The organism is Flavobacterium sp. 11 (assembly GCF_002754315.1).
GTDB lineage: Bacteria > Bacteroidota > Bacteroidia > Flavobacteriales > Flavobacteriaceae > Flavobacterium > Flavobacterium algoritolerans.
This window is the reverse complement of record NZ_PEFE01000001.1, coordinates 2825901-2941243: the sequence shown is the minus strand read 5'-3', so window position 1 is coordinate 2941243 and position 115343 is coordinate 2825901. Positions and strand designations below refer to the sequence as shown.

Annotated in this window: 109 protein-coding genes and 1 riboswitch (1 of these 110 only partly in view); of the genes, 47 read left to right on the top strand and 62 right to left on the bottom strand. The window is 33.6% G+C overall.

The genetic code is table 11. From position 1 onward, the window contains the following. Positions 1–357 precede the first annotated feature (357 nt). The 8 genes from acs (at position 358) to CLV00_RS12795 (ending at position 7844) form a co-directional block, all read left to right on the top strand. Positions 358–2265: an acetate--CoA ligase gene (gene acs / locus CLV00_RS12830; RefSeq protein ID WP_099716340.1), complete on the top strand. Its 1908-nt coding sequence runs from the start codon at positions 358–360 to the stop codon at positions 2263–2265. 146 nt (positions 2266–2411) lie between these two features. After that, entirely contained in the window at positions 2412–3542 is a 1131-nt protein-coding gene (locus CLV00_RS12825; RefSeq protein WP_099715556.1) for an NAD(P)/FAD-dependent oxidoreductase, read from the top strand. After that, positions 3543–4256: a methyltransferase domain-containing protein gene (locus tag CLV00_RS12820; protein WP_099715555.1), complete on the top strand. Its 714-nt coding sequence runs from the start codon at positions 3543–3545 to the stop codon at positions 4254–4256. Beyond that, positions 4253–5305: a type III polyketide synthase gene (locus tag CLV00_RS12815; RefSeq protein ID WP_099715554.1), complete on the top strand. Its 1053-nt coding sequence runs from the start codon at positions 4253–4255 to the stop codon at positions 5303–5305. The genes CLV00_RS12820 and CLV00_RS12815 overlap by 4 nt, the downstream gene beginning before the upstream one ends. 2 nt (positions 5306–5307) lie before the next feature. Continuing rightward, positions 5308–5742 (top strand): 3-hydroxyacyl-ACP dehydratase FabZ family protein, encoded by a 435-nt coding sequence (locus CLV00_RS12810; RefSeq protein WP_099715553.1) that lies wholly within the window; start codon positions 5308–5310, stop codon positions 5740–5742. After that, positions 5743–7014 (top strand): beta-ketoacyl synthase, encoded by a 1272-nt coding sequence (locus CLV00_RS12805; RefSeq protein ID WP_099715552.1) that lies wholly within the window; start codon positions 5743–5745, stop codon positions 7012–7014. A 53-nt stretch (positions 7015–7067) separates the two neighbouring features. After that, positions 7068–7325 carry an acyl carrier protein gene (locus CLV00_RS12800; RefSeq protein WP_099715551.1) on the top strand — a complete coding sequence of 86 codons (258 nt, stop codon included), beginning with the start codon at positions 7068–7070 and terminating at the stop codon, positions 7323–7325. A gap of 27 nt (positions 7326–7352) precedes the next feature. Beyond that, positions 7353–7844 carry a 4'-phosphopantetheinyl transferase superfamily protein gene (locus CLV00_RS12795; RefSeq protein WP_099715550.1) on the top strand — a complete coding sequence of 164 codons (492 nt, stop codon included), beginning with the start codon at positions 7353–7355 and terminating at the stop codon, positions 7842–7844. 8 nt (positions 7845–7852) lie between these two features. On the opposite strand, the gene CLV00_RS12790 is transcribed toward CLV00_RS12795, so the two are convergent. Then, complete coding sequence (locus tag CLV00_RS12790; RefSeq protein WP_099715549.1) at positions 7853–8449, bottom strand: PolC-type DNA polymerase III; 597 nt, start codon at positions 8447–8449, stop codon at positions 7853–7855. A 2-nt stretch (positions 8450–8451) separates the two neighbouring features. Next, on the bottom strand, positions 8452–10368 hold the full coding sequence (locus CLV00_RS12785) for a DUF294 nucleotidyltransferase-like domain-containing protein (RefSeq protein WP_099715548.1): 1917 nt from the start codon (positions 10366–10368) through the stop codon (positions 8452–8454). Between the two features lie 185 nt (positions 10369–10553). On the opposite strand from CLV00_RS12785, the gene CLV00_RS12780 reads away from it, so the two are divergent. Then, positions 10554–11060: a DUF2911 domain-containing protein gene (locus CLV00_RS12780; protein ID WP_099715547.1), complete on the top strand. Its 507-nt coding sequence runs from the start codon at positions 10554–10556 to the stop codon at positions 11058–11060. Positions 11061–11329: 269 nt separating this feature from the next. On the opposite strand, the gene fucP is transcribed toward CLV00_RS12780, so the two are convergent. The 4 genes from fucP to CLV00_RS12760 are packed head-to-tail and all read right to left on the bottom strand — an operon-like array spanning position 11330 to position 15963. Then, the gene (gene fucP / locus CLV00_RS12775; protein ID WP_099715546.1) at positions 11330–12685 is read right to left on the bottom strand and encodes an L-fucose:H+ symporter permease; all 1356 of its coding nucleotides are present in this window, start codon (positions 12683–12685) and stop codon (positions 11330–11332) included. A gap of 20 nt (positions 12686–12705) precedes the next feature. Then, positions 12706–13644 carry a carbohydrate kinase gene (locus CLV00_RS12770; RefSeq protein ID WP_099716339.1) on the bottom strand — a complete coding sequence of 313 codons (939 nt, stop codon included), beginning with the start codon at positions 13642–13644 and terminating at the stop codon, positions 12706–12708. A 52-nt stretch (positions 13645–13696) separates the two neighbouring features. Next, on the bottom strand, positions 13697–14551 hold the full coding sequence (locus CLV00_RS12765; protein ID WP_099715545.1) for a sugar phosphate isomerase/epimerase: 855 nt from the start codon (positions 14549–14551) through the stop codon (positions 13697–13699). A 29-nt stretch (positions 14552–14580) separates the two neighbouring features. Continuing rightward, positions 14581–15963 carry a carbohydrate porin gene (locus tag CLV00_RS12760; RefSeq protein WP_099716338.1) on the bottom strand — a complete coding sequence of 461 codons (1383 nt, stop codon included), beginning with the start codon at positions 15961–15963 and terminating at the stop codon, positions 14581–14583. A 469-nt stretch (positions 15964–16432) separates the two neighbouring features. Here CLV00_RS12760 and CLV00_RS12755 point away from each other — a divergent pair, with 469 nt between their 5' ends. Further along, positions 16433–17170 (top strand): NUDIX domain-containing protein, encoded by a 738-nt coding sequence (locus CLV00_RS12755; RefSeq protein ID WP_099715544.1) that lies wholly within the window; start codon positions 16433–16435, stop codon positions 17168–17170. A 43-nt stretch (positions 17171–17213) separates the two neighbouring features. On the opposite strand, the gene CLV00_RS12750 is transcribed toward CLV00_RS12755, so the two are convergent. Beyond that, on the bottom strand, positions 17214–17633 hold the full coding sequence (locus CLV00_RS12750) for an Lrp/AsnC family transcriptional regulator (RefSeq protein ID WP_099715543.1): 420 nt from the start codon (positions 17631–17633) through the stop codon (positions 17214–17216). A 106-nt stretch (positions 17634–17739) separates the two neighbouring features. On the opposite strand from CLV00_RS12750, the gene CLV00_RS12745 reads away from it, so the two are divergent. Then, on the top strand, positions 17740–18459 hold the full coding sequence (locus tag CLV00_RS12745) for a sulfite exporter TauE/SafE family protein (RefSeq protein ID WP_099715542.1): 720 nt from the start codon (positions 17740–17742) through the stop codon (positions 18457–18459). Positions 18460–18580: 121 nt separating this feature from the next. Then, positions 18581–19810 carry a multidrug effflux MFS transporter gene (locus CLV00_RS12740; protein WP_099716337.1) on the top strand — a complete coding sequence of 410 codons (1230 nt, stop codon included), beginning with the start codon at positions 18581–18583 and terminating at the stop codon, positions 19808–19810. Positions 19811–19823: 13 nt separating this feature from the next. Here CLV00_RS12740 and CLV00_RS12735 read toward each other — a convergent pair whose 3' ends face one another. The 4 genes from CLV00_RS12735 to CLV00_RS12720 form a co-directional block, all read right to left on the bottom strand. Continuing rightward, positions 19824–21104 carry an NAD(P)/FAD-dependent oxidoreductase gene (locus CLV00_RS12735; protein ID WP_099715541.1) on the bottom strand — a complete coding sequence of 427 codons (1281 nt, stop codon included), beginning with the start codon at positions 21102–21104 and terminating at the stop codon, positions 19824–19826. Positions 21105–21200: 96 nt separating this feature from the next. Continuing rightward, complete coding sequence (locus CLV00_RS12730; RefSeq protein ID WP_099715540.1) at positions 21201–22538, bottom strand: DEAD/DEAH box helicase; 1338 nt, start codon at positions 22536–22538, stop codon at positions 21201–21203. 150 nt (positions 22539–22688) lie between these two features. After that, positions 22689–24233: a DEAD/DEAH box helicase gene (locus CLV00_RS12725; protein ID WP_099715539.1), complete on the bottom strand. Its 1545-nt coding sequence runs from the start codon at positions 24231–24233 to the stop codon at positions 22689–22691. Positions 24234–24339: 106 nt separating this feature from the next. Then, on the bottom strand, positions 24340–24867 hold the full coding sequence (locus CLV00_RS12720) for a DUF6155 family protein (RefSeq protein WP_099715538.1): 528 nt from the start codon (positions 24865–24867) through the stop codon (positions 24340–24342). Positions 24868–24969: 102 nt separating this feature from the next. On the opposite strand from CLV00_RS12720, the gene CLV00_RS12715 reads away from it, so the two are divergent. The 3 genes from CLV00_RS12715 to CLV00_RS12705 are packed head-to-tail and all read left to right on the top strand — an operon-like array spanning position 24970 to position 26916. Next, positions 24970–25248 (top strand): DUF3817 domain-containing protein, encoded by a 279-nt coding sequence (locus CLV00_RS12715; RefSeq protein ID WP_099715537.1) that lies wholly within the window; start codon positions 24970–24972, stop codon positions 25246–25248. Then, complete coding sequence (locus CLV00_RS12710; protein WP_099715536.1) at positions 25241–26497, top strand: mechanosensitive ion channel family protein; 1257 nt, start codon at positions 25241–25243, stop codon at positions 26495–26497. The genes CLV00_RS12715 and CLV00_RS12710 overlap by 8 nt, the downstream gene beginning before the upstream one ends. A 26-nt stretch (positions 26498–26523) precedes the next feature. After that, complete coding sequence (locus CLV00_RS12705; protein WP_099715535.1) at positions 26524–26916, top strand: ACT domain-containing protein; 393 nt, start codon at positions 26524–26526, stop codon at positions 26914–26916. 21 nt (positions 26917–26937) lie between these two features. Here the strand turns inward: CLV00_RS12705 and CLV00_RS12700 are convergent, their stop codons facing one another. Continuing rightward, the gene (locus tag CLV00_RS12700; protein ID WP_099715534.1) at positions 26938–27321 is read right to left on the bottom strand and encodes an acyl-CoA thioesterase; all 384 of its coding nucleotides are present in this window, start codon (positions 27319–27321) and stop codon (positions 26938–26940) included. Positions 27322–27389: 68 nt separating this feature from the next. Here CLV00_RS12700 and CLV00_RS12695 point away from each other — a divergent pair, with 68 nt between their 5' ends. The 16 genes from CLV00_RS12695 (at position 27390) to CLV00_RS12620 (ending at position 43916) form a co-directional block, all read left to right on the top strand. Further along, positions 27390–27791 carry a glyoxalase gene (locus CLV00_RS12695; protein ID WP_099715533.1) on the top strand — a complete coding sequence of 134 codons (402 nt, stop codon included), beginning with the start codon at positions 27390–27392 and terminating at the stop codon, positions 27789–27791. A gap of 211 nt (positions 27792–28002) precedes the next feature. Then, entirely contained in the window at positions 28003–28716 is a 714-nt protein-coding gene (locus tag CLV00_RS12690) for an esterase family protein (RefSeq protein ID WP_099715532.1), read from the top strand. A gap of 18 nt (positions 28717–28734) precedes the next feature. After that, positions 28735–29682, top strand: coding sequence for a RimK family alpha-L-glutamate ligase (locus CLV00_RS12685; protein ID WP_099715531.1), 948 nt, complete (start codon positions 28735–28737; stop codon positions 29680–29682). 150 nt (positions 29683–29832) lie between these two features. Beyond that, on the top strand, positions 29833–30939 hold the full coding sequence (locus tag CLV00_RS12680; RefSeq protein ID WP_099715530.1) for a carboxylate-amine ligase: 1107 nt from the start codon (positions 29833–29835) through the stop codon (positions 30937–30939). A 40-nt stretch (positions 30940–30979) separates the two neighbouring features. Further along, on the top strand, positions 30980–31810 hold the full coding sequence (locus tag CLV00_RS12675) for a type 1 glutamine amidotransferase (protein ID WP_099715529.1): 831 nt from the start codon (positions 30980–30982) through the stop codon (positions 31808–31810). A gap of 15 nt (positions 31811–31825) precedes the next feature. Continuing rightward, positions 31826–33016 carry a hypothetical protein gene (locus CLV00_RS12670; protein ID WP_099715528.1) on the top strand — a complete coding sequence of 397 codons (1191 nt, stop codon included), beginning with the start codon at positions 31826–31828 and terminating at the stop codon, positions 33014–33016. A 479-nt stretch (positions 33017–33495) separates the two neighbouring features. Next, positions 33496–34059, top strand: coding sequence for a gluconate 2-dehydrogenase subunit 3 family protein (locus tag CLV00_RS12665; RefSeq protein WP_099715527.1), 564 nt, complete (start codon positions 33496–33498; stop codon positions 34057–34059). 54 nt (positions 34060–34113) lie between these two features. Beyond that, positions 34114–35817, top strand: a complete 1704-nt coding sequence (locus CLV00_RS12660; RefSeq protein ID WP_099715526.1) for a GMC oxidoreductase — start codon at positions 34114–34116, stop codon at positions 35815–35817. Between the two features lie 10 nt (positions 35818–35827). Further along, positions 35828–36991, top strand: coding sequence for a Gfo/Idh/MocA family protein (locus CLV00_RS12655; RefSeq protein WP_233206903.1), 1164 nt, complete (start codon positions 35828–35830; stop codon positions 36989–36991). 39 nt (positions 36992–37030) lie between these two features. Next, complete coding sequence (locus CLV00_RS12650) at positions 37031–38083, top strand: sugar phosphate isomerase/epimerase (RefSeq protein WP_099715524.1); 1053 nt, start codon at positions 37031–37033, stop codon at positions 38081–38083. A 13-nt stretch (positions 38084–38096) separates the two neighbouring features. Continuing rightward, the gene (locus CLV00_RS12645) at positions 38097–38477 is read left to right on the top strand and encodes a c-type cytochrome (RefSeq protein WP_233206902.1); all 381 of its coding nucleotides are present in this window, start codon (positions 38097–38099) and stop codon (positions 38475–38477) included. 104 nt (positions 38478–38581) lie between these two features. Beyond that, complete coding sequence (locus CLV00_RS12640; protein WP_099715523.1) at positions 38582–40039, top strand: Gfo/Idh/MocA family protein; 1458 nt, start codon at positions 38582–38584, stop codon at positions 40037–40039. 32 nt (positions 40040–40071) lie between these two features. Continuing rightward, positions 40072–40809, top strand: coding sequence for a DUF1080 domain-containing protein (locus CLV00_RS12635; RefSeq protein WP_099715522.1), 738 nt, complete (start codon positions 40072–40074; stop codon positions 40807–40809). 69 nt (positions 40810–40878) lie between these two features. Next, positions 40879–42117: a nucleoside permease gene (locus tag CLV00_RS12630; protein ID WP_099715521.1), complete on the top strand. Its 1239-nt coding sequence runs from the start codon at positions 40879–40881 to the stop codon at positions 42115–42117. A 10-nt stretch (positions 42118–42127) separates the two neighbouring features. Continuing rightward, complete coding sequence (locus CLV00_RS12625; RefSeq protein WP_099715520.1) at positions 42128–43021, top strand: hydroxypyruvate isomerase family protein; 894 nt, start codon at positions 42128–42130, stop codon at positions 43019–43021. Positions 43022–43040: 19 nt separating this feature from the next. Next, complete coding sequence (locus tag CLV00_RS12620; RefSeq protein ID WP_099715519.1) at positions 43041–43916, top strand: sugar phosphate isomerase/epimerase; 876 nt, start codon at positions 43041–43043, stop codon at positions 43914–43916. Between the two features lie 56 nt (positions 43917–43972). Here CLV00_RS12620 and CLV00_RS12615 read toward each other — a convergent pair whose 3' ends face one another. Then, positions 43973–44968 carry a phytanoyl-CoA dioxygenase family protein gene (locus CLV00_RS12615; protein WP_099715518.1) on the bottom strand — a complete coding sequence of 332 codons (996 nt, stop codon included), beginning with the start codon at positions 44966–44968 and terminating at the stop codon, positions 43973–43975. A 155-nt stretch (positions 44969–45123) separates the two neighbouring features. On the opposite strand from CLV00_RS12615, the gene CLV00_RS12610 reads away from it, so the two are divergent. Next, a complete protein-coding gene (locus CLV00_RS12610) occupies positions 45124–45960 on the top strand; it encodes an AraC family transcriptional regulator (RefSeq protein WP_099715517.1) in 837 nt (278 codons plus the stop codon). Positions 45961–46003: 43 nt separating this feature from the next. On the opposite strand, the gene CLV00_RS12605 is transcribed toward CLV00_RS12610, so the two are convergent. From CLV00_RS12605 to CLV00_RS12490, 24 genes are all read right to left on the bottom strand, one after another. Further along, complete coding sequence (locus CLV00_RS12605) at positions 46004–47659, bottom strand: M1 family metallopeptidase (protein WP_099715516.1); 1656 nt, start codon at positions 47657–47659, stop codon at positions 46004–46006. 60 nt (positions 47660–47719) lie between these two features. Next, entirely contained in the window at positions 47720–48766 is a 1047-nt protein-coding gene (locus tag CLV00_RS12600; protein WP_099715515.1) for an alkaline phosphatase D family protein, read from the bottom strand. Positions 48767–48914: 148 nt separating this feature from the next. Next, positions 48915–50129, bottom strand: a complete 1215-nt coding sequence (locus tag CLV00_RS12595; protein ID WP_099715514.1) for an acetyl-CoA carboxylase biotin carboxylase subunit family protein — start codon at positions 50127–50129, stop codon at positions 48915–48917. Positions 50130–50132: 3 nt separating this feature from the next. After that, positions 50133–51566: a M17 family metallopeptidase gene (locus CLV00_RS12590; protein ID WP_099715513.1), complete on the bottom strand. Its 1434-nt coding sequence runs from the start codon at positions 51564–51566 to the stop codon at positions 50133–50135. A 52-nt stretch (positions 51567–51618) separates the two neighbouring features. Continuing rightward, a complete protein-coding gene (locus CLV00_RS12585; protein ID WP_369800942.1) occupies positions 51619–52764 on the bottom strand; it encodes an alpha/beta hydrolase in 1146 nt (381 codons plus the stop codon). Positions 52765–52886: 122 nt separating this feature from the next. After that, a complete protein-coding gene (hisIE, locus tag CLV00_RS12580; RefSeq protein WP_099715512.1) occupies positions 52887–53486 on the bottom strand; it encodes a bifunctional phosphoribosyl-AMP cyclohydrolase/phosphoribosyl-ATP diphosphatase HisIE in 600 nt (199 codons plus the stop codon). A 99-nt stretch (positions 53487–53585) separates the two neighbouring features. After that, positions 53586–54341, bottom strand: a complete 756-nt coding sequence (gene hisF / locus CLV00_RS12575) for an imidazole glycerol phosphate synthase subunit HisF (protein WP_099715511.1) — start codon at positions 54339–54341, stop codon at positions 53586–53588. Further along, positions 54335–55063, bottom strand: coding sequence for a 1-(5-phosphoribosyl)-5-[(5-phosphoribosylamino)methylideneamino]imidazole-4-carboxamide isomerase (gene hisA, locus CLV00_RS12570; RefSeq protein WP_099715510.1), 729 nt, complete (start codon positions 55061–55063; stop codon positions 54335–54337). The genes hisF and hisA overlap by 7 nt, the downstream gene beginning before the upstream one ends. A gap of 105 nt (positions 55064–55168) precedes the next feature. Continuing rightward, positions 55169–55750, bottom strand: a complete 582-nt coding sequence (gene hisH / locus CLV00_RS12565; protein WP_099715509.1) for an imidazole glycerol phosphate synthase subunit HisH — start codon at positions 55748–55750, stop codon at positions 55169–55171. 77 nt (positions 55751–55827) lie between these two features. After that, positions 55828–56964, bottom strand: coding sequence for a bifunctional histidinol-phosphatase/imidazoleglycerol-phosphate dehydratase HisB (gene hisB, locus CLV00_RS12560; protein WP_099715508.1), 1137 nt, complete (start codon positions 56962–56964; stop codon positions 55828–55830). A 24-nt stretch (positions 56965–56988) separates the two neighbouring features. Beyond that, entirely contained in the window at positions 56989–58038 is a 1050-nt protein-coding gene (hisC, locus tag CLV00_RS12555; protein WP_099715507.1) for a histidinol-phosphate transaminase, read from the bottom strand. Beyond that, positions 58028–59320, bottom strand: coding sequence for a histidinol dehydrogenase (gene hisD, locus CLV00_RS12550; RefSeq protein ID WP_099715506.1), 1293 nt, complete (start codon positions 59318–59320; stop codon positions 58028–58030). Before hisD ends, hisC begins: the two co-directional genes overlap by 11 nt. A 79-nt stretch (positions 59321–59399) precedes the next feature. Beyond that, positions 59400–60257, bottom strand: coding sequence for an ATP phosphoribosyltransferase (hisG, locus tag CLV00_RS12545; RefSeq protein ID WP_099715505.1), 858 nt, complete (start codon positions 60255–60257; stop codon positions 59400–59402). Between the two features lie 280 nt (positions 60258–60537). Next, positions 60538–61050, bottom strand: coding sequence for a hypothetical protein (locus CLV00_RS12540; RefSeq protein WP_099715504.1), 513 nt, complete (start codon positions 61048–61050; stop codon positions 60538–60540). Positions 61051–61092: 42 nt separating this feature from the next. Beyond that, the gene (locus tag CLV00_RS12535; RefSeq protein ID WP_099716334.1) at positions 61093–62211 is read right to left on the bottom strand and encodes a VIT1/CCC1 transporter family protein; all 1119 of its coding nucleotides are present in this window, start codon (positions 62209–62211) and stop codon (positions 61093–61095) included. Positions 62212–62227: 16 nt separating this feature from the next. Next, positions 62228–63343, bottom strand: a complete 1116-nt coding sequence (locus tag CLV00_RS12530) for an efflux RND transporter periplasmic adaptor subunit (protein ID WP_099715503.1) — start codon at positions 63341–63343, stop codon at positions 62228–62230. A 10-nt stretch (positions 63344–63353) separates the two neighbouring features. Then, a complete protein-coding gene (locus CLV00_RS12525; protein WP_099715502.1) occupies positions 63354–67688 on the bottom strand; it encodes a CusA/CzcA family heavy metal efflux RND transporter in 4335 nt (1444 codons plus the stop codon). 59 nt (positions 67689–67747) lie between these two features. Continuing rightward, positions 67748–69142, bottom strand: a complete 1395-nt coding sequence (locus CLV00_RS12520) for a HAMP domain-containing sensor histidine kinase (protein ID WP_099715501.1) — start codon at positions 69140–69142, stop codon at positions 67748–67750. Between the two features lie 6 nt (positions 69143–69148). Continuing rightward, a complete protein-coding gene (locus tag CLV00_RS12515; RefSeq protein WP_099715500.1) occupies positions 69149–69811 on the bottom strand; it encodes a response regulator transcription factor in 663 nt (220 codons plus the stop codon). A gap of 20 nt (positions 69812–69831) precedes the next feature. Continuing rightward, complete coding sequence (locus tag CLV00_RS12510; RefSeq protein ID WP_099715499.1) at positions 69832–71253, bottom strand: DUF3570 domain-containing protein; 1422 nt, start codon at positions 71251–71253, stop codon at positions 69832–69834. Between the two features lie 44 nt (positions 71254–71297). Further along, positions 71298–71510 carry a DUF4266 domain-containing protein gene (locus tag CLV00_RS12505; protein WP_099715498.1) on the bottom strand — a complete coding sequence of 71 codons (213 nt, stop codon included), beginning with the start codon at positions 71508–71510 and terminating at the stop codon, positions 71298–71300. A 15-nt stretch (positions 71511–71525) separates the two neighbouring features. Then, positions 71526–72509: an FAD:protein FMN transferase gene (locus CLV00_RS12500; RefSeq protein ID WP_369800967.1), complete on the bottom strand. Its 984-nt coding sequence runs from the start codon at positions 72507–72509 to the stop codon at positions 71526–71528. Further along, positions 72509–72943, bottom strand: coding sequence for a thioredoxin family protein (locus CLV00_RS12495; RefSeq protein ID WP_099715496.1), 435 nt, complete (start codon positions 72941–72943; stop codon positions 72509–72511). The genes CLV00_RS12500 and CLV00_RS12495 overlap by 1 nt, the downstream gene beginning before the upstream one ends. A gap of 129 nt (positions 72944–73072) precedes the next feature. After that, on the bottom strand, positions 73073–73516 hold the full coding sequence (locus CLV00_RS12490) for a ubiquinol-cytochrome c reductase iron-sulfur subunit (RefSeq protein ID WP_099715495.1): 444 nt from the start codon (positions 73514–73516) through the stop codon (positions 73073–73075). Between the two features lie 247 nt (positions 73517–73763). Between CLV00_RS12490 and CLV00_RS12485 the strand changes: the two genes are divergently transcribed. Beyond that, a complete protein-coding gene (locus CLV00_RS12485; RefSeq protein ID WP_099715494.1) occupies positions 73764–75860 on the top strand; it encodes an LTA synthase family protein in 2097 nt (698 codons plus the stop codon). Between the two features lie 57 nt (positions 75861–75917). Here CLV00_RS12485 and CLV00_RS12480 read toward each other — a convergent pair whose 3' ends face one another. The 16 genes from CLV00_RS12480 to CLV00_RS12405 form a co-directional block, all read right to left on the bottom strand. Further along, positions 75918–76916 carry a zinc dependent phospholipase C family protein gene (locus CLV00_RS12480; protein ID WP_099715493.1) on the bottom strand — a complete coding sequence of 333 codons (999 nt, stop codon included), beginning with the start codon at positions 76914–76916 and terminating at the stop codon, positions 75918–75920. A gap of 234 nt (positions 76917–77150) precedes the next feature. Further along, a complete protein-coding gene (locus CLV00_RS12475) occupies positions 77151–78128 on the bottom strand; it encodes a YeiH family protein (protein ID WP_099715492.1) in 978 nt (325 codons plus the stop codon). 75 nt (positions 78129–78203) lie between these two features. Continuing rightward, a complete protein-coding gene (locus CLV00_RS12470; RefSeq protein WP_099715491.1) occupies positions 78204–79100 on the bottom strand; it encodes a LysR family transcriptional regulator in 897 nt (298 codons plus the stop codon). Positions 79101–79114: 14 nt separating this feature from the next. Continuing rightward, positions 79115–81142, bottom strand: a complete 2028-nt coding sequence (locus tag CLV00_RS12465) for a hypothetical protein (protein WP_099715490.1) — start codon at positions 81140–81142, stop codon at positions 79115–79117. A gap of 82 nt (positions 81143–81224) precedes the next feature. After that, entirely contained in the window at positions 81225–81971 is a 747-nt protein-coding gene (gene fabG / locus CLV00_RS12460) for a 3-oxoacyl-[acyl-carrier-protein] reductase (protein ID WP_099715489.1), read from the bottom strand. Between the two features lie 183 nt (positions 81972–82154). After that, positions 82155–83477, bottom strand: coding sequence for a Na+/H+ antiporter NhaC family protein (locus CLV00_RS12455; protein WP_099715488.1), 1323 nt, complete (start codon positions 83475–83477; stop codon positions 82155–82157). 54 nt (positions 83478–83531) lie between these two features. Further along, positions 83532–83628, bottom strand: a riboswitch (SAM-I-IV-variant riboswitch). Positions 83629–83754: 126 nt separating this feature from the next. After that, complete coding sequence (locus CLV00_RS12450) at positions 83755–84177, bottom strand: hypothetical protein (protein ID WP_099715487.1); 423 nt, start codon at positions 84175–84177, stop codon at positions 83755–83757. A 215-nt stretch (positions 84178–84392) separates the two neighbouring features. Then, entirely contained in the window at positions 84393–85265 is an 873-nt protein-coding gene (sucD, locus tag CLV00_RS12445) for a succinate--CoA ligase subunit alpha (protein WP_035672307.1), read from the bottom strand. Between the two features lie 94 nt (positions 85266–85359). Continuing rightward, complete coding sequence (locus CLV00_RS12440) at positions 85360–85722, bottom strand: hypothetical protein (protein WP_099715486.1); 363 nt, start codon at positions 85720–85722, stop codon at positions 85360–85362. Position 85723: 1 nt separating this feature from the next. Next, positions 85724–86653, bottom strand: a complete 930-nt coding sequence (locus tag CLV00_RS12435) for a UDP-3-O-(3-hydroxymyristoyl)glucosamine N-acyltransferase (protein ID WP_099715485.1) — start codon at positions 86651–86653, stop codon at positions 85724–85726. 69 nt (positions 86654–86722) lie between these two features. Beyond that, positions 86723–87289, bottom strand: a complete 567-nt coding sequence (gene efp / locus CLV00_RS12430; protein ID WP_099715484.1) for an elongation factor P — start codon at positions 87287–87289, stop codon at positions 86723–86725. Between the two features lie 55 nt (positions 87290–87344). Further along, the gene (gene lpxA, locus CLV00_RS12425) at positions 87345–88130 is read right to left on the bottom strand and encodes an acyl-ACP--UDP-N-acetylglucosamine O-acyltransferase (RefSeq protein WP_099715483.1); all 786 of its coding nucleotides are present in this window, start codon (positions 88128–88130) and stop codon (positions 87345–87347) included. A gap of 70 nt (positions 88131–88200) precedes the next feature. Next, positions 88201–89589: a bifunctional UDP-3-O-[3-hydroxymyristoyl] N-acetylglucosamine deacetylase/3-hydroxyacyl-ACP dehydratase gene (locus CLV00_RS12420; protein WP_099716333.1), complete on the bottom strand. Its 1389-nt coding sequence runs from the start codon at positions 89587–89589 to the stop codon at positions 88201–88203. Beyond that, on the bottom strand, positions 89582–90625 hold the full coding sequence (lpxD, locus tag CLV00_RS12415; protein ID WP_099715482.1) for a UDP-3-O-(3-hydroxymyristoyl)glucosamine N-acyltransferase: 1044 nt from the start codon (positions 90623–90625) through the stop codon (positions 89582–89584). The genes CLV00_RS12420 and lpxD overlap by 8 nt, the downstream gene beginning before the upstream one ends. A 40-nt stretch (positions 90626–90665) precedes the next feature. Continuing rightward, positions 90666–91895 carry an HD domain-containing protein gene (locus tag CLV00_RS12410; RefSeq protein WP_099716332.1) on the bottom strand — a complete coding sequence of 410 codons (1230 nt, stop codon included), beginning with the start codon at positions 91893–91895 and terminating at the stop codon, positions 90666–90668. Positions 91896–92018: 123 nt separating this feature from the next. After that, a complete protein-coding gene (locus CLV00_RS12405; RefSeq protein WP_099715481.1) occupies positions 92019–92813 on the bottom strand; it encodes a DUF1080 domain-containing protein in 795 nt (264 codons plus the stop codon). Between the two features lie 242 nt (positions 92814–93055). Here CLV00_RS12405 and CLV00_RS12400 point away from each other — a divergent pair, with 242 nt between their 5' ends. Genes CLV00_RS12400 through CLV00_RS12385 form a run of 4 tightly spaced genes read left to right on the top strand, consistent with a single transcriptional unit; the run spans position 93056 to position 99280 of the window. Then, the gene (locus CLV00_RS12400) at positions 93056–93544 is read left to right on the top strand and encodes a GbsR/MarR family transcriptional regulator (RefSeq protein WP_099715480.1); all 489 of its coding nucleotides are present in this window, start codon (positions 93056–93058) and stop codon (positions 93542–93544) included. A gap of 35 nt (positions 93545–93579) precedes the next feature. Next, positions 93580–94686, top strand: coding sequence for an efflux RND transporter periplasmic adaptor subunit (locus CLV00_RS12395; protein WP_099715479.1), 1107 nt, complete (start codon positions 93580–93582; stop codon positions 94684–94686). A 33-nt stretch (positions 94687–94719) separates the two neighbouring features. Beyond that, positions 94720–97890, top strand: coding sequence for an efflux RND transporter permease subunit (locus tag CLV00_RS12390; protein ID WP_099715478.1), 3171 nt, complete (start codon positions 94720–94722; stop codon positions 97888–97890). Then, the gene (locus CLV00_RS12385) at positions 97880–99280 is read left to right on the top strand and encodes an efflux transporter outer membrane subunit (RefSeq protein ID WP_099716331.1); all 1401 of its coding nucleotides are present in this window, start codon (positions 97880–97882) and stop codon (positions 99278–99280) included. The genes CLV00_RS12390 and CLV00_RS12385 overlap by 11 nt, the downstream gene beginning before the upstream one ends. Positions 99281–99396: 116 nt before the next feature. Here the strand turns inward: CLV00_RS12385 and CLV00_RS12380 are convergent, their stop codons facing one another. From CLV00_RS12380 to CLV00_RS12365, 4 genes are all read right to left on the bottom strand, one after another. Next, on the bottom strand, positions 99397–99876 hold the full coding sequence (locus CLV00_RS12380) for a GyrI-like domain-containing protein (RefSeq protein ID WP_099715477.1): 480 nt from the start codon (positions 99874–99876) through the stop codon (positions 99397–99399). A 33-nt stretch (positions 99877–99909) separates the two neighbouring features. After that, the gene (locus tag CLV00_RS12375; protein WP_099715476.1) at positions 99910–100449 is read right to left on the bottom strand and encodes a GNAT family N-acetyltransferase; all 540 of its coding nucleotides are present in this window, start codon (positions 100447–100449) and stop codon (positions 99910–99912) included. A gap of 91 nt (positions 100450–100540) precedes the next feature. Further along, positions 100541–101623, bottom strand: coding sequence for an acyltransferase (locus tag CLV00_RS12370; RefSeq protein ID WP_099715475.1), 1083 nt, complete (start codon positions 101621–101623; stop codon positions 100541–100543). 178 nt (positions 101624–101801) lie between these two features. Next, positions 101802–102203 carry a hypothetical protein gene (locus tag CLV00_RS12365; protein WP_143394896.1) on the bottom strand — a complete coding sequence of 134 codons (402 nt, stop codon included), beginning with the start codon at positions 102201–102203 and terminating at the stop codon, positions 101802–101804. A 335-nt stretch (positions 102204–102538) separates the two neighbouring features. Between CLV00_RS12365 and CLV00_RS12360 the strand changes: the two genes are divergently transcribed. After that, a complete protein-coding gene (locus CLV00_RS12360; protein ID WP_099714043.1) occupies positions 102539–103540 on the top strand; it encodes a transposase in 1002 nt (333 codons plus the stop codon). 137 nt (positions 103541–103677) lie between these two features. Here the strand turns inward: CLV00_RS12360 and CLV00_RS12355 are convergent, their stop codons facing one another. Beyond that, the gene (locus tag CLV00_RS12355) at positions 103678–103893 is read right to left on the bottom strand and encodes a hypothetical protein (protein ID WP_143394895.1); all 216 of its coding nucleotides are present in this window, start codon (positions 103891–103893) and stop codon (positions 103678–103680) included. 464 nt (positions 103894–104357) lie between these two features. On the opposite strand from CLV00_RS12355, the gene CLV00_RS12350 reads away from it, so the two are divergent. From CLV00_RS12350 to CLV00_RS12330, 5 genes are all read left to right on the top strand, one after another. Continuing rightward, positions 104358–105911 carry a response regulator gene (locus tag CLV00_RS12350; RefSeq protein WP_099715472.1) on the top strand — a complete coding sequence of 518 codons (1554 nt, stop codon included), beginning with the start codon at positions 104358–104360 and terminating at the stop codon, positions 105909–105911. Positions 105912–105982: 71 nt separating this feature from the next. Next, positions 105983–106390: a tRNA (adenosine(37)-N6)-threonylcarbamoyltransferase complex ATPase subunit type 1 TsaE gene (gene tsaE / locus CLV00_RS12345; RefSeq protein WP_099715471.1), complete on the top strand. Its 408-nt coding sequence runs from the start codon at positions 105983–105985 to the stop codon at positions 106388–106390. Positions 106391–106399: 9 nt separating this feature from the next. After that, entirely contained in the window at positions 106400–106873 is a 474-nt protein-coding gene (locus CLV00_RS12340) for a GNAT family N-acetyltransferase (protein WP_099715470.1), read from the top strand. Positions 106874–106967: 94 nt separating this feature from the next. After that, positions 106968–108167 carry an alanine dehydrogenase gene (locus CLV00_RS12335; protein WP_199074797.1) on the top strand — a complete coding sequence of 400 codons (1200 nt, stop codon included), beginning with the start codon at positions 106968–106970 and terminating at the stop codon, positions 108165–108167. A 36-nt stretch (positions 108168–108203) separates the two neighbouring features. After that, positions 108204–108578, top strand: a complete 375-nt coding sequence (locus CLV00_RS12330) for a DUF4258 domain-containing protein (protein ID WP_099715469.1) — start codon at positions 108204–108206, stop codon at positions 108576–108578. Positions 108579–108719: 141 nt separating this feature from the next. On the opposite strand, the gene ung is transcribed toward CLV00_RS12330, so the two are convergent. Further along, positions 108720–109391, bottom strand: coding sequence for a uracil-DNA glycosylase (gene ung, locus CLV00_RS12325; RefSeq protein ID WP_099715468.1), 672 nt, complete (start codon positions 109389–109391; stop codon positions 108720–108722). A 113-nt stretch (positions 109392–109504) separates the two neighbouring features. On the opposite strand from ung, the gene CLV00_RS12320 reads away from it, so the two are divergent. The 4 genes from CLV00_RS12320 to CLV00_RS16645 all read left to right on the top strand — a co-directional run bounded on the left by CLV00_RS12320 (position 109505) and on the right by CLV00_RS16645 (position 112826). Beyond that, positions 109505–111670, top strand: a complete 2166-nt coding sequence (locus CLV00_RS12320; RefSeq protein WP_099715467.1) for a DNA mismatch repair protein MutS — start codon at positions 109505–109507, stop codon at positions 111668–111670. Positions 111671–111776: 106 nt separating this feature from the next. Further along, positions 111777–112082, top strand: coding sequence for a GIY-YIG nuclease family protein (locus CLV00_RS12315; RefSeq protein ID WP_099715466.1), 306 nt, complete (start codon positions 111777–111779; stop codon positions 112080–112082). 119 nt (positions 112083–112201) lie between these two features. Next, the gene (locus tag CLV00_RS12310; protein ID WP_099715465.1) at positions 112202–112618 is read left to right on the top strand and encodes a thiol-disulfide oxidoreductase DCC family protein; all 417 of its coding nucleotides are present in this window, start codon (positions 112202–112204) and stop codon (positions 112616–112618) included. A 76-nt stretch (positions 112619–112694) separates the two neighbouring features. Continuing rightward, positions 112695–112826, top strand: a complete 132-nt coding sequence (locus CLV00_RS16645; protein ID WP_255409051.1) for a hypothetical protein — start codon at positions 112695–112697, stop codon at positions 112824–112826. A 60-nt stretch (positions 112827–112886) separates the two neighbouring features. Here the strand turns inward: CLV00_RS16645 and ettA are convergent, their stop codons facing one another. From ettA to holA, 3 genes are all read right to left on the bottom strand, one after another. After that, positions 112887–114581, bottom strand: a complete 1695-nt coding sequence (gene ettA, locus CLV00_RS12305; protein ID WP_099715464.1) for an energy-dependent translational throttle protein EttA — start codon at positions 114579–114581, stop codon at positions 112887–112889. A 78-nt stretch (positions 114582–114659) separates the two neighbouring features. Continuing rightward, positions 114660–114842 carry a CAL67264 family membrane protein gene (locus CLV00_RS12300; RefSeq protein ID WP_091169561.1) on the bottom strand — a complete coding sequence of 61 codons (183 nt, stop codon included), beginning with the start codon at positions 114840–114842 and terminating at the stop codon, positions 114660–114662. 76 nt (positions 114843–114918) lie between these two features. Further along, a protein-coding gene (holA, locus tag CLV00_RS12295) for a DNA polymerase III subunit delta (RefSeq protein ID WP_099715463.1) crosses the window boundary here: on the bottom strand, positions 114919–115343 show its 3' end. 580 nt of this gene lie beyond the right edge of the window; 425 of the gene's 1005 nt are visible here — the last part of the coding sequence; its start codon lies beyond the right edge, outside the window; the stop codon is at positions 114919–114921.

Sequence of the window (115343 nt, the reverse complement as noted above, 5' to 3'; positions counted from 1 at the left end):
AAGATTGGGAAGTAGTAGAAATATCCATGTTTATTTTCTAAATAAAACATGCTAAAAGATTAGTAGTAGAATTCCTTGATTGGAACGAAATAGTTTTGGTTGATTATTGTTCAAAAAATCATCGTTTATAGTACTAAAATAATTGTTGTTAAATTTTGTTGATACAGGAGGTGAGGTAGATTTAAATCTATCTCGCCTTTTTGTGTTTTACTTATTTTGCCAAAAACAGTAAAAATTAAACAAATTAGTATTAAAAGTGCTTTTTTATTTGAGAATCTATTTTTTTTAGCAAGTATTTATGATTTAAATAATTTTAAGAATAGCGAGAGATTTAATACTTTTATAAAAAATTATAACATGAGCTACTACAAAATTGAAAATTTAGAACAATATTTTAAACATTACAATAAATCAGTTCGTGAACCTAGAAAATTTTGGGGTAAAATAGCAGAAGAAAATTTCACTTGGTACCAACAATGGGATAAAGTTGTCGAATTTAATATGGCTGATGCCGATATCAAATGGTTTACCGAGGCAAAAGTAAATATTGTAAAAAATTGCATTGACAGGCATCTTGCCAAAAGAGGAGAAAAAACAGCAATTATTTTTGAACCAAATGATCCAACAGAAGCTGCACTACATATTACTTATAATGAATTGCACCAACGTGTTTGCAAAATGGCAAACGTATTGCGTGAACAAGGCATAAAAAAAGGAGATAGAGTTTGTATTTATTTACCAATGATTCCTGAATTAGCGGTTTCAGTATTAGCTTGTGCCAGAATTGGAGCGATACATTCGGTTATTTTTGCCGGATTTTCGTCTACAGCTGTAGCCACACGTATCAACGACAGTGAATGTAAAATGGTTATCACCTCAGATGGTGGTTTCCGCGGTAACAAAACCATTGATTTAAAAGAAATCGTTGATGAAGCATTAGAAAAATGTACTTCTGTAGAAAAAGTTTTAGTAGCCAAAAGAATTCATACCGATATTAATATGAAAGAAGGTCGTGACCAATGGTTGCAACCCCTTTTAGATCAAGCATCAGATAACAATGTTGCCGAAATTATGGATGCCGAAGATCCATTGTTTATACTGTACACTTCTGGTTCAACCGGTAAACCAAAAGGAATGGTGCACACTACCGCAGGGTATATGGTGTACACCGCTTATACTTTTAAGAATGTTTTCAATTATGAAGAAAACGATGTTTTTTGGTGTACTGCCGATATTGGTTGGATTACCGGACATTCCTACATTCTTTATGGTCCATTATTAAATGGAGCAACAACAGTAATTTTTGAAGGAGTTCCTTCGTATCCTGACTTTAGCCGTTTTTGGGAAGTAATCGAAAAGCACAAAGTGACACAGTTTTATACTGCACCAACTGCTATTCGTGCTTTGGCAAAAGAAAATATAGAATTTGTACAAAAATATCCATTGAAGTCACTTAAAGTAATCGGATCTGTTGGTGAACCAATAAATGAAGAAGCTTGGCACTGGTACAACGACCACGTTGGTGATAAAAGATGTCCTGTAGTAGATACATGGTGGCAAACAGAAACAGGAGGAATTATGATTTCACCTTTGGCATTTGTCACTCCAACAAAACCTACGTATGCAACTTTACCATTACCGGGAGTTCAACCGGTATTAATGGATGAAAAACGCAATGAAATAGAAGGAAATCAAGTAGTTGGTAGTTTATGTATTAAGTTTCCATGGCCAGGAATTGCCAGAACTATTTGGGGCGATCACCAACGTTATAAAGACACTTATTTTTCTGCTTTTCCTGGTAAATATTTCACTGGTGACGGTGCTTTGCGTGATGAAGTAGGATATTATAGAATTACCGGTCGTGTAGATGATGTGGTAATTGTTTCAGGTCATAATCTTGGAACAGCACCAATAGAAGATGCTATCAATGAGCATCCAGCGGTAGCAGAATCAGCAATTGTAGGTTTCCCGCATGACATAAAAGGTAATGCTTTATATGGTTTTGTTATCCTTAAAGAAACTGGAGAAACAAGAAACAAAGCAAATCTGGCTAATGAAATTAATCAACACATATCAGATCATATTGGACCAATTGCTAAATTAGATAAAATTCAGTTTGTTTCTGGTTTACCAAAAACCCGCTCTGGAAAAATTATGCGAAGAATCCTTAGAAAGATTGCCGAAGGAGATTATTCTAACTTTGGAGATATAACAACTCTTTTAAATCCTGAGATTGTAGAGGAGATAAAAGAAGGAAAATTATAAATTAATTAAAAGCCGTTTGAATAAAACGGCTTTTTTTTTGAACAGAAAATATATAATTATCGCTTATTTCATATCGAATAATTATGTAAGTTTTATATGAAATAATATAGTTGCTTTCTAAAACAAATCCATAAATTTACTTCTATATGAAAAATAAAGAAGTTTTAATTATTGGAGGTGGTTTAGCAGGATTGACTGCGGCGATTCATTTGTCCAAAATTGGACTTCAGGTTACTGTAATTGAAAAAAATGAATTCCCAAAACACAAGGTTTGTGGCGAATATATATCTAACGAGGTCTTACCTTATCTCAATTGGTTGAATTTAAACATAGCCAATTTAAATCCAACAAATATCACACAACTTGAATTTTCAACAGCAAGCGGAAAAACCATTAAAAGTGTTCTGCCTCTTGGCGGTTTCGGAATTAGTCGTTTTGCTTTAGATGAATATTTATATAAAAAAGCACTTGAAAACGGATGTAAAATTCTTCAAGACAATGTAGAAAATATACAATTTGAAGACAATCAATTTATAGTTACGACTGCTAAAAAAACTATTTTAAAATCGGAAATAGTTATTGGTGCATTTGGAAAACGTTCTAACATTGACCAAAAATTAAATAGAGATTTTATTCAAAAAAAATCATATTGGCTAGCTGTTAAGGCTCATTATTCGGGAGATTTTCCAAATAATAGCGTTGGTCTTCATAATTTCAAAGGAGGATATTGTGGTGTTTCTAAAGTTGAAAAGGATATAATTAATATCTGTTATTTGGCAGATTACGAGACGTTTAAGCGGTTTAAAAATATAGAGGAATATCAAAAAAGTGTGGTTTCAGAAAATCCACATTTGAAAGTAATTTTCGAAAAAAGTAAATTGCTTTTTGAAAAACCTTTAACCATAAGTCAAATATCTTTTGATAAAAAACAAGCTGTTGAAAATCATATTCTAATGATTGGCGATACCGCAGGACTCATTCATCCATTGTGTGGAAACGGTATGGCTATGGCTATTCATAGTGCCAAAATTGTTTCAGAATTAGTGGGGAAATATTATAACAACGAAATTAAATCCAGAAATGAACTTGAGGAAAAATACATTCAGGAGTGGAATTTTAATTTCAAGAAAAGACTTAAAATTGGTCGGTTGTTATCGAATCTTTTGCAAAAGCAAAAACTTTCAGCAGTATTGATGCGTATATTAATTATATTTCCATTTTTATTATCAAAAATTATAAAGCATACACACGGAACCCCAATAACTCTAAATTCATAAATGTTTCTAAATACCAAATTCAGAACCGATACGCTTGAAACGATGGATGATTTTGCCATGGAAGGAGAAATCTTGCGTGATGCATTGGATAAAATAGCTAAAATCAATCAGCTTTTAGGAGGGAACCAGCTAACTTTACAAGGCGTTCAGGATTTGACAAGTAGTATTTCAAAATCAAATGAAATTGTAATTGTAGATGTAGGTTGCGGAAACGGTGATATGTTGCGGACTTTAGCTGATTTTGGATTGAAAAATAAGCTGAAATTCCAGTTAATAGGCATCGATGCCAATAGTTTTACAATTAGTCATGCACAACAATTATCTCAAAACTATCCTAATATTGGCTATCGTTGTGAGGATATATTTGAGACATCATTTAAGGAATTAAAATATGATATTGTACTGTGTACTTTGACATTACATCATTTCAAAGACAAAGAAATTGTTGATTTATTAAACGTATTTTATGCGAATTCAACTATTGGAATTGTTATTAATGATTTACAGCGAAGCGCAATTGCCTATCGATTATTTCAAGCATTGTGTTTTGTGTTTCGATTGAATGAGATGTCTCGTGAGGACGGATTAACTTCAATTTTAAGAGGTTTTAAAAAAGAAGAGCTGATTCATTTTTCTAAAAAATTAAGTTTTAAGAACTATAAAATTCATTGGAAATGGGCTTTTCGATACCAATGGATAATTTCTAAAATATGAGTGTAAAAATCAAAACCGTAACAAAACAGTTACCAAAATATTCCAGAACAACTGAAGAAATCATTCCTTTTTTGGATGCTTGGCTCGTTGGTCAAGACGAACGCTTCATTAGAAAAGTAAAGAAAATTTTTGAAGGAGCTGCGGTTGATAAACGCTATTCCATCATGGATCCGATTGAAGTATTTACAAAAACTTCATTTGAAGAAAGAAACGATATTTATGTGCGTGAAGTGATTGATTTAGGGGAAAAAGTTTTAGAAAAAGCCTTGAAAAAAGCGAACTGGAACCCTGAAGATTTAGATTATATTATTACGGTAAGTTGTACTGGAATCATGATTCCGTCACTAGATGCGTATTTGATTAATACATTAAAATTACGTCAGGATATTGTTCGACTTCCAGTTACCGAAATGGGTTGTGCAGCAGGAATTTCAGGAATTATTTATGCTAAAAATTTCTTGCAGGCAAATCCCGGAAAACGGGCTGCCGTAATTGCTGTTGAAAGTCCAACGGCCACATTTCAATTAGATGATTTTTCGATGGCGAATATAGTAAGTGCTGCAATTTTTGGAGATGGAGCAGCTTGCGTTTTACTTTCTTCACATGAAGACGATGAAGGTCCAGAAATTTTAGCGGAGCAGATGTATCATTTCTATGATAATATTCACATGATGGGTTTTAAACTCACCAATTCTGGATTGCAAATGGTTCTGGACATTGAAGTTCCGGAAACGATTGCTTCTCATTTTCCGGATATTATTCATCCGTTTTTAGAAAAAAACAATCTTAAAATGGAAGATATTAATCATTTAATTTTTCATCCTGGAGGAAAGAAAATTATTCAAACTGTTGAGGGTTTATTTTCTGATTTGGGTAAAAATATTGATGATACTAAAGAAGTTTTGCGTTTGTATGGAAATATGTCAAGCGCAACGGTTTTATATGTTTTGGAAAGAATCATGGACAATCAGCCTAAAAAAGGAGAAAAAGGATTGATGTTGAGTTTTGGTCCGGGTTTTTCAGCGCAAAGAGTTTTGCTAAAGTTTTAACAATGGAGAGTCAAAAGATCATATCAAAATTACCGTATTCTAAGCCGTTTTTATTTGTGGACGAAATAGTCCAAATCAATGAAAATGGGGTGGAAGGAACCTATACTTTTGATGAAAACCTTGACTTTTATAAAGGACATTTTAAAGATAATCCAATAACACCAGGAGTGATTTTGACGGAAGTTATGGCCCAAATTGGATTGGTTTGTTTAGGAATTTTTTTATTAGATTATTCATTTAATAGAACTACTTCAATCGCCTTAACATCAAATGAAATAGAATTTTTAAAACCTGTTTTTCCTAAAGAAAAAGTGACTGTTATTTCAGAAAAAGTATACTTTAGATTTGGGAAATTGAAATGTAAGGTAAAAATGAAAAATGAAAAAGGAGAAGAGGTTTGTACAGGAATAATTGCAGGAATGGTAATTTCTAAATAAATGGATAAACGTGTTGTAATTACTGGTCTTGGTGTTGTTGCTCCAAATGGAGTAGGACTTGATGCGTTTACACATGCCATCAAAAACGGAATTTCGGGAATCAAGCACGACGCTGAGTTGGAACGATTGCAGTTTTCTTGTCAAATAGCTGGAAAACCGGAAGTTTCTACTGAACTGGCATTGCAATATTTCTCTGAATTAGAGTTAAGAAACTTCAATTCTACTGGGATTTTATATGGCGTAATTGCTGGAATTGATGCATGGAAAGATGCTGGTTTATCGTTGGAAATAAATGAAGAACCAGATTGGGACAGCGGAACTATTTTTGGTACCGGAACTTCTGGAATTGATAAATTTCGCGAAAGTATTTATAAAATAGATGATTTTCAAACGAGAAGATTAGGCAGCACCGCCGTGGCTCAAACTATGAATAGTGGTGTCAGCGCTTATTTGGGAGGGAAATTAGGATTAGGAAATCAAGTCTCCACTAATTCTTCTGCTTGTACGACTGGAACCGAAAGTATTTTGATGGGTTATGAAAGGATAAAATCAGGACAGGCAAAACGCATTTTGGCAGGAAGCACAAGCGATTCGGGACCTTATATATGGGGTGGCTTTGATGCTATGAAAGTTTGTACTTTTAAGCATAATGAAAATCCAGAGCAAGGCTCAAGGCCAATCTCTGCAAGTGCTTCGGGATTTGTTCCCGGAAGTGGAGCAGGAGCTTTGGTTTTGGAAGATTTAGAAAGTGCAATTGAACGAGGAGCTACAATTTATGCCGAAATTTTGGGTGGGAATATAAATTCCGGTGGTCAACGCGGACTGGGAACCATGACAGCTCCAAATCCTATTGCCGTACAGAAATGCATCCAGAATGCTATTGTTAATTCTGGAATTTCTGCTGATGAAATTGATTCGATTAATGGACATTTGACCGCCACATCGAAAGACAGTCTGGAAATTAAGAATTGGAGTGAAGCATTGGGAAGAAAAGGAAAAGAATTTCCATATATAAATTCTTTGAAATCAATGGTAGGTCATTGTTTATCGGCTGCGGGAAGTATTGAAAGTGTGGCTTCTATACTGCAATTGCATTACGGATTTGTTTTTCCGAATATCAATTGTGACGATTTGCATCCTGAAATTACAGCAATAATTGATGAATCCAGAATCCCAAGACAATTAATCGAAAAGGAATTAAATATAATTGCAAAGGCCAGTTTTGGTTTTGGAGATGTGAATGGATGCGTAATTTTTAAGAAATACATTTAGTCACATGATGTCAGGTAATTTTGAATTCAATGCATTAAAAAAAAGCAAAAAATATGAATAAAGAACAAACAATAGAAGAATTAAAAAATATAGTAAAGCCGTATATTCAAAATCAAGAAGCATTTGATTTGCTTACGGAAGATACTGACTTTATCAATGACTTGAAAATCAATTCTGCTAATTTAGTAGATGTTATTTTAGATATTGAGGAGAAATATAACATTGTAATTGATAATGAAGCTATGGAGCGCATGGTGAACGTAAAGTCAGCATTGGAAATTATTGAAACTAAATTATCAGAGAAAAATTAGTGAATCAGCTGTAAAAAAGTCTGTAAAATGATTGGAAACGATATAGTAGATTTGGCTTTAGCCAGAAAAGAAAGCGATTGGAAACGAAATCGGTTTTTGGACAAAATCTTTACTGCAAAAGAACAATTACTCATTGTTGATAGCCAAAATCCTGAAATAATGGTTTGGAATTTATGGTCCCGAAAGGAAGCTGCTTACAAAATCTACAATCGAGAAACTGGAATTAGAGGATATTTTCCTTTGCAACTGGAATGTAGTTATGAAAATGAAATTTCGGGTTCAGTTTCAATAAAAGGGAAAACCTATTTTACTAAAACGATAATTTCTAAGGAATTCGTACATACGATTGCCGTAGTGAAAAAAGATAATTTTGATACCGTCAAAAAATTAAATTCAAACGACACCATCATAAAATCGAATGGAATTCCTTTTATAATTGATGAGCATACTAAATTGATTAAGCCAGTATCCATAAGTCATCACGGTCGATTTTGGGAAGGAATTACTCTGATTGATTAGAATAAATATTATTTTATTCCCAGCCTTGATTTTAATTTTAAGAATAATAACGCCGTTTTATACGCATCTTCCGCAGATGAATTTCGATCACTTTTAGGAATATTATATACCGCGCAAAGTTCATCAAGAGAAAATTGTTTATCATTGATATCATGCAGTTTTCTATGCATAATATCAACATCTAAAGCTTCGTTTTTCAATCTCCCACAGTCAAGTCGTTCTAATGCAGCATTGATCATTTCTACATCAAAATCAATGTGATGACCCACTAAAACAGCATTCCCGATAAACTCTATAAATAATTTTATGGCTTCGGCTTCGCCAAGTTTTTTCATTTTGCTTTCCACCAAAAATTCGTTTGAAAGACCGTTATCATGAAGAAACTTGTATTGTAGCAACACAGCCTCGAAACTATCCCCGATAACTATACTATTATCGATTACAGAAAAAGAACCAATAGATAAAATAACATCTTTAACAGGATTCAAGCCCGAAGTTTCTGTTGACAAAACAACAAATCGGCTTGATTTCTTATCAAATTTAGAAAGATAGGTTTTCCAAAATTCTGGATATTCTTTATTAATACTTTTTAACCAGTCTAACATAATTATGAAAATTGAGTAAGTTGAAATTTATTTTTTATTAATTCTTCCAATTCTCTCATAGGAGCCAAAGCATTCTTTAATTTTTCCTTATCAATTTTTGATAATTCATTCAAATTTATAAATTGACCTGAATTATCATTTTTTAAGCCTTCTAAGGTTCTGAATTTTGATAAAATCAAAAAGGCTTCAGCACAATTAAGATAAATTTCAGCATGTTTAGGATCTGCAATTGCTAACTGCTTGAATCGCTGAAAGGTGTTGTTGATTCCTCGAATATCAAAATTTAAGGTAAACAAACGAGCACCATCAATCAATGGCATCAAAGCACGTGTTTTTATATCAAATTTATCTTTGTTTGGACCTTCTTCTTCCACAATGAAATTTTTGAAAAAAGTCAGTGGTGAATTTTTTCTCAAAGCATCGTTTCCTAAGAAATCAAAGAACAAAGTGTTGTTTTTTGCATTTTTAAAAACTACATTTCCAATGGCATCTTCGATTCTTTGTTCTCCAAAAGTGATTTCGTAATCAAAGAAAATACTGCTTAAATCATTGCTATTTTCACCTGGAGTATTCATCCAGCTGTCGTATTGTTTTGTCCAGTCAGTCAATGATTTACACCAAAGCATATTGCTTCCCATATGCCCGTTTGGACATAATTCATAACCAATTTTTTCGAGCGTGGCAGTTGTTCGTTTTCCAAGTTTAAGAAAATAATCTTTTACCTCACGATATTTATCAGCCGAAACGTCTTCGAATATTAAAATACTATCTTGATCGGTTAATAATAGCTGTTCTTTTCTTCCTTGACTTCCAATACTTAGCCAGGCAAAACGGGCAGGAGGTGAGCCTAAATCTAAAATGGATAACTCTACAGAACGTTTAATTATTGCTAAATTAATTTCGCTGGCAATATTAAAAACGTGAGAAAGCGGTATGTTTTTAGAAATAGATGTTTGAATCAAATCTGTTAAACGTTCTCGAATTTGTTTTAATTCTTTAGGATTTTGGGAACGCTTAATTTCTTTAATTAAAACACCTGGATTATTTGCTTGCGCAACTATCAAATCATGTTCAGAAATGACTCCTTTTACATCAGATTTATCAGTTCCGTCGTATGTTACACATAAATGGGTCACATTATGTTTCAACATAAGCAGTTGAGCTTCGGCCAAGGAAACATTTTCTACAACAGTAATAACGGGAGATGACATTATTTTATCTATTGAAGCGGTTACAGGAAATCGACCGGTTGCAATTTTGGAACGCATATCACTGTCAGTCACTATTCCTATTGGAAAATTATTGTCACAAACGATAACATTGTTTTTTAATGTTTCAGTCATTAACTGAGCAACTTCTTGCGCAATTGCAGTAATAGTTGTTTTTAATGGTGAAATAGTATAGGATAATGATTGAAAATATTGCATTTCCGACTGCTGGTCAGAATAGAAAACATTGTCAGAGATAAGTTTACCTCTTAAATTTTCTTTGTCATTTGGATTTCGCGTATTTGTTGCAAAACTCTCCAGCAAAAAGTTTAAAACTTCTGAATTATTTACCACAAAAGGACGAAAAGTAGCGATTGGTATAGCATAAACAATACTTTCTTCTCTAGCTTTGGCCGTCATCATGTAATTATTCTTGGCAAAAAAGGGACGTAAACCAAAAATATCACCTTCATGACACTTATTTAATAAAGTTTCTTCAGAATCTGAAATCACAGATAAATTGATAGTACCTGACGCAACAACATAAAAACTGTCATGCAAAACATCATTAATTTGGAATAATGTTTTATGTTTTTCCAAATTTACAACGCGAATACTTGTAGCTATTTCGGATAACTCCTCAAATGTCAAATGATTAAATGGTGGATATTCCTTTAAAAAATCGGCAATGTGCTCAGCAATTGTATTCATAAGTTGGTCAAATAAATGGTGTATTGTTTGTAAAAATAATAAAATAATAAATCATAATACCGTCATTACAGCAGTAAAACAACTAATTTATAAACTTCATAATATTTTCTTAAAATTAAGGGGAATTATGCTAAATTAAATGAAGTTATTTTATTTTTATAAGCAAAACTAAATCATTTTATATCATGAGATTACTTAAAAAAATTCACCATTTGCTTATTGCATTTTTGATTATTAATTCTTTAAATGCTCAAGAAAAACCAACCAGCACAAAAGAAGTGGTTACTGGAAAAATTAATGGCGCTACAATTACAATTAATTATGGTAGTCCATCAGTCAGAGCAAGAGAAATTTGGGGTAAATTGGTTCCGTTTAATCAAGTTTGGCGTGCCGGAGCAAATGATGCAACAACTTTTGAAACCGACAAAGAAATTACTGTTGAAGGATCAAAATTACCTGCAGGGAAATATTCTTTTTTTGTTTTACCAAATGACAAGGAATGTATCATAATTTTCAATAAAGAAGCGAAACAATGGGGAGCTTATAAATACAAAGAAAAAGAAGATCAACTAAGAGTTGCTGTTAAGCAAAAAGTTGCAAAATCTAAAGCTGAAAAATTAGCGTATACAATTGATAAAAATACTATTACTTTGAGTTGGGATAATTGGGATATTCCGGTTTCTGTAAAATAAGTTTTTTTTAAATTTTAAAACAGCATCATCAATAGGTGATGCTGTTTTTATTTGGTTGAATATCTAACTAATAATAGTTAATAATAAATTCTATTTTACATAATATAAATTATAGTGCATTTTATTACAATAGAATATTACAGCTTTCTCAGTAATTTAAACGCATTTGACGCTATTATCATTGATGAGTTGTTTATTGATATGAAAGAACCGAACAATAAATTATTATTATTCGGTTCTTTTAATATTGTTAGGTTCTTTTAATAAAGCTAAACTATTGCATCTGCAACATCTAAAACTTTAATTTTCTTAGATGCTTTCAACGTACTATATCCATAATACGCAACAACAGCCAAACAAATTAAAGGTAAAATAAAAGAAAAATTCACTTCAGGAATAAAGCCAAATAATTTAATATCAGCAAAGCCTGAACCACCTAAATCCAAAATACTTCCTTGCATAACCGGCATTAATGCGCCACCAACGATAGCCATAACTAAACCTGCAGACCCAATTTTTGCTTCGTCTCCCATATCTTTTAGTGCAATTCCATAAATTGTTGGAAACATAATCGACATGAAAATAGAAATACAAACCAGCGAAATTAATCCAGGCATTCCTTGTAAAACAATTGCTCCGGTTGCACAAATCACGCCTCCAATACCAAAAACCATTAATATTTTTGATGGATTTATGGTTTTCATCAAACCAGTTCCAATCCATCTGCCTAATAAAAATAAAATCATGGCCGCTATGTTGTAATATGTAGCTGTTAATTCTAATCCGAATGTTTTATTGATGTTGTCTACGTATTGAAAAATAAAGGTCCAACACATAATTTGTGCACCTACATAAAAAGCCTGTGCAACAACCCCATGTTTATAATTTTTATTAGCAAATAACTTTTTGAATGATTCTGATACAGACATTTTATCTTCTTGTGCCGTTTTAGGCATTTTTGTCAAAATAATAATGATCAAAATTACCAAGACAAAAATTCCTAATCCAATGTATGGAATGCTAATTACATCTAAATCATTTTCTCGAATACTCGCTAATTCACTTGATGTTAATACTTTGTAGGCTTCTTGCGAATAATCATCTGATTTTATTTCTTTGATGACTAAAAACTGCGCCATGACCAGTCCGGTTATTGCTCCAATTGGGTTAAATGCCTGCGCTAAATTCAAACGTTGTGTTGCAGTTTCTTTATTTCCAAGGAATAAAATCAAAGGATTTGAAGTGGTTTCAAGAAACGCTAAACCACAAGTAATTACCCATAATGAAACCAGGAAAAAAGTATAACTTTGGTAATGTGCCGCGGGATAAAACAGAAAAGCGCCAGTTGCGTATAATAAAAGTCCCAATATTATTCCTGATTTATAGCTGTATTTTCTAATGAATAATGCCGCCGGTAATGCCATAAAGAAATAGCCAAAATAAAAAGCAAATTGTACTAATGAGGCTTGCGTATTCGAAAGTTCAGGCATCACTTTTTTGAAAGTAGAAACCATCGGAGTTGTTAAATCATTGGCAATTCCCCACAGCGCAAACAGTATTGTTATTATTATAAATTGAAAGACAAATTCTTTACTGACTACAGGGATTTTTTTGAATTGGTTCATTGTTTAGTTGGTTTAATTTGTTAATTAAGAATCGCAGCGGATTCATTGGTTTTGGATTCTGTTTGTTCAAAGCCACATAAAAAATCATCTATTTCCGATTGAGAAATTACTGGGTTTGCTCCTTCGTTTTGAGCGACAATTGCGCCAACAGCACTAGCGAAATTAATAGCGTATTGAGGATCTTCTCCATTCATTAACATTATGATTAACGACGCTAAAAATGAATCTCCAGAACCCACAGTATCAACTACATTTACTTTGAAACCACAGTTATGATAAAAGGTGTCATTACAATACAAAACTGCTCCATGTGATCCTAAAGTGACACAAACCGTATCAGTATTGGTTTCCTTTGCAATGAATTTAATATTTTGTTCTAATGACTTTTTATTTGAATTTAAATCCTCGCAAATTTCATTTAACTCATCATCATTAAACTTTATGAAATCAGCAGCATGCAATAAATCCAAAACATTTTTCTTGGTATAATGCGGAACTCTTAAATTGACATCAAATATTTTATATTTTGCAACAGCTAAAAGTTGTTCCAATGTATTTCTGGAAACTGAATCTCTAGAGGACAAACTTCCATAAACAAAAAAGTCTGCTTTTTCAACAATGGAAATATTCTCATTTGAAGTTTCAATTTTGTCCCATGCCGAAGGATAATTAATATCATACGAAGCATTTCCTTTTTCATTCAAAATAACGTTGACTAAACCCGTTGGATAATTATCTTTTACTTGAACTGCATCGGTGTTAATTCCCGAAACATTCAAATATGTTATTAATTCTTTTCCGTTTAAATCGTTCCCTACTCCACTGATAACGGAAACCTCCCCTCCTAGCGAATTTAATCTTGAAGCCACATTTAGCGGAGCTCCACCAATTTTTTTATGCTCCAGAAAAACATCAAAAAGGATTTCTCCAAAACAAACACCGTTTAATTTCTTTTTCATTTGTTGTGATTTTTTGTAAAAAAGCATTGAATAATTACTTTTTTAGGTTTAATTATTTTTGATTCGTATACCATTTATTGACCATTTCCCTCATGAAAACGAGGCTGCCTTTAGCAAGATCTTCCGAGTTGTATTTTGAAGGTCTCCACAAGGAAGTTGGGCCAACTAATGCTGTGATTTGTGAAGAAAAATTCTCCAGAACAAGTGGGCCTTGATAGTTAATAGCAGCCAAAGCTTTAAAAAAATCATCCCAATGCACGTTGCCTTCACCAGTCATACCACGATCACTTTCTGTTATATGCACATGTTTTAACCTGTTTCCTGCACGAATAATAGGATCGTAGAAATTTCGTTCTTCAATATTCATGTGAAACGTATCCAGATGTAATCCTATATTAGTTGTTCCAATGGATTCAATCATATCCAGCACTTCATCAGCAGCAGTAAAAACATAACTTTCATACCGATTAATGGGTTCGGGAGCAATAGTGATATTGCTTTTGTTAGCATAATCAGCAACTTCAGTAAATACTTGCTGAATGATTATCCTTTCTTCTTTGGTACAAGGATTCCCAGTAAATGTTCCAATAGCGGAATGCAAAACACCTCCTAAGAAATCACCATCCATTTCAGCTACTTTGTCAAGAGCTGATTTTATAATCGAGGTTGCTTGTTCCGGATATAAAGGAATGTGACAGTTTGCGGGTAAATTCAATGTACAACGACCTGAAATGCGGTTTTCGTCAAGTGATTTTTTTGTTTTTTTAGCATCGAAATCCAATGAAGCGGGTAAAATAATTTCAAGCATATCAAAACCATATTCTGCGGTTTTTTCTATTGCAAAACGACCTCCTTCGGCACTCCATCCAGGGATAAATGATAAAATTGTTGTTCCAAAAATTGGCATATTTATATAATTTTAGATTTATTTCTATTTTAAAACAACCACCATTCTGTTTTTACTCCAATAAAAGAGCCCCAACGCTTTTGGTTTACTTGTAAAAACGGAGAATAGTTATTATTGCGAGCGTAATCGTTGTAGTGCGCCAGCGTGCAAACAAGACGAATGTGAGGACGACTCCAAGGATCTTTTTTTCCTAATGGCACAATGGTGGGAGCAAAAGAAAATTTCCACATATTAGCTTCTGGATTATCGCCATCTTTTCGAACGGCATAATGTACTTCTTCAATTAAGTGTAACCATTTCGATACATAATAGAAGCTTCTGAAGCCAACTACGAAATCAGTTTTTTGATTGTATAATTGATTTCCGTTGAAATACTCGTCCGTATTCGTGCTGGCAGAACCACCTTTACTTTTGGTAAAAACGCCATATCCATTGATGCTGAATTTTTGCGAAAGGTTTAGCAAAAAATGTTCTACCATGGTGAAAGAATAGGCATTCGTATATTTTCCTTCAGAATCTGGTGCTCCGTAAGTTGCCCAAGTAAAAGTGTTTCCATTATCTCCTCCATTTGCAATTCCGGAACCATATCGTACAGAAAGTTGATTGAATGAACCTGGTAAAGCGGTTTTTAACGGTTTGTTGTATTTAATTCCTGCAACCCAACCTTTATCGGACGGATAATTTTTAGAAGCATTTTTTGAATTGGCAGAAACATAATGAAACTCACCCAAAAGTTTGATGACATTATCATTTTTCAAATGAAAACTGTGCTCTCCTATCCAAACCATGCGTTGGCGAATGGCAGGATTTGTCGCACCTGCAACGGTAACTTCATAATTATAAGGATACACATTTGTTGAATCAGCAGAAGCGGGCATCAACATCGTCAGTTCCGTATTTTTATGGCTTACGCCAAAACCTTGCGCAGAGTGATCATCAAAATAAAAATAATCACTGATGTGAATGTCATCATAACGACGAAAACGAGACCCAGCCCAAGCCGACCATTTGCTTCCCATGATATTTCGGGCTTCAATATACGCTTCGGGAAGGATAAAAGTCAAACCATTATTGGAACGGGAACTTACATTCCCTACAAATTGTCCATTAGCTGAGTACATTCCTAAACGCATTTGAAAAGTTACGTTTGTGCTGTCTTTACCGTCAATTTTTGGAGTAAAATGTATGGCTGGCAATATATCGATATAGTCGCTTTGCTCCATTCGACCTCCTAATGAACCTTGACCGGAAAGATTCAACGGTTTCCACATATTTCCTTCTCCATTTGGCGAAAGCCCAACTCCGATTCGACCCGTTGTTCCTAATGAAAAATTCGAATTAGTGATCACTACCTGTGAATAAATTGGTATAAATAGGATTGAAAATAAGAAAGTAAAAAGTATTTTTTGCATGTAAGTGTTTATTAAAAAAAATGGCTTGAATAAGTTTTTTGGCAGTTTTAAGTTTGTAAAAATGGCACGTATAGGTATTGAAATTTTGTTATTTAATGCTTCTAAAATATTCAATACGCGAATTGATTTATGGTATAAAATTTAGATTTATGAATAGTTTTATGGTTTTTAAATAATAAGCGTCATTTTGAATATTATTTTTCAAATGTATTATATTTTTTTAATTTGCAATAAAAAAAACTAAATAAATATCTAAAATTGGCAAATATAAGCTTGATTATGTACTTTTTTAATAAATATGAATTAATTTGTTATAAATAACATATAACGTAATAGTGACGTTTAATTTTTAAAAATGAACAATATTACTAAAAAAATATAATTACAAATAAATCATTAGTTTTGTAGTACTAAAAGATGTTGTAAAACATTGCGTCTTTCAAAAACTAATTATATTCTTTGTTCTCATATGATGTCTAAAATAATTCCAAATATATCTGTAGACTGCGTCGTTTTTGGGTTTGACGTCAATACTAAATCACTTAACGTATTGTTGATAAAACGCTATTTAGAATCTAAGGAAAATCACGAGCCATTGGTTAATGATTATGTTCTTACGGGATATCATACATTAGAGGATGAAACCATAGATGAAACTGCTACCAGGGTATTGAAGGAGTTAACAGGACTTGATAATGTCTATAAAAAACAATTTAAGGTTTTTGGAGACCCAAATCGATTGATGAATGAAAAAGATGTTATTTGGGCCAAAAATGAAAATTTTAATGAGCGAACGATAACTATAGCCTATTATTTTTTATTAAAAACTCAAGAAGTTAATTTAGAAAATAACAAACATAATCCGCAATGGTTTCCAGTTAATGATTTGCCGGAATTAGGATTTGATCACAAAGATATTATCAATGAAGCCTATGCCGATTTAAAAGAAAAAGCATTGTACAAACCTATTATTTTTGAGCTTTTACCTGATAAATTTACCTTCAAAGAATTGCAGGATACTTATGAATCCATATTAGGAAACGAAATTGACAACAGAAATTTTAGAAGAAAACTGCTGACAAAAAAGTATATTATTGAGCTGGATGAAAAGCAAGTAGGTGTATCTAAAAGACCTTCTCAACTCTTTATGTTCAGCAAAGATGTTTATCAAAAAATTTATAAAGAAACGTATTTAATTAATATTTAGATTACTGTTTTTAATAGTCTGAAAATAAATCAGTTAGGTGAAACTATGAATCTTTCAAATCTGATAAAATTAAATGTGTTGTTGGTTCTCCATAAACCAAAAGTCTGTCGATAAATTGTTGCAGATGCAATTGGTCAACTAAAACAACTTTCATGAAAATATTATGTGTTCCGGTAATTCTATAAACTTCATATATTTCAGGAAACTGGTTCAAATCATCACAAAATATTTTAAGCTTTCCACTAAATAATTTGAACATAATAAAAACTTCTAAACCAAAGCCCAGTTTTTTATTATCGAGTTGAACATTATAACCTTTTATAACTTCAGTATCTTCTAGTTTTTGAACCCGTTCTCTAACTGATGATGGCGAAAGTCCTATTTGTTTGCCAATTTCTACAAATGAAGTTCTCGAATTAACTTTAAGACTTTCTATTATTTTTAAATCAAGTGTATCTACCATAAATAAAGTTTTAATATAGGCTAAATTACATTTATATTATGGAATAATGATATTAAATCCGTGGATTAAATTTTAGTTTAACTGGGTGTTATTCTAATTTTGCACTATGGATATGATGTTATTGCTGCTTACTATTGGAATTTTTACTGGCTTTTTTGTTCAAACTATTACCGGATTTGCGGGTGCTTTAATTGCATTACCGTTTTTACTATTTGTAATGCCACTACCGGATGCAATTGGGTATTTATCTATATTCTATTTTATTTCTACACCTATTCATGTGTACAAAGAATGGAATTATATAGACAAGCCTCTTCTTAAAAAATTAGCTTTATCGTCATTTTTTGGACTACTGATAGGAATTATAGTATTAGCATACGGCCAGCCTGTAATTCTAAAAAAAGCATTGGGTGTATTTATAATTCTGTTTGTTTTAAATAGTTTAAAAGCAAATAAGGAGATACAATTAATCTCAAAAATGAAATATTTTTTTGGCTTTTTAGGTGGTTTCTTTTCGGGTGTTTTTTCAACTGGCGGACCTTTGTATTTAGTAATTATAAAAAACGAAACCTCAGATGTGAAGACTTTACGTGCCACTATGTTTGGTGTTTTGGGTTTGATAACATTCATGCGAATTCCTGTCCTTGCTTTCGAAGGGATTTTAACCGTAAATCAATTGTACAACTCATTGTATGTTTTGCCTTTTTTTATACTGGCTTTGATATTGGGTAAAAAAGTATACTTAAAATTAAATGAGCTTTTTTTAAAGAGGATTATGCTTGGACTTCTTTTTCTGTCCGGAATTATGTTATTGATTAAAAATTAATTGCTTCATTTCATGCAATTCGTTTTTGCAACAGTTTAAATTTATTGGATCTAACATTTGATTCGCCTTTTAAATATTTACCTTTGCAAAAATTAAAAAAGATTCCATGACTGATACCGTAATGACAAATGCAAAATATTTAAAATTAATTCTAATTTTAGGTTCACTGACAGCACTTGGTCCATTTTCAATAGACATGTATTTGCCTGGTTTTGCAGGAATTGCTAAAGATTTGAATACTTCTGTTGCTAATGTTTCCATGACTCTTTCCAGTTATTTCATTGGAATTTCTGCTGGACAATTGCTTTACGGACCATTATTAGACCGTTTTGGACGAAAAAAACCACTTTTTATAGGACTCTTAGTTTACATTTTAGCTTCTTTAGGTTGTGTTTTTGTAACCGATATTGATACTTTCATAGGTTTGCGTTTTATTCAGGCTATTGGCAGCTGTGCAGCGACTGTAGCATCTGTTTCTATGGTTCGTGATTTATTTCCTGTGAAAGATATTCCTAAAGTATTTTCTTTACTAATGTTAGTGGTTGGGCTTTCGCCAATGTTAGCGCCTACAGTTGGAGGTTATATAACAGAAGATTATGGCTGGCATACTGTCTTTTTTATATTGATGTGTATGGGAATTTTGATTCTTTTAGCAGCTCAAATTGGGTTGCCAAATACGTTTAAGCCAGACACTTCAATTTCATTAAAACCAAAACCAATTATTTCAAATTTCATCAGTATTGTAAAGGAACCACAGTTTTACACCTACGCGTTTACGGGTGCTATCGCTTTCTCAGGATTGTTTACATATGTAGCGGCCTCCCCTATTTTATTTATGGACATTTTTAAAGTTGACGGAAAAACGTATGGTTGGATATTTGCTTTTATGTCATTAAGTTTCATCGGTGCCAGCCAGCTGAATTCATTCTTGTTACGAAAATTTACGAGTGAACAAATGATTTATGGCGCATTAATCACGCAATCTTTCATTAGTATTTCATTTCTTATTTTGGCAATGAATGATCTTTTGGGTTTATATGAAACTATTGCGATGTTATTTTTGTTCTTAGCGTGTTTAGGGATTTCAAATCCGAATACTGCGGGACTTACCCTTGCTCCTTTTTCAAGAAATGCAGGAAGTGCTTCGGCATTAATGGGGGCTATTCAGTTAGGATTAGGAGCATTAGCTTCTTTTGCAGTGGGAGTTTTTGTTAAAAATTCAATGTTGCCAATGGTTATGATTATGGCTGTTTCAACAATTCTGGCTTTGATTATTTTAATTTTCGGAAAACGAAACATAAAAAAAACTATTACAACTTCTCACGATGAAGGAGTTGCAATAGTTCATTAATTATAGATTTGATTTATTGTTGTTTTGGCTCCGTTTTTATTTTTTTATCGGGTCTGATAATCATACGTAACGATTGATCTTTAGCAAAATAAGCAATCATCCAATTGAAGAATGTTTTCACTCTGTTGCGATACGTTATCAATGAAATCAGGTGAATAAATAACCAAATTATCCAGGCAAAAAATCCTTTGAAATGCATTTTTGGTTTTGGTAAATCAACCACAGCCTTATTTTTACCAATAATAGCCATAGATCCTTTATCATTATATTTAAAGGGTTTTAATGGCTTTTTTTGGCTCATTAATTTAAAGTTATCAGCCAAATTTATTCCTTGCTGAATAGCAACTTGTGCCACTTGCGGATGACCATTAGGAAAAGCTTCATCTGTTAGTTGAATACAAGTATCGCCTATTGCATAGATATTTTCCGTGCCGTTGACTTTATTAAAAGTATCTGTAGCCATTCTTTTTCCGCGACCATAACTTTCTGCAGGAATTCCTTCGAAAACTTTAGCCGAAACTCCTGCTGCCCATATTAAATTTTTGGTTTGAATTGTTTCACCGTTTCCAAAATATACTGTGTCATCAATATAATCAACCACAGTTGTATTCAATTTTACCACGACACCTAATTTTGTCAGCGCTTCCAGTGTATCTTCCTGTGAAGCTTTACTCATTGGAGATAACACAGCATTGGCGCCATCAACCAGATAAATATTACTTGCCGTAGTACTTAATTCCGGATATTCTTTCAGCAAAATATTTTTACGCATTTCAGCAAACATTCCCGAAACTTCAACACCTGTTGGACCTCCACCGGCAACTACAATAGTTAACAATTTTCTGCGTTCGCGAATGTCTTTGCAAATGGCTGCTTTTTCTAAATTTTTCAATAATGTATTACGCATCACAATGGCATCATTCAGTGTTTTCATTGGAATGGCATTTTTCTTTACGTTTTCCATTCCAAAATAACTCGTTTCGGCACCAGTGGCAAAAACTAAGTAATCGTATGTTAATTCGCCATTATTGAGAATGATTTTATTTTCTGAAGGATTAACTTTTAATAAATTTCCCAGACGGAATTGTAGATTTTTTTTACCCGAGAAAAATTTTCGAAAAGGGTAACTGATACTTGAAGGTTCTAAAAAAGCGGTAGCAACCTGATAAATTAGTGGCGGAAAGAAATTATAATTGTTTTTGTCAACGAGTGTTACATTGACTCCTTTTTCATTTACTAGTTCTTTAGCAAGATTTAATCCTGCAAATCCTCCTCCTATTATTATAATTTCCATATTGTATTTTATAGTCTAAAATTAAAAAAGCATCCATAAATATACGTTATTTATGGATGCTGATAAAATATTAAATATTAAAAAAACTTTAAATGTTTAGTTCTTTTTTAGTCTTTTAACGGGTTTTTCTAAAGGTTCATTCTTGTTTTGAAGGATGTAATTTGCCAACAATTTTTCAATTAATTCATCTTTAGTCAAATGATGAAAAACCGTTTTTATTTTTTCTTTTAATTCTGGAGCGACATCATGATTGGGTTTTGTCTTGAAAATTTGCTTCGCCCATAATAACGTGTTATTTTCTTCAATGCTGGCAACAGTTGGTTTCTTGAATTGAGTAAATTTAATTCCTAATTCTTTTTCGAAATCAGCAATTTCCACTACTTCTTCCGGTTGTAAAACCGTCAAAGAAAGCCCCTTTGCTCCTGCTCTTGCCGTTCTTCCGCTACGATGTACATATGCTTCGTAAACATCCGGCAAATGATAATTAACTACATAAGAGATTTCTTTTACGTCAATTCCTCTTGCCGCTAAATCCGTCGCTACCAATATATTGATATGTCCTTCACGGAATTGCTCCATGATTCTGTCTCGAATTCCTTGTGATAAACTTCCGTGCAATGCGCCCGAAGAAAATCGGTTGATGGCTAAGTTTTTAGCTAATTTGTTGACTGCAGCTTTCGTTTTGCAAAAGATAATTCCGCGTTCTCCTTCTTTAGAATTCAAGAAATGCATTAAAACATCCAGTTTTTCAATAGGATCCACCACAATGTATTCATGGTCAATTCCTTGATTTCCTATTGTTTCCATGTTGGCACTAACTTGCACCACATTTTTATTTAAATAGTTCTGAATTAATTGCTTAATGGCTCCTGGCATGGTTGCCGAGAATAAAAAAGTATTGTGAGTTTTAGGTAATTCCGCTACAATTTCATCTAAACTTTCTTTTAGAATAGTTACCATTTCATCGGCTTCATCGAGCACAAGGAATTTGGTTTCTTTTAAGTTTATTGCTTTGCGCTGAATCAAATCAATTAATCTTCCCGGAGTTGCCACAACAATATGTGTAGGTGTTGTAAGTCTTTCGATTTGTGGTTTGATTGGAATTCCTCCACAAGTTGCTGCAATAGAAACTTGAGGTAAATATTTAGCAAAATCTTCTAAGTTTCTAAAAATCTGGTGGCCTAATTCACGTGTTGGAACCAAAACAACAGCTTGTACAACAGGTAAATTAGTATCTATTAATTGTAAAATAGGCAATCCAAAAGCTGCCGTTTTACCTGTGCCTGTTTTAGCAAGTCCAACCAAATCCGTAGTATTTGATAAAAGTAACGGAATTGTTTTTTGCTGAATTTCTGTTGGTACAACAATTTTCAATTCGGTAATCGCTTTTAATATGGGTGCTGAAATTCCTAAATCAGAGAATTGTTTTGGCATTTTTTTGGATTTTATATTTTATAAAAAATAGTTGTTTTGTAAACGTAATTTTTAGCCCCGATGGAAACGGCATCCTGTTGTGGTCTCGTTTTTTTAAGAGACCACAACAGATATAGTGTACAGCGGGATTAGCTCCTTGAAAAATAAATATTAATCTTCATCCGGTTCGTTCATGATTTTCTCACGATATTTTTTCCCGGTTAACAATACCAGTTTCAATTTGTAATCGTCAACAAGCCACTCGCGGTAATTTTTACTGCACTGACTCAAACATTTTGAATAGCGCTTGATGCGGCAATCGATATCATCATCTAACAGTTTTCCTAATGCTTTTGCTTCCTGCAGGGTTTCAGAATTATCAACACACATGGCAGCGTGCTGTTCCAATGATTTTTCCAGTACTTCTTTGGAACGTAAATTTTGTTTGATGATGAGTTTGTGTTCTTCATCGACATCAAAAGTTACGACTTCGGTTTTACTGAATTTAGCGCGTACATCAGGCGGCATACTGTATTTAAAATACAATTCGATTTCTGTATCATCACGTAAATTCTCTAAATAAAACTCCGGTGATTTAAAGATGTGTTGCCAGTTTACCGGCTCACTCCACAAGCCAAATCGTGCTGCATTATTACCTAAATCGATAACGCTAAAAGTATCTTTATTAGGAAGTTTTCTGGAACCACGACCAATCATTTGGTAATATAAGGTCAATGATTTTGTCGCTCTGTTCAGAATAATGGTTTCTACAGTAGGTTCATCAAAACCGGTGGTAAGAATCCCAACCGATGTTAAAATTGCATCCGGCGTATGCTTAAACCAATGTAAAATATCTTTTCTTTCCTCGTTATTACTGGTGTTGTCTAAGTGACGAATCGCATAACCGGCTTCTCTAAATGTTTCATACACATATAATGATGTATTGATTCCATTATTGAAAATTAAGGTTTTCTTGCCTAAAGATTTCTCGGTATAGGCATGCAATAATTTTTCCTGCATCGCCATATTGGTATATAAATCATCAGATGATTTAACGGTGTAATCCCCATTGATACCGACTTTTAAAGAAGTCAAACCGACATCATAACTATACGTGACTGCTTTGGCCAAAAATCCATTTGCAATCAAAGAACTAATGGTGTCCCCTACGATTAATTCATCATAGCTTTCATGCATTGGTAATTTAATATTCGAACTTAAAGGTGTTGCGGTAACGCCTAATATGAATGCATTTTTGAAAGAGCTTAATAATTTTCTGAAGGAATTATAATGCGCCTCATCGATGATTACCAATCCTACATTATCTAAATGTAATTTTTCGTCATTGATACGGTTTTTCAAAGTTTCGACCATGGCCACAAAACAAGAATAATCGTTTTGGTCCGGAAGTTCTTTTACTTTACTGTTGATGATTTTGTTTTTTACATCAAAACCCTTCAACATTTTTGAAGTTTGCTTACACAACTCAATTCGGTGTGTTAAAACAACTACTTTTTTATCGTGTTGTGATAAATAACGGCGTACTATTTCTGAAAAAACCACAGTTTTCCCACCACCAGTAGGCAGTTGATATAACAAATGGTGTTGTGGAGGTGCATTATCTATGCGTTCAAATATGGCATCAATATCGCCTTGTTGATACGCATAAAGTTCTTTTTTGTCTTCGATTTCTATTTCTAAAGTGTTTTGGGACATTGCTTATTGTTGGATTTTTGCAAAAATACACCTAAAAAACAGTTTAATTGTCAATTTTAATTAAAAAAAACAGGATTGATTAAATAAAATTGAATTATACAACCGCTCAATATTCAAATCGCTCTATTATAGCATTAAACTCCGGTTCGTTGAACCACTTTTGTTCTATTGTTTCCGTATGAATTCCTATTATTCTTGTTTTGAAATCATTGAGTATTCCATTTGCAATCAAGAAAATAACGGCTTGCTCAAAAGAATTGAACATACTTTTAAAAAATAAGTCTTGCTTTACGATGTGTTCAGAGGAGAATGTTTGTGCAATTTCGATGTTATAGAGCATTACATCTGCAATTATGAATGGATCTACACCCAAAAGTGTAAAATGCTTGATGTATTTTTGGGCAACGGAACGCCTCAGTTTTGGTTTACTGCGTCTTCCTGCCTTTTTTAAAGGGTAATATTCATTCGAAATTTTGAGCTTGCATTCCTGCAAAAGCGTTTCTTCCTTTGGATTAAAAACAAAATTATAATAGACTTTTACGGGGCTGAATTTCTCGTACAATTCAATAATTTGTTCTTCGAGTTGCTCCTTATTAAGTTCGGCTAAATATTTTTTTAAATCGCGTTTGCTCATTATCAAAGTTTAAGAATACAAAAGTAATTTACTTTAGGAAGGAATGCATCGAAAATCAATGATAATACTTAATTTTGTCAATTATCACTTAAAATAAAATAAATGCTTAAGATTTTTAAGGTTACAGCAATAGTAGAAGGTATATCTGCCTTATTGTTATTTTTCTTTGCTATGCCAATGAAATACATTTTTAATGACCCTATTTATGTCAAACACATTGGAATGGCTCACGGCGTATTATTTACTGCCTACATTATTTTGGCAACAATTTTAAAGTTTAGTGAAAAGTGGGATTTAAAAAAGTATTTTATCATTTGTATTGCGTCAATTCCTCCTTTTGGGACTTTTTACATAGAAAGAAAATACTTGAAAAATGTATAAATTAATAGAAAAAATATTCAATTTTCTATATCCTATATTCAGAAAATGGGGATTAGGCAGCAGTTTTGCTTCTTACCTGAGTCTGTTTATAAATATTGCTATACTTTGCGTATTGGCATATGCTATTTATGTAGTCTTTCGTCTTATTTTGGTAACGATTATGGCGGTAATCGCCCAGAAAACTAAAACCAAATTTGATGATTTATTAGTATCTAATAAAACGGCTAAATACATCGCACATTTAATTCCGCTGTTGTTTATTTATAAATCGGTTCCAATCATTCTGGAACGCTATGAATATTGGGAAGGCGTTTTTGGAAAACTTGTTGGGATTTATATTGTATTGCTTGTTTTATGGATTATCCGAACTATTTTCAATGCATTACGAGATTATTTAAAGCTAAAACCAAGATACAGCGATAAACCTATTGACAGTTTTATTCAAGTAATCATGATTGTTCTTTGGGCTGTTGGGATTACAGTGATTATTTCCAAATTATTTGATATTGATCAAAAAGAGCTTTTAACCATTTTGGGAGCTGTTTCTGCGGTTATAATTTTGATTTTCAGAGATACAATTTTAGGTTTTGTATCCAGCGTTCAAGTATCTATAAATGATATGGTTCGAATTGGCGACTGGATTACGATGGATAAATTTGGTGCCGATGGAGATGTAATTGAAATCAATTTAGCAACAGTGAAAGTTCGAAATTTTGACAATACAACCACCACAATTCCTACATACAGTTTAAGCTCCGATTCGTTTCAAAACTGGCGCGGAATGCTGAATTCAGATGGAAGACGTATCAAAAGACACATTCTTATTAAAACGAGCAGCATCCGATTTTTGGAAGAAGCAGAATTGAGTGACCTGAAGAAAATACATCTTATATCAGATTATATTGACACTCGAAAATTAGAAATAGACGAATATAATTCTAGCCATAAAATTGATAAATCAATTGCGATTAACGGACGAAATTTGACTAATTTAGGTTTGTTTAGAAAATATATTACAGAATATTTATTCAATTATCCGGGATTAAATAAGGATATGTTGATGCTTTGTCGTCAATTACAATCTACTTCACACGGAGTTCCTCTCGAGGTTTATGCCTTTTCACATGACAAGCGATTTGAAAATTACGAGTACATCATGTCGGATATATTTGATCATATTATTGCTTCTGTAAAATATTTTGATTTGGAAATTTTTGAAACGGTATCCGAAAATGATTTCAAAGTATAAAAAAATTAAATGCATTCTACATTAAAATGAGCGGAGAAAAAGACTTAGAGAAGTTGCTTAAAACAATGAAACCGGAACATATTTTAGGAGAATATGTTTTTTGTGTGGTTCATGATTTGGCAAATCTAAATCTTAACGATATCATTATGACATTCAAAGAGCAGGAAGGTACTACCATAGTGATCAAGAAGGAATTTGCCGATAGTCTAAAATTAGAATATTCTTTTATTGCTTCTTGGGTTACTTTAACAGTTCATTCTTCACTGGAAGCTGTTGGATTAACCGCAGCTTTTTCTAATGCTCTTTCGCAGGAAGGAATAAGTTGTAATGTGGTAGCCGCTTTTTATCACGACCATATTTTTGTAGATAAAAAAGACACTGATAAAACAATGGAAATCCTTAATCGATTTTCAAATTAAAAGCGAAAATATCAAATTTAATTACAAACGATTCTTAACAAATTCAATTTCGGTTTTTCCGTGTGCTTTTGGTTTTCCGTTACCATCTAAATTTACCATTGTAGTGTGATCTATCGTGATAATTGTTTCGCGTGTCATCATATTTCTAGCTTCACATTTTAGGGTTAGCGAAGTATTTCCAAATTTTAAAACATCAATACCAATTTCTATAATATCACCTTGTTTTGCTGAGCTTCTGAAGTTGATTTCCGACATGTGTTTGGTTACAATTCTGGTATTTTCTAATTGAATAATGGTGTATAATGCCAATTCTTCATCAATCCAAGCCAATAATTTACCTCCAAATAATGTTCCGTTAGGGTTTAGATCTTCTGGTTTTACCCATTTCCTAGTATGAAATCGCATAATTTTTCTTTATATCTGCAAAAATAAACTTTTCTTATGGCTATTTTCTTTATTTTTAAAGAAAAAAAATGAGCGAACGTGATACTTTTTTAAAAGAATTCAGAGGACAAACAATAGGCTCCGTAACCAATCAATCTTCAACCGAAGAATCATTTCAAAATGAAGTACTTAGACCTATTTTAAAACTACAAAACGATTTGTTTATAGCTTCATTTATTAATTACGTAGCAAAAAACAAAGCAGACTTTTATAGCTACACCGTTGAAAAAAAATTATCGGTTATAGAAAATGCTATCCAAAAAGACATCAAGTTTAGAAATGCTTTAAAAGGAATGATAATCGCATTATTCACTTTGGATGAATATGCCGTTTATATAAAAAACTCGTCAAATATCAATAAAAGAATGATGAGCATGTTAATTGAAAGACTAAAAAGTCAAGTCCAATTGTTTGAATTAAAGGAAAACTAAAAAAGGAATCTTGATTTTTTTAGTTTTAGAAATATGTTAAAAGGAATTGATTTGTTGTTTATAATTTAAAAAACAGCGACATATTCATTCAAATTTTACAATTAAATTACAATTTGACAATCGTAATGTTTTATACAATAAATCTTAATTAAGCATAAATATTTATGTTATTTGCACGAATTTTTTCATTATAATTGTTAAAAATAAAGTTATGAAGGAAGAATATTTTAAATGGCATTCACCCAATCTTAACAGGGATATTGAAATGTTAGTTTTTGGACACGCAGGATATCCTATTATTTTATTTCCCACTTCTATGGGCAGTTACCATGAAAATAAGGATATGGGATTGATTGATTCCGCAAGATGGTACATCGATCAGGGTTTAATCCAAATATTTTGCCCGGACAGCATTGACAAAGAGAGTTTTTACAATAAAAATATTCATCCCATACATCGCATAGAAAATAATGTGAGATATGATAAAATGATTTGTCACGAAATAGTTGAAAAGGTAAAGAATAATACTTCCTCAGGAAAAGTTGTTATGGCAGGTTGTAGTTTTGGCGGGTATCATGCGGCCAATTTTGCGTTTCGACATCCAGGATATGTTAGTCATGTATTTTCGATGAGCGGTGCTTTCAATATTAAAAGTTTTATGGATGGTTTTCACAATGATGATGTGTTCTACAACAGTCCTGAAGATTATTTATACGGACTAGATGATTATGAATTATGGAATATGGATATCGTTTTAGGGACTTCTAACTGGGATATTTGTTTTGATGCTAATCTAAAATTAAGCAAAGTGCTGAGTGACAGGAATATTCATCATTGGTTGGATATTCGTCAGGAACGCAAGCACGACTGGCCTGTTTGGAAAGAAATGTTTCCACATTATTTATCAAGAATTAAATTTTTTTAAAATTATAAACGTATCAAGATGAAAAAAATCGGAATTTTATTTGGAATGGAAGACACCTTTCCGCAAGCATTTATTGATCGTGTCAATTCAAAAAATGAAAAAGGAATCATTGCCGAAGCTGTTGCTATTGATAAAGTGGTTCAAAATCAAGACGGTGAATATGCAGTAATTATTGACCGAATTTCACAAGATGTCCCTTTTTATCGTGCTTACTTAAAAAATGCCGCTTTAACAGGAACCAATGTAATTAACAATCCTTTTTGGTGGAGTGCTGATGATAAGTTTTTTAATAATGCTTTGGCAGATACGCTTGGAGTTCCGTTGCCAAATACGGTGATTCTTCCTTCAGCTGAACATCCTACTGATACAACTGGAAAATCATTCCGAAATTTAAAATACCCAATGGATTGGGAAGGAATCTTTGACTACATTGGATTTCCGGCTTACATGAAACCGTACGCTGGCGGAGGTTGGAAAAATGTATACCGATTAGAAAACAAAGAAGAGTTTTGGGAAAAACATCAGGAAACAGGGCAATTAGTAATGATGTTACAAGAAGAAATTGTTTTTACGGAGTATTTCAGAGTGTATTGTTTGGGCTGCAAAGCTGTTCGAATTATGCAATACGAGCCTAGAAATCCGCATCATTTGCGCTATGTAATTGATGGCCCTCCAGTAGATAAAAAGTTATTAGCAACTATAAAAGACTACACTTTGCGTCTTTGTAAAGGTTTAGGATATGACTTTAATACGGTAGAATTCGCAGTTCGTGACGGAATTCCATATGCGATTGATTTTGGAAATCCTGCGCCTGATGCCGAGTTGACTTCGGTGGGTACTGAAAACTTTGAATGGGTAGTTGAAGAAGCTGCTAAAATGGCTATTGCTGCTGCAAAAAAACAAAAACCAGGAAAGATAAATTTAACTTGGGGAACTTTTATAAAAGATGCCGCTGCCGGGAAATAAGATGCTATAGATTGTCGAATGCCCTAGTCCTGATTAAAGTGAAAATCATTTTTTGTTCTGAACTTTTTCAGGACAAAAAATGATTGAAACGGGAAGTGGACACGAGCGAAGCGAACTGACGGAGTAAATAGCTCCTAAAAAAATAAATTAATGAAAAAATTACCTGTTTTTACACTTGGTGTAGAAGAAGAATATCAAATTATTGATCCTGAAACGAGAGATTTACGCTCGCATTTGTCAAAAATTGTGGATGGAGCCAAAATAATTTTAAATGAGCAAGTTAAGGCCGAAATGCACCAATCAGTGGTGGAAGTTGGGACCAATATTTGCCATAGCGTTAATGATGCCAAAAATGAGATTCGGTTTCTGCGTTCAAAAATCGTTGAATTAGCGGATAAACAAGATCTTATTGTTGGTGGCGCAGGGACTCATCCATTTTCAAAATGGCAAGATCAACCCATAACTGACGATCCCAGATACCACGATATTGTTAATGAATTACAAGATGCGGCACGTTCTAATTTGATTTTTGGAATGCATTGTCACGTAGGTATTGAAAACCGTGAAATTGGTTTGCAATTGATGAATCAAGCGACCTATTTTCTGCCTCACATATTTGCGCTTTCGACAAATTCCCCTTTTTGGGAAGGTAGAAAAACAGGCTATAAGTCGTTTAGAACTAAGGTTTTTGACAAGTTTCCAAGAACTGGATTACCGGAATATTTTGATTCTGTAAGTTCGTACGAAAACTATTTAGATACTTTGGTAAAAACAAATTGTATCGATAATCCAAAGAAAATTTGGTGGGATTTACGTTTACATCCTTTTTATAACACGATAGAATTTAGGATTTGTGACATGTGTTTAACAGTTGATGAAACCATTTGCATAGTAGCTATTATTCAAGCAATTGTGGCTAAACTCTACAAATTGAACATGAACAATACGAGTTTCAATATTTATCGATTGGCGTTGATTAAGGAGAATAAATTTCGTGCTGCCCGCTATGGAATCGATAATAATATGATTGATTTTGGACTTCAAAAAGAAGTGGAAACTAAAATGCTCATCTTAGAATTATTAGATTTCATTGACGATGTTGTTGATGAACTGGGAAGTCGTGAGGATATTAATTATGTTCATGAAATTTTGAAAAATGGAACCGGAGCTGACAAACAATTAACTGTTTTTGAAGAAACAGGTGATCTTTGCAAAGTGGTGGACTTTATAACTGGCGAATTTACAAAGGGATTGTAAAATATAAATTATCTTTGCGCATCGTTTTTTAAAAATAGTTATGTCGAATAAAATTATAAAAATAGCGCTTTTAGATATGTACAAAGGGGAACCTAATCAGGGGATGCGTTGTATAATTGATGTTGTAAACAGGTTCAGTCCTGTAGTTAGTTTTGAAATATTCGATGTTCGGGTAAAATGTGAATTACCGGATATTAAAGAATTTGATATTTATATTTCTACCGGTGGTCCAGGGAATCCATTAATTGGAGATGGAAATTGGGATGTGAAATATTATGCGTTTATCGATTCGTTGAACAAATGGAATAGTGAAAATGCGGTTAAAAAGCATGTACTGTTCATTTGTCATTCTTTTCAAATGGCTTGCTTGCATTTTGGGTTGGCCACGGTTACCCGAAGAAATGATACTTCTTTTGGTGTAATGACCATTCATAAAACCAAAGAAGGAGTTACAGATCCTTTATTTGAAGGACTTGCAGATCCTTTTTACGCAATTGATTCCAGAGATTATCAAGTAGTACAGCCTAAGCTTAGTGTTTTTGCCAAAAAAGGCGCAAAAATTATTTCGTTGGAGAAAATTAGAGACCATGTTCAATACGAGCGTGCTATCATGGCGGTTCGTTTTACAGACTATTTTGTAGGTACTCAATTTCATCCCGAAGCAGATCCAATTAGCTTTGTCTCTCATTTAAGAAACAAACAGGCAAAAGAAAAAATTAGAGCTATGAAAGGAAAAAGGAAGTTTAGAAATATGTTGGAAGATTTATTAGATGATGATAAAATATACCGAACAAATGAAACCTTGATTCCAAACTTTCTAAGAACTGCTATTAATGACTTGATGAAAACAAAGAAAATGCTTTCTAATTAATAAATTCATTTCGAGATGATTTCAAAATATCGGGAGTTATTTAATGCTCAATTTACAGAAAAGAAATATCAGGAATTTAAAGATGATATTGCTTCCGATTTTAATTATATGCCTACATTCCGTTTAGGTGAAACGCCTTTTTTTATTTCGAAAGAGCTTAAAAACCAATTGATTGAAGGTTGTAATGAAGTTATTTCTTTTATTCAAAAAGAAGACTTTAAGTTATTAACTGATAAGTCGTTAGAACTAAATCATAAAGTTCCAAATGAGGATGATCACACCACTTTTTTAGCAATTGATTTCGGGATTTGTGAAGAAGACGGAGCTGTTATTCCAAAACTTATTGAAGTGCAAGGATTTCCTTCTTTGTATAATTATCAGATTAATTTGTATGACAAATTCAAGAATCATTATCCATTCCTCAATGAGTTAACCCCATTTATCAATAACATTGAACCTCAGGAATATCTGGATATTTTGGAAGAAGCGATTTGCAATAACCATCCAAAAGAAAATGTTATTCTCCTTGAAATTGAACCCGAAAAACAAAATACAAAGATTGACTTTTATTATTGCCGAAGAGATATTGGCATACCGATAGTTTGCGTTACTGAACTCATAAAGAAAGGCAAACAACTGTTCTATAAAAATGAAAAAGGCGATGAAATTCTTGTAAAAAGAATCTATAATAGGGTTATTTTTGATGAATTGGATTTGCGAACCGATTTGAAATTAAACTTTCATTTCTCTGATGAACTTGATGTGGAATGGGCTGGACATCCCAACTGGTTTTTTCGAATCAGTAAATTTATTTTACCATTCTTAAAAGGGAAATATTTCATCGAAACAACTTTATTAAGTGAGCTCAAAGAAATCCCACAAGATTTAGAAAATTATGTTCTAAAACCACTCTTTTCCTTCTCAGGAACAGGAGTTATTTTTCATGTAATAAAAGAGGATATTGAAGCAGTTGTCGAAAAAGAACTTTATATTCTTCAAAAAAAGGTAAACTATCTTCCTATTGTACAATCTCCTGATGGGAAAGTAAAAGCCGAAGTTCGGGTGCTTTGTGTTTGGAAGAATGAAGATGCCGCACCTACTCTATTGTGCAACTTGGTACGATTGAGTCGTGGCGAAATGATAGGCGTAAAATTCAATAAAGATAAAGATTGGGTGGGCGGAACACTTGGATTATTTGAGAGGTAATTATTCATATTGTCAAGCTTAAAGTCTTAGGACTTATATTTCAGTTTAGATTCTCATTCACCTATTTATTTTATTCAAAACAAAGACTTTTATATCTAATTTTATTACCATAATTTAGTTGAGCTAATTAAAATTCATTTTTAAGTTTAATTTTTGGTAATAATGTCATTTTAACGCATTGAAATTCGTTAAAATGGAAATTGATTAAAATTTTATAAGTTAAAACTGATTAAATTAAACTAAAAACAGCAAAAAAAGGGATTTCTACCCCTACTTAATTTTTAAAAATATATTTTTTTTCTTGTTTTAACAGATTACAGATAGTGTTTAATGAATTTTTTAAAGCGATTCCCTTAATAATTTGAAAAAAATGGAATTATTCAATAAATTAACATAAAAAAAATTAAGCTATTTTTTTTTCTTTATTATTGTAAGGTTATAATAATTTAAGAATAATAAACAATTTTAATAATTAACAAATGAATAGAAGAGAAGCACTTAAAAGCGTTGCGTTTTTGATGGGAAGCGCAATCTCAGCAACTACTATGGGCGTTTTATTTGAAAGTTTTACTTTGCCTGAAAAAGAAAAAAATCGAGTATTTTTTTCCGCTTCGGATGAGGAGGTTTTAGCTGAATTTGCCGATATAATTATACCGACGACAGCATCTTCACCAGGAGCTAAAGCAGCAGGACTTGGCGCTTTTATTCCTATGATGATTAGAGATTGTTATCCAGCACAAATGCAAGAGATTTTTGCTTCAGGAATGAAAGAAATGCAAGCAAAATGCTTGAAAGATTTCAATAAAGATTTCTTGGCTATGTCTATTGAAGAACGTCAGAAATTGATGGGAGCTTTAAAAGATGAAACAATTGCTAATGGAAAAGCACCATCTTTCTTTTTGATTGCAAGAGATTTGACTCTTCTGGGGTATTACTCTTCAGAAATAGGATGTACACAAGCACGTGAATACCTTCCTGTTCCTGGTAGATACGATGGAAGTGCTGATTACAAACCTGGACAAAAAGGTTGGGCTACCAACTAATTGTTATTGGAACCTTTTGTCTTAAACTATTTTATTAAATAAAAAATACTACACGTGAATATAAATACGAATTTAAAAGAGGAAAATACATATGATGCTATTGTAATAGGATCAGGAATTAGTGGTGGTTGGGCAGCAAAAGAACTTACTGAAAAAGGTTTAAAAGTTTTAATGTTAGAGCGCGGTATGAACATTGAGCATGTTAAAGATTATGAATCTGCAATGAAAGCTCCGTGGGAATTTGAGCATGCCGGTAAACTTACCGAAGAACAAAAAAGAACACATCCGGTACAAACACGTGATTATCCCTATAATGAAGCTACTGAAAAATGGTGGGTTAATGACTTGGAATGCCCGTATACAGAAGACAAACGTTTTGACTGGTACAGAGGATTTCATGTGGGAGGAAAATCTTTAATGTGGGGTCGTCAAAGTTACCGTTTCAGTGACCATAATTTTGAAGATAATGCCAAAGATGGTCATGGTAATGACTGGCCTATCCGTTATAAAGATCTTACAAAATGGTATGATTATGTAGAGAAATTTGCAGGAATCAGTGGTCAAGCAGAAAATTGGCCTCTTTTACCAGATGGTAAATTTTTGCCTCCAATGGATTTAAACTGTGTAGAAAAATCAGTTAAGGAAAGATTAGAAAAGCATTATAACAGAACACGTATTTTAACTATTGGTCGTACGGCTAACTTAACAGTACCTCATAAAGGTCGTGGAAGTTGTCAATATAGAAATTTATGTAGTCGTGGTTGCCCGTTTGGTGCTTATTTCAGCACGCAATCATCTACATTGCCTGCTGCTATGGCTACAAAGAGATTAACAGTAAGACCCTACTCTATTGTGAATCATATCATTTATGATAAAGACACAAAAAAGGCAAAAGGTGTAATGGTAATTGATGCAGAAACAAATGAAACTATGGAGTTTTATGCTAAAATTGTTTTTGTAAATGGTTCAACTTTAGGATCAACATTCATCTTATTGAATTCAACTTCAGAAGCGCATCCAAATGGGATGGGTAATGCTAGTGGACAATTGGGACATAATTTAATGGATCATCATTTCCGTTGTGGTGCTGAAGGAACTGCTGAAGGTTTTGAAGATAAATACACGTACGGAAGAAGAGCAAATGGTATTTATATTCCAAGATACCAAAATGTAGGTGGTGATAAACGTGATTATTTAAGAGGTTTCGGTTATCAAGGAGGTGCTAGCAGAGGATTATGGCATAAAGAAGTTGCTGAATTGGCTTTTGGTGGTGATTTCAAAGATACCATGTCTTTACCAGCAGATTCTTGGAGCATGGGATTAGGTGGATTTGGAGAAATGTTACCTTATTATGAAAACAAAGTATATATCGATCACAACAAAAAAGACAAATGGGGACAACCTGTTTTAGCTATTGATTGCGAATACAAAGAGAATGAAGCTAAAATGCGTGAAGACATGATGAATGATGCTGCTGAAATGCTCGAAGCTTCTGGAATCAAAAATGTAAAAACATACGATAACGATTGTTATCCTGGAATGGCTATACATGAAATGGGTACTGCAAGAATGGGTAATGACCCTAAAGATTCAGTTTTAAATAAATGGAATCAAATGCATGAAGTAAGTAATGTATTTGTTACCGATGGTTCTTGTATGCCTTCTATCGCTTGTCAAAATCCATCATTAACATTTATGGCTTTAACGGCACGTGCTTGTGATTATGCAGTAAAAGAATTAAAAAAAGGAAATATTTAGGTTCATCATTATGAGAAAATTAAGAATGGGTATGGTCGGTGGTGGCCAAGATGCCTTTATAGGTGCAATTCACCGCTTAGCCGCCAATATGGATGGACTAATTGAATTAAGTTGTGGAGCTTTAAGTATAAACCCAGAAACAGCAATAGCATCTGGTAAAGCTTTGTTTCTTCCGGAATCAAGAACGTATTTAACGTATGACGAAATGATTAAAGCTGAAGCGGCATTACCTGCTGACGAAAGAATCGATTTTGTTACTATTGTTACTCCAAATTTTGCACATTTTGCACCTGCTATGATGGCTTTGGAACATGGTTTCAACGTAGTAATTGAAAAACCAATGACTTTTTCATTGGAGGAAGCAAAACTATTGAAACAAAAAGTAGAAGAGACAGGACTAATACTTTGTTTAACACATACCTACTCCGGTTATCCAATGGTTAAACAAGCGAAAGCTATGGTTAGTGAGGGAAAACTGGGTAAGATTAGAAAAGTCGTGGTAGAATATCCTCAAGGATGGTTAAGTAAACTATCAGAAAGAGAAGGAAATGCACAAGCTGCTTGGAGAACTGATCCTAAAAAATCAGGAAAAAGTTCTGTAATGGGTGACATTGGAACTCATGCATCACATTTAGCGGAATATATTACCGGAGCTAAAATTACTGATGTTTGTGCAGAATTAAACACACTTGTTGAAGGCCGTATTATGGATGATGATGGCGCTGTATTGTTGAAGTTTGACAATGGCGCAAAAGGAGTTTTAATTGCATCTCAAGTTGCTGCTGGCGAAGAAAACGCTTTAAAAATTAGAGTTTATGGAGAAAAAGGTGGAATCGAATGGTTCCAACACGACCCAAATACTTTAATGGTTAGATGGTTAGATGAACCAGCGCAGATTTTAAGAGCGGGATCTAATTATGGAGCACATTTATCTTCATTTGCTACCCATAATTGTCGTACTCCTGGCGGGCATCCAGAAGGTTATTTAGAAGCATTTGCTAATATTTACCGCAACTTTGCCTTAACGCTTGGTTGTAAGTTAGATGGTATAGAGCCTACGCCTGAAATGTTAGACTTTCCTTCTGTTGAAGATGGATTAAGAGGAATGGCATTTATTGATAACGTAGTAGCATCATCACAATCTGATAAAAAATGGACTCCTTACGTTTTGTAATAAAATAGGAATTCATAAAAGTTTTAGACAAAATATAATATGACAACAATACAAGGCCCCGCAGTATTTTTAGCCCAATTTATCAGTAATGAAGCTCCTTTTAATTCCTTAGACGGAATTTGTAAATGGGCTGCTGATTTAGGTTTTAAAGGTATTCAAATGCCAACATTAGATACTCGATTCATTGATTTGCAAAAGGCTGCAGAAAGTAAAACCTATGCAGAAGAACTTAAAGGTACAATTGCTTCTTACGGATTAGAAATCACAGAATTATCAACTCACTTACAAGGTCAATTAGTTGCGGTTCATCCTGCATACGATGATTTTTTTGATGCTTTTGCCCCTGTAAATGTGCATGGTAATTCTAAAGCCAGACAAGAATGGGCAGTGCAACAATTGAAATATGCTGCAAAAGCATCCCAAAATTTAGGTTTAAATGCACATGCAACTTTTAGTGGTTCTTTGCTTTGGCAATATTTTCACCCTTGGCCACAAAGGCCTCCCGGCTTAGTTGAAGACGGTTTTGCCGAATTAGCAAAACGTTGGTTGCCAATTTTAAATGAGTTTGATCAAAATGGGATCGATCTTTGCTATGAAATTCATCCAGGAGAAGATTTATTTGATGGGGAAACCTATGAAATGTTTTTGAAGGCTGTAAATAACCATTCAAGAGCTTGTTTACTTTACGATCCGTCACATTTTGTATTGCAGCAGTTAGACTACATTCAATATATTGATTTCTATCACGAAAGGATTAAAGCTTTTCACGTGAAAGATGCCGAGTTTAACCCTACAGGAAAACAAGGAACTTTTGGTGGATATCAAAGTTGGGTAAATCGTGCGGGACGTTATCGTTCTCCTGGGGATGGTCAAATTGATTTTAAAACTATTTTCAGCAAACTGGCACAATATGATTTCAAAGGTTGGGCAGTTATGGAATGGGAATGTTGCATTAAAAATCAAGAAGATGGAGCACGTGAAGGTGCTGAATTTATAAAAAATCATATTATAAAAGTTACCGATAAAGCATTTGATGATTTTGCTGCGGTAGAAACAAATAAAGCTTTTAACAGAAAAAACTTAGGATTATAAAACTTAAATAGAAATGAAAATGAAATTAAAATATTTGCTTTTTGGGGTTGCTTTAATTAGCTTAACCTCATTTTCTAATGATAATTTAGATACAAAATATATTAAAGCCACTAAAAAATCAAACGCAATTTTTCAAACATCTGATGGAGAAAAATTAATTGCAAAATCTGATTGTGTTGGATGTCATAAATTAGACAAAAAACTTATAGGTCCCTCCTATTTAGATATTGCAAAAAAATATCCTTCTAATGAAAAAAATGTTGCTTATTTATCCGGTAAAATTATAAAAGGAGGTTCTGGAGTTTGGGGAACTATACCGATGGCCGCTCATACATCTCTTAAAAAGGATGATGCAAAATCAATGGCTAAATATATTTTATCCTTAAAAAAATAATTCCAAAGGTGCTTTTCAGTATTCTAAATAACTTTAGAATATTGAAAAGCACTTCATTTATTAAGCTATTTTATTACTATTAACTATAACCGTATTAAAAATAAATGAAACAAAAAGAAGAAGAGAATAAAATCACAAACAACCGTCGTGATTTCATAAAAACAACAGCTATAGCGGCAGCAGCCTTTATGATTGTTCCTCGTCATGTTTTAGGAAGAGGATTCGTAGCACCAAGTGATCGTTTATCAATAGCCAGTATTGGTGTTGGTGGAAAAGGAAAATCTGATATTGCTATGTTTGCCAGCAGTGGAAAAGCTGATATTTCATTTTTATGTGATGTAGATACCAGAAGAGCCGCTGCAAGTGTAAATGCATTTCCTAAAGCTAAATTTTATAAAGATTGGCGCGAAATGTTAGACAAAGAACATAAAAATTTCGATGCAGTTTCAGTTTCTACTCCAGATCATAATCATGCTATTCAAGCGCTTGCGGCTATGCAATTAGGGAAACATGTATATGTTCAAAAACCTATGGCTCATGATATTTATGAAGCTCGTATTTTGACCCAAGCTGCCAAAAAATATAAAGTGGTTACCCAAATGGGAAATCAAGGTTCCTCAAATGATGGAACCAGAATAATGAAAGAATGGTATGAAGCTGGTTTAATTGGTGATGTTCACACTATTCATGCTTGGACAGACCGTCCGGTTTGGCCTCAAGGTATTCCTTGGTCTGCCAATAAAGCGGATATTCCAAAAGAATTAGATTGGGATTTATGGTTGGGTACAGCTCCTCACAAAGAGTATGTAAATAAATTAGTGCCGTTCAACTGGCGCGGTTGGTGGGATTACGGAACAGGAGCATTAGGAGATATGGGATGCCATTTATTGGAAGCCCCTTTTAGTGTATTGAACTTAAAATATGCTAAAGATGTTCAATGCAGTGTTGGTTCTGTTTATGTAGATGAATTTCAAAGAGGGTATTTCCCAGAGAGTTGTCCTCCTTCAAGTCACGTTACATTAACCTTTCCAAAAACTGAAAAAACAAATGGTGACATAGCGGTACACTGGATGGATGGAGGAATCCAACCTGAAAGACCTACTGAACTAGGTCCGAATGAAATTTTTGGAGACGGTGGAAATGGAACATTATTTACTGGTACAAAAGGAAAAATGATGTGTGATACGTACGGTTTAAATCCTCGTTTACTTCCTCTTAGTAAAAATGAAAATTTAAAAGTAGCTCAAAAATATGCCAGAGTAAAAGATGGTGCCGATGGGCACTACAAACAATGGGTTGAAGCTGCAATTGCAGGTTATGGAAAAAAAGAATTAAGTTCTCCTTTTGAAATTGCAGGTCCTCTAACAGAAGCTTTATTGATGGCAAATCTTGCTATCAGAGGGTATGATGTGATGAGAGAAGAGCTTGGAGAAGAAGTGTATCCAGGACGTTCCGCAAAATTATTATGGGATAATGATGCTATGAAAATTACCAACTTTGATGAAGTTAATCAATTTGTAAAACGTGATTATCGCCAAGGTTGGAAAGCTTTAACTTTATAAACAAGATTAATTATTAATTCAAAAATTTAAAAATGATTAAAAATATTTGTACTTCATTAATTGTTATGATAATGATTCAAACAGCAAATGCACAACAAGCACCAATAGCAAAAGGATTTAAATCAATATTTGATGGACAATCAACAACAGGATGGCATACTTATGGAAAAAAAACTGCTGGTTCTGGTTGGAAAGTTGAAGATGGTGTATTGCATTTTGACCCTACCGCTGCCAAAAATGGTCAAGGAGGCGATCTTGTAACAGATATAGAATACGAGAATTTTCATTTAAAATTAGAATGGAAAGTAGCAGCAAATGCAAACAGTGGTATTATTTTCTTTGTAAACGAAGATTTGACAAAATTCAAAAATACTTACGAAACTGGATTGGAAATGCAAGTATTGGACAATGACGGTCACCCTGACGGAAAAATTGAAAAACACAGATCAGGAGATTTGTATGATTTAATAAAAAGTACTTCTGAGCCTGTTAAACCAGTTGGAGAATGGAATTCTGTTGACCTTGTATGTAAATTCGGAAAACTGACAATGTTATTGAATGGTGTAAAAGTAGTTGAAACTACACTTTGGGATGCCAACTTTAAAACATTGGTAGCAGGTAGTAAATTTGCTACTTGGCCAGGTTTTGCTGCATTCAAAAAAGGAAAAATTGCATTACAAGATCACGGAGATAATGTGTGGTTCAGAAACATTCAGATTAAAGAATGGAATTCTATGAAAATTACAACTGGATGTGAAGCCGGTATGTAATTGAGAATAAAATATTAAAAATAAATTACTGCTAATTAACCAAAACCAAAAAATAAAACCAAAATACCAATGAATAGCACCATCCGAATTAAATTATCCATAATGATGTTCCTAGAATTTTTTATCTGGGGAGCATGGTTTGTAACCCTTGGTACGTTTCTGGGGAATAATCTAAAAGCATCTGGATCAGAAACTGCCGCAATTTTTTCTACACAATCATGGGGCGCTATTATTGCACCTTTTATTATAGGGTTAATCGCTGACCGATATTTTAATGCTGAGAAAATTTTAGGAATACTTCATCTTATTGGAGCATTTTTAATGTATCAAATGTATCAGTCAGAAGAGGTTGGAATGTTTTATACTTACGTTCTTAGTTACATGATTTTATACATGCCAACATTAGCATTAGTAAATTCAGTTTCTTTCAATCAAATGAAAGATCCAGAGAAAGAGTTTGCAAACATTAGAGTTTGGGGAACAATTGGTTGGATTTTAGCAGGATTGTCTATTAGTTTTGTTTTCCATTGGGATGCTGCAGAAGCAATTTCTGAAGGAATGCTTAAAAATACGTTCCTTTTAGCAGGAATCGCAGCTTTAGTTTTAGGTATATTTAGTTTTTCTTTACCAAAAACACCACCAAAAGTAAGTGACGAAAAAATAAAAATAGGAGATATTATTGGTCTTGATGCTTTAAAGTTATTGAAGGATAAAAACTTCGCCATCTTTTTTATCTCATCAATTCTTATTTGTATTCCTCTTGCGTTTTATTACCAAAATGCACATCCATTTTTGACAGAAGCAGGAGTTGAAAATCCTACTGGAAAAATGGCAATCGGTCAAATATCTGAAGCTTTATTTTTATTATTGATTCCTGTATTTTTTACCCGTTTTGGCTTCAAGAAAACAATCTTGGTTGGAATGTTAGCGTGGGCAATTCGTTACGTTTTATTCGCTTATGGTAATGGAGATGATTTAAGTTTTATGCTTATTATAGGTATTGCTTTGCACGGTATTTGCTATGATTTCTTTTTTGTTTCTGGTCAAATTTACACCAATTCAAAAGCAGGAGAAAAATATAAAAGTGCCGCTCAAGGTCTAATTACGCTAGCTACATACGGAGTTGGTATGTTGATTGGTTTTGCAGTTGCTGGTTGGATAACGGACAATTATAAAATGTTAGACGGCGCTATAAATTGGGAAATGGTTTGGATAATTCCTGCCGGAATTGCTTTGGCAGTATTCCTTCTTTTTGCACTTTTATTCAATGAAAAAAACAAAGTCGAAGAAACATCTTCTGCTGTATAAAAAATAAAAAATGAGCACTAATTTAAATAGGAGATCTGCTATAAAAGGAATACTTGCCGGAACAGCGGCTATAGGAATTCCTTCTGGATTTTCTGCTTTGGCTATGCCAATGAATAATACAGAAACACAATTGGGTATGTTGAAAGGAAATATAAATCACTCTGTTTCTCGTTGGTGTTTTGACAGTCTTGATTTGGATACACTTTGCATTGAGGCTAAGAAAATTGGAATTACCGGTATTGATTTAGTAGGACCTTCCTCTTGGCCAACATTGAAAAAATATGATTTAGTTTCTACAATGTGCAACGGTGCTGAGATTAATTTAGTGGATGGTTTCAATGATATTAAATTTCATGAAACACTTATAAAGAATTATACCGAAATGATTCCGCTGGTGGCTAAAGCCGGTTATAAAAATCTAATTTGCTTTAGCGGAAGCCGAAGAGGAAAAACAGATGAAGAAGGTTGGAATAATTGTGTTCTTGGTTTACAAAAACTAATTCCATTGGCTGAAAAGCATAATGTGATTTTAGTGATGGAATTGTTAAACAGCAAAATTGACCATAAAGATTACCAATGTGACAGAACATCATGGGGAGTTGAATTAGCAAAACGTTTAAACTCAGAAAACTTTAAACTTCTTTATGATATTTATCACATGCAAATTGATGAAGGTGATGTGATTAGAAACATAAGAGACAACCATCAATATATTGCACATTTTCATACAGCCGGAGTTCCCGGACGAAATGAAATTGATAATACACAGGAATTAAATTACGAAGCAATAATGAAAGCTATTGCAAAAACTGGTTTCAAAGGTTTTGTAGGACAAGAATTTATTCCTAAAAACCCGAACAAACTAGCTTCATTGAAGCAGGCTATTGCAATTTGTGATATTTAACTAATCTAAAAAATAACCCATGATAAAAAGAAGAGAATTTTTAATTAATGCTGGTTTAGCATTAGGCGCATTAGCCATTGCTCCTACATTTGCTTTTGACTCTAAAAAAAGAGCCATCGGAATTCAATTATGGACATTACGTGATACTTTACCAAAGGATGTCAAAGGAGTTTTATCCCAAGTAGGAAAAGCTGGATTTACAGAAGTGGAAACTTTTGGTTATTCAGTAGACAAAGGCTTTTTTGGAACTTCTGTACATGATTTTAAATCGATACTTGATGATAATGGTTTGAAAGCCACAAGTAATCATTTCGATTTTAACTCTATGATTAAAGATGGTACTACTGATCTTGTAAAATCATATATCGAAACAGCAAATCATTTAGGAAGTGAATATGTAACTGTTCCCTATATAATTTCAGAATTGAGAGGAACAACTGGTGATGCCTATAAAAAACTAGCTTCACAAATAAATAAAGTTGGAGAACTTTGTAAAGCCGGAGGTTTAAAATTAGCCTATCATAATCATGACTTTGAATTTACAAAATTCGGAGCAACGAATGGATATGAGATTTTATTAAATGAAACGGATAAAAACTTAGTTGATTTTGAAATGGATTTATACTGGGTTGTTCGTTCTGGAAATGATCCGTTGCAATTATTCAAAAAATATCCTGGACGCTTCACTATGTGGCACGTAAAAGATATGGATAAAGTAAATCCTGATTGGAATGCCGAAATAGGAACTGGAGCAATTGATTTCAAATCGATTTTTGCTCAAGCTGAACTTTCCGGAATGAAACGTTTCTTTTTAGAGCACGAATCAAACTACAAACCGAATCCGATAGAATCCGCAGTAACAAGTTTTAATTACATTAAGAAGAATTTAATCTAAATGTTTTAAAAAATAATAAATATAAAAAAGGGATACTTATTGTATCCCTTTTTTTGTTACCACTTCTCTACTCCCAATAATTTTTTTCCTAAATCACTCAATTCTGCAGTTTTATATTTGGTTTGTTCCCATTTTCGAGGATCTCCAGGAAACGCATATCCTTCAGGCGCAATGCGATTTTCCCAAGAATTAACTCTCCATTGACGCAATTCTTCATTATCCTCTTCAGCTGGCATCATAGAAATATATTGTGCAATTCTTACTTTATCTTTTGTAATATTTGGGCGAATCCCATGCGGTTGCGTGCTATTAAAAATTAATAAATCACCAGCTTCCATTTTTACTTTTACAAATTTATCTTCAAGTCCGGTAACATCTGGTTTAAAACGGTTCCTATCTTCAGGTTGCGTCAGTTTCCAAGTATCATAATTTCGATATAAATCAGGTATACATTGAAATCCTCCCATATTTTCATCCATTTGGTCAGCCAAAGCAAGAACCCCTTGTACGTTTTGAGGTTTTGTCTCCGGATCATAATCCCAATGGATAAATCCTTTGAAATCAAAACCTGGACGAACTGGTAAATTCAAATTCGCTCGGTCAATAGTAACCCATAATTTCTCGGTTCCCCAAATATCTACAAACGCATCATATACTTTTTCCATTTGTCGGTTATCCCATTGATATTGATGATTGTAAACTTCAACCATACCGCTATTGGTAAGTTCTTTCATTTGCATTTCGGCTCTTGGCGGAGCATACCAAGTTTCTGGATCATTTTGATTTTTCTCTTCAAATTCCCATAGAAAATCAGCCATTTTTTTAGCGTTTTCTTTCGGGATAGCATTTTTTATGACAATGTAACCGTTTTCAATCCAAAACTTCCAGTCGTCTTCAGTAAGTAAACGTAACGGTTTGCCATTAGAACGATCATTTAGTTTTGTTGTGCTGGATTTTGCAGTAGATGGATTTCCCGGAATATCTTTATGAGCATTATTTTGTGCCATTGTGGGAACCATAGTTGGTGTCATTGATTGATTATTCTTTTCCATAGTCTTATATTTTAGTGTTATAACTATTTCAAAATTAGAAAAAGAGAATACTAATTACTTCCACAAAATTTACTGCTATTTGTACAATATTGATTTTTTTATTAACTTTAAAGAAGTATATGTATTATATTGAGCAATTATTTAGCTAACGAGATATGAAAATAGTTTTTGAGGATATAAAAAGATTAGCAGGGAGTTCATTCAGAATATTGGTAAATCCAAAATTGAATGATTTTTATTATTGGCATTTTCATCCTGAATTTGAATTAACTTTCATTGTTGCGCCAAATGGAACACGACGCGTAGGCGATCATATTGGCAATTTTGAGGGAAGCGATTTGGTTTTTATAGGTTCCAATATTCCACATTTAAATTTTGATTATGGAATTAAAACTGAATATGAAAAAGTAGTTTTACAGATTAAAGAAGACTTTTTCAAAAATGACTTTATAACAACTCCTGAATTAGCTTCTATTTATCAATTATTTGAGAACTCAAAAAAGGTGATTTGTTTTCATGGAGCTGTAAAAGATAAAATTGGTAAAAGGCTTCAAAAAATTCATCTTTTATCACATTTCGAACAATTTATTGAAGTGCTGTCATTATTTCAGATTTTATCAATATCAAATGAAATGACTTTTTTGCACAATAAACCATTTGAAAATTTATATAATAATAAAGAACAATTGCGATTAAAAGTCGTCTATAAATTTATAGAAGAAAACTACCAAAGGGCTGTTTCTATTGAAGAAATCTCCCATTTAACTCATTTATCTAAAGCGGCTTTTTGTCGTTATTTTAAAAAAATGACGCGATTAACATTTACTGAATTTTTAAATCAATATCGAATTGAACAAGCTAAAAGACTTTTAAAAAGTGATAAAAACGTAACCGAAACGTGCTTTGAATGTGGATTTGAAAGCCTGTCGTACTTTAATAGAATCTTCAAAAAAGTGGTGGGAGAAAATCCTATACAGTTTAAGAAAAGATAAAAAAAGGTGTGTTTCCTAAATTTTAGAAACACACCTTTTGGATTTACTCGGTAATATTAAAACTGGCGACATAAAAATTCTTATCTATTTCCAGTTTTGAATTTTTAGAAATTACTGGAATACTCTTCCATTCTGTTTCTGGTTGCAGTAATTCTTCTTTTCCATTTAGCGTTACTTTCACGGGCATATTAAAACCCGGAACGCAATTTGTCCAGCGATAACCTGCTTGATTATCCTTAAAAAAATATTCTAATGTTGGAATTCTGGTATCTCTTAAATACTGATTGAAAACTGTTGATAAATCGATTCCAACTTGCTGACTTAAATAATCTTCAATTTGTTTTGTAGTAACAGTTTGGTGATAAAAAGTACTGTTTAAGCCTCTTAAAATGCCTCTCCATTTTTCATCATCATTTACAATTTGGCGTAAAGTATGCAACATATTCCCTCCTTTTGGATACATATCACCAGAACCTTCGTTGTTTACATCATAATTTCCTATAATTGGTTTGTCATTTTTTATTCCTTTTCTGGTTCCCAGAACATATTCAAATCCAGCTTCTTTTCCATAGTAATATTCTACAAAAAGACTTTCTGAATAGTTTGTAAAACTCTCGTGAATCCACATATCAGCAATATCTTTATACGTGATATTATTTGCAAACCACTCATGCCCAGATTCATGAATAATAATAAAATCAAATTTTAATCCCCAACCCGTTCCGCTTAAATCCCTACCACGATATCCGTTTTGAAAACCATTCCCATATGTTACGCTACTTTGATGTTCCATTCCTAAATAAGGAGCTTCAACCAATTTGTAACTGTCTTCATAAAATGGATACGGTCCAAACCAATGTTCAAAAGCTTTTAGCATTTTTGGAACATCTTGAAATTGTTTTTTGGCTTTCGCCAAATTGTCTCTCAAAACATAATAACTGCAATCTAAATCGCCTTTTTCTCCTTTATATTTTTCCGAAAACGAAACATAATCGCCAATATTTATATTTACACCATAATTATTGATTGGATTTGATACATACCAATTATAGGTTTTTGTTCCATCTTTTAATTGCTTTACACTTAGTAAACGTCCATTGGAAACATCCGTCAAATTTTTCGGAACATTTACACTAATCAGCATATTATCCACTTCATCATACATATGATCTTTGTTTGGCCACCAAACACTTGCACCCAATCCTTGACAAGAAGAAGCAATAAAAGGATTTCCATTACTGTCTTTTTTCCAAGTTATACCTCCATCCCAAGGTGGATTTACGGCTACTTTTGGTTTTCCGCCATAAAATATGGTAATTTCTTTTAGTGCACCTTTTGTTTGAGGAGCAATTAATTCAATAAAAAATGCATTTCCTTCTCTTTTATATTTTAAAACTTTTCCATCCTGAATGACTTTATTAATTTCCATAGGATTTTGTAAGTCAATTTGCATGCTATTGTATTCCTGTACAACTTGATATTTTATTGTATTTGAACCCGTAATAGTACTGTCTGCTGGATTTACTTTAATATTGAGATGATAATATTTTACATCCCACCACGCTCTTTCTTTTGTGATACTTCCGCGCAAAGTGTCTTGTCTCGTGAATTTTTGCTCTGATTTATTTAGTAAACCTTGTGCATTTATACCGTTAAAAAATAGAAACGAAATAAAAATAATACTAAACTGTTTTTTCATAATTAATCATTTTGAACAAAAATAAACTTTATAATTTTATAAATATAGTACCTAAAAAAATTATTTTTTAGGATAGGATTGAACATATTCTTGAATAAATTTATTTTCCTTTCCACGAATTTCCATTATGACTTTATTGTTTTTAAAATCAAATTTTAATAGTCCAAAGTTCAACTCTTTAACCACTTCCCCTTTCACATAAGGATTTTCCTCACCGGAAAAAGAAGCGTAAGTATGTGTCAATCCACTCGAGGTAAAATCTACTAACGGATAAGATAAACCCGCAACATTTTTTGAAGAAAAAGTGGCAATATGGCGATCTCCTGAGATTATAAAAGTGCCTTTTGCTTTCGTCGAAACAATCAATTTCTCCAGTTTTTCTATTTCATGAGGGAAATTCCCCCAAGCTTCAAAACCATGTTTATCAGATAAAAATTGAATGCTGCTGACAATCACATTAAATTGGGCATCAGATGATTTAAGTTCTTTTTCAAGCCATTTCCATTGTGCCTCTCCTAATACGGTTCCTTCACCATATGTATTGGGTTGAAACCGTTTTTTTGAATCGGTGGCTTTAGTCAATGCCGTTCTAAAAAAACGAGAATCCAATACAATAACTTTTATTTTATTTCCATTTACAAGAATAGTTTTAGCAGTATAAACCCCATCTCTTTTTCGCTCAGGAGCATTCTTTGACGTATCTAAAAAATCCAGTAATAACTGTTGACTTTGTCTTTTAAAAGGATATTCTTCACCGCCGTCATTCGCTCCATAATCATGATCATCCCATGTTCCTAATATAATTTTGTCTTTAATGAACTTGAGATAATCTGAATCTTGTTTCTGAGTTTCATAATTACTTTTAAGAAAATCCATATCCTTAGTATCCGAATACACATTATCACCTCCCCAAATCCAAACTGAAGGATGATTGCTATTTATTGCCGACCAAAGTTCATTTTTAATTTTCTGGTTATCGCAGGAACCAAAAGCTATGGTATAATATTCATTTTGAACCGGTTTTTCAGATTCAATCAAGCTGGTTGTATCATACGTTTTGCAGCTAACTAAACCTAAAAAGCAAAAAATCAGAATTGTTTTTTTCATGTGAGAAGGAGATGAAAACCGTTATTTTATTATGAGAATTTTGACGAAGATATAAAAATCTACATACTTTTAGTTTAAGCAAACTTTAAATAAAAAAAGCAACTATCTCTCTTGAAATAATTGCTTTTTTTTAGTTCAGTAACAACATTTAATGCAAGTTGGTTACTTTACTTTGTTCTACTACAGCAGTAAAATCATTGGCTAAACGATTACCATAATCATCCAACAATTCTAAAACTCTTTCTTGATTATCTGATTTGACAATAAGTCCCGCATGATATTCCAACGGAACTCTGAAACAAATTTCCGGATCTGAAAACGACGATAAATTAGGATGCTGGAATTTTGATAATGTCAAAACGATACCGGCATATTCTTTTTTTACTTTTGGCAAAATGTATTTAGTTCCTTTAACCAATGCGTCTTCAATTGCAGCCCATTCTTTCCATAAATTAATATTGGAAGCTTCAGTTACCATTTCGGCCAAATGCGCTCCTCCTACTCTTGAAGAAGTTTCCAAGAAATAAATTTGACCATCTTCATTGCTTTTTATGAATTCAGTATGTGCGGCACCATGTTTCAATCCGAAGCCTTTCATTACTTCTTCATTTAACTTTTTTATGGCTTTATCATCCTCTGAATTGTACTTAATATTAGCTGAACGGAAAACACCTCCACCTTGAGAAATTTCCATTGGAGTGGCTAAATATTTTGAAGTCAAACTAAAAATTACTTTACTTTCTGAAATCAAACTATCACAATGATACACATCGCCAGGTTTGAATTGTTCTAATAAATATTTGAATCTGTTATTCCCCATTTCATTGATATGAATCCACAAACTCTCTTTGTCATATATTTTTATAATTCCTGTTGCTGAAGCTTCGGAACGTGGTTTCAAAACCCATGGAGCAGAAATCGTGTCTGCAAAAGTATTGATGTCATGATCATTAAATAAAGAACAAAATGCCGGAATAGGAATTCCACAACTTTTGGCTCTCATTCTCATCGCCAGTTTATCTCTAAAATAACGTCCCGTTGTTTGTCCCATCCCGTCAATGCGCAGGTTTTCCCTTAGATAAGTAGCCTTTTCGACATCATAATCATCTAAGGCAACAATGGCATCAACTTTGGTTGACTTCATAAAATTACCAACACCTAACAGCAGATGTTCTAAATTCCAATCGACATCTTGGCCTTCCATATAAAAAATCTCATCGATATGTTGATGGGGCCATGGCTTGTCTCTCAGTTTTTCACTTGTCACTAAATAGACTTTGTTGCCTAACTTTTTTAAATTAATTAAAAAATCGGCACCCTTGAAATAATTTGAAATACAAAGGAAGGTTTTAGAGTTTTCCATACGTTATAAATTTTCAATGAATTTAGTTAATAAATGAACTCCATATCCTGTAGCATGCTTACTTTTAGCAAACTCATCATCGCCAAATGCGACACCTGCAACATCAAGATGTGCCCAAGCTTTGTGCTCTTGGGTGAAATATTCTAAAAATTTAGCGGCACTTATTGCTCCTGCAACTGGTTTTCCACTATAATTTTTTACATCGGCAATGTCACTCTCAATATCTGATTTATAAACATCCCAAAGCGGTAAAGGCCACAAACGCTCTCCAATTGCGTCTCCGTTTTCTTGTAGCTTCTTAGCCATTTCGGTATTATTGGTAAACAAAGCACCACATTCATACCCAAAAGTACTAACACTGCTTCCTGTTAGCGTGGCAATATCAACAATATATTCTGGTTTGAAATTTTTAATTAAATATGACAATCCATCCGCCAAAATGAGTCGTCCTTCAGCATCTGTATCAATAATTTCTATCGAATTTCCGCTATAACTGTGAATTACATCACTTGGCAAAAATGATTTGGCATCAACTGAATTTTCGGCACAAGGAACAATTGCAGTCACTTTTACGGGTAATTGCAAATCTGCAATCAATTGCATCGCCCCAAAAACGGCACCACCACCTGCCATATCGCACTTCATATGAAGCATTCCAGCTGTTTTTATATTCAATCCTCCAGTATCAAAAGTGATTCCTTTCCCCACTAACCCAACATGTTTTAGGTGTTCCACATCGGCTGCAGGAGTGTAATTCATAATGATAAACTGTGGTTCATTTTCACTTCCTTTTCCAACTGCCAAAAAAGCGCCCAATCCCACTATTTTTGCTGCATCATGACCTAAAACTTCTACGTCAAAACCATATTTTTCTCCTGTTTCTTTAGCCCAATTGGCCAAATATTTAGGATTAATCGTGTTGGGTGGTAAATCAACCAAATTATAGGTTGCTAATTGTGCTTTGGCAATTTTAATTCCTTTTTTGGCTGTAGCCAAATAATCTTTTTCGGATACTAAATTTAAAGTAAAATCAGCACTCAAAAAAGGATGTGCGTTTTTTTCTGATTTGAAATGACCTAAATCATACGTTCCTAAAAGCAAACCAGAAACTACGGCTTCAACTTGATCCTGAGTGAATTGTTCAGGTATAACTAAAGCAACATTCGAACTGAAATTTTCTTTTTGTTTCGATGAAATACGACGAAAAATAGTTTTCAATGATTTATAGTCTATCTCTTTTCCTAAGCCAATAAAAACATACGCATTATTGTTTTTTTCAGCTAAATAGTGCGTGTCTTTTTTTCCAAAAAAAACTTTTGATGTTATTTCTAATCCATTAAAAGTTATAGGAACAATGCTTTTTGAATACGTTTCAAAAACCGGAATCAAAATTGTTCCTGAAAAATCAGCTACGTTTTGTAATGTATTTGTTTTCATTTGTTCTTTTCTTTTTTTCTACCTATTAATTCAAGACCCTATGAATAGTGCTCTACGACTCTTTTGTATTAAAAAACAACCATTCTATTGCTTTAGGAAATTCATCACTCCAATAGGTTTCACTATGTTTTCCTTGCCTGTTAATGCTTAAATTAATCTTTGATTTGTCTTTTACAAATTCGCTTGAAATCAGATTCTCTTTAAAACTTTTTATATGTTCAATCATTGTTTTACTCTCATCTCCACCACCATACAAATAGATTTTGGTATCGGCTGTATTGGCTTTTTTGGGATTAATTTTCAATTCTGGAACAACCCAAAGCGATGGAGAAAAAATCATTAATTTACCATATACTTCCGGGTTTCTTAATCCACTAAAAATACTGACTAATCCTCCCATCGAGCTTCCACCAATCCCTGTAAATTCCCGTTCTTTTTTTGTTCTAAAATTGCTGTCAACAAATGGTTTTAGGGAATCAGTTACAAATCGGATGTATTTTTTTCCTTGTCCCTTTCCTAATACTGTTTTTCCAACATTGTATTCTTTTATTCGATCTTCTTTGGCGTGTTCTATGGCAATAATTATGATTTTTCCAATTTTATACTCGGACATAACCGCCAGTTTTTTATCAATTTCCCAATTACCAAATTCGGCTGATTCATTGAATAAATTTTGGGCATCCTGCAAATACATTACGGGATAACTTTCACTTGAATTATCATAATCATGAGGCAACAAGGCCCAAATTTTTCTGGTTTTATTAAGTTGCGGGATTTCAAATTCATCTGAAATTAACTGAACCTGTGGTAAAAAAGACTGCTTAAAAGGCAACCAGTTTTTTCTCCATCTTGCTACGTGTTCATTTTGAATGCCCGTATGTGCTAATGTTGAACGGTTTTCGGTACGATTGCCGTGGCTGTCAATCTCAACTTCACTCCAATCCCCTTTAGTAAATTTATACAAAAGCTCGACAGGATAATCAAAATCATGCGAAAATTTGTAATGGTATACGTTATTTCCAATTTTCTCCATCATAAACTCCTTGTCCTGAGTACGCCAATTATTGAAATTCCCTGAAATATAAACAGGTCTTGCATCGTCTTCGTCAGTTGTAAGGATTATATATAGTCCCGTATTTAGGATTGGATCGTTTGATTCTTGTGTCAATGTGGTATTATCTAAATTCATCACTTGCATGTGGTACTCTTATTTTAAAATAATAGTAAATATAGTGGATTGCTATTTGAAATAAAAGAAAACCCAATAGTATATTCATTTACTATTGGGTTTTATTGATGTAAAATCTTTAAAAAGAATTTCTATTTCTGACGACTTTTTAGTACTTCAACAACATCATTTAGCTTAAATCCTTTGGCTTGCAACAATATAAGGTAATGAAAAAGCAAGTCAGCACTTTCGCTCAAAAACAAATCATCATTATCATCTTTGGCTTCAATAACCACTTCAATCGCTTCCTCTCCTACTTTCTGGGCAATTTTATTCATCCCCAATTTAAACAAGGAAGCCACATAACTTTTCTCAGAATCAGCATTTTCTCTTCGAAGTTGAATTGTATCTTCTAAATCCGAAATAAAGCCATAATCAGCTTTGTTTTCATCAGCCCAACACGTATCAGTTCCTTTGTGACATGTTGGCCCTTCTGGTTTTACCTGAATCAACAAGGTATCATTATCACAGTCGTTTTTGATGTCAATCAGATTTAAAAAGTTGCCACTTTCCTCGCCTTTTGTCCAAAGTCTTTGCTTGGTACGACTATAAAATGTCACTTTTTTAGTATCAACCGTTTTTTGATACGCTTCGGCATTCATAAAACCCAGCATCAAAACCGTTTTGGTTTCATTGTCTTGAATTATAGCAGGAATTAATCCGTCTGTATTTTTTGAGAAATCTATGTTCATATTTTTTAAGTATTAAGTTGTAAGTCTTAAGTATTAAGTTATATGGATAAATAAGCAACTCAATACTTAATGACTCATACTTAATACTTATGCCTTAATTTAAATTCGTACTTCGATATTGTTATTTTTAAGGGCTGTTTTTAATGTTTTGATTTCAATTTCTTTAAAATGAAATACACTTGCGGCTAATGCTGCGTCAGCTTTTCCTTCCAGAAAAGTATCTACAAAATGTTGAATGTTTCCTGCGCCACCAGAAGCTATTATTGGAATATTAACTAATTCCGAAAGTTTAGCCAAAGCTTCATTAGCAAATCCGTTTTTAGTTCCGTCATTATCCATTGATGTGAATAAGATTTCACCTGCGCCGCGTTCTTCAACTTCTTTGCCCCAATCAAATAAATTCAATTCTGTAGGCACTTTTCCTCCCACTAAATGAACAATCCATTGTCCATCAATTTGCTTAGCATCAATCGCAACAACCACACATTGACTTCCAAATTTTTGTGCCAAATCATTAATTAACTGCGGGTTTTTCACTGCCGATGAATTAATGGAAACTTTGTCAGCACCGTTTTGTAATAAAATTTCAACATCTTCAACGGAGGAAATTCCTCCACCAACAGTAAACGGAATATTGATAGTTGAAGCGACTTTTCGTACCAAATCAACTAAGGTTTTCCTTCTTTCTTCCGTTGCCGAAATATCCAAAAAAACCAATTCATCAGCACCTTCATCCGAATATATTTTGGCTAATTCCACTGGATCACCTGCATCACGCAAGTCCACAAAATTAACACCTTTTACGGTTCTTCCGTTTTTTATATCGAGACAGGGAATAATTCTTTTTGTTAACATTTTTCTAAAATATAATTTTCCAATTGTTTCAATGAAATTCTTCCTTCATAGATTGCTTTCCCGATTATCGTTCCTTCACAACCCAATTCGGCCAATTTTGGTAATTCGTCAAAAGTAGAAATTCCTCCTGAAGCAATTAGTTTAATCCCTTTGGCTTCCGCCAAAATTTTAGCGTATAAATCAAACGATGGTCCTTCAAGCATACCGTCTTTGGCAATATCCGTACAAATTACGTACTGAATTCCCTTGCTTTGATAATCTTGTATAAAAGGAATCAAGTCTTCATTTGAATCTTCTAACCAACCCGAAACAGCTACTTTTTCATTGTTAGCATCTGCTCCCAAAATAATTTTATCAGAACCATACTCCGCAATCCATTTTTCGAATAGTTCTCTGTTTTTGACAGCAATACTTCCGCCGGTAATTTGATTTGCACCACTTTCAAAAGCAATTTTCAAATCAGAATCCGATTTTAATCCACCCCCAAAATCAATTTTCAATTTGGTTTGTGTAGCAATTTGCTCCAATATTTTATAATTTACAATTTGGCTCGACTTTGCTCCGTCTAAATCAACCAGATGCAAATATTCGATTCCGTGTGCTTCAAATGATTTTGCTACTTCAAGCGGATTTTCATTGTATATAATTTTGGTATTGTAATCGCCTTTTGACAAGCGAACACATTTTCCTTCTATGATATCTATTGCAGGTATTATTCTCATTGAGATTTATGATTTTTGATTAACGATTTTTGATTTCAGATTTGTTATTGCGAGGAACGAAGCAATCTCACTTACTATTCTCATTATTGTTATTGCCATTAAAATTTATAACTTCAAGAAATTTGCCAAAATTTGTTCTCCAACGTCACCACTTTTTTCTGGGTGAAATTGTGTCCCGTAGAAATTATCCTTCTGCAAAGCTGAGGCGTATTCTACTTCGTAATCAGTTATAGCAATGGCTTCAGGGCAGTTAGGAGCATAAAAACTATGAACCAAATACATGTATTCATTTTCATTAATACCACTAAACAAAAGTGATTTTAAATTATAAATTTGATTCCAACCCATTTGTGGCACTTTTACTTTTGGCGTAAATTTAATCACATCAACATCAAAAATTCCCAAACCTTTTGTATTCCCTTCTTCCGATTTGTTGCACATCAATTGCATACCCAAACAGATTCCTAAAACGGGCTGTTTCAAGGTTGGAATCAAAGTTTCCAAACCACTTTCCAAAAGCATTTTCATTGCAGAACTTGCTTCACCAACTCCTGGGAAAATAACTTTATCGGCTGCCTTAATTTCGTCTGGATTATTACTTAAAACGGCTTTGAATCCCAATCTCTCGATGGCAAACATAATGCTTTGAATATTTCCTGCTCCGTAATTTATGATTACTATTTTCATTTTAATTTTGTTTCAAGTTTAATGTTTAATGTTTAAAGTTGCTCGAGTCAACCTGAAACTTTAGACTTTAAACAATTTTACAACATTCCTTTCGTGCTAGGCAAAATCATCTTCTCCGTATCGCGTTTTACGGCTACTTTTATTGCTTTTGCAAAAGCCTTGAAAATCGCTTCAATCTTGTGATGTTCGTTTGTTCCTTCTGCTTTGATGTTGATGTTGGCTTTAGCACCATCAGAGAAAGATTTGAAGAAATGATAAAACATCTCTGTCGGCATTTTACCTACCATTTCACGTTTGAATTCGGTTTCCCAAACCAACCAGTTTCTACCTCCAAAATCAATCGCCACTTGCGCTAAACAGTCGTCCATTGGCAAACAAAAACCGTAACGTTCTATACCTAATTTATTTCCTAATGCTTTCGCAAAAACTTCTCCTAAAGCAATCGCTGTATCTTCGATAGTATGGTGTTCATCAACTTCTAAATCACCTTTCACAAGGATTTCCAAGTCCATTTGTCCGTGACGTGCAATTTGGTCGAGCATGTGGTCAAAAAAAGCAATTCCTGTTTCGATCTTGCTTTTTCCGGTTCCGTCAAGATTTAAATTAATAAAAATATCCGTTTCATTCGTTTTTCTTTCTATGTAAGCAGAACGTTCCTCTAATTTTAAAAACTCGTAAATGGTTTTCCAATCAGTAGTTTGCAAGGCAATAACCGAATCCAATTCATGTCTTTTCGAAGATATTTCATCACTTCCCAAACCTTCGTCGGTGTTGATAAAAATGGCTTTTGAACCTAAGTTTTTTGCCAATTCAACATCCGTTATTCTGTCTCCTATTACGAATGAATTTGCTAAATCATATTCCGGATTATCAATATATTTTGTCAACAAACCAGTTGCAGGTTTGCGAGTTGGTGCGTTTTCGTGAGGAAATGTTTTGTCAATTAATACTTCTTTGAAAACAACGCCTTCATTTTCAAAAGCTTTCATGATTAAATTATGAACGGGCCAAAAGTTAATTTCCGGATGAGAATCAGTTCCCAAACCATCTTGATTGGTCACCATTACGAGTTCAAAATCTAGTTCCAAAGCAATTTTTCCAAGGAATTGAAACGCTTTAGGATAAAATTCTAATTTTTCAAAACTGTCTAATTGATAATCATTTGGTTCCAAAACCATTGTTCCATCACGATCTATAAAAAGTATTTTTTTCATTAAAAAAAGTTTAAAGTTTAAGGTTTAAAGTTGTTTTAACACCTCAATTAATTTCATATTTTCTTGTTCTGTTCCAACGGTCAGACGCAAACAATTATCGCATAACGGTTGGGTGGTTCTGTTTCTAATTACAATTCCTTTTGCAATTAATTCATCGTATCTTTTATTGGCGTCATCCACTTTTACCAAAATGAAATTAGCTTCCGTAGGATATATTTTTTCGACAAAATTTACATTAAGTAAAACTTTAAGTAACTCCTCTCTTTGTCTTATTATAGATTCAATTTCCGATTTTATTTTATCTTTATCATCTAATCGTTCTAAAGCTCTTTTTTGAGTCAACTCGTTTACATTATACGGAGGTTTTATTTTATTTAAAACCGAAATTACTTCCGCAGATGCGTAACAAATTCCTAATCTAATTCCAGCCAAACCATACGCTTTTGATAGCGTTTGAGTAATGACCAAATTTGGATATTCATCTAGTTCGTTAATCCAACTTTCTTTTTTTGAAAAGTCAATATACGCTTCATCAATAACTACCAAACCTTTAAAATTTTGCAAAAGTGATACTACACTTTCATCCGAAAATGAATTCCCGGTTGGATTATTTGGAGAGCACAAAAAGATGATTTTAGTATTCTCATTAACCGCTTCCATGATTTTCTCAATTTGTGGTTGAAAGTCTTCAGAAAGTAAAATTTCTTTATTTTCTACGGCATTGATATTAGCCAAAACGCCATACATTCCGTATGTAGGTGGTAAAGTGATTACATTGTCCGTTTTTGGTTCACAAAAAGCTCTGAATAACAAATCCAAAACTTCATCACTACCGTTACCCAGTAAAATTTGATTTGTTTTAACATTTTTTTGTTTTGCCAAAATCCCTTTAACACTCATTTGTTGTGGATCTGGGTACCTGTTCACCCCATTTTCAAATGGATTTTCATTGGCATCCAGAAAAATCATATCTGCGGTATCAAAATCTTCAAATTCATCACGAGCCGAAGAATAAGGTTTTAATTGCTTAACGTTTGCTCTAACTATAGTATTTATATCGAAATTATTTTCCATCTTCAATCGCTTTTAATCGTAATGTAACTGCATTTTTGTGTGCTTGTAAGCCTTCTGCTTCTGCCATGATTTCAATGGCTTTACCGATATTTTGTATTCCTTTTTGAGAAATTTTTTGAAAAGTCATTGCTTTGGTGAAACTGTCTAAATTTACTCCGCTGTAATTCTTCGCATAACCGTTGGTTGGCAACGTATGATTAGTACCTGAAGCATAATCTCCAGCACTTTCAGGAGTATAATTACCTATGAATACTGAACCTGCATTTTGAACGCCATTGCTGTAAAAATCATCAAATTCTGAGCAAATGATAAAGTGTTCCGGTCCGTATTCATTGATTAATTCCAAAGCAATTTTATCGTTTTTAACAAAAATTAATTTAGAATTCGCAATGGCTTTTTCAGCAATGGTTTTCCTTGGAAGAAGTTCCATTTGTATTTGGATTTCATCCTCAACAGTATCAATCAATTTTTTAGAAGTAGTGACCAAAATAACTTGGCTATCCGCTCCATGTTCTGCTTGAGACAATAAATCCGAAGCTATAAAAGCAGGAACAGCAGTATCATCAGCAACAATCAATAATTCCGATGGACCGGCAGGCATATCGATTGCCACGCCAAATTGTGTTGCCAATTGTTTAGCCACAGTCACAAATTGATTTCCGGGACCAAATATTTTATATACTTTAGGAATTGTTTCCGTTCCAAAAGTCATTCCTGCAATAGCCTGAATTCCTCCTACTTTCAAAATTTTAGTCACACCACATAAATTGGCAGCATATAGAATAGCAGGATTTATATTTCCGTTTTTATCCGGAGGAGAACATAAAACAATTTCACTGCAACCAGCAATCTCTGCAGGAACAGCAAGCATTAAAACAGTAGAAAATAATGGAGCAGTTCCTCCAGGAATATACAATCCTATCTTTTGAATAGGTCTTTTTTCCTGCCAGCAGTTAACTCCTTCAATTGTTTCTACAGTAACTCTATCTGTTTTTTGAGCTGTATGAAATTTTTTAATATTTGATTTTGCAAGTGAAATTGCGTCTTTTAATTCGGTAGAAATGGACGCAATTGCTTGGTCAATTTCAGCTTTAGTAACTTCGATTGTATCTATTTTGGCACCATCAAAAAGCGACGTATATTTTGCTACGGCAGCATCGCCTTTCTTTTGTACTTCCTTAAAAATTTCTTTCACAGTCGCTTCAATATCATCGATAGTTTTTGTGGGTCTTTCTAAAATGGAAGTCCAGGTTTCTGGTTTTGGATTGTATATTTTATTCATTTTAATTGTATTCAAAGATTAAATAATTGAACTATTCCGTTTCTTAAACTCATAATTCATACCTTATAATTTAAAATTCTTACAGTACCATTTTTTCAATTGGACAAACCAAAATCCCTTCGGCTCCAGCTTCTTTCAATTGATCAATCACATCCCAGAAAGTATCTTTATCGATTACGGAGTGTACGCTACTCCATCCTTCTTGTGCCAATGGCAATACGGTTAAACTTCTTAATACAGGAAGAATTTTTCCAACGGCATCAATTTTGTCATTTGGAATATTCATCAATATGTACTTTGATTTTCTTGCTCTTAAAACAGATTCGATTCTGAATTTTAAGGTATCGATTATTTTTTGGGATTCAGGACTTACTTTTGGAGAAACAGCTAAAACCGCTTCACTTTTAAAAATAACTTCAACTTCTTTTAAATTGTTTTTAAACAAAGTACTCCCGCTAGATACAATATCAACAATAGCATCGGCTAAACCAATGTTTGGAGCTATTTCTACTGAACCTGATATCTGGTGAATATCGACTGTTACCCCTTTAGAATTGAAAAAATCAAGAACTGTTTTTGGGTAAGAAGTGGCAATACGCATACCATCTAAATCTTGAACTGATTTGTAATTAAATGCTTTTGGTACAGCAACGGATACTTTACATTTTGAAAAACCTAATTTTTGAATTACTTCAATATTATTTCCTTTTTCAACTAATAAATTATCGCCAACAATAGCAATGTCTACAACTCCATCTATTAGATATTGAGGAATATCAGAATTTCTTAAATACAAAACCTCTAAAGGAAAATTAGATGCTTCTGCTTTTAATTGGTCGATACCATTATCGATTGAAATACCTGCATCTTTAAGAATTTGAATGCTGTCTTCGTTTAAACGTCCTGATTTTTGAATTGCAATTTTTAATGTACTCATTTTTTGTCTTTTTTGTTTTTGTTTAAAATATTTTGATTGAGTACAAATATTGGGTAATAAAAAACCCGTTTGATGTACTCAAACGGGTTTTTAGAATATGATGATTTACACACATATCATTAACACATCGCTTGAGAGCAATAATGAAAATGATGATGATGCAATTGATTTGTAAACATTTTTGTGTTTGTTTTATTTTAAAATTCTTTTGCAAATATAAGAGATAAAATATTTAAAAAGCAATTTTTATTTTAACTTAAAGAGATGAAATTGTTACAAATTACTTTTTATCTATCATTTTATTTGATTCATTTTCAACAGAATTTGTATCGCTTGTTACTGTAGTACCGTTGTCTTCCCTGATTTCAGTATGACGAATTTCACCACCGGAAGTCCCAACGTTTATTGATATAACTCCAGCAATTAAAGCTAAAATAAGCGTAATAAATGAAAATATTTTAGCCAGTCGGAACTTTTTTATGGCAGCTACTAATGAAACCAATGCAAAAACTCCGGTTGCATAAAGTACTAATGCAAATTTCTCTGCCAGTTCTTCATGTTCATGGATAATTGCTTTTCCAATGTTTGGAAAATCTTCAACCATCTCCTCTGCTCCTTCACCAGTTCCCATACTGAGTGCTCCAAAAATTGTTGCAATTATAAATAGTATATAAGCAGTATTTTTAACGGAACCGTTATTTAAAAATATCCCTGCAATTAAAATTCCAATTCCAAAAATGGTTCCGATGATTGGAAAATGGTTTACAACCATATGTAAATGAGCATCATTCATAATTTTTTATTTAAAGTTTACTGTTTTAAAGCTAAATTATTTTTATCCCGCTAGTGAAACTCCAATTAAAGAGCCAATGCCATAAGTCACCGCTGCTGCTGCCAATCCAAAAGAAACTTGTCTAAATCCAGAAAACAGAACGCTTTTCCCTGTCAATAAAGTAATTGCGGCACCTATTCCAAAAAGCCCGACAACACTGCTTCCTACACTCAATAGAATGGCATTTTTCCCATCTAAAAACATAAATGGATATAACGGAATAATGGCTCCAATAGCAAAAAGTACAAACGAAGCGGTTGCAGCTTCCCATGCAGACCCGCCTAATTCTTCTTTATCAATTCCCAGTTCTTCTGTAATGATTGCATCAATTGCCGTTTCAGGATTTTCAAATGCTTTATCCGCCAGTTTTTGTGCTTCAACAGCATTCATTCCTTTGGCTTGGTAAAGCAATACTAATTCTTTTTTCTCTTCTTCGGGAGAAGCTTCCAGTTCTTCGGTTTCCAAATCAATTTGACGTTGATTTAATTCTCTCGAACTTTGTACCGAAAGCCATTCGCCCAAAGCCATTGAAATTGCTCCTGCCAAAAGCCCCGCAATACCGGTTAATAATATCGTATTATTAGAGACAGCCGCTCCGGCAACTCCCATTACCAAGCTCATATTAGAAACCAGTCCGTCATTTGAACCTAAAACGGCCGCACGCAATGCATTTCCGCCTACTGATTTATGACGACTTTCAAATTTGGACAAAAAGCCACCTGAAACATTCAAAGCAGCGTTATTGTTTACTGCTTCAATAATATTAAGATGATTGTGCTCAAAACCTGTTGGCTTTTCTCCGCTTTTAATCTTATTTTTAATTGAATTTACAGCAAACTGCTTTTCGATGCTTGAAAGGTTGCTGATTATAGAACTGTAACCAAAAATTTTACCCAACTTCAATTGAAATTTTGCTCTGGAAGAAGTCGAAGGCATTTTGTAATTTGGTTCAAAAGTCAACACTTTATCAAACATATGTTTCGCGTGTCCTTTTTCAATTTCACTCAAACTCAATAATACTCTTTTAAGATTATCCTCAGATTGAATGGCAGCAATGCTATCATACAAAAAAGCTGTATCAACCTCTGTTTGCAACTGATCTTTTAGTTTATTCAAGTCCATTTTTATTTGCTTTTTATTAATTAGCCAAATCAAAAACACCTTTTGTTAAAATCCTTGAAGAAGCATTAATTATAGTATTTGGAAGTATCTCAATGAATTTTTCAGATTTCTCGCCTACCGTAACGCTTACTTTCTTGAATGAATATCCGTTTTTTTCATTCTCCAATAAAAGTACGAAATTTTTGTTATTTTCTGTCAATACGGCTTCCGAAGGAACCGCTAAACCTTTTTTAGAATCAATAATAATTTCAGCCTCAACAAACATTCCTGTTAATAGCTTTTGCTTAATCATATCGTCTAAATGCCCATGAATGTTAATCGTTCTGTCGTTTCCTTCTATTGATTTTCCAACCAAATGTACTTCAGCATTAAAAACATCTTTTGTTGCTTCAGGAACTTTAAAAAGAATCTTTTGTCCTATTTTCACATTCAAAATATCTTTTTCAAAAACGGCCAGTTCTAAATGCAAGTGATCCGTATCGACAATTTCTAAAATCACATCCGAAGGCGCCACATACATTCCCACATTCGCATTCATAATCACAATATCGCCCGTTATTGGAGAAAAAATAGTGATTGTTGAAGTCAAATTTCCTTTCTCTACATTTTTCGGATTAATGTTCAAAAGCACTAATTTGGCGCGCAAGCTTTGATGCATTGCTTTGGCTCTTTTATAGTCACTTTCGGCTTTCAAGTAGTTTTTTTGAGAAGTGATTTTTTCATCATACAGCGTTTTTTGTCTGTCATATTCCGATTTCAAGAAATTAAGCTGCTCCGCCACTTCCATATAATCTTTTTGAATATCAAGAAATTCTGTGTTTTGTAACGTTAACAAAGCTTGTCCTTTTGTGACTTTATTTCCAACCAAAAGCGTAGTAGATTTTACATAACCGCCCATAAAAGTGTTTACTTTAGCGCGATTTTGTGGCGGTACATCAATTTTCCCCGATGCTTTTACCGTTACATCAAAATCCTGTTCTGTTGGACTTGCAATCTCCATTCCCGAAGATTGAAATTGAGCGGAAGTTACGGTAATCAAACCGTTGTCTTTTTGTTCTACTTCTTCTGTTTTCGATTCTTTACAAGAAAATAAAACAAGAGATAAAGCAGTTATATAGAGTATTTTTTTCATTTTTAGCGAATTAAAAATTAAGGTATTGTAAGTCTAATTGGGTTTGATTGAAGAGTAAAATAGTATCTAAATAGTCCACTTGGATGGTCGTAGCATTTTCTAAACTTTGAATGTATTGGAAAAAATCTATTTCGCCATGTTTGTAGCTATTGTTTCCTACTTTTATAATCTCATCCGATAATTTTTTACCATACGTATTGTAATAATTTATGGCTTCCTGATATTTGGCTAATTCGTTCTTTTTTTGATTAATGTACTTCTCTATTTTTACTTCTTCATTTTGCTTTTGTTGTTCCCAGCTTTGCAATTCGAGCTGCGCTACTTTAGTTTTAGAAACGTTACCAGAGAATAATATTGGTACTGCCAAACCAACTTGAAAACCGTACAAAGATTGTGATAATCCGTTATTTCTTCCTTGAAAATAGTCTAAGTTAATGTCCGGTAACCAATGCTGTTTTTGCAAGTTTATTTGATTTTTATAATTTTTAGTAACACTTTCTAAATAAGCAGTATAAGTTGTTTTACTTATCTCATCAGTAAAAGTATTTAACGGTGTAATTGTATTGCTTTTTATTGCTATTATTTCATCGTTTTGAAGCAAGGATTGTAGCAGTTCATATTGTGCTTTTTTATCATTTTCTATTTGGGAAAGCTTCGTTCTTATTTGTCTGAATTTAGCTTGAGCCGTAATTTTTTCGAGATAATTGGTTTCTCCCAATTCAAAACGTCTGTCGCTTGCTTTAGAGAAATTTTGGTACAAACTATCTAAATAGTGGTACAGTTTTTCTTGATGTTGTAAATAAACAATGTGCTGATATGACTTAGAAACTCCCAAAGAAAGTTTATTTTTTTGAATATCAAAATTGGCTTTTTCCCTTTCATATTCGGAAGAAAATACTTTTTTCTGCGCTCCGTAAACCGTTGGAAAAGAAAAGCGTTGCTGTACGCCAAATACTCGTAAAGGTTCGTTATTGAGTGCCAAATTATTTTGATCGTAACTGTAATAAATATTGGTTTTATCAAAAGTATTTGCCGTTTTGATATTGGCTTTTGTTTTTTCCACTTGCAATTGAGCCGCTTTAATTCCTTTATTATTTTGAATTGCTTTAGCCAATAAACTATCCAATTCCGGATTAGCATTTTGTGAAAAAGCCAACGAAGAACTCAACAATAACAAAATGATATAAGTGGAACTTTGACGTTTCTTGAACTTCGCTTTTTTAAACGCCGCACTATCAAAAACTTTATATAAAATAGGCAGGACTATCATCGTTAAAACAGTTGCCGTAAACAATCCCCCAATGACTACAGTTGCTAATGGTCGTTGCACTTCGGCTCCAGCCGAGGATGAAATTGCCATTGGTAAAAATCCTAATGCAGCTGCCGAAGCGGTTAATAAAACCGGACGTAATCTGTCAGTAGTTCCTTTTAAAATCAATGCATCGATATCTTTCATGCCTTGGTGTTTGAGTTCTTTAAAATGTTCGATTAGGACAATTCCATTCAATACTGCAATTCCGAAAAGTGCAATGAATCCAACGCCTGCCGAAATACTGAACGGCAAATCTCGCATCCATAAAAACAAAACACCGCCAACTGCGGACAATGGAATCGCCGAATAGACCATTAATGCTTCTTTTACGGAGCCAAACGCAAAATATAAAAGGATGAAAATCAAAAATAAAGCGATAGGAACTGCAATCATTAAGCGGGCTTTGGCGCTTTGTAAATTTTCAAATTGTCCGCCATATTTCACATAATAACCTGCTGGTAATTTTATTTGATTGTCTACAATTTTTTGGATATCGGTAACCACACTTTGTAAATCTCGGTTGCGAACATTGATTCCCACTACAATTCTTCTATTGGTATTGTCTCTAGAAATTTTTGCGGGGCCTTCGGTATATTCGATAGAAGCCAATTCGCTCAACGGAATTTGTTCTCCGTTTGGCGTTGGCACATATAAATTACGTAAATCTTCAATATCGTGACGGTTTGCTTGATCCAAACGAATCACCATATCAAACCGTTTCTCGCCTTCAAAAACATTTCCAACGGTTTTTCCGGCAAAGCCAAGAGCAATCATTTCGTTCAAATCAGAAATATTTAAACCATAGCGGGCAATTTTAGAACGATCATAAACGACAGACATTTGTGGCAAACCTTCTGTTTTTTCGATAATAATATCCGAAGCACCTTCTACTTTAGCAATAGCATTTTTGATTTCGTGCGCTTTTTGTGCCAAAATATCTAAGTCTTCGCCAAAAACTTTAACTGCCACATCAGATCTTGTTCCAGAAATTAATTCGTTGAAACGCATTTCAATAGGCTGTGTAAATTCGATTTCCATATTCGGAATTTCTTTTTCCAATGCTGCTTTTATTTTGTCTGCCAATTCATCTTTGGTCGAAGCTGAAGTCCATTCCGATTTGGGTTTTAATTTTACAATAACATCGCTTTCTTCCATAGACATTGGGTCTGTAGGCACTTCGGCAGCTCCAATTCTGCTGACAACCTGTGTGACTTCCGGGAAATTTTTAAGGATTATTTTCTCGATTTTGGTCGTTATCGCTATTGTTTTTGTCAAAGAAGTTCCTGTTTTTAAAACGGGCTGAATCACAAAATCACCTTCGTCAAGAGTTGGTATGAACTCACCTCCCATGGTTGCAAATAATCCAATAGCCAACAATAATAATCCTAATGCGCCATACAATACTTTTTTGGTATTGCTTATTGCCCAAGTGATTATGGGCAAATACCAAGAATTGAGTTTGTGGATTAATCTACTGGATAATGAATTTGGATTTTCTTCTTTTGGTTTTAAAAACAAAGAAGAAACTACCGGAACATACGTAAAACAGAAAATCATCGCACCCAATAATGCAAAACTAAAGGTCATTGCCATGGGTTTAAACATTTTTCCTTCGATTCCGGATAAGGATAGAATTGGAATGAAAACAATCAGAATAATCAATTGTCCAAAAATAGCCGAATTCATCATTTTGGAAGCACTTTTATACGTGATTTGGTCAATTTCTAACTGACGCTCTTCCTTGCTGAGATTTACTAAATGAGCTGATTTACTGGCTATTTGAAAAGCAATAAACTCCACAATAATTACGGCACCATCGATGATAATTCCAAAATCAATAGCTCCTAAACTCATTAAATTGGCATCGATACCAAAAATGTTCATGAATGAAATGGCAAACAATAAACATAACGGAATTACAGAAGCAACAACCAATCCCGAACGCCAGTTTCCTAACAATAAAACCACGACAAAAATCACAATTAAACATCCTAAAATCAAGTTTTCGGCAACGGTAAAAGTGGTTTTTCCTACCAATTCACTTCGCTCCAAAAAGCCATTGATGTACACGCCTTCAGGTAGAGATTTTTCTATTTCAATCACTCGGTCTTTAACATCACTGATGACTTGTTTCGAATTTCCTCCTTTGAGCATCATGACTTGCCCCAAGACTTTTTCGCCTTCTCCATTACCAGTGATTGCTCCAAAACGATTGGCATGACCAAAACGAACTTGCGCTACATTCTTGATATAAACCGGTAATCCATTAGCATTTTTAACAACTATGTTTCCAATATCTTCCAGCGAATTGACTTTTCCTTCTCCCCTGATAAAATAACTTTGATTTACTTTTTCGATGTATGCACCGCCGGCAATACTGTTGTTTTTTTCCAGCGCTGTAAAAACATCCGCAGTAGTGATGTTCATGGCTTTCAAACTCGAAGGATTAATGGCAATTTCGTATTGTTTCAAAAAACCGCCCCAAGTATTAATTTCTACAACACCTTTTATTCCTGATAGTTGCCTTTTTACCACCCAATCTTGTATCGTACGCAAATCAGTTACCGAATAATTATTCTTGAATTCTGGTTTTACTTCTAAAGTATATTGGTAGATTTCTCCAAGTCCAGTAGTAATCGGACCCATTTCTGGGGTTCCAAAACCTTGCGGAATTTTCTCTGAAGCCGTTTTTATTTTTTCTGCAATAAGTTGTCTTGGAAGATAGGTTCCCAGATTTTCATCAAAAACAATCGTGACTACGGATAAACCAAATTTTGAAATAGAACGAATTTCTTTGACCCCAGGCAAATTAGCCATTTCAATCTCAACAGGATACGTGATAAACTGTTCAATATCTTGTGTAGAAAGGTTACGAGAAGTTGTGATTACCTGAACTTGGTTATTTGTAACGTCTGGAACTGCTCCAATGGATATTTGGAAAACAGAAAACAAACCAAATCCGAAAACTCCCAAAGTAAAGAGTAAGATAATCAGTTTGTTTTTTAAACTAAAAGCAATAATTTTTTCGAGCATTTTTACCTTAATTTGTTTTTTACAAATCTAAGATTTAAAGATAAGGATTTACTTAAGAATTACTTAAGGTCTGCTTCAAATAAACTTAATACCACTCGTGTTCCTATGTTTTCTTCACTTGTAATTGCAATATCAATAGTAAGCAACGAACAGAGTCTTTTTACAATAGACAAACCCAATCCCGTTCCTTTTATTTCAGGGTGTGCATTCGATTGTGAACGATAAAATTGATTGAAAATATTCTCTAAGTCATCCGCAGGAATTCCTATCCCAGAATCAATGATATGGCATTCAATTCTAGACGCTACACTTTTTATATGTACCGTTAACTTCCCGTTTTGATTTGAATATTTCAACGCATTAGAAATCAAATTATTGACAATAATTAAAAATAGATAACTATCTGTTTCTATGTAATAATCTCTGGAAAAATCTGTAGTGATAGTAATGTTTTTAGACTGTATTGCAGTAGAGTTTCTGGCAATAGTATCTAAAAATATAGCGTTCAAATAGACTTTTTCTATTTTTAAACTTTGTTTTTGATTTTCAAATCGGGCCAATAAAAGCAACTGATCAACCAAATGATTCAACCGATCGACTTCGGTAACACAAAAATTAATTTTTTCTTCATATTCAGCAGGATTTCGAGGTTTTCGAATCAAAACTTCCAATGTTCCTTTGATAACCGTTAAAGGCGTTCTTAATTCATGCGATGCATCTGAAGTGAATTGTTTTTCTCTTTCGATAGCAGTTTCAATTCTATCTAATAAATTATTTATGGTTTGAGACAGAATATACAATTCGTCACGGTTTTGTGGTAATGGAATTCTAGATGTCAGATTGTCTTTAGTAATAATATTAGAAGTAGTGATTATGGAACTAATAGGTTTTATGCTCCTTCCGGCAATAAATCGTGCTATAAAGAAAAGTACCATTAGAATTAAAGGATAAACAATTAGCAAGACCTCAAATAAATTATTAAGTACCATTGTGGCATCTTCTAAGGACATTGCAATTATGATGTACCCAATAATTTTTGTTTTTTGATAAATGGGAACCTGAATTTGTCGAATAGAATTATCGGCTAATTTTGTATCAAAGAGCTTGTTCTCCGCATTATTTTCATTGAAGATAAGAGAAGATTTTTTGAGATTAGGCGATTTTTCAATCACATTTCTATTTTCATCCACAAACTGAATAAATACAGGATTTACATCCAGCGTATTGTGTTCTCGTTCTTTCCATTCTTCTTTATGAATTAAATGAAAAGTGTTGCCTACAATTTCAATTTCGGATAGATGTTTATCAACTTCACTGGTAATATCATTATTCACATGGCTGTAAACACTGAATTTAACAATAGAATAGATGATAAAGAAAACTACAAAAATCAATAAAGCTGTAGTCACTATATAATGGGAGGCAATTCTATTTTTAAAGGAAAGTTGTTGCATTTTTATTTAGTCATTAGCGATGTAACCTACACCGCGAACTGTTTTTATGTAGTCTTGTTCAATTTTTAAATTTAATTTTTTACGAATTGCATTCATAAAAACATCAATCACACCCGTATCATATTCAAAATGAATGTCCCAAACATCCTCGATAATTTGGGTTCTGGTGCATACTTTGCCTTTATTTTTGACCAAATACGTCAATAAATCAAATTCACGTTGAGTCAAGTTCACTTCAGTATCACTAACTAAAACACTATGTTTGGCAATATCAATTTCTATCGTTCCAAGTTTTAGAATTTGATTTTCATTTTGGTTTCTAAAATGAATTTTGATGCGTTCCAGTAATTCATCAAAACTAAATGGTTTTTTGATATAATCATTGGCACCCGCTTTCAAACCTTCAATTGTTTCTTGCACAGTATCTTTGGCCGTCAAAAATAAGATTGGCGTATGACTGTTTTTCAACCGAATGGATTTACAAAGTTCCAGTCCTGTCATTTTTGGCAACATCCAATCTAATAAAATCAGATCAAAATTGTTCTTTTGAGTCAGTTCAAACCCTTTTAAACCATCCGAAGCACTGGTGATTGTATATCCTTCTTCTTCTAATCCTTGTTGAAGAAATTGAACAATTCCCGCTTCATCTTCCACGATTAATATGTGCATGATTGTATAAATTTAGGCTTTTATTGCATTACAAATTTAAAGGCAATTGTACCAATATTAGCATTTAAATTGTCACTTCTTTCATAATGATTGAATCTAAAATCAATATTTTTCAAACCAAATTTCCAGATTTTTGCACCTGTGAAAATATCCGTATAATTGATTCCAAAACCATATTGATTCGCATCAAATGTAGCCAAATCAGCATCAGAGGTATAATATCTTTCTGTTGACAAATGGGTTTCATAAGGCGCATAATATTTTGAAGCCGTTTGGGTATAGTAACGATACATTGGAAAAACGGTAAACCTATCAGATAATTTTATAGGAAGCTCAATCGTTGCGGTATGCGATTGAATATCCCAATTATCGGAATAAAAACGATAATAGGTTCGCAATATAAATCGCTCGTTGATGTAATAATTCAAACGCGCTCCAACAGGGATTTTAAATCGGGAATCCGGTAATCTTTCGATATCATCAGCCAGTTTATAAACTCCGGTATTCGTTGAACTTTCGTAATTATTAATGTATTGTGCCTGACCGATGTAATAATTAGCTTTATCCGCAAAATAAATGCGGTGATACGGTGAAGACAATAATCCTTGTTGCTGTAGAATATCGAAGAAGATTGAAAACTGTAGTTTTTTGGTTAAAACCTGAGAGAAACCAACAGAAGCCGAATAAGAGTTTCTATTTACGCCACTTACCGTTTGAAATGCTGAAGGCAAATAATTTGTTGTAGTTTGCCCATTTTGATCCAAAACCGATACGCCATTAAAATAGCCTTGATTTAAAAAATTAGTACCATATTTTGAATATTCATGAAGTTCTGTTGGATAAATAGGTCTCCATTGATCCAGATACACATTGGCTTTCAAGCTTAACTCAGTGTTTTTTTCATTAAAAAGAGTCGCAATTCCTCCTCCAAAACCAACCGAAGTATAATCATACTCATTTGAAAACGAAACATCAGTATTCCAAATAAAATTTCTGGAATCACTACTATGGCTGTAATTAGCAACAATTGACACTAATTGATCACTTTTGGAAGCACCTGATGAAGCTTGCCAAGGAGTTCCACTAGGCGTTGGAGCCGCTATCCTATCATCATCACCGCCAGACGCTCCAGTGGCATTGAATGGATTTATATTACTCGACGAAGCCGATGAATAGGCTGATATTCCCAAATCAATGGTTAAAACATCATCATCATTTAATGGCATCGCCACCACAATATTCGAAGCAACATCCGTTAATTTTTCAGAACCTAAACCTCCTGAAACAGCTGATTTTGAACCGTCCTGATTGTAATAACTCGCTAAAAAATCGACCTCAGTACTTTCTAATACTCGTTTTTTAAATGCTGGCGCAGTAGTTTTGTCTTGCGAAAAGGCAATGCTGCTGATTAATACTAAAAGAAATAAAAATTTTATTTTCATTGTATAGAAATTACTATTTACTATCTAAATTGTTGTTTTGTAAATTAGTTGCAACCGCAACCACCACCTGATTTACCACCATTGGCCCCAGCAGCAGCCTCACGATACACTTGAAAAGAAGTTTCATATCGCTCTGCAGTTCTTGCGGTTAGTTTCATGTCAGGATCATTTATTTTTTCTTTTTCGTATTCTTTTACTGAACTACAGGATTGTAAAATCAGCATTACAAAAAACAAAACCGTTATTGTCTTTATCATTTTGAATGTCTTTTATTAATTATATTTTTTGATATCAATTCCTTTTGACGAATGGATTTTACCTTTGTCATCAACAATAATACATTCAATCCCTTTAAGCTGATTGACTAAATCCAACCCTACTTCTACCCCGAGAACAAAAATTCCCGTTGCCAAAGCATCAGCTACTTCCGTTTGCTTTGCAAAAACAGATACACTCACCACGCCAGTTGCGGGATAACCCGTTCTGGGATCTATAATATGCGAGTAGCGAATTCCATTAAAAATAACATACTTTTCATAACTTCCCGAAGTTTCTATAGCGCTGTCTTCTAATGGAAATGTGGCAAAAACTTTATTTTTATTCAAAGGATTTACAATTCCCACATTCCAAGGTTTCCCATCGGGTTGTTTTCCCCAGGCATTAATATCTCCGGAAACATTTACAATTCCTGAAATACAGCCTTTTGAAACCAATAAATCTTTCACTTTATCAGCAATATAACCTTGGCCAATTCCGCCCAAACCTAATTTCATTCCTTCTAATTTCAGGAAAATGGTTTGTTCTTTCTTGTTTATAATAATATTTCTGTATCCAATTTTTACAACTGATTTTTTTATGGCTTCTTCTGTTGGCATTACTTTCATCGAACCGTCAAATTTCCATATTTTGTCCATGGAAGCATACGAAATATCAAATGCGCCATCGGTAATTTGGGAAATTTTAATGGCTCTTTCGACCAATTCAAAAACTTCAGCATCTACTTTTACAGGTTTAATTCCTGCATTACGGTTGATTTCTGAAATTTGTGTAGTCGGAATCCAATCAGAAATTAAATTCTCTATGCGTTTTACTTCGGCTACAGCCAAATCTATATATTCATTGGATTTTATAGTATCGTTTGCAACAGCTGTAATCTCAAATGGACTTCCTAACATCGACAACTTTCTTTTATGGGCGACTTGACCAACGGAAATGAAGGTTGTCAATACTAAACATAGTGAAATTATGCTCTTCATCATTTTTCAAACGAATGGATTAATTTGATATAATCAGCTGGAGAAAGATTTTTGAAACCTGTAATTCCTAACACATTCCCAGTTTTGTCCAAAAGTAACACTAATGGGAAATTTCCTGATTTATTATATTTTTCTGCTAATTTTTTATTGCTCTCCATTAACTCTGGTGCAAGTTGATTTGCTTTTTTCTTTGGAAAATCAGCTTTATAAATAACCCAATTTTGGTCGGCTTCTTTCTTAAATTCTTCTGATTTCCAAATGGTGTTTTCTAATTTAATGCATGGAGCACACCAATCTGATCCTGAAAATACAAGAAGGATGTTTTTATCTTCTGAAAGAGACTGCGCTTTTGCTTCTTCAAAATTGGATTTCCAGTTTTGAGAATATCCTAACGTTCCTATAAAAAGAAACAAGAACATGACCTGTTTTTTCATCTTTTAAATCTGTTTTTAATACTGTAAAAGTATTTATTTCTAGTGAAGTATAGTTTTCTGACAGTGAAAATTAAGACAGAATTAATTTAACGACTTTTTACAGATATACATGATTCTTTATTTATTGGACTAAACAATAACGGTCAAAGTTGTTCCAGATAATGTAGTCTGATATTGTTTTAAATTGGATGGCGCAGGTCCCGAAATTACGGTGCCAGTACTTGTAAACTGAGAATTATGCCTTGGACATACAAATACATTCCCTGACTTATCATAACCAAGCGTTACACCTTCGTGAGTACAAGAAGACGATACAGCCAAAAAAGTTCCCGTAGTGGTCCGTGCAATGATAATCCCTTTAGTGACCTGGAAACCTCCATTTGTAGCCAAAGGTCCTGTGCTGGTATCAACTGTAAAATTACTTTTGGCGGTTGGTGTTGGTGTTGATGAACCAGAACCACCAGTATTAGAATCGTCTGAGCTACAACTCGTAGCTAAACCGGCTATACAAGCAGGCAATAAAACAGTTGCCGCTCCAAATCCTACTCTCGCAAAAAATTCTTTTCTAGTCATGATTATTTTATATTAGGTTGGTTAATATAATTACATACGCAAAAAAAATACTTATAGTTTTTTTACAACTAACAAACAGATCTTGTATAAAGATGCAAAATATTTCAGGACTGTTTTAAAATTTCTACAGTAATCATAAAATGGATTAAATCTCCTTAATCTAAGATCCTGTTTTCATAAAATATTAAGCAATTCTTAAAAAATAGCGCTAAAAATTATGTATACTTTTGTATATAAAAACAATTCTATGAATTTTCTGAAAAAGTCATCCCCTTTTTATTATTTATTACTCTTTTACATTGCCGTAAGCTTTGTTTTAAGGGTTATACTATTTTTTCATCCCATAACGCAAACATCATTTACTTGGACTGATACGCTGTCTTTATTTGTTTTTGGGTTTGTATCTGACTTTTTTATTTTTGTTTTACTTAGTGGCTTTTTATGGCTCTATCTTATTTTTATATCCAATTCTAAATATTTAAAACCGTACGGTTATATTATTTTTGTATTGCTATTAACGCTATTACTTTATGTTTCATCAGGCAAAACTATACTCAATGAATATGGCAGCGCTTTGCCCGCTATTGCAATTGGTTTTGTGGCAATAAAAACACTTTTGTTTGGATTATTACTGTTTCTTCCAAAATACCGAAGTCAAATCAGGTTTTGGTTGTTCTCCTTTGTGATTTTTCTTTATGTAGTTTTAATTTTGCAAAATGGAATCAGTGAATACTTTTTCTGGAATGAATTTGGCGTGAAATACAATTTTATTGCAGTAAATTATTTGGTTTACACCAATGAAGTTATTGGGAATATTATGGAGTCTTATCCTGTGATTCCTTTGTTTTCAGTACTCTTTATAATTGCTGGATTTGTAACATATCTGATTGTAAAAAAATCCAAAAACTATATTGAAAGTATTCCTGCCTTTGTGGAAAAAATAAAATTATCGGGGATTTATTTAGCTTTATTCGCCCTTTCTTTATTTGCAATCCCATTTTTTTCCACTAAAGAAAGCTCTCATAATGTTTTTGCGAATGAACTTCAAGCAAATGGTATTTACAAATTCTACCTGGCATTTATGCACAGTGAATTAGATTATTTTAAGTTTTACAAAACACTTCCCAGTAGCGAAGCATTTGCTCAATTAAAACAACAAATTCCGTCCATTTCGGGAGAAACAACTTGGAGACAAATAGAAAACGAAGCTGCCGAGAATCATAAAAATGTAGTGCTGATAACTATCGAAAGTTACAGCGCCGAATTTATGAAAATGTATGGTGACGAAAAGAATATTACTCCATTTCTTGATAGTTTAGCAACCAAAAGCTTAGTTTTCACAAACCTTTATGCCGCAGGAAACAGAACGGTTCGCGGTCTTGAGGCCGTTACTTTATGTTTTCCGCCTACCGCTGGCGAAAGTGTTGTAAAACGTGAAGACAATAAAAATAAATTTTCGACAGGAAACATCTTTAAACAGAAAGGGTATACTGTAAAATTCATGTACGGTGGTGATTCATTTTTTGATAATATGAAAGACTTTTTCACCGGAAACGGATATGAAATTGTGGACAAAACAGCATTTAAACCAAATGAAATAACTTTTGCTAATATTTGGGGTGTCTGTGATGAAGATATGTACAACAAAGCAATCAAGATAATGAATAAGGAAAGTGTTGCAAATAAGCCGTTCTTTAATCACATCATGACCGTAAGCAATCACAGACCTTTTACTTATCCAAATGGGAAAATTGATATTCCGGGAGATGTAAAATCTCGTGACGGTGGTGTAAAGTACACGGATTATGCGATGAAAAAATTCTTTGAAATGGCCAAAAAGCAGCCTTGGTTTGCCAATACCGTTTTTGTTATTCTTGCGGATCATTGCGCTTCCAGTGCAGGAAAAACAGAACTTCCAGTGGAAAAATATAGAATTCCAGCAATGATTTATAGTCCAGGTTCAAAACCCCAAAAATATACAAACCTGATGTCGCAAATAGACATTATGCCTACTTTATTCGGGTTATTAAATTTTGATTACCAAAGTAAATTTTATGGTCAGGATGTTTTAAAACCAGATTACAAACCTCGCGCTTTGATTGCAACCTATCAGGATTTAGGATTAATAAAAGATAATGTTTTAACGGTTATTTCTCCCAAACAAAAAGTAAAGCAGTTTCAATTGACTTTGAAACCCAACCAAAAAGTAGCTCGTGATTTCCAAATTCATTACGATCAAATAGTGTTGAAAAAAGAAAGGCCAGATTTAATAAACGAAACGATTTCATACTATCAAACAGCCTCGGATCTGTTGAAGAAAAAGAAATATCAAAAGATTAATTGACATAAAAAAAACGGGTGAAATTAAAATCTCACCCGTTTTTTAATTGGAAATATAGGATTACTCTCTTTCGCTTGTCAAACCAAAAAGATTCCCTTTTTCAAAAGTTTTTAAATCCTTTTTTAACGTTTTGCTGTTGCGTTTTGTAAGTTCGGCAGCATCAAGATTACTTAAATCCGGTTTTCCTGCATTTACCCAAGCCGTGTACCAAAAACTTGCTGTTGCAGTAATGGCTTTTTTCATTTGCTTTTCAACCATTCCATTCAAATCCGTGTGTAATTTAGCCGCATATTCATCAGAATATAACATTCCACCGTATTTATTTTTGACCACATTTCCAGTAGCATCAGTTACATACATCTTGTTTTCTGCAGTTGCAATTCTTAGTTTTTTATCAGTAGCCAACAAAGGTTCCACTAAACTATGAGTGTCAAAAATGATATCCCAAGTTGCTTTATCTACATCCTCTAAATATTTTCCTTGTACAACATTCAATTTATAATCTTTAGCAAACAATTCCGGCAAACGACTTTCCCACAACGAATGAATTCCTTTTTGGTTGGTATTTTGTCCATCGTGATTGTCAGAAGTATGCAATGGCATGTGTGCATCTGCAATATAATGTCCTAAATCGCCTGCAATGAATAATATTTCGTTTTTTCTTTTGTCCTTAAAAGCCTTGGTCAATTTGACCATCATATCTTGGATGTACCAAGGTAATATTCCGTTTTTAGTCAAAAACTTCTCATCGTATTTTAGCTTTGCTTCTTCCATTGTTTTAGGAAAAGTTTCTACAGCACCAAAATTCTCCATGTCAAAATAATGGCGAGGTGGCTCTCCTTTGTCATTCAAAACATTTCGTCTTAAATCCGGAACAGTAGATTCTTGTGTAATGAAATCAATATGATTGTAAAAAAAAGTCTGCAATGGTTTTGGAAGTGCCATTACCGCTGCTCTATTGATTCGTTCATGTCCAATAACTCCCCATGACAAGAGAAAAAAAGCAACTCCAAGAGTAGATAACGCAATAAGTGTAGGTCTGATTTTAAAATTTTTCATTAAATTTATTTTTTTGAAATGCAAATGTATTTCTTTAAATCGTTATTAGAAAAAATTGGCTTTAAGATTCTGTTAATTAAAAAAGAAAACTTACAAATATGTTTCGATAGTAAGGAAAAAGAGCCGTTTTCATGATTTACGTTTATCTACGCCATAGTTTTGTTACAGCAATTTTTAATGATACTTTCCGATTTGAATTTCATGTTATCAAACGAAAAACCTTTCATCATAAAACTATTTTAAATAAATAATCGAAATCAAAGTAGCGGTTGCAATGAAGCCCCAAAGTAAAATTCCTTGAGCCAGCGGTTTTAATCCCACTGATTTCAGAACAGTTCTATTCAATCCGGCTCCAATTAAAAACAAAGTTACCGTCAGACCTATTTTGGCAACTGAAACAAAATGCGGTCCTATGCTCTTCATTTGAGGCAGATACGTATTGGCAATCATGGCCAAAATAAACAGTCCAATAAAATATGGGATTTTTATTTTCCCCGATTTATTTTTGAAAATAAATGCTGTAATCAATGCTACAGGAATAATCCACAAAGCTCGGGCTAATTTTACTGTTGTGGCAATTTGTAATGCTTCGGGACCATATTTACTGGCTGCTCCCACCACAGAACTGGTATCATGAATGGCAATGGCGCACCATAATCCAAATTCTTTTTGTGATAAATCCAACCAATCACCCACCGCTGGAAATAAAAACAGCGCCACCGAATTCAGAATGAATATCACTCCCAAAGCAACAGAGGTTTGTTTTTCATTGGATTTGATTACTGGGGCAATCGCGGCTATGGCGCTTCCTCCGCAAATTGCAGTTCCGCATGAAATTAAATGAGAGGTTTTCTTCTCCGTTTTCAACCATTTCCCTAAAAAAGTTCCTAAAACTAAAGTGCTCACGATAGAAATAATGGTAAACAAAAAGCCTTCTTTGCCAGCAGAAACAGCACTGTGGACATTCATTCCAAATCCTAAACCAACTACCGAAAACTGCAACAGATAATTAGTGGCTTTATGATTCAATTCTAAAAAAGGATGTCCAAAAAGGTTCGCTACAATTAATCCTAAGACTAAAGCAATTGGCGGAGAAACAAAAATGGTAGTGCAAAACAATAGCAATGCAACGAAAATTAGTTGCTGCAATGTGGCATTTACTTTAAAAAAAATAAAAGATTCTTTTTGAATTGTTTTTTGATGCGTTTCCAATGTAAAGTTGTTGAATTATTACTGTACAAAGATGGAACGATAAATCTATTTATACCAATCGCAAATTATAATCTCCTATAACTTTAAATTATAATGATTCGAAATGTTCTGGATAAACAAATCGGATAAAGAATCCGTTTTTCCTTGTAACGTAATAACGTAAAAGAAACGTTCTATAATAAGATCTTTAATATCTAAGATAGCCAATTCATTGTTTTGAAGTTCTTTTTTTATAGCATGAATCGATATAAAAGCCACACAATCAGAGTTCATCAAATAAGATTTTATGCTTTCGGTACTTCCTAATTGCATTTCAATTTTTAATTCTGATAATTTAATTTCAAATGGTTTTAGCGCATGTTCAATAACTTCAAGTGTTCCTGAACCTTGTTCCCGCATCAAAAAATACATTTTTTTAAGATCTTCCTGGGTCACTTCATCACGACTTACTAACGGATTGGAACTCTTACAGACTAAAACCAATTCGTCTTTTAAAAACTCCGTATATTTAATAGACTTATTTTTTGATTGTCCTTCAACAATTCCTATTTCGATTTCCTGTTTTAATAAAGCATTTTCTATTTGTTCCGTATTTCCATTTAGTAAACTCACTTTTACATCTTGTAATTTTTGATGAAAACGAGCTAAAAGTGGCGGAATTATATACTGAGAAATTGTCGTACTGGCTCCTAATCGCAACAATCCGGATCGTTGATTTATCAGCGTACTCATATCAAAATCTATCTCACGGTATATTTCAAAAATACTTTTGGTATGCTTCAGTAAGACTTCACCTGCAGCTGTCAGTGAAATTTTAGAACCGTTTCTGTCAAACAATTTGATTTTATATTGTTCTTCTAATTCTTGAATATGTTTTGAAATCGCAGGTTGCGTAATAAACAATTCAGTTGCAGCTTTTGTGAAACTCAACCGATTAGCAACGGTATAGAATACTTTTAGTCTAAAATCCATGATGTTTAATTGTATTACAGTAATCCGTTGTATTTACGAACAAACCATTCGGTAGCCAACAAAATTGAAATTAAAACCAGTAACCAAATCCAATCAATCAAAGGTGTTTTGGTAACAATATTCTTTTGTATCGCCTTATATTCCTCATTTTCCAAAAGCGTTTTAATCAACACATCTACTTGATCTGAAAAATACGCTTTCCCTTGTGTTTGCGTAGCTAATTGTGTCAATTTCTCCACATCTGGATTGACAAATTGCTTTTCGATATCAAAATCAAGAATTTCAAAACTACTGGAATACGTCGTTTTAGAATTCAATTCTTTTACCGTAAACGCATAAGGTCCCGCTTTAAGCCCGTCAAGATTGACTTTATAGGAATTATTTCCTTTTAATAAATCGTAATTTTTTGTTTGTTTCGTTTTGGTATTCGTTACCGCAATAGTCAAACGTGCTTTTTCATCAAACTCATAATTCTTATTGAAATATTGCGCGGTTATTTCAATGGCTTCGCCGGAATTATAGAAACTTTCATGTTCTACCACTAATGATTTTTTAGAATTATTAGAAGCCAAAAATTGAATAATCTTATCCATGAAAACATCATATTTTTCAAATGATTGATTGTTTACATGTGTTTGCAAACGCCATTTCCAGCTGTTTTCTCCCAAAAGATAAGCTGCTCGCCTGCCTTGATTTTCTGTAAAAGCCAGTAAAGGTGAATTAGTCTCTATTACTCTAATTTTTGATGAAAGCAAAACTGACACCGCTCCTTTTGTGGTTACGGTTCCAAAAGCATTTTGCAAAGGCGGTAAATTTTCAAACCCAATATTATCAACCGCAAACAAATTAAACTGCGCATTAAAAACCGACAAATAATCTTCTTTTTGTCCGCTCATTTTAAAGTTCAAATTATCCTGTTGCTGATTCAGAAAATTAAAATCGGTGTTGTTACCAGTAATAATAAATGTATTGATTCCAGCACCTTTATTACTCTCAAAAATGTTTTTAAATTCGGCTGTTGGCTGGTATAAAATCAAAACATTAAAATCTTGTAACGTATTAATATCATTAGGTTTAACGATAGTTACTTTACGTTGTACATTTGATTCAATAGCTCTTTTTAGTGCGCCTAAATCAGGATGAGTTATAGCTGATACTATAGCAATATTTGTTTTTTGGTCTATAACTTCAACTGCAAAATTCTTGGTGTTATTATACGTGTTTTTTTCTTTTTCTTTAGATGAAATAGTAGCTTTAAAAATCTGTAATCCAATTTTATCAGCTGGTAAAAGTATGCTTACAGTTGCCGTTTTTTTGGAAGGAGAAAAGGAAATCGATTGTTTGCTGAATACCGAATTTCCTTGTGAAATAATAAAATCGGCCGTTATGCTTTTAGTTCCTGAATACTGTAAAAAAGCTTCTACAGGAAATTTATTCTTATGAAAAGCATATTTATTAACATTCAGTTGATTGATTTTAAAATCTAAGAAAGTTGTTGTATCGCCTACAATTACAGGATATACTTTATTCGCAGTATCAAAACTAAAGACATAATCATTTCCCGAAGTTTGGTTTCCATCCGTAATTAAAACTGTTGGATAGATTGCATTTTTATAAATGCTTTTTAGATTTTTGGCAACAACATCAATATTAGTTTGAGTTCCTTTAAAATCAAATGTTTCAGTCGGTTCAAAATCATCTGAAAACTGATACGATTGCACATCGAATTTCTCTTGTAGATCTGAGTTTGATTGTATTTTTTTATATAATTCCAATGCTTTTTCATTGGCATTCAAAAAAGAAATAGAACTCGAATTATCAAAAACAATCGGCAAAGGAGTTTTAACCGTTTCCAGCGTATTTTTAGTTAGTATTGGATTAATCAACAATAATAAAATTCCAAAAATGGATGAAAAACGCAAAAAAGCCAAAAACCAACCGACTTTCGATTTGTTTTTGGCTTTGTAGATATATTGAAAAAATGACAAACCGCCAGCTATTAATAAAGAAAGTAGTAGTAATAGAACGGTTGTTGTTGTCATTCTTTTTTTATTTTAAATGATGAATTTTAAACTTTAAATTTTCACATCATTTAAAATTCATCATTTATAATTTATAATTATTTTAGGTAAGCATTCCTCCACAAACATTCATAACCTGTCCAGTTACATACGCACTCATATCAGACGCGAAGAAAAGACACGCATTAGCAACGTCCTCAGTCGTTCCGCCACGTTTCAAAGGGATTCCGTCTCTCCATCCTTTTACCACATCTTCGTTTAATTTTGCCGTCATTTCTGTTTCGATGAATCCAGGAGCAATTACATTACAACGAATATTACGTGATCCTAATTCCAACGCCACTGATTTAGAAAAACCAATAACTCCCGCTTTAGAAGCTGCATAATTAGTTTGCCCTGCATTTCCTTTCACTCCTACAACTGAACTCATATTGATTATAGAACCAGAACGTTGTTTCAAGAAAGTACGTTGAATGGCTTTGGTCATATTAAAAACCGATTTCAAATTGACATCCATCACTTTGTCAAAATCTTCTTCGGACATACGCATCAAAAGGTTGTCTTTGGTAATCCCAGCGTTATTAATTAAAATATCAACCGTTCCAAATTCAGCCAAAACTGCATCTACAAAAGTTTGCGCTTCATTAAAATCGGCTGCGTTAGATTGATATCCTTTGGCTTTAATTCCAAGAGCGTTCAATTCATTTTCAAGAGCCAAAGCTGATTCCACTGACGAACTGTATGTAAATGCAACATTTGCACCATGTTTTGCAAAAACTTCTGCAATTCCTTTTCCAATTCCGCGGCTTGCACCTGTAATTATGGCAACTTTTCCTTCTAGTAATTTCATATTCAAAAATTAGTTTAAATTTTATTTGAAGCTAATCCTGCTATCCGCTTCAATCTTTTATGAACACTAACGTTCACATAAAAGGATTTTCACTACTATCAGGGCTATCTTACACCCGTCAAATATATAATAATTCCCTTTTTAAAAAAAATTCAAAAGCAATTACAATCAAAAATTCAATTCTTAAATTTTAAAGAATCGCTTTGTCCATTTGTCCCAAAACGAAATATAAATAGCCACCAATGTGAAAATTAGTAAAAATAAATGGTACCAAGCATTACTAATTAAGTCAAAGAAATCTAATTTTCCATTAGCGTAGCTCAATATAAGCAATACTTGAGCGCCATACGGTAAAACTCCTTGAATTATACACGAAAAAATATCCAGAATTGCAGCCGTTTTTCTAGGATTCAATCCATATTCATCATTAATTTCTTTGGCAATAGGTCCTGTAATTACAATAGAAACCGTGTTGTTCGCTATTGCTAAATTAGCAAAACCCACTAAAGCACCAATTCCCGCTTGAGCTGATTTTTTACTTTTAATTCTTTTTTTAATTTGAACTAATAAATACGTTATTCCACCCGCTTTATCTACCATAGCTGCTAAACCTCCAGTAAGCATTGATAATAAGAAAATATCAGTCATACTGATAAAGCCTTCATATATCTTTTGAGTGAACTCCATTAACGTAAACGAACCACTAAAATAACCTATGATTCCTGCCAATAAAGTTCCAATAAGCAATGTTGAAAATACATTAACACCTACTACCGCCAATACTATTACTAATATATAAGGTACAATTGCAATCCAGGAAAAATCATTTTTTGCAATGGCAACAGTCACAATATCCGAGTTTAAACCAAGATAAAAGAAAACCATAATAGTCAAAATTGCAGCAGGAAAGGCAATAAATAAGTTAATCTTGAACTTGTCCTTTAGATCACATCCCAATGACTGCGTTGCTGCGATGGTAGTATCAGAAATCATCGAAAGATTATCACCTAACATAGAGCCACCTAATAAAGCGCCTGAAATTAAAGGTAATGAAGCACCGCTTTTATCAGCTAAAGCGACAGCTATCGGGCCAATAGCTACAATTGCACCCACTGATGTTCCTGTAGCAGTTGATAAAAAAGAAGCAATCAAGAAAATTCCTAAAGGAAAATAAGCAACATCAATAGTATTTATTCCAAGATTCACGACAGCATCAACTCCACCCATCGCTTTACTTACTACTGCGAAGGCTCCTGCTAGCAAATAAATTAAACACATGGTCATGATTTTACTTTCACCACATCCTGCAATCAATGTAGCAACTTTTTCATCAGTAGTGGATTTGAAAAGTAAAAAGGCTGCTATGATACCAACTACAACTGCCACTGGCGATGGAAAAGCATAAAAATCATTCAGAACAATTCCTGCTCCTAAAAAAGTAAAAATAAAAACCAATAAAGGAATCAAGGCAAAGGCATTTCCTTTTTCTTTTGAAAATAAAGTCATAAAAATAATTTAAAATTAAAAATTATGACGAAAAACAAAGCTAAATATGGGAATGTCAACAACATTTTTTCCAAAGGATTTGGCTTATCGTTTTAGCACCTTGCTTGTTGTTGCAGGTTGCTATCCTATTGAAGGATTCGTGATAACGGGTGCAAAAGTAATTAATTATTTATGAAATTAGCCTAATTTTATTCCAAAAAAAGATAATTCAAAAAAAAGCGCCACATGAAAATGTAGCGCGATTATAATTAAGATATTAAAGGCAGACTTTAAATAATTAAAAAGCTACATTCCATCTTGGCAGTCTTCCATTTTCGTCAAGGAAGTTTTGTAAAACTTGTCCTTCTACAAATGTTGGAATCACTTTTGTCTTATCGTTGAATGTCTCATACCAAACCACTTCTAGTGTACTGATGTCTTCGATTTTCATTTGTGCAGGCCAAGAATATTTTCTTCCAGTTTTAGCAAATTGGTGTCCTTCAACAATTTTGTCTTTTAAACCACCATTTTTAATTTTCAAAGTTCCGTTATTTTGAACAGTTCCAGTAGAACCAACCATAATTAACTCTTTTTCATCTCCTACTGAATACACTAAAAATACTCCAGATCCTTCTGATGCATTGCAAACTTCTGCTAAACTATCTTCTGTAGTAAATGAAAACTGATTGCTAACTTTGAATTTTTTTAACTCTTTGTACATATTATTTTATTTTTATTTGAACTGGCTTCGACAAAAAAATACCCCACAAAATCGTGAGGTCCATTAGAAACCATTCGTTTATGTTTGTTTTTATTAGGATTACATCTTAAAAACAGATGCATTTAATAAAGTGCAAAGATATTTCTTTAATTCAATTTATAATAAAAAAGCCCCACAAATTGTGAGGCTTTTAAAATATTTAATTAGAGTTTAGATTAACCTAAAACTTCTTTTACTTTTTTACCAATTTCAGCTGGAGAATCTACCACGTGAATTCCACATTCTCTCATGATTTGTTTTTTAGCTTCAGCAGTATCGTCAGATCCACCAACGATAGCACCTGCATGTCCCATTGTACGTCCTGGAGGAGCAGTAACTCCTGCAATGAAACCAACTACTGGCTTACGGTTACCATCCGCTTTGATCCAATGAGCAGCATCAGCTTCTAATTGTCCACCGATTTCACCTATCATTACGATACATTCTGTTTCTGGGTCATTCATCAATAATTCAACAGCTTCTTTTGTAGTTGTTCCAATGATTGGGTCTCCACCAATACCAATTGCAGTAGTGATTCCTAATCCTTGTTTTACTACTTGGTCAGCTGCTTCGTAGGTTAATGTTCCAGATTTAGAAACAATACCAACAGTTCCTTTTTTGAAAACAAAACCTGGCATAATACCAACTTTAGCTTCACCCGGAGTAATAATTCCAGGGCAGTTTGGACCGATTAATCTTGCGTTTCTTTCTTTAACATAACTATTTGCTTTTATCATGTCAGCAACAGGAATTCCTTCAGTAATTGCAATAATTACTTTAATTCCAGCATCTGCAGCTTCCATAATTGCATCAGCAGCAAAAGCCGGCGGAACAAAAATGATAGTTGTATCAGCTCCTGCTTGTTCTACAGCATCTTTTACAGTATTGAAAACTGGTCTGTCTAAGTGAGTAGTTCCCCCTTTTCCTGGAGTTACACCACCAACAACGTTAGTACCGTACTCAATCATTTGAGAAGCATGGAAAGTTCCTTCGCTTCCTGTAAAACCTTGAACAATTATTTTGGAATCTTTATTAACTAAAACACTCATGATATATTTTTTATGTAGTTTTTAAAATTGTTATGCAAAAGTATAAAATAGTAATCAGTAATCAGTATTCAGTATTCAGTTTTTTGACACTAAATTATGATAATTGACTCATTTGATACCCTCGAAATAGTTTATTGTCTTTTATTTGCCAAATAACCATAAAATGCGCCAATAACATTTCTTCTCTAGGATTCTCAATCGTTTTCACAAAATGAGAATAACGCACCGAAATGGTATCATTTTCACTTACAATATGGCTAATTCTAACCTTTGAACGAACGTAGGCTTTACTCAAATCATTAGACAGACTCAATAAAGAATTATAATCCAATTGAACCAATCCCTTACTGCTGTTCCATTCAACAATAACTTCAGGATGCAAAAAATCTTTTATGACTTCGCTGTCAATAAGAGCATCTGATTTGTAAAATTTCTGAACGATTTCTTTAGCAGACATATTACTTTAGTTTATTAAGAATTTCTGGTATCTTCTTGATATTAGCCAGTTGTTTCAATTTTTCTCTTGATTCTTCTATTGGTGTACCAAAATAAGACTTTCCTCCTTCAACTGATTTTGTAACTCCGGTTTGACCAAGAATAACTGCCTTCGCTCCTATTGTGATTCCGCTTGTGGTTCCTACTTGTCCCCAAATAGTAACTTCGTCTTCAATAATGACACAACCCGCAATTCCGGTTTGTGAAGCAATTAAACATTTTTTGCCAATAACGGTATCATGGCCAACATGTACTTGATTGTCAATTTTTGTGCCTTCGCCAATAGTTGTATCGCCAGTCACACCTTTGTCAATTGTACAAAGCGCTCCTATTCCCACATTATCTTTGATGACTACTCTTCCACCGGAAAGTAATTGATCATATCCTTCAGGACGTTTTTTATAATAAAACGCATCAGCACCAAGAACAGTTCCTGCATGAATCATTACATTATCGCCTATTACGGTATAATCATAAATGGAAACATTAGAATGAATCAAACAATTCTTTCCAATAACAACATGATTTCCAACAAACGTATTAGGCTGTATTACAGTTCCTTCTCCTATTGAAGCTGAAGCAGCTATAGAAACATTCGAAAACTGAAATGGCTTGAAATAGTTTGTTAATTTATTAAAATCCCTAAAAGGATCTTCAGAAATCAACAATGCTTTTCCATCTGGACAAGCTACATTTTTATTGATTAAAACAACAGTCGCTGCAGAGTTTAATGCCTTGTCATAATACTTAGGATGATCCACAAAAACAATATCTCCAGATTCAACAACATGTATTTCATTCATTCCAGTCACTGGAAAATCTTTATCACCAACATATTCACAGCCGATGATATTTGCAATTGCTTCTAAAGAGTAAACTTTTTGGAATTTCATTTATTTAGTATTCAGTGTTCAGCAATCAGTGTCCAGTATATCTGATTACTGAACACTGATTACTGTAAACTATTCTTTAACTCGTTCCATGTAAGAACCTGATGCAGTATCAATTTTAATTTTATCTCCTTCATTAATAAACAAAGGGACATTTACAGATGCACCCGTTTCAACAGTTGCTGATTTTGTTGCATTTGTAGCAGTATTTCCTTTAATTCCTGGCTCAGCGTATGTCACTTCAAGAATAACTGAAGCTGGCATATCTACTGAAAGCGGTAAATCAGTCTCAGTATTGATGCTTACCATTACATTTTCTCCTTCTTTCAATAAATCTGGTGAGTCTAAAATGTTTTTGTTTAAAGTAATTTGTTCGAAAGTCTCTGTATTCATAAAATGAAATTGATCACCTTCTGGGTACAAAAACTGGAATTTATGGTTTTCTACTCTAACTTCTTCAATTTTATGACCCGCAGAAAAAGTGTTATCCAAAACTTTCCCGTTAGTTAAACTTCTAAGTTTAGTTCTAACAAAAGCAGGACCTTTTCCTGGTTTTACATGAAGAAATTCAATGATTTTGTAAATATCGTTGTTGTATTTAATACACAATCCGTTTTTAATATCTGATGTAGATGCCATTATTTTTTTATTTTTATTACTATTTTTATTTTTTGGTAACTAAAAACTACTTTTTTTAGTAGTTTCCAGAATATCCTTTCATTACTCCTCTTGATGAATTTCGAATAAAATCAATGATTTCATCTCTTTCCGGTGTCGCTTCCATCTCTGCTTCAATAATACCCAAAGCTTGAGTTGTATTGTAATTTTTTTGGTATAGAATTCTATAAATATCTTGAATTTCTCTGATTTTTTCAGTTGTAAAACCGCGTCTTCTCAATCCAACAGAGTTAATTCCAACATACGACAACGGTTCTTTTGCTGCTTTTGTATAAGGAGGAACATCTTTTCTTACCAAAGATCCACCTGATATCATGGCATGATCACCAATTTGAATAAATTGATGTATTGCTGCCAATCCACCGATAACCGCAAATTTACCTACAGTAACGTGACCTGCCAAAGCTACTCCATTTACAATAATTGCATTATCGCCAATATGACAATCATGAGCAATGTGTGCAGTTGCCATTACCAAACAATTATTCCCTAAAGTAGTTTGTCCGGATGCAATTGTTCCTCTATTGATAGTTACACATTCTCTGATGGTACAATTGTCTCCAATTATTGCTAAAGAATCTTCTCCACCAAATTTTAAATCCTGTGGAACTGCCGAAATAACTGCACCAGGGAATATATTACAATTTTTTCCAATTCTTGCGCCTTCCATTATGGTAACATTCGAACCAATCCAAGTTCCGTCCCCAATAACTACATTATTGTGAATGGTTGTAAATGGTTCAATGACAACATTTTTGGCGATTTTGGCGCCTGGATGAACATAGGCTAGTGGTTGATTCATATTCTTTGTTTAATCGTTTAACTGTTTAATCGATTAACCGAATACACGATTAACCAAATCAACAAAAAAATTACTGTTTCTTAGCAATTTGTGCCATTAATTCTGCTTCAGCAACTAGTTTTCCATTTGCGTAAGCATTTGCTTGCATGTGACAAATTCCTCTTCTGATAGGCGTAATTAAATCACACTTAAAAATTAAGGTATCACCAGGCAATACTTTATGTTTGAATTTAACATTATCTATTTTCATAAAATAAGTCAAATAATTTTCAGGATCCGGAACTGTGCTTAAAACTAGAATTCCACCCGTTTGTGCCATTGCTTCAACAATTAAAACACCCGGCATTACTGGAGCTTCAGGAAAATGTCCCACAAAGAAATTCTCATTCATTGTAACATTTTTCATCCCCACAACATGGGTTTCAGACATTTCAATGATTCTGTCAATCAATAAAAACGGTGGCCTATGAGGTAAAACAGCCATAATTTTATGAATGTCCATCAAAGGTTCTTGATGTAAATCATAAACAGGAACATAATTCCTTTGTTCGATTTTTATGATTTTTGCCATTTTTTTGGCAAACTGTGTATTTACAAAATGTCCTGGTTTATTAGCAATTACTTTACCTTGAATTCTTGTTCCAATTAAAGCTAAATCACCTACTACATCAAGTAATTTGTGTCTTGCCGCTTCATTTGGATAATGCAAAGTAAGATTGTCTAAAATTCCATTTGGTTTAACTGTAATTTCGTCTTTTCCAAAAGCAACTTTTAAATTTTCCATTGTAGCTGCCGATATTTCTTTATCTACGTATACAATAGCATTATTTAAATCGCCACCTTTTATCAAACCATTTTCTAACAATGATTCTAATTCATGTAAAAAACTGAAGGTTCTAGACTCCGATATTTCCGTTTTAAAATCTGAGATGCTTTTCATTGTAGCATTTTGAGTACCAAGTATTTTAGTACCAAAATCTACCATTGCAGTAACTGAATAATGATCGTTTGGCATTACCAATATTTCACTTCCAGAAGCTTCATCTGTAAAAGAAATTACTTCTTTTACTACATATACATTTCTTTTAGCGTTTTGTTCTTCAATTTCTGCTTTTTCAAGCGCTTCAACAAAATATTTTGAAGAACCATCCATAATAGGAAGTTCAGAAGCATTCAATTCGATGATTACATTATCTAAATCGCAACCAATTAGTGCTGCTAAAACATGTTCAGGTGTCTGAATTTTTACGCCTAATTTTTCTAAATTGGTTCCTCTTTGCGTGTTTACAACATAATTAGCATCTGCTTCAATAATAGGTTGTCCTTCCAGATCTACTCGAACAAAAGTAAAACCATTATTTACTGGAGCAGGTTTAAAAGTCATTTTTACTTCTTTTCCTGTGTGTAATCCAACTCCAGTTAGCGAAATTTCTGTTTTGATGGTCTTCTGTTTAACCATTGTTTCCATTTTTTTGGTTTAATATTTGTTTTTTTAATTCTTCTATTTCTGCAACAATTTTAGGCAAATTCTTAAAATGAACATATGATTTACTAAAATCATTGTATCCAAATGTAGGGCTTCCTTGCAAGATTTCATCATCTTTTATATTACGTCCCACACCTGATTGCGCTTGGATTCGAACATTATTACCAATAGTTAAATGTCCAGAGATTCCAACTTGTCCACCAATCATACCACTTTTTCCAATTTTTGTAGAACCTGCAACTCCTGTTTGAGCAGCAATTACGGTGTTCTCACCAATTTCTACATTATGGGCAATCTGAATTTGATTGTCAAGCTTTACTCCTTTTCTAATAATTGTTGACCCCATTGTAGCTCTGTCTATTGTAGTACATGAGCCTATATCTACATTATCTTCAATAATTACATTACCTATCTGCGGAATCTTAGTGTAGGTTCCGTCTGGATTAGGTGCAAAACCAAAACCATCAGCGCCTATTATAGCACCGGAATGAATGGTACAATTATTCCCAATTACAGTCTCCGAATATATTTTTGCGCCAGCGAACAATATTACATTATCCCCTATTACCACATTATCCCCCACGAAACAATTAGGATATATTTTTACATTTTCACCCAAAACTACATTCTCACCCACATAACTAAAGCTACCAAGATATAACTTATCTCCGTATTTTACACTTTCTGAAAGGAAAGAAGGTTGCTCAATTCCATTTTTATTCAATTTCACCTGATTGTAAAACTCCAATAATTTAGAAAATGCGGCATACGCATCTTCCACTTTTATTAATGTAGTGGTTAAAGGTGATTCTGGCACAAAAGTGTCATTAACAATTGTTACTGAGGCTTTTGTAGAATATATATAATTAAGATATTTAGGATTTGATAAAAAAGTTAGCGATCCCTCACTGCCTTCTTCGATTTTTGACAATCTAAAAACTTCCGCCTTGGGATTCCCAACAACTTCACCTTCTAAAATCCCCGCTATTTGTTCTGCTGTAAATTTCATTGCGACAAAAATATAAAAAAATAGATTTTAAATGACCTTTTTATAGCAGTTGTTTTGGGAAACAGATATAATATTTAGTCACTAATTTAGATAACGATTTTAAATTCAGCTGGTCAGAAGATTCTATAACATCCTCAATTGTGCTGTCTTTTTTCAAAATTCGTATCGGTTCGGCTTCTTTGCTATACGCTTGATTTTTTATTTTGCCTTTAAAAATAAAATAATTAGTTTCTAATAATGAAATATTATTTTCCAATGCAAAACGCTCCTTTAGTGGATGCAATTCTTCAATCGCTACTTTTTCACTAGTTAGTTTTATTTTTAATAAATCCCGATTGACAATCATTTTGCTTAAAGATGATAATATAAAATCATCTTGTTTTTGCCAAGCTTTTAATGCGCCAATAATATCAAAATCATCTAATTGAGCAAATAAATCCAAGGTTTCAGCATCAAAAGTATCTATGGTTACTTTGTTTTGCATAAAAAACAATAAAGGCTCGCTGCATGGTAATTGCACTCCTTTTAAAGTCAATTCTTTGGCGCGTTTTAAGATTTTCATCAAAATTAACTCTGCTACCAAACTGGTTTTGTGTAAATACGCCTGCCAATACATCAATCGTCTGGACATCAAAAATTTCTCTACAGAGTAAATTCCTTTTTCTTCAATTACCAAATAATCGTCCACGACATTCATCATTTGAATCAATCGTTCCGAGTTGACATTTCCTTCTGCCACTCCAGAATAAAAGCTATCGCGTTTCAAATAATCCATTCGATCCATGTCCAATTGACTGGAAATCAACTGTAACATAAATTTTCTGTTGTATTCCCCTTTAAAAACCTGAATTGCCAAACTTAACTGACCGTTAAATTCTACATTCAATTGGTTCATAAATAGCAAAGAGATTTCTTCGTGATGTACATCTTCAACAATGCTTTTTTCCATAGCATGTGAAAACGGTCCGTGACCTATATCATGCAACAAAATAGCAATATATAATGCGTTTTCTTCTTCGGGAGATATTAAAACGCCTTTAAAACGCAATACATCTACCGCTTTTTGCATCAAATGCATACAACCTAAAGCATGATGAAAACGGGTGTGATTTGCGCCAGGATATACTAAATACGATAATCCCATTTGAGAAATTCGACGCAAACGTTGAAAATAAGGATGCTGAACTAAATCGTAGATTAAGGCATTTGGAATGGTAATAAACCCATAAATGGGATCATTGAATATTTTAAGCTTATTGATTTGACTCACTATTAAGTTTGTTTTTAAGGTCAACAAATATAAGTAAATTAGATTTCAAAACAGAGTTGTTCCTAATTGTGATTTGGAGCCAAAAAAAACGGAGCGTTTGAAGCGCTCCGTTAGTATAATTTTTTAAAGTTTTCTAATCCAAATATTTCTGAATTGATTTTTAGAATCATGATCTTGAAGCGAAATAACATCATCACCATGAGATGAAGGATAATTATGCAAACCAATATAAAGAGTCAACCCATTTATTGTAGTGTTATTTTGTACCAAAACACCATTCAAAAATACGGTAATTCTCGCCGGAGCATCAATCTTGCCATCAGCTTTGAATCTTGGTGCAGTGTAGATTACATCATAAATATTCCATTCCAATGGCGTTTTTACAGCGTTTACCAATGGTGGATGGTCTTTATAAATACTTCCGGCTTGACCATTATTGTATGTTCTGTTATTGTAGGAATCCAATATTTGCAATTCGTATCTGTTTTGGAAAAAGACACCACTATTTCCTCTAGCCTGTCCTCCATCTAAAACAACATCCGGTGCGCTCCACTCCAAGTGCAACTGGCAATCACCAAAAGCCATTTTAGTTTGAATCGCTCCAGAACCCGGAACAACTTCCATATAATCTTTGTCAACAATTTTCCATCCAGCAGGTTTGCTTGCATCTTTTTGACTTACCCATTGGTCTAAGTTTTTACCGTCAAATAAAATAATCGCATCCGAAGGCGCACTTCCAAGAGTTTTAGCTGGCGTTATTACTTTTACTTCCGGTTCCCAAATTTCCGTCATTTCGGGTTTCATTGGCATTGGGGAAACCTCAGGTGGAGTATTCACATATTTGTGTTGCGCCATAGCTGCCGTTGCAGAAAATAAGGCAATCATTAAAAAAGAGTTCTTGAAGTTTTTAGATTTCATAGTTAAATTCATTTGGTTTAAAAAAATATAAATATAGCATAATTGTTCTCTTTTCAATATTAAGCATTTTTTTTTCACGAACTAACTTTTAATTTAAATATAACTAATTGATGGTTAAACTTTAGATTTTTATTCCAAAGGCTGACAATTCCAAAGAAATCGTTTTCTTAAAAAATTAACATAATTTTAAGTTCGTTTAGTTCGGTAAATTACGAACTAACTTTAATTTTGCAAAAAAAATCATGGCTGCAATACAAAAAGAGAGAGAAGAACTTATCGAGATGTTCGGAATTCATTTTGAGTTATTATACAATTTACCGCCACTAGGTTCCAGAATTTTAGGATTACTAATAATTGATGGTTGCAAAACCGGGTTAACATTTGAAGAGATAGTAGAAAAACTTGGGGCCAGTAAAAGCTCTATTTCAACCAACTTGAATCTGCTTCTAAAAATGGATAAAATAAATTACTACACTTTATGTGGTGATCGAAAAAAATATTTTAAGCCTTCCCAATTCAGTGAAAGATTAACAAATTATATCAAAATCCTGGATTTTGAAAAAAAGATAATAGACAAATTAATCTCTTACAGAGAGCAAACTATTTCGTGTACTGAAGAACGATGCAATATGGAAAATGTCAAGGCCTACAAGGCACACGTTTGCGAAGTAGAGGAACTTTTAATTAAGACAATCGAAAAATTCAAAGAAATAGAAAGAAATAACAGTTAAAATAATAATTAATCAATTTTAGAAAATAGTCCCGTATGAAAAAGAAATATTTTATAAGTGCAATTTTGTTATCAATAAGCTTGCTCTCCTGTAAAAAAGAAACCGCTCCAACAGCTCCTCCTGTAATGCCCTATAAAGTTGTCGAAATAGGAACATCTAATACCACTTTATTAGCTGAATATCCTGCTAGTTTAGAAGGTGTTACAGATATTGACATTCGCGCAAAAGTAGATGGATATATTGAAAAAATATATGTCCAAGAAGGTCAAGAAGTTAAAAAAGGTCAATTGCTTTTTAAATTAGAGACACAAACGGCAACCCAAGAAGCTGGAGCTGCAAAAGCAAAAGTTGCTGCTGCTCAAGTGGAAGTAAATCGTTTAATCCCTTTGGTAGAAAGAAAAATAATCAGTGATGTTCAATTAGAAACTGCAAAAGCAAATTTAGCTAGCGCTAAAAGTACTTATCAAAGTATCGTTGCCAGAATTAATTATGCTACCATAAAAAGTCCGGTTAATGGAATTGTGGGAACTTTACCTTTAAGACTGGGAAGTTATGTCAGCAGTCAAACAGTCGAGCCTTTAACTCGCATTTCAGATGTGAGTACCATTTATGCCTATTTTTCAGTAAATGAAAAAGAACAATTGGACATCATGATGCATGCTCAAGGAAAGTCTTTTCAAGAAAAAATAAACAAAATGAAAGCTGTAAACTTAGTTTTGAGCAATGGTATGCAATATGAACAAAAGGGTAAAATTGAAACCTTTAGCGGACAAGCCAATGCAGCAACAGGTTCCTTTAATGTAAGGGCAAGTTTTCCAAACGGGAATAAATTATTGCGTTCTGGAGGAAGTGGAACTATTCAAATCCCAACAGATTTAGAAGATGTTATTATTATCCCACAAAATGCTTCATTAGAATTACAAGACAAGCGTGTGGCACTTGTTGTGGATAAAGATAACAAAGTGAAAGCTGTTCCAATTGAAGTGCGTGCAATTCCTGGAGGCAAATTTTTTGTAGTTGATAGCGGATTAAATATTAACGATAAAATACTTATTGAAGGAGTTGGGATTGTAACTGAAGGAACCCTTATTAAACCTGAAGTAGTTGATTTTAATACGATAATCAATCCAACAAAAAAATAATTGACAAACTAACTATTGAATAAATAACAAAATATGTTTTCAAAATTCATTGACAGACCGGTATTGTCAACGGTGGTATCTATTATCATCGTAATTTTGGGAGTTTTAGGATTAACCTCACTTCCAGTATCTCAATATCCAGAAATAGCGCCACCTACGGTAACTGTATCAGCAAATTATCAAGGAGCAAGTGCCGAAGTTGTAATGAACTCGGTAGTAATTCCATTAGAAGAACAAATCAACGGTGTTGAAGACATGACTTATATGACTTCTACATCAAATAATGATGGTTCTGCTTCCATTAATATATACTTTAAATTAGGTACAAATCCTGATTTAGCAGCTGTGAATGTACAAAATCGTGTATCACGTGCTACACCTTTATTGCCTCAAGAAGTTACAAGAGCCGGTGTTACAACTTCAAAGAGACAAAGTGATAATATTTTGATTTTATCACTGTACAGTGAAAACCCTGATTATGACGATGTTTTTCTTCAAAATTATGCTAACATCAATATTTTACCAAAAATAAAACGTGTAGCCGGAGTTGGAGAAGCAATGATTTTTGGTCAAAAAGACTACTCTATGCGTATTTGGCTTAAGCCAGATGTAATGGGAGCTTATGGACTGGTTCCTTCGGATATTACAACGTTATTAGCTGAGCAAAATATTGAAGCAGCTCCGGGTCAATTGGGTGAAAGTGGCGACCAATCGTTTCAATATACATTAAAATACAAAGGGCGTTTACAAAATGCAAAAGAGTTTGAAGAAATTATTGTTCGTTCAACCGAAAATGGAGAAATCCTTAAGCTAGGTGATGTTGCAAAAATTGAATTGGGAGCTGTAAATTATGCCAGTAATGCCTATACAAACGGGAACAAATCTATTGCAATTGCTATTGCACAAACTGCAGGATCTAATGCACAAGAAGTAATTGAAGGATCCTTAAAAGTATTGGATCAAGCAGAAGTAAATTTCCCTAAAGGGGTAAAATACGCGACATTAATTAATGCAAATGACTTCTTAGATGAATCTATCACAAAAGTGATTCATACCTTAATAGAAGCCTTTTTATTAGTATTTATTGTAGTTTTTATCTTCTTACAAGATTGGAGATCAACTCTTATACCTGCAATTTCTGTACCTGTGGCTATTGTGGGAACTTTCTTTTTCCTAAGTCTATTTGGCTTTACCATTAACTTATTAACGCTTTTTGCCTTAGTACTTGCCGTCGGAATTGTGGTTGATGATGCGATTGTAGTGGTCGAAGCCGTCCATGCCAAAATGGAAGCTGGAGAACACGATCCAAAAAAAGCGGCTCACAGTGCCATGCAAGATATAAGTAGTGCTATTATTTCCATTACACTTGTTATGTCGGCGGTATTTATTCCTGTATCATTTATCAGTGGTTCTGCAGGAGTTTTCTACAAACAGTTTGGATTAACTTTAGCCGTTTCAATTGTATTATCAGCTATTAACGCCTTAACGCTTTCTCCTGCATTATGTGCTATTTTCTTAAAAGAACACGATAAAAGTTCCAAGAAAAAGGGTTTTATGGAGCGTTTTTACACTGCATTTAATGCTGGATTTGAAACAACAACCGCCAAATACAAAAGATCAGTTGAGTTTTTTATAAAACGCAAATGGTTAGCCTTTTTAGGAATTGCGGTTTTTGCAGGGATTTTTATCTTGTTATTAAATATTACACCAAAGGCTTTTGTACCTGGTGAAGATACAGGTGCCATTCTTTCGGATGTTTCACTTCCACCCGGAACTTCATTAGAAAGAACTGAGGAAGTATTGTTGCAAATTGAAAATAAAGTAAAAGACATTCCAGAAATAAAAGAAGTGCTTCGTATTTCAGGTCGTAGTTTAATAAGTGGTACTGGTAGTAACTACGGAATGGTCATTGTAAAATTGAAAACCTGGGCAGAACGTAAAGATGCCAATCAGGAAATAACAGCTGTTGTAGCTGAACTATTTAAGCGTACCGCTGCAATTAAAGATGCGAAAGTACTCTATTTTGCTCGTCCTACTCTTGTTGGTTTTGGTTTCACCAATGGTTTTGAATTTCAATTGCAAGATCAAAAAGGAGGTTCTATCCAAGAGTTAAGTGAAGTAAATAATAAATTTTTGGCCGCTTTAAACAGCCGTCCCGAAATCAAATATGCTGCTACTTCTTTTTCTCCAAATTACCCGCAATACCGAATTGATTTGAATGTTGCTGCCATAAAAAAATCAGGTTTAACAGTAACTGATATTTTAGGAACCATGCAAGGCTATTATGGTGGAGTTTATGCCTCTAATTTTAACAAATTTGGAAAACAATATCGAGTAGTTTACCAATCTGATCCTGAGTTTAGAAGTAATCCTGAATCATTGAATAAAGTATTGGTTAGAAATAATACCGGTCAGATGGCTCCTATTTCACAATTTGTGACTTTAGTAAAAGTATTTGGTCCACAGGCAATTGAACGTTTCAATTTATTTACATCGGTAAAAATCACTGGTGCACCAAATGAAGGTTTCAGTTCTGGTGATGCGATTAAAGCAGTTGAAGAAGTGGCAAGTCAAAGCTTACCTGTTGGATATGGTTACGAGTATTCAGGAATGACTCGTGAGGAAATTAGTGCAGGCGGTCAGACATTATATATTTTCTTATTGTGCTTGGTTTTTGTATATTTCTTGTTAGCCGCTCAATATGAAAGTTATATGTTGCCTTTTGCCGTATTAATTTCATTGCCTATTGGTTTAGCAGGAGCTTATCTATTTGCTTATTTATTCAATGTGAGTAACAACATTTACTTACAAATAACACTTATTATGCTTATTGGATTGCTCGCTAAAAACGCCATTTTGATAGTCGAGTTTTCTGTAGATTCCAGGAAAAAAGGAATGAGTATTACGCAAGCTGCTATTCATGGTGCTGTTGCCCGTTTACGTCCTATTTTGATGACATCATTTGCATTTATCTTCGGATTATTGCCTTTAATGTTAGCTAAAGGAGCTGGAGCTGTTGGAAACAATGCTATTGGAACTGGAGCAATTGGCGGAATGTTAATCGGAACCATTTTTGGGGTATTTGTTATTCCGGTATTGTTTATCGTTTTCCAAACCCTGCAGGAAAAAATTTCTACAAAACCACTTCCTGTAGAAAATCAGGAATCAGATGTTACACTTTTAGATGAAAAAAATGAAAAATAATATATACAGAATCACACTCTTGGGAGTTACAGCAATACTGATGCAGTCTTGCTTTGTCGCCAAAGATTACAAACGACCGGAATTAAAAACGGAAAATTTGTATCGAAATGAAGTGGTTTCCACCGACACCATTTCACTTGCGAATGTAGCTTGGAACAATGTTTTCACAGATCCTCTTTTGCAGGGATACATCAAAAAAGGATTAGAAAACAACCTTGATATCAAAATTGCCATGCAAAATATTGCAGCGGCAGAAGCAACCATGAAACAAGGAAAAGCGGGATACTTCCCTACTCTTTCTGCAGGTGCCGATTGGACGCACCAAGAACTTTCTAAGAACAGTCAGTTTGGAGCATTGCTGCAAGACAGAAGTACCGATCAATATCAATTTACAGGAAGTCTTTCTTGGGAAGCTGATATTTGGGGGAAAATAAGAAGTAATAAGCGTGCTGTAAATGCTGCTTATCTACAAACAACAGCTGCAAATCAAGCTGTGAAAACGCAATTGATTGCTAACATTGCAGCTACGTATTATCAATTGCTTTCGGTTGATGCACAAATAAAATTAGCGGAGAAAACATTGGTTAACAGAAACCAAAGTGTTGAAACTATTGTTGCATTAAAAAAAGCAGGAAATGTAACCGAAGTTGGCGTGAAGCAAACCGAAGCACAGAAATATGCTACCGAAATTATCATTGCCGATTTAAAAAATAGCATTATCATTCTTGAAAATACCATGAGTATTCTTATGGGTGAAGGTTCCGCTAAAATAGAAAGAAGCACATTTGAGTCACAATCCATACAACCAACAATTACACTTGGTGTGCCTGCGACATTGTTGCGAAACAGACCTGACGTGATTGCCGCTGAATACAACTTGATTTCAAATTTTGAACAGACAAATGTTGCCAAAAGTAATTTTTATCCAACATTAAAACTTACTGCAACAGGCGGACTTCAGAGTATTGATTTAAAAGAATGGTTTAGTGCCAATTCGATTTTTGCAAATATAGTTACGGGATTAACGCAACCTATTTTCAATCAAAGACAAATTAAAACGAGGTTCGAAATTGCAAAAGCCAATCAGGAAAAAGCCTATCTTCAGTTTGAGCAGTCGTTATTAACTGCTGGAAAAGAAGTTTCGGATGCATTGGCACAATACAATAATGAAACATATAAACTCACCGTTAGAGAAAAACAAGTCGATGCTTTGAATAAAGCCACTGATTATTCGGATGAATTGTTGACGTACGGTTTAGCCAATTATTTAGAAGTTTTGACTGTAAAAGACAATGCTTTGAATGCGGAACTAAGCTTGATAGACAATAAATTCCAACAATATAAAGCGATAATTCAATTGTACAGGGCCCTTGGTGGTGGCTGGCAATAATGAGATTGCTTGACTAATTATTATTGATTCCTGTTTGTTTCAAAACCACTGCTTTTTGTACCGGCAGTGGTTTTGTCATTTATACCATTTTTCTTTTTGATAATTAATTTCGAAAATTATTTCAGTTGGATTGGAATCCAAATTTCCTCTTCGGAACTGGGATCGTTATTCTTGTATTTTTCCCCTAATAATTCAAAATGGAATCTGTCATCCAAAACGTATTCAGAGTTGGGCAACCAAGTTCCAAAAATATACTGAAATGTGTTTGAAGCGGTCGATACATCTCCTTTGTGAACAAAAACCGCATACAATCCTCCAGCCAAAATAATCGGTTCCATGGCTTCTGGAATTTCATTAAAATCAGTTACAGCAACGGCTGCCCATTTTTCGAATTCAGTATTGGGGTTAAAAGTATTAAAATACGACGCATCATATTTTTGCATGGAATACAAATCGGCACCAATATTATTTTGGATTTCCTTTCGTCTGGGCATAAAACTTTTCCAAAGTTCTGCAGTTTTATTATTGGAAAGCGAAAGTGTTATTCGTTTGCCAATTAATTTTTTCTCCGGTAGTATTTCAATTCTTGGATTCATATAAAAAGTTGCTTTTTTAGATTGGACAAATGGCTAATCAGTAGCTAAAATAGCGTAACCGTAATTATCGGACCAGCCAGATGACAATGGTAATAATTTTCGGGTGTGGGCTTCTCTTGTCATTCCGGTTTTTTCCAAAACGCTGATAGAACCAATATTTCCCACTGCGCAACCTGCTTCAATACGATGCAAATTCAGTCCTTCAAATCCAAAACGGAGAATTTCTTTCAACGCTTCAGTAGCGTAGCCTTTGTTCCAATGGTCTTTGTGGAATTTGAACCAAACTTCGGCATTTTTATATTTTACTTTCCCCAAATTGATTCCTATTAATCCTATCATTTGGTTTCCGGTATTTAATTCCACCGCAAAAGTAAAATGGGTCGCAAGTTCTTTATTGTTTTCAAAAATCCACTTTTCTAAAAGTAGTTTTGTTTCTTCAATATTATTTGGAATTCCTAATGTATTAAATTCATCTGTTTCTTTCAAAGAATGTAATTCGTGAACATAATCCAAATCCAATAATGTGATTGGTCTTAGTATTAATCGTTCCGTTTTGAGAATTATAGTGTTCATTTTTTGTTTTAATAATTGTATCGTTTTCAAAAATCTCTTGATATTCTACTTGCTTATTTCTTTAATACCAAATAAAAGAACCGTTTTAAAATTAAACCTTCTTTCTCCTATCCGTTAAATACTTTCGGATTGGAATATCATAAAAAACCATTGTTAAATAAGCGAAGCCAACCAACAATAGTGTTCCTATTGAGATGATAAAAAACAGCTCAGTCGTTTCTGGTTTGTACGTTGTATAATAGTTTGCGAATATCCACATCACTGCATAATGCGTCATGTATAAAGGATACGATATTTTTCCGGAGAAGATGCACAGTTTTCTAAATCCTTCCGTTAGCGTAGCTCCGGCTCCCAATGCAATCAACAACGGAAAATAGAACAAGACCACCAAAGGTTCAGTCAACCAGTTCCATTCCGTAAAAGGTATTAAAAAGGCCAACATTAGTAATACAGACAGACTGATGAAACCGAGTTTTGATTTAATAATCCAATTGGAACGAAAAATCAACATCCCAACTAAAAAAGAATACGAAATACGGGCAGCACCATCCCAAAAGGTTTCTCCATTCCATCCGCCCAGCAAGGAACCTCCCGCACGATAGCTGACAAAACAGAGTCCTACCCCAGCCAAAATAGTTAGCAAAAACAGCGAACGACGGCTCAATTTGTACAGAAAAAGTGCATACAGAATGTTGGCAACATATTCCCAAAACAAAGACCAAGCAGGTGCATTTAAACCGAACAAGTTGAAATATCGGTCTGGCATTGCTTGAAAAGGAACAAGAAATACGGAAGCCAGAAATATCAGAATCAATTTACCCGTTTCGTAGGTTTCAGGATGACTGCTAAAAGGATCAAAAAGAAAAGCCAACAAACCCAAGACCGAACCAAAAATAACCAAAGGATGCAATCGGATGAGCCTTGTTTTAAAAAACGCTGCAATTCCCATTTTTTCAATACGCTCCTGATGATAGGCATAGGCAATCACAAATCCGGACAAACAAAAGAAAAAGTCAACCGCAAGAAAACCATGCGCAATGAAATTTTTGCTAGGCTGATAAACGATCTCCATAAAATGAAAAAGTACAATGGACAAAGCTGCTATTCCTCTTAACCCATCAAGGATTTCAAAATGTCGTTTTGGTTTTAAAATGGTGGAATCTATTTTGGTCATGAAGTATTAATCTTATTTTAATAAATTCTGTTTCTAGCAACGCTTTATTAATACAGCGGATTTGGGATTAAATTAATATTTGTTTTTTTGGTTAAGTACAAATTTTCAAAATACAAAACCATTTTTCATTAAGCCAATTGCCCAAATCCGTTGTAGTAGATGTTGGCAGTAGTGTTTTTTATTTAATGCTAATTTCTATTTTAGTTTTAAACCAAAATCCGTGTCGATTTTCTTTGAAAATATCGTCTATAGATTTTTTTGTTTTATAAATTGTTTTAATATTTTGAGTTTCTATTTCAATATTATTGATTGAACTTGTTAATTCTTCAATTTGTTTGTCTGACCAACTTCCGATTCCAAAATGCAAATTTGCTGTGTCTTTTGGTTTTATGTTAAAAACTATAGAATCGTTAGTTGTTATTCTTTCCAAATCATAATTCTCAACTTTAGGATTTAGATTAAACTTTACTTTTACATTTGAATCAGTTTTATTTATAAAATCAATAAAGTGTGGAGGGTCGCAACTCATTAATAATTGTGAACTTATTATGAGTATTAAAATGTTTTTAATTTTTTTCATTAATCCATTTTGGTTTTGTTAATCATATGTTCTTCTTCACGGGCAACATTACTGCTAACGTTCTGTCACTACAGCGGGATTCGGACTAAATTAAGCCCATTCTTCGGATTTGCCACTCGAGCCTTTACTTTGTGTTAGAGTAAAAAACATTAAATTTATTCAAAGGAAAGCAGAGGTGAACTTTCACCCGAGCTAAGCTTAAGACTTAACTATCGCATTAGTCCTCTGCCTTCTCCTTGAACCCGTTGAATTGCTTCAAATAGAATGATAGACATCAAGGTCTAATAAAGGCTCTAAAGAAGTTCAACATTTTTGTTTATCCTAAATCCAAAGTTATGAAAAACTATTTATTTTATGTGGGTATTGATATTTCAAAACTAAAATTAGATATCACTATTCTTGATGTTTCTTCTTTGAAATCGGAACATTTTGTTGTTGAAAACAACATAAAAAGCATTAGTCTGTTTGTCAAAAATCTAAGCAAGAAGATTGACATAAATCAAACTCTTTTTTGTTGTGAAAACACAGGGGTTTATACCAATCATCTTTCGTCTGCTTCAATGGATTTAAAGTTAGATTTATGGATTGTCCCAGCCGTTGAAATAAAAAGATCAAAGGGGATTTCAAGAGGAAAAACCGATAAATCAGACGCTAAAGATATTGCCTATTACAGCTATAGAAATATTGACAAACTCAAACTTTTTACTTTGACAGCTATAGACATTCAAAAACTAAAAATTCTGTATACCGAAAGAGAAAAAATGCTTAAATCATTATTGCTTTTAGAAACAACTAAGGAAAATAAGGGTTTTGCAAGTAAAGAAGTTTTCAAGGAAGTATCATCAATCAATCAAAGTTTAACCAAAACCATTAGAAATGCTATCCGCAAAATAGAAACCAAGATGAAAGAAATCATCAAAGCAAATGCTCAGTTGAACAAACAGACTCAACTCATCAGAACCATTCCTGGAATAGGGGAACAAACCAGCATATATTTAATCATTGCCACAAAAGGATTTACGGCTTTTAAAAATTGGAGACAATTTGCCTGTTATTCTGGAGTTGCCCCATTTGAATGCAGCTCCGGCTCTAGTATAAAAGGCAGGACTAAAGTAAATCATATGGCTGATAAAAAAATAAAATCCTTGCTGCAAATGTGCGCTATGACCACATTGAAGTATGATCCTCAATTAAAAGAATATTACAATAAGAAAAAGGCTGAAGGAAAAAATTCTATGCTTGTTTTAAACAATATTAGATGCAAACTTATAAGCAGGGTTTTTGCTGTCATTAACAGAGAAACTTCATATATAAACACGTATAAATTTGCATCGTAGTTTTAACAATTTTTACTTGTTTTTCATCATAGAATGCGATAGCGAACAGGCGAAGCAAATCATCCCAAATACAAAACCAGCTTTCCATTAAGACTATTGCCCAAATTCGTTGTAGTAGCTTTTACCAGCAGTTAATTTTATATAATTGAATTTTGTTTCTTCTTTGCCTGCTCAACAGTAATTTTATTAAATATTATCCTTAAGAATCCTGTAATTGAAATAAAAGCAATTCCAACCAATAGTTGATATTCTTGAAATATATTATTTGGATATAAATCCGTTAAAGCGATTATTAAAATTGTTAAACAGCCAATCCAAATAAATGCAATAGAAACGAGAAGGATTTTTTTCATATTTCTGTATTTGTTTAATATTTTATTATTGCGCATCATCATTTGCGTTTCTATGACAATGATTGGTAACTACCTATTTGATAAATATCAGATTTTTGTTATTTTCAAATATATAATAAATTCATTACAAATAATACAATCTAGTTTTGTTTTCTGAGAACTTTTCCAATCAAAATGTAGTACTAAGCCCCAATCATTCTCGCAAGTGCGTGAGGGATGGAAGCGGCATCCTTTCCTTTTTTCTTTAAAAAGGAAAGATACAGCGTACAGCCCGACCCGGACGAAGTTTACGTAGAATGGGGCACGCCCAAGAACAAACCTAATACAGAACGAAAGCGAATTGCAGTTTTATAAAATGTAGCGTAAGTATGTTAAAAAATTATCATAATATTAGCAGGTAGCCGTTGCAAAAAAATGTAATTTGGCACTTTAAATAGTACTTTAGAACACTTGTTTATACAATTATGGATAAAATAAAAATACTTTGGGTAGATGATGAAATCGACCTTTTGAAACCACATATCTTATTTCTGGAAAAGAAAAATTACGAGGTAACGACTTGTAACAACGGGCTTGACGCGATTGCAATTTTTGAGGAAAACAATTTTGATATTGTTTTCTTGGATGAAAATATGCCCGGAATGAGCGGCTTGGAAACCTTATCAGAAATGAAGGAGAAAAAATCTTCGGTTCCCATGATTATGATTACTAAAAGCGAGGAAGAATACATTATGGAGGAAGCCATAGGTTCTAAAATTGCCGATTATTTGATTAAACCCGTGAATCCGAACCAGATTTTGTTGAGCTTGAAGAAAAATCTGGATCATTCCCGATTGATTTCGCAAAAAACAACGCTGGATTATCAGAAAGAATTTAGAAAAATTACCATGGAAATGGCGATGGTAAATTCCTATGAAGACTGGATTGAGTTGTATAAAAAATTGATTTTTTGGGAACTGGAATTGGAAAATATAGACGATCAGGGTATGGTTGAAATTTTGGAATCCCAAAAAACAGAAGCCAATTCACAATTTGGAAAATTCATTGAGCGCAATTATGAGGATTGGTTTGCGCCAAAAGCGGATAAACCGGTTCAATCGCACACGTTATTCAAAGAATTAGTGCTTCCAGAACTCAAGAAAAAAGACAAGCCAATTTTGTTTGTAGTGATTGACAACCTGCGTTACGACCAATGGAAAGCCTTTGAAAGCGTGGTGGGAAATTACTATAAACTGGAAAAAGAAGTGCCCTACTACTCTATTCTTCCTACCGCAACACAATATGCGAGAAACGCAATTTTCTCCGGTTTAACGCCATTGGAAATGGAAAAACAGTTTCCGCAATACTGGAAAAATGACCCGGAAGAAGGTGGAAAAAACCTTTTTGAAGCCGAATTTTTGACAGCACAATTGAAACGATTGGGTTTGAATATCAAGGAAGATTATTTTAAAATAACCAGTCTTGCAGGCGGAAAAAAATTAGCCGAAAGTTTTAAAGCCTTAAAAGATAATGATTTGGTTACCATAGTTTACAACTTTGTGGATATGCTTTCGCATGCGAAAACAGAAATGGATGTTGTAAAAGAACTGGCCTCTGATGATAAAGCGTATCGTTCGCTTACGTTGAGTTGGTTTAAAAATTCCCCACTGTTAGAAATCATTCAACAGGCTCAAAAAATGGGTTTCAAATTGATTTTAACTACAGATCACGGAACGATAAACGTAAAAAATCCTTCGAAAGTGGTGGGTGATAAAAACACCAGTTTGAATTTACGTTACAAAACCGGACGTAGTTTGACTTACGAACACAAAGATGTTTATGCGGTAAAAGAACCAAAAAATGTTGGCTTACCTACCATAAATATGAGCAGTTCTTATATTTTTGCAAAAAATGATTTGTTTTTGGCGTACGTCAACAACTACAATCATTATGTAAGTTATTACAAAAATACGTATCAACACGGTGGAATTTCATTGGAAGAAATGATTATTCCGTTTTTAGTTTTTAATCCGAAATAAAAAAGTAGTCAGACTCCGTTTTCAGTTTTTGGTAGAACCTTAAACTTTAAACTTTAAACAATTTTAAAAGAATGAATATCATTTTTTCTATCGACCAACTCGAAGAAGTGGCACAAAAAATCATAGCCGAAAACCCCAAAAAAGTGATTCTGTTTCATGGAGAAATGGGTGTTGGAAAAACCACTTTGATCAAGCAATTGTGCAAAACACTTGGTGTAACCGGCGCGACGAGTAGTCCAACTTTTTCTTTAGTTAATGAATATGAAGCCGATGACAATCAGCTAGTTTATCATTTTGATTTTTATAGATTAAATCATGAAACAGAAGCTTTGGATATGGGTGTTGATGATTACTTGTATTCCGGGAATTGGTGTTTTATAGAATGGGCAGAGAAGATTCCAAATTTGATTCCTGAAACACATTCGGTTATAACTATTTCATTGCTTCCTGACGGAAAGCGTTCTTTAACCTTAAGTTAAAAAGTAATTATGAGTTTAGACAATACAGTAGAAATCATTCCTTTTTCAACCGCATTAAAAGAACCGATAAAGACCTTAAACCTGGAATGGTTGAAAAAATATTTCAAGGTGGAGCCTAAAGACGAAATCGTACTTTCGGATCCGCAAGGTCAAATTATAGACAAAGGCGGAATGATTTTTTATGCTAAATACAATGATGCCATCGTAGGTACTGTTTCTTTAATGAAAATTGATAGCACTACCTATGAATTAAGCAAAATGGCAGTAACAGATGGCGTTCAGGGCTTAGGCGTTGGAAAAAAACTGATGCTGCATTGCCTTGCCGTTGCTGAAGCAAAAGGAATTGAAAAGCTGATTTTATATTCGAACAGAAGATTACTGCCGGCGATTCATTTGTATGAAAAATTTGGTTTTGTAGAAGTACCTTTAGAAGGTGGCGTTTATGAAAGAGCCGATATAAAAATGGAAAGAATCATGCACTAATTTCAGATGTAAGTTCGCGTGCATTTATCCCCGTAAATAGTGCACTTTTTTTAAAAGTTTTTACGTAAATTGTACCCTTAATTTAACAACATCAATGTCAATTACTATAACGCCATTCACAAAACAACAGCTATTACCCCAAGAAGAAAAACTTGAGGTAGCAAGAAAAAAAAGCGAGCTTTTTATAGGAATCCCAAAGGAAACCAGTTATCAGGAACGCCGTATCTGTCTTACTCCAGACGCTGTAAACTCTCTGACCTATCATGGCCATCGGGTGATGATTGAGGCTGGCGCTGGATTAAATTCCAGTTATACAGATAAAGAATATTGTGATGCCGGTGCCGAAGTTACCAGTGATACGAAGAAAGTTTTTAGTTGTCCGATGATATTGAAAGTAGAACCGGCAACGCTTGCCGAAATTGAAATGATGAATCCTCAAACGATTCTGCTCTCAGCAATTCAGTTAAAAACCCGAAAGAAAGTCTATTTTGAGGCTTTGACCAAAAAGAAAATTACCGCACTGGCTTTTGAATACATAAAAGATGAAGATGGCACCTATCCTGCAGTGAAAGCGTTAAGCGAAATTGCCGGAATTGCATCGATTCTAATTGCTGCCGAGTTGATGATTACCAATGAATTCGGAAAAGGATTGTTATTCGGGAATATTACAGGCGTTCCTCCTACCGATGTTGTAATTCTTGGCGCAGGAACTGTTGGAGAATTTGCCGCTAAAACCGCTATTGGTTTAGGTGCCAATGTCAAAGTTTTTGATAATTCTATTACCAAATTGCGCCGTTTACAGAATAATTTGAATCAGCGTATTTTTACTTCTACCATACAACCAAAATCTTTACTGAAAGCATTGAGAAGATGTGATGTCGCTATTGGCGCCATGCGAGGAAAAGAACGTTGTCCCGTGATTGTTACGGAAACCATGGTGGAGCATATGAAAAGCGGTGCTGTAATTGTAGATGTGAGCATTGATACCGGCGGTTGTTTTGAAACTTCAGAAGTGACTTCACACGAGAAACCTACGTTCATCAAAAACAATGTCTTGCATTATTGCGTACCCAATATTCCTTCTAGATATTCTAAAACAGCTTCGTTGTCCATTAGCAATATCATAACACCTTATTTGATGCAAATCGCTGCAGATGGCGGTATCGAAAGCGCTATTCGTTGTGATAAAGGATTGAAAAATGGTGTTTATATGTACCACGGAATCCTCACAAATAGTGCCATTGGCGATTGGTTCGATTTGCCAAACAACGACATTAATTTAATTGTTTTTTAAGAAAACTTTCTTCTACCTTTGCCAAAAATTTAATTCATGAAGTTTATACATCGTTTTGCTTATTATTTAGTAGGTTTAGTTATCGGATTGTTTTTTGTAGCGTTAGTTTTCAGTGGTAAAGACACCCGTTGTAACTATTTTCCAAATGCAAGAGTCTTGAATGATTTAAGAAACAAACCCTTCCATTATTCGGATAAAGCATCACAGATTTTGGCTGAAAAATGGATTGATACTTCCGATATAAAAAATACATTGCAATATGGTGATGTAGATTTTGACAAAAGCAATATAGAACTTAAAAAAGGAAAGCTGTATATCATCGAAGGGAAAACAATCAAAAACCAAGAGGTTACTTTGAAAGTGATTAATTACGCTGATAAAGCTGTCTTAGAAGATATTATAAAAAAATAATTTCTCTTTTATACCAACAAAAGTAAATTTTAGGAAACAGTACTTTTAAAATAAAACCATTAAGATATTTAGAAAATTAAGTTTTATAGCCTTAATTAAACTTAATTTCTTAATGGTTTAGAAAAAGATAATTTTAAAAAACTACAACCACTTTATAGGTTCTAATCCGTTTAGTTTTAAATACGCATTCGTTTTACTGAAATGCTTATTCCCAAACCATTTCCCTTGATTGGCACTCATAGGCGAAGGATGCCCGGACTCTAAAACCAAATGTTTGTTTCGGTCGATTTTTAGTCCTTTTTTGTGCGCAAAATTTCCCCAAAGCAAGAAAACAACATGCTCTTTTTCTTCCGAAATTTTTTGGATGACAGCATCAGTAAAAAGATTCCATTTCAAGTGTTTATGACTATTCGCATTGTCTTCTCTAACCGTCAGCGATGCATTCAACAATAAAACGCCCTGCTTTGCCCAAACTTCTAAATTTCCTGAAGTCGGCATAAAAATAGTCTCCAAATCATCACTCATTTCGCGAAAAATATTACGCAACGAGGGCGGAATTCGAACGCCATCATTTACAGAGAAACACAAACCATTCGCTTCACCTTTTCCATGATACGGATCTTGACCAATGATTACAACTTTTACGTCTTTGAAACTGCAATAGTTAAAAGCAGCAAAAATCAATTCTTCTGGAGGATAACAGGTATGATTTTTGTATTCCTCAGCAACAGTTTTCATTAAATCCAGAAAATAAGGTTTCTTGATTTCATCCGATAAAATGGTTTGCCAAGAGGGATTGAGATTGATTTGCATGTAATTTATTTTGCCGTAAAGTTCGCAAAGTTTTTCGCAAAGTCCGCTAAAAAAATTAATGCATTTCACTTTGAATCTTTGTAACTTTGAACCTTTACAACTTAGATCATAAAATGATATCCATCACCGAAAAAACATTACAAGATTTACAATTTCCAACTGTTCTCGAAACCATTTCGACAATTTGTAATACTGACATTGGAAAACAAAAAGCATTAGAAATAACTCCTTTTAAAGACAAGGAAACGTTGATGCAGGCCTTAATGCAAACATCTGAATATGTTTCGTCTTTCCAAAATAACAATGCCATTCCAAATCATGGTTTTGACGCCATTACGCATGAGATAAAATTTCTGGCCATTGAAGACAGTTTCTTGGAAGTGGGCAGTTTTAGAAAAATTGCCACGATTTCTTCAACGGTAAATTTCCTATTGAGTTTTTTGAGAAAATTTGAGGATTATTACCCAAATTTAAACGCAAGAGCAAACCAAGTCGAGCTGACCAAAGAAATCATCACGATGGTCGATGAAGTAGTCGATAAATATGGCGAAATAAAAGACAATGCCTCCCCGGATTTATTGAACATACGCAGAAGTATGAATGCAGTTCGCGGGAAAGTCAACCAAAGTTTTGGATCAGCAATGACCCAATACAATGCGCTGGGATATCTTGACGACATCAAAGAAAGTTTTGTGCAAAACAGACGTGTTTTGGCTGTTTTAGCGATGTATCGCCGTAAAGTAAAAGGATCGATTCTGGGCAGTTCCAAGACAGGAAGTATCGCCTATATTGAACCCGAAGCTACTTTACAATATTCTCGGGAACTGAGTAATCTTGAATACGAAGAAAAAGAAGAAATCACACGAATATTAAAACAGTTATCGAATCAGATTCGTCCTTTTTTACCGCTGTTAATCAAATACCAGGATTTCCTTAGTGATATTGATGTAATTGCCGCCAAAGCAAAATATGCAAATAAAATCAATGGAATTTTACCAACAATTACTGAGGAACGCCGACTTTATTTTAGAGACGCCTACCATCCTATTTTGTATTTGAACAACAAACAGAAAAACGAAATTACGCATCCGCAAACTATTGAATTGGGTCAGGAAAACAGAATTATTGTGATTTCTGGACCTAATGCCGGAGGAAAAACCATTTCGTTAAAAACTGTTGGATTACTGCAATTAATGTTACAATCCGGAATGTTGATTCCAGTACATGAACGTAGTGAAACGTTTTTATTTGATAGAATTTTAACAGATATTGGAGATAATCAATCTATTGAAAATCATTTAAGTACATACAGTTACCGATTAAAGAACATGAACTACTTCCTAAAGAAGTGCAATAGAAAAACAATGTTCCTTATTGATGAATTTGGTACGGGTTCTGACCCTGAATTAGGAGGTGCTTTAGCCGAAATTTTCCTCGAAGAGTTCTACCATCGGGAAGCTTTCGGGATTATTACAACCCATTATTCAAACCTAAAAATTCTGGCGAACGAATTGCCTTTTGCCACCAATGCCAACATGCTTTTTGATGAAAAATCATTGGAACCCATGTATAAATTAGCTTTGGGACAAGCCGGAAGTTCCTTTACGTTTGAAGTGGCTTTAAAAAACGGAATTCCTTTCAGCTTAATTAATCGGGCGAAAAAGAAAATTGAAGTTGGAAAAGTACGTTTCGACAAAACCATTGCAACCCTTCAGAAAGAGCGTTCCAAGATGGAAAAAACTTCTCAAACGCTAAAAGAAGAAGAAACCAAAGCGCGTGAAGAAGGCAAAAAAATGGAGAATATCAATGTAAAAATCAAGCAAAAACTGGAAAGCTATCAAGAATTGTATGACAGCAACCAGAAAACAATCTACATTGGTCAAAAAATTGAAGACATTTCGGAGAAATATTTCAATAATAAGAACAAAAAAGAACTCCTTGGGGAATTTTTGAAAATCATCGAAATCGAAAATTCAAAACGCAAAAAAGCCACAACCAAAGAGGCAAAAGCACTGATTGAAAAGAAAAAAGAAGTCATTCAAGAAGTGACCGTTCAGGTTGAAGAAATCAGAAAAGAGAAGAAAGAGAAGAAATTAAAAGTGGTGATTGAGAAACCAAAACCTATCCTAAAAGTGGGGGATCGCGTGCGAATGTTTGACGGAAAAGCGGTAGGAACGATTGATTCTATTGAAAAAAACAAAGCAACGGTAAACTATGGTGTATTTACTTCAAAAGTAAGTCTGGAAGCGCTGGAATTTGTTGAAGCTGGGAAAAAATAGACTAAAGTCATTGTGAGGAACGAAGCAATCGCACTAACAAGATACAAGTTGAGTAACTTAATGCGATTGCTTCGTTCCTCGCAATGACAAATTCAAATAAAAAACTATGAAACCTGGATTTATCTATATTATCACTAATAAATACCAAACCGTAGTTTACACAGGTGTAACTTCAAACCTTCCACAAAGAATTTTGGAACATAAAGAAAAAAGATATCCTACTTCATTTTCTGCTCGTTATAATGTGGATCTATTAGTTTATTATGAGCAATTTCAATGGATTGGTGATGCTATAGCTAGAGAAAAGCAAATAAAAGCAGGTTCAAGAGAAACAAAAAATACTTTAATTCGTTCTCTAAACCCTACTAGGAAAGATTTATTTGAAGAAATTAAAGATATAATGACGGAATGACTCTCACAAGACTAACACTAGTCATTGCGAGGGACGAAGCAATCGCACTAACGAGGATAGAAGTTGAGCAACTAAATGCGATTGCTTCGTTCCACGCAATGACATAAGGACACATAAAAATGGAAAACTTACCTAAAGACAAAAAAATTATCCTCTTTGATGGCGTTTGCAATCTGTGTGATTCGGCAGTGCAAAGAATCATTAAGCATGATTCAAAAGATGTTTTCAGGTTCGTTGCCTTACAATCTGATTTAGGTCAAAAAATCATTAAACATTTAGGAATTGATACACAAAAAACGGATAGTATTATTCTGTATAAACCAGGTTTCGCTTATTATTATAAATCGGAAGCCGTTTTAGAAATTGCAAAAGATTTAAGTGGACTATTTTATTTTGGTACTTTATTTTCAATATTACCCACTTCACTAAATAACCATATTTACGATTATATCGCTAAGAACCGATACAAATGGTATGGAAAAAAGGAAACTTGCCTAATTCCTACAAAAGAGCTCCAAGCTAAGTTTTTAGAATAAATGACCAATATGATAATTATCATACCTTTTATTTTGCAAGAATAATATATTTGGACAATCTTAAATTTAATTAATCATGAAAGACACTACACTTTTTTCTTGGGATAACGGTTCCTTTATAATGATTGTCGTATTTGGTTTAGTAATCATAGGACTGGTTGCCGCAGTTTTAATTATGATGAATTCCGACAAAAAAATAAAAAAATAGCACAAAAAAAGAGGATGCCCAGTGGACATCCTCTTCTATTATTAAGAAAATTAGAATGAATTAACTTCTAATTAATTTTCTATATTTCAATCGTTTTGGAGTTAAATCACCACCTAAACGTTTTTTCTTGTTTTCCTCATAATCAGAGAAACCACCTTCAAAATAATATACTTCAGAGTTTCCTTCGAAAGCTAGAATGTGGGTACAAATTCTGTCCAAAAACCATCTATCGTGAGAAATAACTACCGCACAACCTGCAAAACTCTCCAAACCTTCTTCTAATGCACGAAGCGTATTGATGTCCAAATCATTCGTAGGCTCATCCAGCAAAAGTACGTTTCCTTCTTCTTTCAAAGTCATTGCAAGATGTAAACGGTTACGTTCTCCACCCGAAAGCATAGAGACTTTCTTGTTTTGTTCTCCACCACCAAAATTAAATCGTGACAGATAAGCTCTTGAATTTACTTGCTTTCCACCCATCATAATCAATTCCTGACCGTCAGCGAAGTTTTCCCAAATTGATTTATTAGGATCTATGTTGGAGTGCGCTTGATCTACATAAGCGATCTTTACAGTGTCTCCAATTAAAAACTCTCCTGAATCTGGTTTTTCTTCACCCATAATCATTTTGAAAATGGTTGATTTACCAGCACCATTTGGCCCAATAATTCCAACAATTCCTGCTTGTGGCAAGGTGAAATTTAAATTATCATACAGTAATTTATCGCCAAAAGCTTTAGCTACATTTTTGGCTTCAATAACATTAGTCCCTAAACGTGGACCATTTGGAATATAAATTTCCAGATTTTCATCCAATTGTTTTTGGTCTTCATTCAATAATTTATCGTAGTTCTGCAAACGCGCTTTTTGTTTCGTTTGACGTCCTTTGGCCCCTTGACGAACCCAGTCCAACTCACGTTCTAAGTTTTTTCTGCGTTTCGAAGCTACTTTTTCTTCTAGTGCCATACGGCTTGATTTTTGGTCTAACCAAGAAGAATAATTCCCTTTCCAAGGAATTCCTTCACCTCTGTCTAATTCCAAAATCCAACCTGCAACATTATCCAAGAAATACCTATCGTGCGTTACTGCAATAACAGTTCCGGCGTATTGTGCTAAATGTTGTTCTAACCAAAGTACACTCTCTGCATCCAAGTGATTCGTAGGCTCATCCAAAAGCAAAACATCAGGTTGTTGCAACAACAAACGACATAAAGCTACACGACGACGCTCACCACCAGATAAATTCTTGATTGGTGTATCACCTTCCGGAGTACGCAAAGCATCCATTGCAATTTCAAGTTTGGTATCAATTTCCCAAGCTCCCAATGCATCAATTTTATCTTGCAAAAGCGCTTGACGATCCATTAATTGCTCCATTTTTTCGGCATTTTCATAGACTTCCGGCAAACCAAAACTATCATTGATTTTATTGAATTCGTCTAGAACAGCCATCGTTTCAGCAACACCTTCTCTTACAATTTCGATAACCGTTTTACTGTCATCTAAAATAGGTTCTTGTTCTAAATAACCTACCGTATAACCCGGTGCAAAAACGACATCGCCTTGATAGTTTTTATCAACACCCGCAATAATTTTTAATAAGGAAGATTTTCCGGAACCATTTAAACCTAAAATACCAATTTTAGCTCCGTAAAAGAAACTCAAATAGATGTTTTTAAGTACTGGTTTATCTGCTCCTTGATACGTTTTACTCAATTTTGACATTGAGAATATCACTTTTTTATCGTCTGCCATCTTTATTTTTTAATTTAAAATTTAAAATTACATTATCAATTTTCACTTTCAGTCTCGAATCTACATTTAAAACAACTACTACAGTCTGCCTTTAAGCGAACTAAACACCCAAGCATTAGCCAAAAAACCAACACCTACAGCTGCAAATCCCCAGCCTGCTACATCATCATATCTAAAAGCGCCTAATGCGATAAGCAATAAACCCATTACAATCATTATCAAAGTAGCCCAACCTAAAATAGTGTTTTTATTCATTCCCATAATTGTGGTATTTGTTTTTAATAAACCGATTCCGAAGTCTCGGAACGGGAGTGCAAATATCGGAAATTTTTGTCCTTTAATTAAATATTTTATAAAGCATTTCTCGTAACAAATCGGATTGTGACATTGCATTAGCGCCAACACCTTTACTTTTTACATCAATATCTCTTAAAGCACCAACAATTTGGCTCACTTTTTTCATCGGATAGTTTTTCAAAGCCACGTCATATTCTTTCAAAAAGAATGGATTTACGCCTAATACAGCCGACACATTTTTGGGATTTCTGTCCTTCAAACCGTGGTATTTCAGTAATTGGATGAAAAATCCAAAAACCAAACTTGTAGTTACCACCATTGGATTGTCTTTTGGATTTTGTGCAAAATTTTCTGCAATCGTATACGCTTTTAGCTGGTTGCGTTCGCCAAGTGCTTTTCGCAATTCAAACACATTAAAATCTTTACTGAACCCTATATTTTCCTCAATATGCTTGGGAGTGATGG

Coding starts and splice junctions, on each gene's coding strand:
- acs (WP_099716340.1), top strand. CDS start 358: ATGAGCTACTACAAAATTGAAAATTTAGAACAATATTTTAAACATTAC.
- CLV00_RS12825 (WP_099715556.1), top strand. CDS start 2,412: ATGAAAAATAAAGAAGTTTTAATTATTGGAGGTGGTTTAGCAGGATTG.
- CLV00_RS12820 (WP_099715555.1), top strand. CDS start 3,543: ATGTTTCTAAATACCAAATTCAGAACCGATACGCTTGAAACGATGGAT.
- CLV00_RS12815 (WP_099715554.1), top strand. CDS start 4,253: ATGAGTGTAAAAATCAAAACCGTAACAAAACAGTTACCAAAATATTCC.
- CLV00_RS12810 (WP_099715553.1), top strand. CDS start 5,308: ATGGAGAGTCAAAAGATCATATCAAAATTACCGTATTCTAAGCCGTTT.
- CLV00_RS12805 (WP_099715552.1), top strand. CDS start 5,743: ATGGATAAACGTGTTGTAATTACTGGTCTTGGTGTTGTTGCTCCAAAT.
- CLV00_RS12800 (WP_099715551.1), top strand. CDS start 7,068: ATGAATAAAGAACAAACAATAGAAGAATTAAAAAATATAGTAAAGCCG.
- CLV00_RS12795 (WP_099715550.1), top strand. CDS start 7,353: ATGATTGGAAACGATATAGTAGATTTGGCTTTAGCCAGAAAAGAAAGC.
- CLV00_RS12790 (WP_099715549.1), bottom strand. CDS start 8,449: ATGTTAGACTGGTTAAAAAGTATTAATAAAGAATATCCAGAATTTTGG.
- CLV00_RS12785 (WP_099715548.1), bottom strand. CDS start 10,368: ATGAATACAATTGCTGAGCACATTGCCGATTTTTTAAAGGAATATCCA.
- CLV00_RS12780 (WP_099715547.1), top strand. CDS start 10,554: ATGAGATTACTTAAAAAAATTCACCATTTGCTTATTGCATTTTTGATT.
- fucP (WP_099715546.1), bottom strand. CDS start 12,685: ATGAACCAATTCAAAAAAATCCCTGTAGTCAGTAAAGAATTTGTCTTT.
- CLV00_RS12770 (WP_099716339.1), bottom strand. CDS start 13,644: ATGAAAAAGAAATTAAACGGTGTTTGTTTTGGAGAAATCCTTTTTGAT.
- CLV00_RS12765 (WP_099715545.1), bottom strand. CDS start 14,551: ATGCCAATTTTTGGAACAACAATTTTATCATTTATCCCTGGATGGAGT.
- CLV00_RS12760 (WP_099716338.1), bottom strand. CDS start 15,963: ATGCAAAAAATACTTTTTACTTTCTTATTTTCAATCCTATTTATACCA.
- CLV00_RS12755 (WP_099715544.1), top strand. CDS start 16,433: ATGATGTCTAAAATAATTCCAAATATATCTGTAGACTGCGTCGTTTTT.
- CLV00_RS12750 (WP_099715543.1), bottom strand. CDS start 17,633: ATGGTAGATACACTTGATTTAAAAATAATAGAAAGTCTTAAAGTTAAT.
- CLV00_RS12745 (WP_099715542.1), top strand. CDS start 17,740: ATGGATATGATGTTATTGCTGCTTACTATTGGAATTTTTACTGGCTTT.
- CLV00_RS12740 (WP_099716337.1), top strand. CDS start 18,581: ATGACAAATGCAAAATATTTAAAATTAATTCTAATTTTAGGTTCACTG.
- CLV00_RS12735 (WP_099715541.1), bottom strand. CDS start 21,104: ATGGAAATTATAATAATAGGAGGAGGATTTGCAGGATTAAATCTTGCT.
- CLV00_RS12730 (WP_099715540.1), bottom strand. CDS start 22,538: ATGCCAAAACAATTCTCTGATTTAGGAATTTCAGCACCCATATTAAAA.
- CLV00_RS12725 (WP_099715539.1), bottom strand. CDS start 24,233: ATGTCCCAAAACACTTTAGAAATAGAAATCGAAGACAAAAAAGAACTT.
- CLV00_RS12720 (WP_099715538.1), bottom strand. CDS start 24,867: ATGAGCAAACGCGATTTAAAAAAATATTTAGCCGAACTTAATAAGGAG.
- CLV00_RS12715 (WP_099715537.1), top strand. CDS start 24,970: ATGCTTAAGATTTTTAAGGTTACAGCAATAGTAGAAGGTATATCTGCC.
- CLV00_RS12710 (WP_099715536.1), top strand. CDS start 25,241: ATGTATAAATTAATAGAAAAAATATTCAATTTTCTATATCCTATATTC.
- CLV00_RS12705 (WP_099715535.1), top strand. CDS start 26,524: ATGAGCGGAGAAAAAGACTTAGAGAAGTTGCTTAAAACAATGAAACCG.
- CLV00_RS12700 (WP_099715534.1), bottom strand. CDS start 27,321: ATGCGATTTCATACTAGGAAATGGGTAAAACCAGAAGATCTAAACCCT.
- CLV00_RS12695 (WP_099715533.1), top strand. CDS start 27,390: ATGAGCGAACGTGATACTTTTTTAAAAGAATTCAGAGGACAAACAATA.
- CLV00_RS12690 (WP_099715532.1), top strand. CDS start 28,003: ATGAAGGAAGAATATTTTAAATGGCATTCACCCAATCTTAACAGGGAT.
- CLV00_RS12685 (WP_099715531.1), top strand. CDS start 28,735: ATGAAAAAAATCGGAATTTTATTTGGAATGGAAGACACCTTTCCGCAA.
- CLV00_RS12680 (WP_099715530.1), top strand. CDS start 29,833: ATGAAAAAATTACCTGTTTTTACACTTGGTGTAGAAGAAGAATATCAA.
- CLV00_RS12675 (WP_099715529.1), top strand. CDS start 30,980: ATGTCGAATAAAATTATAAAAATAGCGCTTTTAGATATGTACAAAGGG.
- CLV00_RS12670 (WP_099715528.1), top strand. CDS start 31,826: ATGATTTCAAAATATCGGGAGTTATTTAATGCTCAATTTACAGAAAAG.
- CLV00_RS12665 (WP_099715527.1), top strand. CDS start 33,496: ATGAATAGAAGAGAAGCACTTAAAAGCGTTGCGTTTTTGATGGGAAGC.
- CLV00_RS12655 (WP_233206903.1), top strand. CDS start 35,828: ATGAGAAAATTAAGAATGGGTATGGTCGGTGGTGGCCAAGATGCCTTT.
- CLV00_RS12650 (WP_099715524.1), top strand. CDS start 37,031: ATGACAACAATACAAGGCCCCGCAGTATTTTTAGCCCAATTTATCAGT.
- CLV00_RS12645 (WP_233206902.1), top strand. CDS start 38,097: ATGAAAATGAAATTAAAATATTTGCTTTTTGGGGTTGCTTTAATTAGC.
- CLV00_RS12640 (WP_099715523.1), top strand. CDS start 38,582: ATGAAACAAAAAGAAGAAGAGAATAAAATCACAAACAACCGTCGTGAT.
- CLV00_RS12635 (WP_099715522.1), top strand. CDS start 40,072: ATGATTAAAAATATTTGTACTTCATTAATTGTTATGATAATGATTCAA.
- CLV00_RS12630 (WP_099715521.1), top strand. CDS start 40,879: ATGAATAGCACCATCCGAATTAAATTATCCATAATGATGTTCCTAGAA.
- CLV00_RS12625 (WP_099715520.1), top strand. CDS start 42,128: ATGAGCACTAATTTAAATAGGAGATCTGCTATAAAAGGAATACTTGCC.
- CLV00_RS12620 (WP_099715519.1), top strand. CDS start 43,041: ATGATAAAAAGAAGAGAATTTTTAATTAATGCTGGTTTAGCATTAGGC.
- CLV00_RS12615 (WP_099715518.1), bottom strand. CDS start 44,968: ATGGAAAAGAATAATCAATCAATGACACCAACTATGGTTCCCACAATG.
- CLV00_RS12610 (WP_099715517.1), top strand. CDS start 45,124: ATGAAAATAGTTTTTGAGGATATAAAAAGATTAGCAGGGAGTTCATTC.
- CLV00_RS12605 (WP_099715516.1), bottom strand. CDS start 47,659: ATGAAAAAACAGTTTAGTATTATTTTTATTTCGTTTCTATTTTTTAAC.
- CLV00_RS12600 (WP_099715515.1), bottom strand. CDS start 48,766: ATGAAAAAAACAATTCTGATTTTTTGCTTTTTAGGTTTAGTTAGCTGC.
- CLV00_RS12595 (WP_099715514.1), bottom strand. CDS start 50,129: ATGGAAAACTCTAAAACCTTCCTTTGTATTTCAAATTATTTCAAGGGT.
- CLV00_RS12590 (WP_099715513.1), bottom strand. CDS start 51,566: ATGAAAACAAATACATTACAAAACGTAGCTGATTTTTCAGGAACAATT.
- CLV00_RS12585 (WP_369800942.1), bottom strand. CDS start 52,764: ATGCAAGTGATGAATTTAGATAATACCACATTGACACAAGAATCAAAC.
- hisIE (WP_099715512.1), bottom strand. CDS start 53,486: ATGAACATAGATTTCTCAAAAAATACAGACGGATTAATTCCTGCTATA.
- hisF (WP_099715511.1), bottom strand. CDS start 54,341: ATGTTAACAAAAAGAATTATTCCCTGTCTCGATATAAAAAACGGAAGA.
- hisA (WP_099715510.1), bottom strand. CDS start 55,063: ATGAGAATAATACCTGCAATAGATATCATAGAAGGAAAATGTGTTCGC.
- hisH (WP_099715509.1), bottom strand. CDS start 55,750: ATGAAAATAGTAATCATAAATTACGGAGCAGGAAATATTCAAAGCATT.
- hisB (WP_099715508.1), bottom strand. CDS start 56,964: ATGAAAAAAATACTTTTTATAGATCGTGATGGAACAATGGTTTTGGAA.
- hisC (WP_099715507.1), bottom strand. CDS start 58,038: ATGGAAAATAATTTCGATATAAATACTATAGTTAGAGCAAACGTTAAG.
- hisD (WP_099715506.1), bottom strand. CDS start 59,320: ATGAATAAAATATACAATCCAAAACCAGAAACCTGGACTTCCATTTTA.
- hisG (WP_099715505.1), bottom strand. CDS start 60,257: ATGAGTACATTAAAAATTGCAATTCAAAAATCAGGACGTTTAAACGAA.
- CLV00_RS12540 (WP_099715504.1), bottom strand. CDS start 61,050: ATGAATGATGCTCATTTACATATGGTTGTAAACCATTTTCCAATCATC.
- CLV00_RS12535 (WP_099716334.1), bottom strand. CDS start 62,211: ATGGACTTGAATAAACTAAAAGATCAGTTGCAAACAGAGGTTGATACA.
- CLV00_RS12530 (WP_099715503.1), bottom strand. CDS start 63,343: ATGAAAAAAATACTCTATATAACTGCTTTATCTCTTGTTTTATTTTCT.
- CLV00_RS12525 (WP_099715502.1), bottom strand. CDS start 67,688: ATGCTCGAAAAAATTATTGCTTTTAGTTTAAAAAACAAACTGATTATC.
- CLV00_RS12520 (WP_099715501.1), bottom strand. CDS start 69,142: ATGCAACAACTTTCCTTTAAAAATAGAATTGCCTCCCATTATATAGTG.
- CLV00_RS12515 (WP_099715500.1), bottom strand. CDS start 69,811: ATGCACATATTAATCGTGGAAGATGAAGCGGGAATTGTTCAATTTCTT.
- CLV00_RS12510 (WP_099715499.1), bottom strand. CDS start 71,253: ATGAAAATAAAATTTTTATTTCTTTTAGTATTAATCAGCAGCATTGCC.
- CLV00_RS12505 (WP_099715498.1), bottom strand. CDS start 71,510: ATGATAAAGACAATAACGGTTTTGTTTTTTGTAATGCTGATTTTACAA.
- CLV00_RS12500 (WP_369800967.1), bottom strand. CDS start 72,509: ATGAAGAGCATAATTTCACTATGTTTAGTATTGACAACCTTCATTTCC.
- CLV00_RS12495 (WP_099715496.1), bottom strand. CDS start 72,943: ATGAAAAAACAGGTCATGTTCTTGTTTCTTTTTATAGGAACGTTAGGA.
- CLV00_RS12490 (WP_099715495.1), bottom strand. CDS start 73,516: ATGACTAGAAAAGAATTTTTTGCGAGAGTAGGATTTGGAGCGGCAACT.
- CLV00_RS12485 (WP_099715494.1), top strand. CDS start 73,764: ATGAATTTTCTGAAAAAGTCATCCCCTTTTTATTATTTATTACTCTTT.
- CLV00_RS12480 (WP_099715493.1), bottom strand. CDS start 76,916: ATGAAAAATTTTAAAATCAGACCTACACTTATTGCGTTATCTACTCTT.
- CLV00_RS12470 (WP_099715491.1), bottom strand. CDS start 79,100: ATGGATTTTAGACTAAAAGTATTCTATACCGTTGCTAATCGGTTGAGT.
- CLV00_RS12465 (WP_099715490.1), bottom strand. CDS start 81,142: ATGACAACAACAACCGTTCTATTACTACTACTTTCTTTATTAATAGCT.
- fabG (WP_099715489.1), bottom strand. CDS start 81,971: ATGAAATTACTAGAAGGAAAAGTTGCCATAATTACAGGTGCAAGCCGC.
- CLV00_RS12455 (WP_099715488.1), bottom strand. CDS start 83,477: ATGACTTTATTTTCAAAAGAAAAAGGAAATGCCTTTGCCTTGATTCCT.
- CLV00_RS12450 (WP_099715487.1), bottom strand. CDS start 84,177: ATGTACAAAGAGTTAAAAAAATTCAAAGTTAGCAATCAGTTTTCATTT.
- sucD (WP_035672307.1), bottom strand. CDS start 85,265: ATGAGTGTTTTAGTTAATAAAGATTCCAAAATAATTGTTCAAGGTTTT.
- CLV00_RS12440 (WP_099715486.1), bottom strand. CDS start 85,722: ATGTCTGCTAAAGAAATCGTTCAGAAATTTTACAAATCAGATGCTCTT.
- CLV00_RS12435 (WP_099715485.1), bottom strand. CDS start 86,653: ATGAAATTCCAAAAAGTTTACTCTTTAGAAGCAATTGCAAATATCATC.
- efp (WP_099715484.1), bottom strand. CDS start 87,289: ATGGCATCTACATCAGATATTAAAAACGGATTGTGTATTAAATACAAC.
- lpxA (WP_099715483.1), bottom strand. CDS start 88,130: ATGAATCAACCACTAGCCTATGTTCATCCAGGCGCCAAAATCGCCAAA.
- CLV00_RS12420 (WP_099716333.1), bottom strand. CDS start 89,589: ATGGTTAAACAGAAGACCATCAAAACAGAAATTTCGCTAACTGGAGTT.
- lpxD (WP_099715482.1), bottom strand. CDS start 90,625: ATGAAATTTACAGCAGAACAAATAGCGGGGATTTTAGAAGGTGAAGTT.
- CLV00_RS12405 (WP_099715481.1), bottom strand. CDS start 92,813: ATGAAATCTAAAAACTTCAAGAACTCTTTTTTAATGATTGCCTTATTT.
- CLV00_RS12400 (WP_099715480.1), top strand. CDS start 93,056: ATGGCTGCAATACAAAAAGAGAGAGAAGAACTTATCGAGATGTTCGGA.
- CLV00_RS12395 (WP_099715479.1), top strand. CDS start 93,580: ATGAAAAAGAAATATTTTATAAGTGCAATTTTGTTATCAATAAGCTTG.
- CLV00_RS12390 (WP_099715478.1), top strand. CDS start 94,720: ATGTTTTCAAAATTCATTGACAGACCGGTATTGTCAACGGTGGTATCT.
- CLV00_RS12385 (WP_099716331.1), top strand. CDS start 97,880: ATGAAAAATAATATATACAGAATCACACTCTTGGGAGTTACAGCAATA.
- CLV00_RS12380 (WP_099715477.1), bottom strand. CDS start 99,876: ATGAATCCAAGAATTGAAATACTACCGGAGAAAAAATTAATTGGCAAA.
- CLV00_RS12375 (WP_099715476.1), bottom strand. CDS start 100,449: ATGAACACTATAATTCTCAAAACGGAACGATTAATACTAAGACCAATC.
- CLV00_RS12370 (WP_099715475.1), bottom strand. CDS start 101,623: ATGACCAAAATAGATTCCACCATTTTAAAACCAAAACGACATTTTGAA.
- CLV00_RS12365 (WP_143394896.1), bottom strand. CDS start 102,203: ATGAAAAAAATTAAAAACATTTTAATACTCATAATAAGTTCACAATTA.
- CLV00_RS12360 (WP_099714043.1), top strand. CDS start 102,539: ATGAAAAACTATTTATTTTATGTGGGTATTGATATTTCAAAACTAAAA.
- CLV00_RS12355 (WP_143394895.1), bottom strand. CDS start 103,893: ATGAAAAAAATCCTTCTCGTTTCTATTGCATTTATTTGGATTGGCTGT.
- CLV00_RS12350 (WP_099715472.1), top strand. CDS start 104,358: ATGGATAAAATAAAAATACTTTGGGTAGATGATGAAATCGACCTTTTG.
- tsaE (WP_099715471.1), top strand. CDS start 105,983: ATGAATATCATTTTTTCTATCGACCAACTCGAAGAAGTGGCACAAAAA.
- CLV00_RS12340 (WP_099715470.1), top strand. CDS start 106,400: ATGAGTTTAGACAATACAGTAGAAATCATTCCTTTTTCAACCGCATTA.
- CLV00_RS12335 (WP_199074797.1), top strand. CDS start 106,968: ATGTCAATTACTATAACGCCATTCACAAAACAACAGCTATTACCCCAA.
- CLV00_RS12330 (WP_099715469.1), top strand. CDS start 108,204: ATGAAGTTTATACATCGTTTTGCTTATTATTTAGTAGGTTTAGTTATC.
- ung (WP_099715468.1), bottom strand. CDS start 109,391: ATGCAAATCAATCTCAATCCCTCTTGGCAAACCATTTTATCGGATGAA.
- CLV00_RS12320 (WP_099715467.1), top strand. CDS start 109,505: ATGATATCCATCACCGAAAAAACATTACAAGATTTACAATTTCCAACT.
- CLV00_RS12315 (WP_099715466.1), top strand. CDS start 111,777: ATGAAACCTGGATTTATCTATATTATCACTAATAAATACCAAACCGTA.
- CLV00_RS12310 (WP_099715465.1), top strand. CDS start 112,202: ATGGAAAACTTACCTAAAGACAAAAAAATTATCCTCTTTGATGGCGTT.
- CLV00_RS16645 (WP_255409051.1), top strand. CDS start 112,695: ATGAAAGACACTACACTTTTTTCTTGGGATAACGGTTCCTTTATAATG.
- ettA (WP_099715464.1), bottom strand. CDS start 114,581: ATGGCAGACGATAAAAAAGTGATATTCTCAATGTCAAAATTGAGTAAA.
- CLV00_RS12300 (WP_091169561.1), bottom strand. CDS start 114,842: ATGGGAATGAATAAAAACACTATTTTAGGTTGGGCTACTTTGATAATG.